The 113,130-nt window shown below is 59.1% G+C and carries 109 protein-coding genes and 1 tRNA gene (2 of these 110 running past the window's edge); 72 read left to right on the forward strand and 38 right to left on the reverse strand.

Annotated elements, in window-relative coordinates:
• Positions 1–464, reverse strand: the 5' portion of a protein-coding gene (locus ACR0I8_RS17365) for a J domain-containing protein (RefSeq protein ID WP_170467975.1). The gene continues 163 nt to the left of window position 1, outside the view; only the first 464 of its 627 coding nucleotides appear in the window; it begins with the start codon at positions 462–464; the stop codon falls past the left edge of the window.
• Positions 465–571: 107 nt separating this feature from the next.
• Between ACR0I8_RS17365 and ACR0I8_RS17370 the strand changes: the two genes are divergently transcribed.
• Positions 572–826: a BolA family protein gene (locus ACR0I8_RS17370; protein ID WP_170660665.1), complete on the forward strand. Its 255-nt coding sequence runs from the start codon at positions 572–574 to the stop codon at positions 824–826.
• 6 nt (positions 827–832) lie between these two features.
• Here ACR0I8_RS17370 and ACR0I8_RS17375 read toward each other — a convergent pair whose 3' ends face one another.
• From ACR0I8_RS17375 to pepN, 7 genes are all read right to left on the reverse strand, one after another.
• Positions 833–1,732 carry a hypothetical protein gene (locus ACR0I8_RS17375; protein ID WP_480526619.1) on the reverse strand — a complete coding sequence of 300 codons (900 nt, stop codon included), beginning with the start codon at positions 1,730–1,732 and terminating at the stop codon, positions 833–835.
• 142 nt (positions 1,733–1,874) lie between these two features.
• Positions 1,875–2,285 carry a DUF4177 domain-containing protein gene (locus ACR0I8_RS17380; RefSeq protein ID WP_170660666.1) on the reverse strand — a complete coding sequence of 137 codons (411 nt, stop codon included), beginning with the start codon at positions 2,283–2,285 and terminating at the stop codon, positions 1,875–1,877.
• Positions 2,286–2,365: 80 nt separating this feature from the next.
• Positions 2,366–3,610: a peptidase T gene (gene pepT / locus ACR0I8_RS17385; protein WP_170691885.1), complete on the reverse strand. Its 1,245-nt coding sequence runs from the start codon at positions 3,608–3,610 to the stop codon at positions 2,366–2,368.
• A gap of 88 nt (positions 3,611–3,698) precedes the next feature.
• Positions 3,699–5,210: an Asp-tRNA(Asn)/Glu-tRNA(Gln) amidotransferase subunit GatB gene (gene gatB / locus ACR0I8_RS17390; protein ID WP_170660668.1), complete on the reverse strand. Its 1,512-nt coding sequence runs from the start codon at positions 5,208–5,210 to the stop codon at positions 3,699–3,701.
• 69 nt (positions 5,211–5,279) lie between these two features.
• Positions 5,280–6,533, reverse strand: coding sequence for a hypothetical protein (locus ACR0I8_RS17395; RefSeq protein WP_170691886.1), 1,254 nt, complete (start codon positions 6,531–6,533; stop codon positions 5,280–5,282).
• Positions 6,534–6,658: 125 nt separating this feature from the next.
• Positions 6,659–7,087, reverse strand: coding sequence for a hypothetical protein (locus tag ACR0I8_RS17400; protein ID WP_170554253.1), 429 nt, complete (start codon positions 7,085–7,087; stop codon positions 6,659–6,661).
• A complete protein-coding gene (gene pepN / locus ACR0I8_RS17405) occupies positions 7,084–9,636 on the reverse strand; it encodes an aminopeptidase N (RefSeq protein WP_170691888.1) in 2,553 nt (850 codons plus the stop codon). The genes ACR0I8_RS17400 and pepN overlap by 4 nt, the downstream gene beginning before the upstream one ends.
• A gap of 207 nt (positions 9,637–9,843) precedes the next feature.
• On the opposite strand from pepN, the gene ACR0I8_RS17410 reads away from it, so the two are divergent.
• The 3 genes from ACR0I8_RS17410 (at position 9,844) to ACR0I8_RS17420 (ending at position 13,497) form a co-directional block, all read left to right on the forward strand.
• Positions 9,844–11,979 (forward strand): malate synthase G, encoded by a 2,136-nt coding sequence (locus ACR0I8_RS17410; protein WP_170691890.1) that lies wholly within the window; start codon positions 9,844–9,846, stop codon positions 11,977–11,979.
• A gap of 82 nt (positions 11,980–12,061) precedes the next feature.
• Positions 12,062–12,487, forward strand: a complete 426-nt coding sequence (locus ACR0I8_RS17415) for a heme-binding protein (RefSeq protein ID WP_170375053.1) — start codon at positions 12,062–12,064, stop codon at positions 12,485–12,487.
• A gap of 230 nt (positions 12,488–12,717) precedes the next feature.
• Positions 12,718–13,497, forward strand: a complete 780-nt coding sequence (locus tag ACR0I8_RS17420) for a gamma-glutamyl-gamma-aminobutyrate hydrolase family protein (RefSeq protein WP_170375055.1) — start codon at positions 12,718–12,720, stop codon at positions 13,495–13,497.
• Between the two features lie 50 nt (positions 13,498–13,547).
• Here ACR0I8_RS17420 and ACR0I8_RS17425 read toward each other — a convergent pair whose 3' ends face one another.
• Together ACR0I8_RS17425 and ACR0I8_RS17430 are read right to left on the reverse strand one after the other, a co-directional pair.
• Positions 13,548–15,788, reverse strand: a complete 2,241-nt coding sequence (locus tag ACR0I8_RS17425; RefSeq protein ID WP_170691892.1) for a molybdopterin cofactor-binding domain-containing protein — start codon at positions 15,786–15,788, stop codon at positions 13,548–13,550.
• Between the two features lie 3 nt (positions 15,789–15,791).
• Positions 15,792–16,256, reverse strand: coding sequence for a (2Fe-2S)-binding protein (locus ACR0I8_RS17430; RefSeq protein WP_170375059.1), 465 nt, complete (start codon positions 16,254–16,256; stop codon positions 15,792–15,794).
• Positions 16,257–16,353: 97 nt separating this feature from the next.
• On the opposite strand from ACR0I8_RS17430, the gene ACR0I8_RS17435 reads away from it, so the two are divergent.
• Positions 16,354–16,932 carry a TetR/AcrR family transcriptional regulator gene (locus tag ACR0I8_RS17435; RefSeq protein WP_170375061.1) on the forward strand — a complete coding sequence of 193 codons (579 nt, stop codon included), beginning with the start codon at positions 16,354–16,356 and terminating at the stop codon, positions 16,930–16,932.
• Here ACR0I8_RS17435 and kynU read toward each other — a convergent pair.
• Complete coding sequence (kynU, locus tag ACR0I8_RS17440) at positions 16,925–18,118, reverse strand: kynureninase (protein WP_170691894.1); 1,194 nt, start codon at positions 18,116–18,118, stop codon at positions 16,925–16,927. The genes ACR0I8_RS17435 and kynU overlap by 8 nt on opposite strands.
• Positions 18,119–18,311: 193 nt before the next feature.
• On the opposite strand from kynU, the gene ACR0I8_RS17445 reads away from it, so the two are divergent.
• The 6 genes from ACR0I8_RS17445 to ACR0I8_RS17470 all read left to right on the forward strand — a co-directional run bounded on the left by ACR0I8_RS17445 (position 18,312) and on the right by ACR0I8_RS17470 (position 25,038).
• Complete coding sequence (locus ACR0I8_RS17445) at positions 18,312–18,761, forward strand: methyltransferase family protein (RefSeq protein ID WP_170375065.1); 450 nt, start codon at positions 18,312–18,314, stop codon at positions 18,759–18,761.
• Positions 18,762–18,891: 130 nt separating this feature from the next.
• A complete protein-coding gene (locus ACR0I8_RS17450; RefSeq protein WP_170691896.1) occupies positions 18,892–20,463 on the forward strand; it encodes a Re/Si-specific NAD(P)(+) transhydrogenase subunit alpha in 1,572 nt (523 codons plus the stop codon).
• 13 nt (positions 20,464–20,476) lie between these two features.
• A complete protein-coding gene (locus ACR0I8_RS17455; RefSeq protein ID WP_170375069.1) occupies positions 20,477–21,928 on the forward strand; it encodes an NAD(P)(+) transhydrogenase (Re/Si-specific) subunit beta in 1,452 nt (483 codons plus the stop codon).
• A 159-nt stretch (positions 21,929–22,087) separates the two neighbouring features.
• Positions 22,088–22,444: a VOC family protein gene (locus tag ACR0I8_RS17460; RefSeq protein ID WP_170691897.1), complete on the forward strand. Its 357-nt coding sequence runs from the start codon at positions 22,088–22,090 to the stop codon at positions 22,442–22,444.
• A 107-nt stretch (positions 22,445–22,551) separates the two neighbouring features.
• On the forward strand, positions 22,552–23,829 hold the full coding sequence (locus ACR0I8_RS17465; RefSeq protein WP_170691900.1) for a DUF3422 domain-containing protein: 1,278 nt from the start codon (positions 22,552–22,554) through the stop codon (positions 23,827–23,829).
• Positions 23,830–23,901: 72 nt separating this feature from the next.
• Complete coding sequence (locus ACR0I8_RS17470; RefSeq protein ID WP_170691903.1) at positions 23,902–25,038, forward strand: MFS transporter; 1,137 nt, start codon at positions 23,902–23,904, stop codon at positions 25,036–25,038.
• 6 nt (positions 25,039–25,044) lie between these two features.
• Here the strand turns inward: ACR0I8_RS17470 and ACR0I8_RS17475 are convergent, their stop codons facing one another.
• From ACR0I8_RS17475 to ACR0I8_RS17485, 3 genes are all read right to left on the reverse strand, one after another.
• Positions 25,045–26,025 carry an ABC transporter permease gene (locus ACR0I8_RS17475; protein ID WP_170483720.1) on the reverse strand — a complete coding sequence of 327 codons (981 nt, stop codon included), beginning with the start codon at positions 26,023–26,025 and terminating at the stop codon, positions 25,045–25,047.
• On the reverse strand, positions 26,018–27,025 hold the full coding sequence (locus ACR0I8_RS17480) for an ABC transporter permease (protein ID WP_170375080.1): 1,008 nt from the start codon (positions 27,023–27,025) through the stop codon (positions 26,018–26,020). The genes ACR0I8_RS17475 and ACR0I8_RS17480 overlap by 8 nt, the downstream gene beginning before the upstream one ends.
• Positions 27,026–27,121: 96 nt before the next feature.
• Positions 27,122–28,828: a peptide ABC transporter substrate-binding protein gene (locus ACR0I8_RS17485; RefSeq protein ID WP_170375081.1), complete on the reverse strand. Its 1,707-nt coding sequence runs from the start codon at positions 28,826–28,828 to the stop codon at positions 27,122–27,124.
• A gap of 286 nt (positions 28,829–29,114) precedes the next feature.
• Here ACR0I8_RS17485 and ACR0I8_RS17490 point away from each other — a divergent pair, with 286 nt between their 5' ends.
• Genes ACR0I8_RS17490 through ACR0I8_RS17505 form a run of 4 tightly spaced genes read left to right on the forward strand, consistent with a single transcriptional unit; the run spans position 29,115 to position 34,472 of the window.
• A complete protein-coding gene (locus ACR0I8_RS17490) occupies positions 29,115–30,935 on the forward strand; it encodes an ABC transporter ATP-binding protein (protein WP_170691906.1) in 1,821 nt (606 codons plus the stop codon).
• A gap of 5 nt (positions 30,936–30,940) precedes the next feature.
• Positions 30,941–32,107: an acetylornithine deacetylase gene (argE, locus tag ACR0I8_RS17495; RefSeq protein WP_170691908.1), complete on the forward strand. Its 1,167-nt coding sequence runs from the start codon at positions 30,941–30,943 to the stop codon at positions 32,105–32,107.
• A gap of 17 nt (positions 32,108–32,124) precedes the next feature.
• The gene (locus tag ACR0I8_RS17500; protein WP_170691910.1) at positions 32,125–33,291 is read left to right on the forward strand and encodes a M20 aminoacylase family protein; all 1,167 of its coding nucleotides are present in this window, start codon (positions 32,125–32,127) and stop codon (positions 33,289–33,291) included.
• Between the two features lie 17 nt (positions 33,292–33,308).
• Positions 33,309–34,472, forward strand: coding sequence for a M20 aminoacylase family protein (locus ACR0I8_RS17505; RefSeq protein WP_170554285.1), 1,164 nt, complete (start codon positions 33,309–33,311; stop codon positions 34,470–34,472).
• 42 nt (positions 34,473–34,514) lie between these two features.
• Here ACR0I8_RS17505 and ACR0I8_RS17510 read toward each other — a convergent pair whose 3' ends face one another.
• Complete coding sequence (locus ACR0I8_RS17510) at positions 34,515–35,837, reverse strand: 3-deoxy-D-manno-octulosonic acid transferase (protein ID WP_170691912.1); 1,323 nt, start codon at positions 35,835–35,837, stop codon at positions 34,515–34,517.
• A 1-nt stretch (position 35,838) separates the two neighbouring features.
• Complete coding sequence (moaA, locus tag ACR0I8_RS17515) at positions 35,839–36,846, reverse strand: GTP 3',8-cyclase MoaA (RefSeq protein WP_170637112.1); 1,008 nt, start codon at positions 36,844–36,846, stop codon at positions 35,839–35,841.
• Positions 36,847–36,936: 90 nt separating this feature from the next.
• Here moaA and ACR0I8_RS17520 point away from each other — a divergent pair, with 90 nt between their 5' ends.
• Positions 36,937–37,368, forward strand: a complete 432-nt coding sequence (locus ACR0I8_RS17520; RefSeq protein WP_170467929.1) for a hypothetical protein — start codon at positions 36,937–36,939, stop codon at positions 37,366–37,368.
• Here ACR0I8_RS17520 and ACR0I8_RS17525 read toward each other — a convergent pair.
• Genes ACR0I8_RS17525 through glmU form a run of 4 tightly spaced genes read right to left on the reverse strand, consistent with a single transcriptional unit; the run spans position 37,365 to position 41,772 of the window.
• Positions 37,365–38,042 carry a DNA alkylation repair protein gene (locus ACR0I8_RS17525; RefSeq protein WP_170691914.1) on the reverse strand — a complete coding sequence of 226 codons (678 nt, stop codon included), beginning with the start codon at positions 38,040–38,042 and terminating at the stop codon, positions 37,365–37,367. The genes ACR0I8_RS17520 and ACR0I8_RS17525 overlap by 4 nt on opposite strands.
• A 3-nt stretch (positions 38,043–38,045) precedes the next feature.
• Positions 38,046–38,588 carry a pyridoxamine 5'-phosphate oxidase family protein gene (locus tag ACR0I8_RS17530; RefSeq protein WP_170691916.1) on the reverse strand — a complete coding sequence of 181 codons (543 nt, stop codon included), beginning with the start codon at positions 38,586–38,588 and terminating at the stop codon, positions 38,046–38,048.
• A gap of 3 nt (positions 38,589–38,591) precedes the next feature.
• Entirely contained in the window at positions 38,592–40,415 is a 1,824-nt protein-coding gene (gene glmS / locus ACR0I8_RS17535; protein ID WP_170691918.1) for a glutamine--fructose-6-phosphate transaminase (isomerizing), read from the reverse strand.
• A gap of 4 nt (positions 40,416–40,419) precedes the next feature.
• The gene (gene glmU, locus ACR0I8_RS17540; protein WP_170691920.1) at positions 40,420–41,772 is read right to left on the reverse strand and encodes a bifunctional UDP-N-acetylglucosamine diphosphorylase/glucosamine-1-phosphate N-acetyltransferase GlmU; all 1,353 of its coding nucleotides are present in this window, start codon (positions 41,770–41,772) and stop codon (positions 40,420–40,422) included.
• A gap of 134 nt (positions 41,773–41,906) precedes the next feature.
• Here glmU and ACR0I8_RS17545 point away from each other — a divergent pair, with 134 nt between their 5' ends.
• The 3 genes from ACR0I8_RS17545 (at position 41,907) to ACR0I8_RS17555 (ending at position 45,145) form a co-directional block, all read left to right on the forward strand.
• On the forward strand, positions 41,907–42,578 hold the full coding sequence (locus tag ACR0I8_RS17545) for an HAD-IA family hydrolase (protein ID WP_170691922.1): 672 nt from the start codon (positions 41,907–41,909) through the stop codon (positions 42,576–42,578).
• Between the two features lie 39 nt (positions 42,579–42,617).
• Positions 42,618–43,808, forward strand: coding sequence for an aminotransferase class I/II-fold pyridoxal phosphate-dependent enzyme (locus ACR0I8_RS17550; RefSeq protein WP_170691924.1), 1,191 nt, complete (start codon positions 42,618–42,620; stop codon positions 43,806–43,808).
• Positions 43,809–43,978: 170 nt separating this feature from the next.
• A complete protein-coding gene (locus tag ACR0I8_RS17555) occupies positions 43,979–45,145 on the forward strand; it encodes an isovaleryl-CoA dehydrogenase (RefSeq protein ID WP_170691926.1) in 1,167 nt (388 codons plus the stop codon).
• A gap of 48 nt (positions 45,146–45,193) precedes the next feature.
• On the opposite strand, the gene ACR0I8_RS17560 is transcribed toward ACR0I8_RS17555, so the two are convergent.
• A complete protein-coding gene (locus tag ACR0I8_RS17560; protein ID WP_170691928.1) occupies positions 45,194–45,799 on the reverse strand; it encodes an OmpW family outer membrane protein in 606 nt (201 codons plus the stop codon).
• A gap of 137 nt (positions 45,800–45,936) precedes the next feature.
• On the opposite strand from ACR0I8_RS17560, the gene ACR0I8_RS17565 reads away from it, so the two are divergent.
• The 31 genes from ACR0I8_RS17565 to ACR0I8_RS17715 all read left to right on the forward strand — a co-directional run bounded on the left by ACR0I8_RS17565 (position 45,937) and on the right by ACR0I8_RS17715 (position 74,530).
• A complete protein-coding gene (locus ACR0I8_RS17565; protein WP_170691930.1) occupies positions 45,937–47,466 on the forward strand; it encodes an AMP-binding protein in 1,530 nt (509 codons plus the stop codon).
• Positions 47,463–48,179, forward strand: coding sequence for a DUF6602 domain-containing protein (locus tag ACR0I8_RS17570; protein WP_170691932.1), 717 nt, complete (start codon positions 47,463–47,465; stop codon positions 48,177–48,179). The genes ACR0I8_RS17565 and ACR0I8_RS17570 overlap by 4 nt, the downstream gene beginning before the upstream one ends.
• Positions 48,176–49,780, forward strand: coding sequence for a carboxyl transferase domain-containing protein (locus ACR0I8_RS17575; protein WP_170691934.1), 1,605 nt, complete (start codon positions 48,176–48,178; stop codon positions 49,778–49,780). Before ACR0I8_RS17570 ends, ACR0I8_RS17575 begins: the two co-directional genes overlap by 4 nt.
• A gap of 1 nt (position 49,781) precedes the next feature.
• A complete protein-coding gene (locus ACR0I8_RS17580; RefSeq protein WP_170375117.1) occupies positions 49,782–50,204 on the forward strand; it encodes an ASCH domain-containing protein in 423 nt (140 codons plus the stop codon).
• Between the two features lie 3 nt (positions 50,205–50,207).
• Positions 50,208–52,136: an acetyl-CoA carboxylase biotin carboxylase subunit gene (locus ACR0I8_RS17585; protein WP_170691936.1), complete on the forward strand. Its 1,929-nt coding sequence runs from the start codon at positions 50,208–50,210 to the stop codon at positions 52,134–52,136.
• Between the two features lie 79 nt (positions 52,137–52,215).
• Positions 52,216–53,067: a hydroxymethylglutaryl-CoA lyase gene (locus tag ACR0I8_RS17590; RefSeq protein ID WP_170691938.1), complete on the forward strand. Its 852-nt coding sequence runs from the start codon at positions 52,216–52,218 to the stop codon at positions 53,065–53,067.
• Between the two features lies 1 nt (position 53,068).
• Entirely contained in the window at positions 53,069–53,857 is a 789-nt protein-coding gene (locus tag ACR0I8_RS17595) for a crotonase/enoyl-CoA hydratase family protein (protein WP_170691940.1), read from the forward strand.
• 186 nt (positions 53,858–54,043) lie between these two features.
• Entirely contained in the window at positions 54,044–54,409 is a 366-nt protein-coding gene (locus tag ACR0I8_RS17600; RefSeq protein ID WP_170375125.1) for an NADH-quinone oxidoreductase subunit A, read from the forward strand.
• A complete protein-coding gene (locus tag ACR0I8_RS17605) occupies positions 54,400–54,933 on the forward strand; it encodes a NuoB/complex I 20 kDa subunit family protein (protein WP_037307875.1) in 534 nt (177 codons plus the stop codon). Before ACR0I8_RS17600 ends, ACR0I8_RS17605 begins: the two co-directional genes overlap by 10 nt.
• Before the next feature lie 12 nt (positions 54,934–54,945).
• The gene (locus tag ACR0I8_RS17610; RefSeq protein WP_170691941.1) at positions 54,946–55,548 is read left to right on the forward strand and encodes an NADH-quinone oxidoreductase subunit C; all 603 of its coding nucleotides are present in this window, start codon (positions 54,946–54,948) and stop codon (positions 55,546–55,548) included.
• A 3-nt stretch (positions 55,549–55,551) separates the two neighbouring features.
• Positions 55,552–55,725, forward strand: a complete 174-nt coding sequence (locus ACR0I8_RS17615; protein WP_170461080.1) for a hypothetical protein — start codon at positions 55,552–55,554, stop codon at positions 55,723–55,725.
• 1 nt (position 55,726) lies between these two features.
• On the forward strand, positions 55,727–55,849 hold the full coding sequence (locus ACR0I8_RS17620; RefSeq protein WP_480703441.1) for a hypothetical protein: 123 nt from the start codon (positions 55,727–55,729) through the stop codon (positions 55,847–55,849).
• Positions 55,849–57,072, forward strand: a complete 1,224-nt coding sequence (locus tag ACR0I8_RS17625) for an NADH-quinone oxidoreductase subunit D (RefSeq protein ID WP_170375130.1) — start codon at positions 55,849–55,851, stop codon at positions 57,070–57,072. Before ACR0I8_RS17620 ends, ACR0I8_RS17625 begins: the two co-directional genes overlap by 1 nt.
• Positions 57,072–58,178 (forward strand): NADH-quinone oxidoreductase subunit NuoE, encoded by a 1,107-nt coding sequence (nuoE, locus tag ACR0I8_RS17630; protein WP_170691943.1) that lies wholly within the window; start codon positions 57,072–57,074, stop codon positions 58,176–58,178. Before ACR0I8_RS17625 ends, nuoE begins: the two co-directional genes overlap by 1 nt.
• A gap of 26 nt (positions 58,179–58,204) precedes the next feature.
• A complete protein-coding gene (locus ACR0I8_RS17635) occupies positions 58,205–58,426 on the forward strand; it encodes a DUF5337 domain-containing protein (protein ID WP_170467891.1) in 222 nt (73 codons plus the stop codon).
• Between the two features lie 12 nt (positions 58,427–58,438).
• A complete protein-coding gene (gene nuoF, locus ACR0I8_RS17640; RefSeq protein ID WP_170691945.1) occupies positions 58,439–59,737 on the forward strand; it encodes an NADH-quinone oxidoreductase subunit NuoF in 1,299 nt (432 codons plus the stop codon).
• A complete protein-coding gene (locus ACR0I8_RS17645; RefSeq protein ID WP_170691947.1) occupies positions 59,734–60,240 on the forward strand; it encodes a DUF3291 domain-containing protein in 507 nt (168 codons plus the stop codon). Before nuoF ends, ACR0I8_RS17645 begins: the two co-directional genes overlap by 4 nt.
• A gap of 5 nt (positions 60,241–60,245) precedes the next feature.
• Positions 60,246–60,665: a hypothetical protein gene (locus ACR0I8_RS17650; protein WP_480703444.1), complete on the forward strand. Its 420-nt coding sequence runs from the start codon at positions 60,246–60,248 to the stop codon at positions 60,663–60,665.
• A gap of 98 nt (positions 60,666–60,763) precedes the next feature.
• Entirely contained in the window at positions 60,764–61,168 is a 405-nt protein-coding gene (locus tag ACR0I8_RS17655; protein ID WP_480703446.1) for a DUF5333 domain-containing protein, read from the forward strand.
• 2 nt (positions 61,169–61,170) lie between these two features.
• Positions 61,171–63,186: an NADH-quinone oxidoreductase subunit NuoG gene (gene nuoG / locus ACR0I8_RS17660; protein ID WP_170691950.1), complete on the forward strand. Its 2,016-nt coding sequence runs from the start codon at positions 61,171–61,173 to the stop codon at positions 63,184–63,186.
• Between the two features lie 45 nt (positions 63,187–63,231).
• Positions 63,232–64,269 carry an NADH-quinone oxidoreductase subunit NuoH gene (gene nuoH, locus ACR0I8_RS17665; RefSeq protein ID WP_170691952.1) on the forward strand — a complete coding sequence of 346 codons (1,038 nt, stop codon included), beginning with the start codon at positions 63,232–63,234 and terminating at the stop codon, positions 64,267–64,269.
• 1 nt (position 64,270) lies between these two features.
• The gene (gene nuoI / locus ACR0I8_RS17670) at positions 64,271–64,765 is read left to right on the forward strand and encodes an NADH-quinone oxidoreductase subunit NuoI (protein WP_039524264.1); all 495 of its coding nucleotides are present in this window, start codon (positions 64,271–64,273) and stop codon (positions 64,763–64,765) included.
• The gene (locus tag ACR0I8_RS17675) at positions 64,762–65,172 is read left to right on the forward strand and encodes a carboxymuconolactone decarboxylase family protein (RefSeq protein WP_170678546.1); all 411 of its coding nucleotides are present in this window, start codon (positions 64,762–64,764) and stop codon (positions 65,170–65,172) included. Before nuoI ends, ACR0I8_RS17675 begins: the two co-directional genes overlap by 4 nt.
• On the forward strand, positions 65,169–65,771 hold the full coding sequence (locus tag ACR0I8_RS17680) for an NADH-quinone oxidoreductase subunit J (RefSeq protein WP_170375149.1): 603 nt from the start codon (positions 65,169–65,171) through the stop codon (positions 65,769–65,771). The genes ACR0I8_RS17675 and ACR0I8_RS17680 overlap by 4 nt, the downstream gene beginning before the upstream one ends.
• Before the next feature lie 4 nt (positions 65,772–65,775).
• Positions 65,776–66,081: an NADH-quinone oxidoreductase subunit NuoK gene (gene nuoK, locus ACR0I8_RS17685; RefSeq protein WP_005984024.1), complete on the forward strand. Its 306-nt coding sequence runs from the start codon at positions 65,776–65,778 to the stop codon at positions 66,079–66,081.
• Between the two features lie 7 nt (positions 66,082–66,088).
• The gene (nuoL, locus tag ACR0I8_RS17690) at positions 66,089–68,269 is read left to right on the forward strand and encodes an NADH-quinone oxidoreductase subunit L (protein ID WP_170691956.1); all 2,181 of its coding nucleotides are present in this window, start codon (positions 66,089–66,091) and stop codon (positions 68,267–68,269) included.
• A complete protein-coding gene (locus ACR0I8_RS17695) occupies positions 68,269–69,813 on the forward strand; it encodes an NADH-quinone oxidoreductase subunit M (protein WP_170691959.1) in 1,545 nt (514 codons plus the stop codon). The genes nuoL and ACR0I8_RS17695 overlap by 1 nt, the downstream gene beginning before the upstream one ends.
• 15 nt (positions 69,814–69,828) lie before the next feature.
• The gene (nuoN, locus tag ACR0I8_RS17700; protein WP_170691961.1) at positions 69,829–71,271 is read left to right on the forward strand and encodes an NADH-quinone oxidoreductase subunit NuoN; all 1,443 of its coding nucleotides are present in this window, start codon (positions 69,829–69,831) and stop codon (positions 71,269–71,271) included.
• 54 nt (positions 71,272–71,325) lie between these two features.
• Positions 71,326–72,075 (forward strand): biotin--[acetyl-CoA-carboxylase] ligase, encoded by a 750-nt coding sequence (locus tag ACR0I8_RS17705; protein ID WP_170691963.1) that lies wholly within the window; start codon positions 71,326–71,328, stop codon positions 72,073–72,075.
• 11 nt (positions 72,076–72,086) lie between these two features.
• A complete protein-coding gene (locus tag ACR0I8_RS17710) occupies positions 72,087–72,866 on the forward strand; it encodes a type III pantothenate kinase (RefSeq protein WP_170691965.1) in 780 nt (259 codons plus the stop codon).
• Positions 72,863–74,530 carry a ribonuclease J gene (locus tag ACR0I8_RS17715; RefSeq protein WP_170691966.1) on the forward strand — a complete coding sequence of 556 codons (1,668 nt, stop codon included), beginning with the start codon at positions 72,863–72,865 and terminating at the stop codon, positions 74,528–74,530. Before ACR0I8_RS17710 ends, ACR0I8_RS17715 begins: the two co-directional genes overlap by 4 nt.
• Positions 74,531–74,538: 8 nt before the next feature.
• Here ACR0I8_RS17715 and ACR0I8_RS17720 read toward each other — a convergent pair whose 3' ends face one another.
• Entirely contained in the window at positions 74,539–75,240 is a 702-nt protein-coding gene (locus ACR0I8_RS17720; protein WP_170691968.1) for an NUDIX hydrolase, read from the reverse strand.
• Complete coding sequence (locus tag ACR0I8_RS17725) at positions 75,237–75,632, reverse strand: DUF983 domain-containing protein (RefSeq protein WP_170483647.1); 396 nt, start codon at positions 75,630–75,632, stop codon at positions 75,237–75,239. Before ACR0I8_RS17725 ends, ACR0I8_RS17720 begins: the two co-directional genes overlap by 4 nt.
• Before the next feature lie 213 nt (positions 75,633–75,845).
• On the opposite strand from ACR0I8_RS17725, the gene ACR0I8_RS17730 reads away from it, so the two are divergent.
• From ACR0I8_RS17730 to ACR0I8_RS17745, 4 genes are read left to right on the forward strand one after another with little or no spacing between them, the layout of a single operon-like run.
• On the forward strand, positions 75,846–76,313 hold the full coding sequence (locus tag ACR0I8_RS17730; RefSeq protein ID WP_170691970.1) for an EF-hand domain-containing protein: 468 nt from the start codon (positions 75,846–75,848) through the stop codon (positions 76,311–76,313).
• A gap of 6 nt (positions 76,314–76,319) precedes the next feature.
• Positions 76,320–76,934 (forward strand): RNA polymerase sigma factor, encoded by a 615-nt coding sequence (locus ACR0I8_RS17735; protein WP_170691972.1) that lies wholly within the window; start codon positions 76,320–76,322, stop codon positions 76,932–76,934.
• The gene (locus tag ACR0I8_RS17740; RefSeq protein WP_170375171.1) at positions 76,927–77,280 is read left to right on the forward strand and encodes a hypothetical protein; all 354 of its coding nucleotides are present in this window, start codon (positions 76,927–76,929) and stop codon (positions 77,278–77,280) included. Before ACR0I8_RS17735 ends, ACR0I8_RS17740 begins: the two co-directional genes overlap by 8 nt.
• Positions 77,277–77,750, forward strand: a complete 474-nt coding sequence (locus ACR0I8_RS17745) for a periplasmic heavy metal sensor (RefSeq protein WP_170691974.1) — start codon at positions 77,277–77,279, stop codon at positions 77,748–77,750. Before ACR0I8_RS17740 ends, ACR0I8_RS17745 begins: the two co-directional genes overlap by 4 nt.
• A 5-nt stretch (positions 77,751–77,755) precedes the next feature.
• Here ACR0I8_RS17745 and ACR0I8_RS17750 read toward each other — a convergent pair whose 3' ends face one another.
• A complete protein-coding gene (locus tag ACR0I8_RS17750) occupies positions 77,756–79,153 on the reverse strand; it encodes a diguanylate cyclase (protein WP_170691976.1) in 1,398 nt (465 codons plus the stop codon).
• Positions 79,154–79,242: 89 nt separating this feature from the next.
• Here ACR0I8_RS17750 and ACR0I8_RS17755 point away from each other — a divergent pair, with 89 nt between their 5' ends.
• The 5 genes from ACR0I8_RS17755 to ACR0I8_RS17775 all read left to right on the forward strand — a co-directional run bounded on the left by ACR0I8_RS17755 (position 79,243) and on the right by ACR0I8_RS17775 (position 83,602).
• Positions 79,243–79,527, forward strand: a complete 285-nt coding sequence (locus ACR0I8_RS17755; RefSeq protein WP_170691978.1) for a DUF3572 domain-containing protein — start codon at positions 79,243–79,245, stop codon at positions 79,525–79,527.
• A 17-nt stretch (positions 79,528–79,544) separates the two neighbouring features.
• Positions 79,545–80,237 carry an HAD family hydrolase gene (locus ACR0I8_RS17760; RefSeq protein WP_170691979.1) on the forward strand — a complete coding sequence of 231 codons (693 nt, stop codon included), beginning with the start codon at positions 79,545–79,547 and terminating at the stop codon, positions 80,235–80,237.
• A gap of 122 nt (positions 80,238–80,359) precedes the next feature.
• The gene (locus ACR0I8_RS17765; protein WP_170691982.1) at positions 80,360–81,919 is read left to right on the forward strand and encodes a trimethylamine methyltransferase family protein; all 1,560 of its coding nucleotides are present in this window, start codon (positions 80,360–80,362) and stop codon (positions 81,917–81,919) included.
• 106 nt (positions 81,920–82,025) lie between these two features.
• The gene (locus ACR0I8_RS17770) at positions 82,026–82,613 is read left to right on the forward strand and encodes a heme NO-binding domain-containing protein (protein ID WP_170691984.1); all 588 of its coding nucleotides are present in this window, start codon (positions 82,026–82,028) and stop codon (positions 82,611–82,613) included.
• Complete coding sequence (locus ACR0I8_RS17775) at positions 82,610–83,602, forward strand: GGDEF domain-containing protein (protein WP_170375183.1); 993 nt, start codon at positions 82,610–82,612, stop codon at positions 83,600–83,602. Before ACR0I8_RS17770 ends, ACR0I8_RS17775 begins: the two co-directional genes overlap by 4 nt.
• 2 nt (positions 83,603–83,604) lie before the next feature.
• On the opposite strand, the gene ACR0I8_RS17780 is transcribed toward ACR0I8_RS17775, so the two are convergent.
• From ACR0I8_RS17780 to ACR0I8_RS17815, 8 genes are read right to left on the reverse strand one after another with little or no spacing between them, the layout of a single operon-like run.
• Positions 83,605–84,303 carry a CbiX/SirB N-terminal domain-containing protein gene (locus ACR0I8_RS17780; protein ID WP_170375185.1) on the reverse strand — a complete coding sequence of 233 codons (699 nt, stop codon included), beginning with the start codon at positions 84,301–84,303 and terminating at the stop codon, positions 83,605–83,607.
• Between the two features lie 59 nt (positions 84,304–84,362).
• Complete coding sequence (locus ACR0I8_RS17785; protein ID WP_170375187.1) at positions 84,363–85,295, reverse strand: AEC family transporter; 933 nt, start codon at positions 85,293–85,295, stop codon at positions 84,363–84,365.
• Between the two features lie 45 nt (positions 85,296–85,340).
• Positions 85,341–86,138, reverse strand: coding sequence for an MBL fold metallo-hydrolase (locus ACR0I8_RS17790; protein WP_170691986.1), 798 nt, complete (start codon positions 86,136–86,138; stop codon positions 85,341–85,343).
• Positions 86,135–86,941 carry a TatD family hydrolase gene (locus ACR0I8_RS17795; protein ID WP_170691988.1) on the reverse strand — a complete coding sequence of 269 codons (807 nt, stop codon included), beginning with the start codon at positions 86,939–86,941 and terminating at the stop codon, positions 86,135–86,137. Before ACR0I8_RS17795 ends, ACR0I8_RS17790 begins: the two co-directional genes overlap by 4 nt.
• Positions 86,938–88,059 carry a DNA polymerase III subunit delta' gene (locus tag ACR0I8_RS17800; protein WP_170691990.1) on the reverse strand — a complete coding sequence of 374 codons (1,122 nt, stop codon included), beginning with the start codon at positions 88,057–88,059 and terminating at the stop codon, positions 86,938–86,940. Before ACR0I8_RS17800 ends, ACR0I8_RS17795 begins: the two co-directional genes overlap by 4 nt.
• Before the next feature lie 3 nt (positions 88,060–88,062).
• Positions 88,063–88,689 (reverse strand): dTMP kinase, encoded by a 627-nt coding sequence (tmk, locus tag ACR0I8_RS17805; RefSeq protein WP_170691992.1) that lies wholly within the window; start codon positions 88,687–88,689, stop codon positions 88,063–88,065.
• Positions 88,686–89,852 carry a D-alanyl-D-alanine carboxypeptidase family protein gene (locus ACR0I8_RS17810; RefSeq protein ID WP_170467827.1) on the reverse strand — a complete coding sequence of 389 codons (1,167 nt, stop codon included), beginning with the start codon at positions 89,850–89,852 and terminating at the stop codon, positions 88,686–88,688. Before ACR0I8_RS17810 ends, tmk begins: the two co-directional genes overlap by 4 nt.
• Positions 89,853–89,868: 16 nt before the next feature.
• Entirely contained in the window at positions 89,869–91,173 is a 1,305-nt protein-coding gene (locus ACR0I8_RS17815; protein ID WP_170691994.1) for an SPOR domain-containing protein, read from the reverse strand.
• 202 nt (positions 91,174–91,375) lie between these two features.
• On the opposite strand from ACR0I8_RS17815, the gene ACR0I8_RS17820 reads away from it, so the two are divergent.
• A tRNA-Ser gene (locus ACR0I8_RS17820) sits at positions 91,376–91,465 on the forward strand.
• 375 nt (positions 91,466–91,840) lie between these two features.
• On the opposite strand, the gene ACR0I8_RS17825 is transcribed toward ACR0I8_RS17820, so the two are convergent.
• Genes ACR0I8_RS17825 through ACR0I8_RS17835 form a run of 3 tightly spaced genes read right to left on the reverse strand, consistent with a single transcriptional unit; the run spans position 91,841 to position 94,160 of the window.
• Positions 91,841–93,520, reverse strand: coding sequence for a recombinase family protein (locus ACR0I8_RS17825; protein ID WP_093964943.1), 1,680 nt, complete (start codon positions 93,518–93,520; stop codon positions 91,841–91,843).
• Positions 93,517–93,933 (reverse strand): DUF2924 domain-containing protein, encoded by a 417-nt coding sequence (locus ACR0I8_RS17830; RefSeq protein ID WP_093964944.1) that lies wholly within the window; start codon positions 93,931–93,933, stop codon positions 93,517–93,519. The genes ACR0I8_RS17825 and ACR0I8_RS17830 overlap by 4 nt, the downstream gene beginning before the upstream one ends.
• On the reverse strand, positions 93,930–94,160 hold the full coding sequence (locus ACR0I8_RS17835; RefSeq protein ID WP_093964945.1) for a DUF3489 domain-containing protein: 231 nt from the start codon (positions 94,158–94,160) through the stop codon (positions 93,930–93,932). The genes ACR0I8_RS17830 and ACR0I8_RS17835 overlap by 4 nt, the downstream gene beginning before the upstream one ends.
• 448 nt (positions 94,161–94,608) lie before the next feature.
• On the opposite strand from ACR0I8_RS17835, the gene ACR0I8_RS17840 reads away from it, so the two are divergent.
• The 3 genes from ACR0I8_RS17840 to terL are packed head-to-tail and all read left to right on the forward strand — an operon-like array spanning position 94,609 to position 97,892.
• Positions 94,609–96,003 (forward strand): site-specific DNA-methyltransferase, encoded by a 1,395-nt coding sequence (locus ACR0I8_RS17840; RefSeq protein WP_245223230.1) that lies wholly within the window; start codon positions 94,609–94,611, stop codon positions 96,001–96,003.
• Positions 95,996–96,427: a DUF5681 domain-containing protein gene (locus ACR0I8_RS17845; RefSeq protein WP_093964947.1), complete on the forward strand. Its 432-nt coding sequence runs from the start codon at positions 95,996–95,998 to the stop codon at positions 96,425–96,427. Before ACR0I8_RS17840 ends, ACR0I8_RS17845 begins: the two co-directional genes overlap by 8 nt.
• Positions 96,414–97,892: a phage terminase large subunit gene (terL, locus tag ACR0I8_RS17850; protein ID WP_170352647.1), complete on the forward strand. Its 1,479-nt coding sequence runs from the start codon at positions 96,414–96,416 to the stop codon at positions 97,890–97,892. The genes ACR0I8_RS17845 and terL overlap by 14 nt, the downstream gene beginning before the upstream one ends.
• 408 nt (positions 97,893–98,300) lie before the next feature.
• Here terL and ACR0I8_RS17855 read toward each other — a convergent pair whose 3' ends face one another.
• A complete protein-coding gene (locus ACR0I8_RS17855; protein WP_170357385.1) occupies positions 98,301–99,344 on the reverse strand; it encodes a helix-turn-helix domain-containing protein in 1,044 nt (347 codons plus the stop codon).
• 191 nt (positions 99,345–99,535) lie between these two features.
• Between ACR0I8_RS17855 and ACR0I8_RS17860 the strand changes: the two genes are divergently transcribed.
• The 7 genes from ACR0I8_RS17860 (at position 99,536) to ACR0I8_RS17890 (ending at position 107,005) form a co-directional block, all read left to right on the forward strand.
• Positions 99,536–101,053, forward strand: a complete 1,518-nt coding sequence (locus ACR0I8_RS17860) for a metal-dependent hydrolase family protein (protein WP_170343540.1) — start codon at positions 99,536–99,538, stop codon at positions 101,051–101,053.
• 51 nt (positions 101,054–101,104) lie between these two features.
• Positions 101,105–102,490 (forward strand): metal-dependent hydrolase family protein, encoded by a 1,386-nt coding sequence (locus tag ACR0I8_RS17865; RefSeq protein ID WP_170342821.1) that lies wholly within the window; start codon positions 101,105–101,107, stop codon positions 102,488–102,490.
• Positions 102,491–102,564: 74 nt separating this feature from the next.
• The gene (locus tag ACR0I8_RS17870) at positions 102,565–104,235 is read left to right on the forward strand and encodes an amidohydrolase family protein (protein ID WP_170691996.1); all 1,671 of its coding nucleotides are present in this window, start codon (positions 102,565–102,567) and stop codon (positions 104,233–104,235) included.
• A gap of 68 nt (positions 104,236–104,303) precedes the next feature.
• Complete coding sequence (locus tag ACR0I8_RS17875; protein ID WP_170364433.1) at positions 104,304–104,705, forward strand: hypothetical protein; 402 nt, start codon at positions 104,304–104,306, stop codon at positions 104,703–104,705.
• A 78-nt stretch (positions 104,706–104,783) separates the two neighbouring features.
• Entirely contained in the window at positions 104,784–105,149 is a 366-nt protein-coding gene (locus ACR0I8_RS17880) for a DoxX family protein (protein WP_170342826.1), read from the forward strand.
• Positions 105,150–105,190: 41 nt separating this feature from the next.
• Entirely contained in the window at positions 105,191–106,444 is a 1,254-nt protein-coding gene (locus ACR0I8_RS17885; protein WP_170365936.1) for a carbohydrate porin, read from the forward strand.
• A 285-nt stretch (positions 106,445–106,729) separates the two neighbouring features.
• Positions 106,730–107,005, forward strand: a complete 276-nt coding sequence (locus ACR0I8_RS17890) for a glycine zipper domain-containing protein (protein ID WP_170343544.1) — start codon at positions 106,730–106,732, stop codon at positions 107,003–107,005.
• 189 nt (positions 107,006–107,194) lie between these two features.
• On the opposite strand, the gene ACR0I8_RS17895 is transcribed toward ACR0I8_RS17890, so the two are convergent.
• Together ACR0I8_RS17895 and ACR0I8_RS17900 are read right to left on the reverse strand one after the other, a co-directional pair.
• Complete coding sequence (locus tag ACR0I8_RS17895) at positions 107,195–108,175, reverse strand: AraC family transcriptional regulator (protein ID WP_170691998.1); 981 nt, start codon at positions 108,173–108,175, stop codon at positions 107,195–107,197.
• 503 nt (positions 108,176–108,678) lie between these two features.
• Positions 108,679–109,572, reverse strand: a complete 894-nt coding sequence (locus ACR0I8_RS17900; protein ID WP_170692000.1) for a helix-turn-helix domain-containing GNAT family N-acetyltransferase — start codon at positions 109,570–109,572, stop codon at positions 108,679–108,681.
• Between the two features lie 722 nt (positions 109,573–110,294).
• Between ACR0I8_RS17900 and ACR0I8_RS17905 the strand changes: the two genes are divergently transcribed.
• Both ACR0I8_RS17905 and ACR0I8_RS17910 read left to right on the forward strand, forming a co-directional pair.
• Positions 110,295–111,311 (forward strand): ABC transporter substrate-binding protein, encoded by a 1,017-nt coding sequence (locus ACR0I8_RS17905; protein WP_480703453.1) that lies wholly within the window; start codon positions 110,295–110,297, stop codon positions 111,309–111,311.
• A protein-coding gene (locus tag ACR0I8_RS17910; RefSeq protein ID WP_170692003.1) for an ABC transporter permease crosses the window boundary here: on the forward strand, positions 111,312–113,130 show its 5' portion. 398 nt of this gene lie beyond the right edge of the window; only the first 1,819 of its 2,217 coding nucleotides appear in the window; the start codon lies at positions 111,312–111,314; the stop codon falls past the right edge of the window.

A 113,130-nucleotide genomic window follows, 5' to 3' on the forward strand; every position in this document is an offset into this window, starting at 1 on the left:
TCCAGAATCTCGATGGCACGGCGTTCGGTGGGGGGCAGGCGACGGCCACCGCCACCCGAGGTGCGGCCTTTGTTCTGGGTGCTGTTTGCGCCAAGAACCTGATGCGGGTCTTCGATGCCCAGACGCGCCCAGGCACGTGCCTCGGGGTCGCCCATGGGCTTGGTTTCACGCTCCCAGACTTTGTCCTTGGTGCGTTGTGCGTTCAGTTCGGCCTCGGTTGTGCCGTCGAAGAAGTTCCACTTCTGATTGTACTCGCGCACATGCTGCTGGCAGAACCAGTAGAAGTCATCCAGAACGTCCGGGGCCTTGGGGGCGCGGTACTTGCCGGGTTCTTCACAACCCGGATGATCACAGATTCGCACCGAGGTCTCAGATGCACCCGACATGCCCCGACGCCCGCGCGGGTTCTTTTTCTTGGCGCTGGAGACGGACATATCGAATCCGAAAGGGTCTGATTTCGTCATGCTGTGATCCTTAAGAACGCATCTTCTCGACTCGGAGGCAGCAGTTTAGTCTAAGCAGCCGAAAGTAGAAGAGGGGAGCGGCAAGTTTTTTGCCGTTGAGCGTAAAAATGACTGTGACTGACGAAATCCGAACCCGACTGCAGGCCGCCTTTGATCCGCGTGAGCTTGAGGTGGTGGATGACAGCGAAAGCCACCGGGGTCATGCAGGGTTTCAGGAAGGTGGCGAGAGCCATTTCAACGTTCGCATCCGTGCCGCCGCATTCGAAGGCCAATCTCGCGTGGCCCGGCATCGCGCCGTTCACAAAGCGCTGGGCGACATTGTACCGCGTATCCATGCTTTGGCGTTGGATATTGGCGTTTAATTTCGTCTAAAACCGGAGTCGAAAAGCGAGGCCGACCAAAGGCGCTGTGTCATAGCTCTGGCGGCTGATTTCGTTGCCGTTTTCGTCCTCCAGTGTCAGTCGGCCATCGAATTCGGCCCCAGCAAAGACGGTTAAAGACACGCCCGGATTCGGAGCATAGCTGAGCGACGCAACCACGGGGAGGCTCTTGTCTTCGCCGATCCCGCTCGGAGCCAACCCCGCGTCGTCTAGCCGGAAGCGAATTTTTTCGGATCGGGCCGACAGCGAGAGGCTGAAATCGTCATTCAACGCGTAGCTGAGGGTGAGACCCGGCCCGCGAGTCGCACCGATTCCGGAACCGGTGTTCAGGTTCCAGCGATCATTGATGTCCCAATCCACCAAAAGCGCCGGAAAGAGATCGACACCACTATCTTCCAATTGCGTGAAGGCGCCAAAGGCCGGTCCTATGGTCAGGCTTTCGCTGATCTGCCACGCAACGCCCGCAAAAACACCATAGGTACGACCATCTGAAGATGCGGCGCCTTTCTGATAGTCCCACCTGACCTGAGGCGACACGAACACGCTGGCCCGCTGTCCAGCCTGAAACCGCAGAGGAGCTGATATTCGGATGTCACGAATGTCGTTCCAAGGCTGGTTGTCTGCCGCGCTGAAGTCATAGTCTAGCTGCCCGTAGCTGACCGAGATGCCAAGTGACGTTTCGCTATCAAATCGGTACAGCCCGGTGGCCCGCAGGAACGATCGCGTCGCGCTGAAGTCTCCACCCTGATCCAGATCGGCGCTGCCCTGATATGCGGCGAGCCCGTCGATCTGGCTGACCCAACCCAGACGTTGTTGTGCGGCGGCAGGCAGCGCGATCTGGCAGGCGAATGCGGAGAGGAAACAAAGAAGAGCGGTGCAAGGTTTCATCGCGACCGTGGTCCTGTTCTGTGACGAAGGATGTTTTGGAACGATACGAGCAAAACTCAGGAACGGATGACCGCCTGAGTCTCGTTGGCTCAATCCGTGTTATCTAAACCACACCCTCTAGTCCGTGCGGTCTGGATGCGTTTTACTTGGCCTCTTCGCTCGGTTTCAACGTCAACGGCGGCTCATCTACTTCGGCTGAAATTGGTTCCGGGGCTTGAACCGCATCTGGCCCGGGAACGGGCTGAGCCAAGGGCACACCTTCGGGCGTTTCGGTTGGCGATGGTGTGGCCACAGGGGCCACTACCTCGGTGGACTCGGCCTCAATCACTCGCCGAAAAACCAGCACGTTGCGCCAATTTGTGGTTGATCCGGTCAGGCCCGAGCGTTCCTCGCTGGGTAGCAACTCGGCACGCTGGTATTCCCATCCCTGTTGGCCCATTTCGTTCAGCACCTGCTCGACCGAGGTGGCAAAGCGGCCCTCTGGCGTTTTGACGCCTTTGGCCTTCGCGCCCTTTTGCGGGGCCGGAATGACTTTGTATTCGTAGCGCGGCATCGACTGTTCCCTTGTACCTTTGGCCGACAACTTATCACGCAGGTCGCCGGGTGAAAGAGACGTTGCGCAAGTGGCGCAAATCAGCCGGTCTTCTGCGCCGCCTTGACCACAACCGAGAGGCAGAGTTCGGTCGCCAGCGCCATGTCCTGGACCGAAATCCACTCCAACGGTCCATGAATGCACTGCATTCCAGTGAACAGGTTGGGGCAGGGTGTGCCGAATTCGGTGAGGCGGGAGCCATCGGTGCCGCCGCGGATCGGAACCGAAAGAGGTTCGATCCCCAGTTCCTGACAGGCTTCGCGCGCCAGATCGACGGGGGTCATGTCATTCTCGAGCCAATAGCGCATGTTGCGGTATTGATGGCTGATATCGCAGGTGATGGTCGCGCGAGGCTCGGAGGCCTGAACGGCGTCGCAGACCTTGCGCACCAGGTCGCGCTGGGCCTCAAGACCTTCCATCTCGAAATCCCGAAGGATCAGCTTGATTTCCATCTCGGACGAGCCGCCATTCATGTCGGTAACATGGATGAACCCTTCGCGCCCGTCGGTCACCTCGGGGGTCAACGTCGCCTGCGGCAGGGTTTGCACGATCTTTGCGGCCAGATGGGTGGCATTGACCATCTTTTCCTTGGCCAGCCCCGGGTGGATCGACACGCCGGTGATCTTAATCACCGCACGGTCGGCCGAGAAGCTTTCAAATTCGATCTCGCCCACCTCTTGCCCGTCTAGTGTATAAGCGAAATCGGCCTTGAGGTCTTTGGGTAGTTGCTCGGTCACACCGCGCCCGATTTCTTCGTCCGGGGTGAAAGCAATGCGGATGGGCCCGTGTGGAATGTCTGGATTTTCGATCAGGTGCCGCGCCATGGTCATCAGGATGGACACGCCGGCCTTGTCATCAGCGCCCAACAGAGTGGTGCCAGAAGCGGTGATCAGATCATGTCCAATCTTTTCGGCCAGATAACGGTGCTCGCCTGGCGACAGAACCAGATCGGGATCGTCAGGAAAGGTGATCTCACCGCCGTTATAGCCTTTGATGACGCGTGGTTTGACACCGGTTGCGTTGAATTGCGGGGCGGTGTCGACATGGGCCAGGAACCCCACGGTCGGCCCTTCGGCGGTGCCAGGAATGGTTGCCACAACGACGCTGTCGCCGGTCATCTCGACATCCTGCGCGCCTATTTCCGTCAGCTCTTGCTGCAACAGGTTCAGCATGTCGAACTGAATGGGCGTACTCGGGGTCGAAGGCGATGTCTCATCGCTTTGGCTGTCGATGGCCGCGTAGCGCATCAGACGGTCTTCAAGTTCCTGATCGAATTTTCTGGTCATGGCACCTCTCCTGCGCGGAAGAAAGGGCGTAAAAGAAAACGGAGTCAAGCGGGTGGCCTGACTCCGTCGCATAACAGTGAAAACGGGCTTACGAACCCAGCTTTTGGGCAACCAGCTCGTTAACGGCCTTGGGGTTGGCTTTGCCGCCGGTGGCTTTCATTACCTGACCGACAAACCAGCCTGCCAGCTTCGGGTTTACCTTGGCCTTTTCAACTTGCGCCGGGTTGGTGGCAATGATCTCGTCCAAAGCGGCCTCGATCGCGCCCGTGTCTGTGACCTGCTTCATGCCGCGCTCTTCGACGATCTGCGCAGGGTCACCACCTTCGGTATAGACGATCTCGAACAGATCCTTGGCGATTTTGCCCGAGATGGCATCCGAGGAAATCAGGTCGATGATCCCTCCCAACTGCGCCGGAGATACGGGCGAGTCGGTGATGTCGTGGTCTTCTTTCTTGAGGCGGCCAAACAGCTCGTTGATTACCCAGTTCGCGGCCAGTTTGCCGTTGCGGCCTTGCGCGACCTCTTCGAAATACGCAGCCGATTCCACCTCGGCGGTCAGGACCGAGGCGTCATAGTCGGTCAGGCTGAACGCTTCGATGAACCGGGCCTTTTTAGCGTCGGGCAGTTCGGGCAGTTTGGATGCAATGTCATCGACCCATGCCTGTTCAATCTCCAGCGGCAGCAGATCGGGATCGGGGAAGTAACGGTAATCATGTGCTTCTTCCTTGGACCGCATGGACCGCGTCTCGCCCTTGTCCGGATCGTACAGTCGGGTTTCCTGCTCGACCTCACCACCACTTTCAACGATGGCGATCTGACGGCGGGCTTCGACTTCAATCGCCTGCTGGATAAAGCGCATCGAGTTCATGTTCTTGATCTCGCAGCGGGTGCCCAGATGCGAGAAGTCCTGCGTTTCCTGGTACTTCTCATAAGCACCCGGCAAACAGATCGAGACGTTCACGTCCGCGCGCAGGTTGCCGTTTTGCATGTTGCCATCACAGGTGCCCAGATAGCGCATGATCTGACGCAGCTTGGCGATATAGGCGGCGGCTTCTTCGGGGCCGCGGATGTCGGGGCGCGAGACGATCTCCATCAAGCAAACGCCCGTCCGGTTCAGATCGACGAAGGACATATGCGGGTCCATGTCGTGGATCGATTTGCCCGCGTCCTGCTCCATGTGGATGCGTTCAATGCGAACCATGCGCGCGGTGCCGTCGCCCATCTCAACCAGCACTTCACCTTCGCCCACGATGGGGTGGTACAGCTGCGAAATCTGGTAGCCCTGCGGCAGGTCAGGGTAGAAATAGTTCTTGCGGTCAAAAGCCGATTTCAGGTTGATATCCGCCTTCAGGCCCAGACCCGTGCGCACGGCCTGTTCCACGCAATATTCGTTGATCACCGGCAGCATGCCCGGCATCGCCGCGTCAACGAAAGCCACGTTCGAGTTCGGCTCGGCTCCGAATTGGGTCGACGCGCCGGAAAACAGCTTGGCATTGGACGAGACCTGAGCGTGAACCTCCATCCCGATCACCAGCTCCCAATCGTGCTTGGCCCCGGCAATGGTTTTGATTTTCGGCATTTCGTATGTCAGGTCGAGCATGGCGCGCCTCTAATTTCCGCAGAAGTCTAGGCTTGCGTATTAGGCCCGGCGCGCCAAAGGGGCAAGGGGTTAGTTCCCTGAGACTTGCAACCCCGTCGGCGTAAAGGTCACGCTTTGACCACTGCGCAGTTCCTCGCGCAGTTGATTGGCGATCGCGCGCAGCGCATCCCGGCGGCCACGTGCGGCGAAGCGCTCGGTCGAGTTGACGCGCAGGCTGTTGCTGAACCCGTTCGCCGCATGGGCCCAGATCAGGGGGTGCAGCTCGGTCAGGTGATCGCGGATCAACCAGTTTGCAGCCTCGCAAATCTGTTTACGGGCGATGTCGGCCTGAGGGTTGCGGCCCATCCCGTTTTGCAGCGTGACCGAACAATAGGCCGCCAACAGGTTGATTGTCTGCTGGTCGGGGCGGCGTTCAACGATGTCGTGCAGACCTTCCAGAAAATACTCGACATCCACACGCGCGCAGGCTTCGTCATCCAGTGCAATTGCATCGAACTGAACCCAGGTATAGCCACCTGCGCCCCATGTTTTTTGAGTGCGCGCGGCGTTGCGTAGGGCCTGAACTTCTAGCTGGTCGTAGGTCCCGAACCTGCGTGGCAAAAGATGGCTGCCCATTGCGCGCATGTGGCGATGGTTTTGCGGGTCAAGAGTGATCAGCGCTTCGTATTTGTCCGCTACACGGGTGCGCGGGCTGATGTGGCCCGACAAAAGGGCACAATCCGCAGCGGCAATTGCTGGGCTGTTCGGCATGGCAGAGCGGCAGTCCTTCAGCAAATCCGCAGCGCGGTCGAAATGCGCGGCGCACCGGGATTGATGCAGGGCAGGCAGGTCTTTGGGGTCTGCTGTCCCACGCCATGCCCAAGCCAAATCAATATGAGCCAATGCCACCACAAGGGCGATCATAGGATCATCGGGGTGGTTCTGAATTTCACCCTCCAGTTCAGAGATGCCTGCCAGAAAGTCATAGTCTGACTGGGATCTGCCATCCGACAGAGCATGTTCCGCAGCCAACACAACATCCGCGCGGGCCCCGAAACCCAACAGGTCGGCAACTGGCTGGCCGCATGGTGTTGTTTCGCGTGCGTCATCCGCGGCCCGCATCTCTTGCGAGAGTTCGACCCACATATCCTGACGCGCCAGATGGCGTCCGCGTTCGATCACCTGATGACCGGTGGTGTCATCTGTTTCCGCAATAGGGATGTTCAACTGCCCCGAGGCAACAAGCCATGCCGTTGCATCCGCGACCGACGCAGGCAAAGGCGTAGAGGTGGGACTGGAAGAGCCGAAAATACGGGCGGCAGCCGCCCTAAAAGACCGAAACATGGCAAAACTCGAACTGTAACAAACGTGTAACGCATCCAGTTTGCCAAAAACTGTGTCTATTTCAAGGAGTCGTTGCGCGCTTTAGTTCGAGATGTGTTCAATTAGCCCTTGGGCTTGGGATTGTTTCAAAAAACCCTAAAATGATGACGTTCAACGGTAAATCCCGCCTGCTGCAACACGTCTTCGAACTCTTTGTGTGGGGGTAGCGACTCATCCGGTAGGCGGACGCGCTTGTCCGATTTCAGCACTGCCGAGATGCGAACAGAGAAATCCCAGCGGGTGTCAAATCGGAATCGGTCAACCTCGGACAGGTCCAGTTCGCCGCTGCGTTGGCCGGTGAACCAGCGTATTTTCTCGCCGGTCAGTTCGACCCCGGCGCTGGTGTCTTTCACAATATCCCAGACGGCCGGCAGTGTCGCCAGCGCCAGCAACGCCATCAACCACCATGCCGCGTTCAGGAAAAGCATCAGGCCGATCAGCACTGCGTAGATGCAGATCAGCAAGACCACCACACGCGGGTTCCGGTTTTGCCGTGTAAAACTGAAAGAGGTCATGCGCCGAGGATGCGCGAGACCATCTCGGTCGTGTCGCGTGACAGATCGGGCGTGTCGGCGATCCGGCGCAGCTGCTCGCGCATCAGCGCCTGACGGTCGGCGTCATAACGCTTCCAAGTCTGGAACGCTGAACACATACGCGCCGTGGTCTGCGGGTTCACCGGGTCCAGCCGGATCAGCCAATCGGCAAGCAGGGTATAGCCCGCTCCGTCTTCCTGATGGAAGCCCGCATGGTTCATGGCCAGCGATCCCATCAAGGCACGGAACCGGTTGGGGTTTTTCCAATTGAAATCAGGATGCTCTGTCAGGGTACGTGCGGCCTCGACCGTGGTCTGAGGGGCGGCCATCGAAACCTGCAGGCCAAACCACTTGTCGACCACCAGCCGGTCATGTTTCCACTGGTCATAGAACGCGCTCAGTTCCGCCTCACCTTTGCCCGCACGCAGTAGGCAGGACAGGGCGGTCAGTTGCAGGGTCATATTGTCGGCAGTTTGGTACGCGTCTGCCGCCTTGCTGCCGCCGTCCAGCCGCGAGGTGAGAGCCAGCGCTGCTCCGCCCAATGCACGTTTGCCGGATTGCGCCGCATCCGGTTGGTAGGGGGCGTCCACAAGTGTTTCGCTGTGCAGCTTGGGCAGAAGATCCTGTACGTGTTGCGCAGTGGCTTGACGGAGAGTCTCGACAGCGGTCCAGATGGCCATCGGGTCGGGTGTGACGCCCTTGTCATGTAGGGCGGCGGCCAGTTCGGATTGGGTCGGAATGCCCAGCATCAAGGCCCGATAGGCCGGGTCTAGTGTCTCATCGCGCAGCACAGCCAACAGACCATCCAGATAGTCGGAATCCGGCGTCGCCTCTTCGGTGATCATGCGCAGCAGAGTGTCCTCGGCCAGCGAGCGCCCGGCCTGCCAGCGGTTGAACGGATCGGTGTCATGGGCCAGCAGAAAGGCGCGCTCAGCATTCGACGTGTCATGTTCAAGAATCACAGGGGCCGAGAAATCACGCAGGATTGAGGGCACGGGTTTGGCAGATAGACCGGTGAAGGAAAAGCTCTGCTCGGCCTCGGTCAGTTCCAGCACTTCGGTTGCATGAACCTCGTCTCCGTTCGGGCCCAGCAGGCCGACAGCGACCGGAATAACCTGAGGCTGCTTGTCCTCCTGTCCCGGAGTCGACTCGGTGCGTTGACTCAGCGTCAGTGTGTAGGTGCCATCCGCCCAATCCTCGGCCACGGAAACGCGCGGAGTGCCGGACTGGCTGTACCAGCGTTTGAACTGGCTCAGGTCGCGGTCTGTTGTGTCCTCGAAGACTTGCAGCCAATCCTCGATCGTGCAGGCCTGCCCGTCATGGCGGTCAAAATAGAGATCCAGTGCCTTACCATAGGCCTCATCCCCGACCAGACGTTTCAACATGCCGATAACCTCGGCACCTTTCTCATAGACGGTTGAGGTGTAGAAGTTGTTGATTTCCTGAAAACTCTCGGGCCGAACAGGGTGCGATAGCGGGCCATTGTCCTCGGGGAACTGCCGTGCGCGCAGGTCGATGGCGTCGTGGATGCGCTTGACTGGCGCCGAGCGCATATCCGAGGTGAACTGCGCATCGCGGAAAACGGTCAGGCCCTCTTTGAGGCAAAGCTGAAACCAGTCGCGACAGGTGATGCGGTTGCCGGTCCAGTTGTGGAAATACTCATGCGCGATGATCGCCTCGATCCGTTCGAAGTTTACGTCGGTCGAGGTTTCCGGGCTGGCCAGAACGGCTGAAGAGTTGAAGATGTTCAGCCCCTTGTTCTCCATCGCGCCCATGTTGAAATCGTCCACGGCTACGATGTTGAACACGTCCAGATCGTATTCGCGGCCGTAGACGTCCTCATCCCATTTCATGGACTTCTTGAGCGCCTCCATCCCGAAGGCACATTTGCCTTCATCGCCGGGGCGAACCCATAGGTTCAGTTCGACATCGCGACAGGACATTGTGGTGAACTGACCGGGATGCGCGGTCAGGTCGCCTGCGACAAGCGCGAACAGATAGGCAGGTTTGGGCCACGGATCCGTCCATTCGGCCCAGCCTTCGCCCTTGCCGGACGGGTTGCCGTTGGACAGCAGCACCGGAAGGTCGCCATTGATACGCACCGTGAAGGTCGACATCACGTCGGGGCGGTCCGGGTAGTAGGTGATCTTGCGGAATCCCTCGGCCTCGCACTGGGTGCAATACATGCCGTTCGACATATAGAGCCCTTCAAGCGCGGTGTTATTGCCGGGGTCGATCTCAACCTCCGCCTCCCAGACAAAGGGGGCGTCGGGGGCGGCAACCGTCAGCCCCTCAGGCGTGAGGGAGGGGGATACGTCGGCACCGTCGATGGAGGCGCGGATCAGCTTCAGTTGCTCTCCATGCAGGAAAAAGGTGCGATCGCTGGCCTCTGGATTCGGACGAAAGGCGATGCGGGATGTGACGCGGGTGGCATTTGCTGCCAGATCAAATGTCAGATGCACGTTGTCCACCAGATACCCGAACGGGGTGTAGTCTTTCAGATAGATTGTGGTGGGGGCGGCGTCGCGCATCGGGGGCCTCGCAAAACTTGGGTCGAGGGCGACGTTAGGGGCATCGCGGCAGGGCTGCAAGCCACCTGTATCCGCTGTCTGTGGAGGTGATTTGTCATTTTGGTAAGATTTTCTTACCAGAACGTAGCGGCATACGTTGCCTATCGGAAACTTTCGCTCTACATGCTGGCGGCATACAGTGGCGTACATTCGTGGGAGAGGAAGATAATGGCCAGCAGACAGACACGCAGCGGACTTCAGGTCGATCCGGTTCTGGTCGCATTCATCGAAGGTAAGGCTTTGCCCGGCACCGGTGCCACCGCCGAGACCTTCTGGAATGGCCTGTCGCGGATGGTATCCGAACTGGGTCCCAAGAACCGCGCCTTCCTTGCCAAACGCAAAGAGATTCAGGACCAATTGGATGCATGGCACCTGGATCGCAAAGGTCAGGACCACGACGCCGATGCTTATCAAGCGTTCCTGCACGAGATCGGGTATCTGGTCGAAGAGGGCGAAGACTTCCAGATCGAAACCGCCAATGTCGACCCCGAGATCGCCGCTACGCCCGGCCCTCAGCTGGTTGTGCCAATCACCAATGCGCGCTTTGCTCTGAACGCCGCCAATGCCCGATGGGGCAGCTTGTATGACGCGCTCTATGGCACGGATGCGATGGGTGATTTGCCTGCGGGTGGAGGCTACGATGCTGCCCGCGGCGCGCGTGTCATTGCATGGGCCAAGGCGTTTCTCGACGATGCCGTGCCACTGGCCAGTGGATCCTGGGCGGACGTCACAAAGCTGAGCATTGAGGCAGGTGCTTTGGTTCCTGCTCTGGCGGATGCTTCGAGCTTTGTGGGCCATGGCGGCGCGGCTGACAAGCCCGAGTTCGTTCTGTTGAAAAACAACGGTCTTCACATTCAGATCATGATCGACCCAATCAGCGCGATCGGCGCTGCTGATCCGGCCAACATCTCGGACCTTCGGCTCGAGTCCGCGTTGTCGACGATCATGGATTGCGAGGACTCCGTGGCCTGTGTGGATGCAGCCGACAAGGTTGTTGCCTACGGTAACTGGCTGGGTCTGATGAAGGGTGACCTGACCGAAGAGGTCAGCAAGTCCGGCAAGACATTTACCCGCCGGTTAGCGGCTGATCTTGACTTCACAGACGTGAACGGCGCTGAGGGGCGCCTCAAAGGCCGCTCGCTGATGCTGGTTCGTAACGTGGGCCATCTGATGACCAACCCGGCCGTGCTGGATGCCGAGGGCAACGAGATCGGCGAGGGCCTCATGGACGCTCTTTGCACCACGTTGATCGCCATGCATGATCTGGCGCGCGACGGCGGCAACTCGGTCACCGGGTCGGTCTATGTGGTGAAACCCAAGATGCATGGCCCGGAAGAGGTCGCCTTCTCGGTCGAGATTTTCGACATGGTCGAAGACATCCTGGGCTTGCCGCGCAACACCGTGAAACTGGGTATCATGGATGAGGAACGCCGGACCTCGGCCAACCTCAAGGAATGTATACGGGCCGCGAAATCTCGCGTGGCTTTTATCAACACCGGCTTCCTTGATCGGACCGGGGACGAGATCCACACCTCGATGGAGGCAGGCCCGATGCTGCCCAAGGGCGACATCAAAAACACACCATGGATCGCGTCCTACGAGGATCGCAACGTCGATATCGGTCTGGCCTGCGGCCTGAAAGGCAAGGCGCAGATTGGTAAAGGTATGTGGGCCATGCCCGATCGCATGGGCGATATGCTGGAGGCTAAGATCGGCCATCCGCAATCCGGTGCCACTTGCGCATGGGTTCCCTCGCCAACCGCTGCGACTTTGCATGCCACGCACTATCATAAGGTCGACGTTCTGGCCCGTCAGGACGAGCTGGCCGCCGGTGGCGCGCGCGGCACGTTGGAGGATTTGCTGACCGTTCCGCTGCTGGGTGGCCGCAACCTCAGCGATGATGAGATCACCCGTGAGGTCGAGAACAACGCGCAGGGTATTCTGGGCTACGTCGTGCGTTGGGTCGATCAGGGCGTCGGATGTTCAAAAGTGCCGGACCTGAACGACATTGGTTTGATGGAAGACCGTGCGACCTGTCGGATTTCTAGCCAGGCGTTGGCCAACTGGTTGCACCACGGTGTTGTCAGCGAAGAACAGGTGATGGCGGCGATGCAGAAGATGGCTGCTGTTGTGGACCGACAGAACGAAGGTGACGCTTCCTATCACCCGATGGCACCCGGCTTTGATGGTATCGCGTTTCAGGCGGCCTGCGATCTGGTGTTCAAGGGGCGTGTGCAACCGTCGGGTTATACCGAGCCGGTTCTGCATGCCCGCCGTTTGGAGTTGAAAGCCAGCTTGGGTTAAGTGGATAAGACGGGAACGAGGGGGCTGTCTGCCCCCTCGCGCTTCCCCGAGGATATTTTTAGCCAGATGAAAGGGATCAGGGATGGCAATTTCCTTGCGCAAGGCGCGTACCATCATTCGTAAAGCTCTGGAAGAGGGGCACCGGTTGGAATTGAAACCGCTTTCGGTCGTTGTGCTGGATGCGGGCGGTCATGTCATTGCGTTCGAGCGCGAAGATGGCGCGGCCCCGGGACGTTTTGGAATTGCGCGGGGCAAGGCCTATGGCTCGGTCATGTTGGGTATGGCCGGGACGGCGCAGATGCAGCGGGCCGAAGCGCAGGCCTATTTTATGGCTGCGGTGAACGGCGTCTATGGCGGGCAGGTGGTTCCGGTGCCGGGCGGTGTGCTGTTGCGCGACAAGAAAGGTGCCGTGATCGGTGCTGTCGGCGTGACGGGCGACACCTCGGACAATGACGTGCTTGCTGCGATGGCAGGGATCGAAGCCGCGAACCTTGTTGGTGAAAGCTGATTTCCTTGAAGAAGGGGAGAGCCTGCGAGGGCTCTCTTGCCCAAATTGGACTTTTTGCATTGCACGTTTAGCGGGCAATGGTAGTCCGATTGTGACAATGTCCCGTCGGTTGATTAGATGTGCGGCATTGAACACGTACTTGCGCTGACACACAGGGCCTGTGCTATTGCGCGCTGTTGTCCCTGCCGATAGCTTTTCCACACGTTTAGGAAACAAATTGGGAAAGCAGAATGTCTCGACCCGTCGTCGGTATCATCGGCAACTCTTACTTGATGAATGACAATTACCCGACGCATGCCGGTGGCACGATGAACTCGGATGCCGTTGCGAATGTTTCAGGGTGTTTGCCGCTGCTGATCCCGGCTGATCCACGTTACGTCTCGGTCGAGGAATTGCTGGACGCGTGCGACGGGTTTCTTCTTACGGGCGGTCGACCCAATGTTCACCCCGAGGAATACGGTGAGCCGCCGACTGAAGCGCATGGCGATTTCGACCGGGCGCGCGATGCGATCACCTTGCCGCTGGTGCGCGCCTGTGTTGAGCGCGGCCAGCCGTTCTTTGGAATTTGCAGAGGTTTTCAAGAAGTTAATGTTGCGATGGGCGGGACGCTCTATCCAGAGATCCGCGATCTTCCGGGGCGGCAGAACCACCGGATGCCACCGGATGGAACGCTTGAGGAGAAGTTTGCTCTTCGCCATGTCGTAACTCTGAACGACGGCGGCGTGTTCCATCGGCTGTTTGGTGCGCGCGAAGTGATGACCAATACGTTGCACGGTCAAGGGATCAAGGCCGTAGGCCAGAATGTTGTGATCGACGGTCATGCACCGGATGGCACGCCCGAGGCGATTTATGTCAAAGATGCGCCGGGCTTTACCCTCTCAGTCCAATGGCACCCGGAGTGGGATGCTGCAAATGACCCGGTCTCGCGCCCGTTGTTTGAGGCGTTTGGCGCAGCCGTCAAAGCCTGGTCCGCTGGATCAAGCACGCGGTTCCTGCAACAGACAGCTTAAGTTTTGGCACCGGTCCGGCCGGGAGGGGATGCCGGACCGGTGCGTCGCGATCAAATCAGTAGGTCGAACTGATTGATCAGCGGCAGGGTTCGCGCGCGTTCTCCGGTCAGATCAAACAGCGCATTACCTAAGGCCGGCATCGAGGGGGGTGTACCGGGCTCACCTGCGCCGCCCATATGGCGGTTGGTCTCGAGAACGCGCACTTCGACCTGCGGAGCCGTGTGCATGCGAAGTGCGTCATAGTCGGGGAAGTTGAACTGCTCGACTTCGCCCTCGGCAAAGGTGATCTCGCCGTAGCAAGCGGCGCTCAGGCCATACATCATCCCGCCGAACATCTGCGCCTTGACGTTTTCTGGATCCAACGCGAGACCCATGTCACAAGCGATCCACGCCTTGTTGATGCGGATCGTGCCGTCTTCGTCGACCACCTCGATCACCTGCGCGACCGGAGTGCCGAAGCTGTAGGTAAAGGCGACACCCCGACCGACGCCAGCCTGAGTTTGACCCGTCCAGCCCGACATCTTTTTCACGGCCTCAAGGCAACCTGCCGAAGGGGCGTGCTCGGTCTTCATCAACTCCAGCCGGAACTCCAGCGGGTCGCGGCCTGCGGCGTAGGCCATCTCGTCCATGAAGGTCTCATGGAAAAAGCCGTTATGGCTATTGCCGACCGAGCGCCAGAAGCCAACAGGCACGTCGAGCTTCGCGATATGGCCGTTCATCCGGTAGTTCGGAACCGCATAAGGTTGGTTGAAGAAGCCCTCGACCAGAACTTTGTCAGGGCCCGCACCGGGCATTCCGGTATAGCGCTCAACCGCTTGCTGCGTACAGGATTGCGAGGCAACCGCGCCGTCGATCAGCACCGCTTTGCCATCATTCACAGCACCGCGCAGTCGAGCGATTGCGCCAGGGCGGTAGTAGTCGTGGCGCATGTCTTCTTCGCGGCTCCAGGTCGTCTGGACCGGAGTGCCGGGCATCGCCATGGCGACCTTGGTGGCGATATCGCCGAAATCCAGTTCTCCCCGGCGACCAAACCCGCCGCCCAGATAGGTGGTGTGGATTTGCACCGCATCCGTATCCAGACCGGCCGTATTGGCCACGCGGAATTGGATCAGAGTGGGGGCCTGATTGCCGCACCACAGTTCCAGCGCGTTGCCGGTGTATAGCGCGGTGGCGTTCATCGGCTCCATCGTAGCGTGGGCCAGATAGGGCAGGCGGTATTCGGCTGTGATTTCGGTTGCGCCCTCGGGTGTGACGCTGACGTCGCCGTCGTCGCGCATCGTCGAGTTCGGAGAATCGTCAAACGCCTCGGCGATCTTGGCGAAGATGCCGTCGGTTTCCGGCGGGTAGGGGGCATCGCCCCAATCCACGTCGATCGCCTCAACCGCTTGGTTGGCGAGCCATGTGTTGTTGGCGATGACTGCAACGCCAGTGCCCAGATCAACGATCTGTTCGACCCCCGGCATGTCTTTTGCGGCGCTGTCGTCATAGCCGTTCATCGCGCCGCCCAGCTTGGGGTTCATGCGCACGGCTGCAAATTTCATACCGGGCAGGCGGACATCGACGCCGAATTCCGCGGTACCCGTCGCTTTGCTAACCATGTCAAGACGCGGTTGGGTCTGGCCCAGATACCGCCATTCTGACGAGTCACGCAGAGGCACCTCGACCGGCTCAAGACCGGCCGCGTCCATCGCGAGGTCGGTATAGGCGATCTTGTCGCCATTGGGCGCGATGACATGCCCCGAGGCCGTCTGTAGTTGTGACGGATCAACCCCCAGACGGTCGGCAGCGGCCCGTTTCAGCGTCTCACGCGCCGACGCGCCGGCCTGCCGCATCCGCTCGAACCCGTCTTTCATCGAGGTCGAGCCACCGGTGACCTGAAGGCTCAGCGCTTTGCCGAGGACACCCAGCGCCTCACCCAGATTGTGCTGGAAGTTCGAAATGTCGTAGCCTTTGTTCGGCAGCCCTTCGCCAACCAGTGCGGAGTTATAGTACGCCGCCGCAGCCGGGCCATGCAGCACGTTGATCTGATCAAGATCGACGTCCAACTCCTCGGCGATCAAAGCAGCCCAGGTTGTCTTTACGCCCTGTCCCATTTCGGCACGCGGGGCGAACAGGGTCACGCCATTCTGGTCGATCAGAATGAATGGGTTCAGCACGGCCTCACCCTCGCCAGGTTTCAGCGGGTTCGGGGCGGGACGGGTGACGTAGTAGGCACCAAAGGCCACACCGCCGACGATGGCGGCCGAGCCGATAAGGAAAGTGCGGCGCAGAATTTTCCCAACTTTGCCCATCTCTTAAGCCTCCTGCAACTTGCCAGCGGCGTCTTGGATCGCGGCGCGGATGCGGGGATAGGTGCCACAGCGGCACAGGTTGCCCTGCATCGCGTCGTCTATGTCCGCATCCGTTGGAGCGGGGTTTTCGGCCAACAAAGCCGCCGCCTGCATGATCTGACCGGACTGGCAATAACCACATTGTGCTACCTGATGATCCACCCAGGCCTGCTGGATCACGGCCATCGCTTCGGGCGAACCGATGCCTTCGATCGTAGTCACATCGCCCCAGACATCGGACAGCGACACCTGACACGATCGCACGGCCTCACCATCGATATGCACGGTGCAAGCGCCACAGGCGGCCACACCGCAACCGAATTTGGTTCCGGTCAGGCCGACCTCATCCCGGAGAACCCAAAGCAGGGGGACGTCGTCGGGCAGGTCAACCTGATGTTGCTTGCCGTTGATCTTCAGCGCGGTTGCCATGGCACACCTCTCGTAGCTGTGGCGGTTTCTGACATAATTGTCTGAAATTGTCAGTATGTCAATTGACAAATTAAACGAAAAGTGTCAGATCGGCTTCATGACGGAAAAACAGGACGATCCGCGGCAACAGGCCATTCTTGCGTCGGCGCTTGAGGCGTTCGCGGCCTATGGGTTTCGCAAAACCTCGATGGACGATATCGCCAAAGGGGCGGGTATGTCGCGCCCGGCCGTTTATTTGCACTACAAGAATAAAGAGGCGATTGTCCGCAGCCTGACGCGCGCGCACTACGCCGAGAAGACCGCAAACGTATCGCGGGCCTTGTCGGGTAGTGGTAGCGTGTCCCAGCGTTTGGCGCGTGCGATTGACGGCCAGATCAAGGGGTTGGCTGAGATACTGACCTCTCCCCACGGGCGAGAGATGCTGGATACCAGCAAATCGACTGCCTCGGACATTCTCGCCGAGGGTGAGGAGGAGATGACCGCGCTTTATGCCGACTGGTTGCACCGCGAAGACAGCGCCGGACGCGTCCGCCTACCCAACGGCCCGGAAGAGACGGCGAAGACCATCACCGCGACCCTGATGGGCGTCAAGATGACCGCAACCAACGCAGCTGAATTCGAGCAGCGCATCTCGCAATTGGCTGAATTGTTGGGTGCCGGGCTCGAGGTCAAGTAACCCGCTGGCGGACTTTATATTCCGGCTGGTCCCACAGTTCGTTCGTGATGATATGCGCTAGAATCTCTGCGGCCTGTTCCACGTCGCTTTCGTCAACATAAAGCGGCGTGAAGCCAAAGCGCATGATATCCGGTGCGCGGAAATCTCCGATCACGCCGCGAGCAATCAGCGCCTGCATGGCCGCATATCCTTCGGCAAAGTGGAATGAGACCTGACTGCCGCGCTGCGCCGGATCGCGTGGGCTGGCGAGGGTTAGGCCGGGGCAGGTGGCCTCGACTCTTGCGATGAACAACTCGGTCAGTTCGATGGATTTCGCCCGGACATCGGCCATCTCGGCCATGTCCCAGACATCCATCGCCGCAGACAGCGCGACCATTTGCAAGACCGGAGGGGTACCGACTCGCATCCTCTCAATCCCCGAACCGGGACGATAGTCGAGATCGAAGGCAAAGGGTGCTTCGTGCCCCAGCCATCCCGAAAGCGCCGGGCGGACGCGGTCGGACAGGCGCGGAGCAACGTAGATGAACGCGGGCGCACCTGGGCCGCCGTTGAGGTATTTGTATGTGCACCCTACCGCGAAATCGGCATTGCACCCGGCCAGATCGACCGGAATTGCACCGGCGGAATGGGCCAGATCCCAAACCGTCACCACACCGTTGGCATGGGCCAATTCGGTCAGGGCCTTCATGTCGTGCATACGGCCGGTGCGATAGTCGACCTCGGTCAGCATCAGAACGGCGACCTCTTCGGTGATGTTTTCGGCGACCTCTTCCGGGGCGACGACGCGCAATTCGTACTCCGCGCCCAGCGAGCGCAGCAGCCCGTCCGCCATGTACAGGTCAGACGGAAAATTGCCGTTGTCCGATAGCACAACCTTGCGGTTCGGGTTCAACTCCAGCGCCGAAGCCACGGCCTGGTAGACCTTGATCGACAGAGTGTCGCCGACCACAACGCTGCCTGCCTCGACCCCGATCAGACGTCCGATCCGATCCCCCAAGCCCGTGGGCAATCCCATCCATCCGGCCTTGTTCCAGCCGGTGATCAGCATCTGTCCCCATTCCTGCGTCGCCGTCTGGTACAGACGCGCGTCAACCGCCTTTGGCAACGGACCCAGAGAGTTGCCGTCAAGATAGAGAATGCCTTCGGGCAGTTCGAACATGGCTTTGGTTGCTTTGAAGTCGGTCATTCCGGCTGGGCCCTGTGGATTATTTTGGTTATATCCGTTGGCTATCGGATGCGCTAAGCGCTGTCTACCGATGCATATCTTCGAAATAAATCGCCGCGACCTTTTGATGTTTTGATCTTAAGGTCGGAAAGCGGTAGACAAACTGTCGAAAACGACACTTTCTTTGAGAGATATCGACAGGTAATCAGCGCGAATGCAGAAAATCGACATCCCTCCGATCTGGTTGCTGGGGGCGGCTTGCCTCTCGTGGTTTCAAGCGCAACACCTGTCCTTTGGGCTGTCCCTTCAAGGGTGGTTGACTGATCTTGCCAGCGGCGTGCTCATCGGGGGCGGTATTGTTTTGGCTGTTCTGGCGGTTGTCGAATTCCGCCGCCATCAGACGACGGTGTTGCCACACCAGACCCCATCCAGCATGGTGCAAAGCGGAATTTTCAAACGCAGCCGGAACCCAATCTATCTGGGGGACGTCCTTATCCTGACCGGTTTGATCCTGCGTTTCGATGCGGTGCTGTCGCTGGTTCTGGTGCCGATTTTCGTCTGGATTCTAGAACGCCGTTTTATCGAGCCGGAAGAGGATCGCTTGCGCCGCAAGTTTCGCGCTGACTTCGCCCGTTATGCGCAACAGACGCGACGCTGGATTTGAAGGTGTGCTGCCAATGACACAACGTAACGAATGCTGCAGTTGCGAAATAATCTTTCGCAATGTAGGTGGGGATTGAACAAAAGATGCAAAGAACTCGCGCGAACATATCGAAAGTAAAGGAGGCTCTCCGTTGAAGATAGGAACGCCAAAAGAAGTTTTTGACGGTGAGAACCGGGTGGCGATGACGCCGGACTCGGCGCGCCAGCTGCAAAAACTGGGCTATGACTGCCTGATCGAAAAGGGTGCCGGTGCTGCGGCGGGCTTTTCTGATGCGGCTTACGAAGAGGCCGGTGTCGAGGTTATGAAAACCGCGGCGTCGCTTTGGAAAGCTGCAGATATCGTTGCCAAGGTGCGCCAGCCGAATGACACCGAGCTCAAGCGTCTGACCAAAGGCAAAACGCTGATCTCTTTCTTCAATCCGGCGGGGAACGAAGAAGGGATGGAGGCTGCCAAGTCCAAAGGCGCGAATGTCATCGCGATGGAGATGGTTCCGCGTATTTCCCGTGCGCAAAAGATGGACGCTCTGTCCTCGATGGCGAATATCGCGGGTTACCGTGCGGTAATCGAGGCGGGTAACAATTTTGGCCGTTTCTTCACCGGTCAGGTGACGGCGGCCGGTAAGGTGCCCCCTGCCAAGGTGCTGATCGTGGGTGCCGGTGTGGCCGGTCTGGCGGCGATTGGTACGTCCACGTCGCTGGGTGCGATCACTTATGCGTTCGACGTGCGCCCCGAAGTGGCCGAACAGGTCGAGTCGATGGGGGCCGAGTTTGTCTATCTGGACTTTGAAGAAGACCAGCAGGACGGCGCGGCCACTGGCGGCTATGCCTCTGTTCAGTCGGATGAATTCCGCGAAGCGCAGTTGGCCAAGTTCCGTGAGTTGGCGCCCGAGATGGACATCGTCATTACAACGGCGCTGATCCCGAACCGCGAAGCGCCTGAGCTTTGGACCAAGGATATGGTCGAAGCGATGAAGCCGGGCTCGGTCATCGTCGATTTGGCGGCGGAGAAGGGCGGCAACTGTAAGCTTACCGTCGCGGATGAGAAGATCGTGACCGACAATGGCGTGACCATCATCGGCTATACCGACTTCCCCAGCCGGATGGCGGCGCAGGCGTCGTCTCTGTATGCGACCAACATCCGCCACATGATGGCAGACCTGACGCCTGAGAAGGACGGTCAGATCAATCACGACATGGAAGATGACGTGATCCGCGGCGCGACCGTGACTCATGAGGGTGAGATCACCTTCCCACCACCACCGCCCAAGGTGCAGGCGATTGCGGCGCAGAAGAAACCCGAGGTCAAGGAACTGACCCCGGAAGAGAAAAAAGCGCAGGAAATCGCGGCCTTCAAGGCGCAGACCAAGCAGCAGTTCACCTTGCTGGGTGTCGGTGGTGCGTTGATGCTGTTGGTGGGGCTGATCGCTCCGGCCAGCTTCATGCAGCACTTCATCGTCTTTGTGTTGGCGATTTTTGTGGGCTTCCAGGTGATCTGGGGCGTTGCGCACAGCTTACACACACCGCTTATGGCGGTCACCAACGCGATCTCGTCGATCATTATCGTCGGGGCTTTGATGCAGATCGGGTCCGGGTCGTTCCTGGTTATTCTGCTGGCAGCACTGTCCGTGTTCATGGCCGGGATCAATATCTTCGGCGGCTTCCTCGTAACCCGGCGCATGCTCGCCATGTTCCAGAAATCCTAAGGAGGTCGGGCATATGATTGGCTTCACTTCTGCCGCTTATGTTGTTGCGGCTGTCCTTTTCATCCTGTCGCTCGGCGGCCTTTCGAACCAGGAAAGCGCCAAGCGCGCTGTCTGGTATGGTATCGTCGGCATGGCGCTGGCGGTCTTTGCCACGCTGGTCGGTCCGGGTTCGGGCCTATGGCTGCTGTCCATTCTGCTGATCATAGGCGGTGGTCTGATCGGTCAATACGTGGCGCAGCGCGTCCAGATGACCGAGATGCCGCAGCTGGTCGCTGCGATGCACTCGCTGGTTGGTCTGGCGGCCGTGTTCGTCGGCTTCAACGCGCATTTTGAGATCGGAAACGTGGCTCAGGTCATGGCGATCAAGGACAGCGCGGGTCAGGCGGACCTGTCCGACCTTGGCGCCTTTGCCAAGTTGATCGCCAAGAAAACTCCGGCGGAACTGGCGATCCTACATGTTGAGCTGTTCCTGGGCATCTTCATCGGTGCGATCACCTTTACCGGCTCTGTCGTGGCCTATGGTAAGCTGGCGGGCAAAGTGACCTCGGCGGCGACCAAACTGCCCGGTGGTCATATGCTGAACGCGGCGGCTGCGGGTCTCTCGCTGATCTGTCTGATCTGGTACACTAGCTCGGGCGGTCTGTTCCCGCTGTTCCTGATGACACTGGCGGCGTTGTTCATCGGCTATCACCTGATCATGGGCATCGGTGGTGCTGACATGCCAGTGGTTGTGTCGATGCTGAACTCGTATTCGGGTTGGGCGGCAGCCGCGATCGGCTTCAGCCTTGGCAACGACCTGCTGATCGTTGTTGGCGCTCTGGTCGGCTCGTCGGGTGCAATCCTGTCCTACATCATGTGCAAGGCGATGAACCGTCACTTTGTCAGCGTGATCCTGGGCGGCTTCGGTGGCCCGCAGGGTGAGCAGATGGCCGTCGAAGGCGAACAGATCGCGATTGAGGCAGACGGCGTGGCCGCTGCGCTGAACGATGCGGACAGCATTGTCATTATCCCGGGTTACGGCATGGCTGTTGCTCAGGCACAGCAGTCGGTGTCCGAGTTGGTCCGCAAGCTGCGCGCCAAGGGCAAAGAGGTTCGCTTTGCGATCCACCCCGTTGCTGGACGTTTGCCGGGCCACATGAACGTGCTGCTGGCCGAGGCGAAAGTGCCGTATGACATCGTGCTGGAGATGGATGAGATCAATGATGATTTCCCGGACACGGATGTGGCTATCGTCATCGGCTCGAACGACATCGTGAACCCTGCGGCGCAGGAGGATCCGAACAGTCCCATCGCCGGTATGCCGGTGCTGGAATGCTGGAAGGCCAAGCAGGTCTTTGTGTCGAAGCGCGGTCAGGGCACTGGCTATTCGGGCATCGAGAACCCGCTGTTCTTCAAAGAGAACACGCGCATGTTCTATGGCGACGCCAAGCAGTCGCTAGACAAGTTGCTGCCGATGATCGAGTGATCAAAACGCACAATTCAATTGCAAAGGGCGCCTGCGGGCGCCCTTTTCTTTTCTACTTTGAAGAAGGCTTGGCCTTCTCGCCTCCAGAGTATTGCAGCCAGATGAAGCAAGCTTGATATGCTATCTTACGTCTGACGGGTACTTTGTGGGAGCAAGGTCATGGAGAAAGTAAACGGAATCGGCGGGGTCTTTTTTCGTGCGAAGAACCCCAAGGCCCTGAGCGAATGGTATGAAAAGCACCTGGGGGTAAACCACTACGATCCGGTCCCTTGGAAGCAGGCCGAAGGCTATACGGTCTTTGCACCCTTCGCCCAGGATACCGCGTATTTTGGCCGAAGCGAGCAGCAGTGGATGATCAATTTCAGGGTTGATGATTTGGCCGCTTTGACACGCCAGCTACAGGACGCAGGGATCACCGTCGAAACCAATCCGGATTGGGATAGCGAGGTGGGTAAATTCGCCCGTGTTCATGATCCCGAAGGCAATCCCATCGAGCTATGGCAGCCAAATCAATGAATTGGCTGGAATGTATACCGTCGCATTCTTGTAAGTATCTGAAATAAAATGGGAATTGATGTATTTCGGGTGTGCCGTATAGTGTGTCGGATGAATCGGAGCCCCGCATGACGCCAATCGATGACCACCCTTTACGCTATCGGCTTGCCAATGAACTGCACGCCCGACCTTTTCCGGTGGCGCAGGTTCCATGCACGGTTGCCTTTCTGGCGATCAAAAAGCCCGGCACGTCGCAAAGTGGGGACCGGCAGGACGACATTGCGCATTTGATAAATCTGCTGGATCGTCACGGCGCGCCGCACCCTCAACCCGACGCGACCCACTATGCGGGGCAGATCGGACGCCATTGGCTCAAGTGGGAGCAACACACTGAGTTCGTAACCTTTACTGCGATCTCTCAGAACGTGAGTGAGCGGGCGTTCAACCCTGCCGACTTCGAAGTCTTCCCCCCGGATTGGATGATGGCCAGTCCCGGCCAAAGGATCACGTCGGCTTTGCTACGAGTTGTTCCGCGCCCAGAGGATGACGTCGTCCAGAACCTGCTACCGGATTGGTTCGAACCCGAAAGCCTTGCTGTGTCCCGCGTTTTGGACGATGCCGCGATCTGCGCCAGCGATTTTCGTATCGACCCGGCAGGGCATATGCGGTTTGCGCTGTTCGTCTCGGATGGAACCGGAGAGCGCCGGGTTGGGCGGATCATCCAGCGCCTGTGCGAGATCGAGACCTACAAGGCCATGTCCATGCTGGGGTTTGCGCGGGTCAAATCTCTGACAACGCGCATTGGCGAGTTGGATCAGAAGCTGACCGCGCTGATGGGCGAAATGACCGATGGCGGCAAGCATCCCGATGATATGCTACCGCAACTGCTGAAAACCTCGACCGAGTTGGAGACGATCTCGGCACGCTGTACCTTTCGGTTTGGGGCCACAGGCGCCTATGAGGCCATCGTTAACCAGCGCGTCAAGGTCTTGCGGGAAGAGCGGTTTATGGGGGGGCAGAGCTTTGCCGATTTCATGATGCGCCGCTATGACCCTGCGATGCGGACCGTGAAGTCGACTGAACTGCGCCTGCAGGCCCTGTCAGACCGGGCCATCCGCGCCGGAGATCTTCTGCGAACACGTGTGGACGTTGAACGCAGCGCGCAGAATCAGGCCTTGCTGGAAAGCATGGACCGCCGCGCCGATCAGGCCCTGCGCCTGCAGCGCACGGTCGAGGGGTTGTCGGTGGTTGCCATCAGCTACTACGCCGTCTCGCTGGTCAGCTATCTGCTGTATCCTCTGACGTCCGCGGGGATCAGTAAGGGAATGTTGACGGCTTTGGTCACGGTTCCGGTCATTCTGGCCGTTTGGGTGGGCGTCCGCAGAATTCGGCGTCGGCTGGAGTGAGCGGCGCTTGCCTCTGTTTGGTAGCGTTGTACTAGTAGCCGGCGAAGCGCATCAAACAAGCGGAGCTTTAATATGATCAGTGTCGTTGCTGCATGGCGCGCCGTCACCGCGATGTTCGCGCTGAACGGCGCTCTGTTCGGTATCTGGGCCTCCCGCATTCCGGCGGTGCGCGATCACCTGAACCTTAGCCATGAAGAGCTTGGCTATGGCCTTTTATTCATGGCTGCGGGCGCTGTCTGTTCCTTTCCAGTGACCGGACGATTGACCGACGGGTTTGGAGCCGTGTCGATCACGCGGATCATCGCGGTTCTTTACACCTTTTCGCTGGTTTTACTGGCGCTGGCTGACAGCTTCACCATGCTCGCGGCTTTCCTATTTCTGTTCGGTGCCTTTCATGGCTCGATGGATGTGGCGATGAACGCATGGGCTGCCGAGGTCGAGCAGGCCTTCGACAAACCGCTCATGTCCTCGTTTCATGCAATGTGGAGCCTTGGTGCCGGCCTTGGGGCGGTCAGTGGATTTATAGCTGTTCAGTGGGATGCGACTGTTCTGCAGCATTTTCTGGTTGCGGGAGGCGTTGTGGTGGCACTGGCCTTGGCGATGTCCTGGGTACAATGGACGTCGCGCCGCGCGGAGCAGTCTCAAGGTGCCGTGTTTGCGTTCCCATCCGGGGTGTTGATCCTCGTTGGTTTCACCGCGCTATGCGGTGCGCTAGGGGAAGGTGCCGTCGCCGATTGGAGCGCCCTGTTTCTGCACGACGTCACTGGGGCCGCTGAGAGTGTCGCAGCCTTGGGCTATGCGGTTTTTTCGGTCGCAATGGTGGTGTGTCGTTTGGCTGGCGGCTTCCTCATCGCGCGCGTTGGTCCGGTCGCGGCGGCGAGGGGCGGAGGTGTCTTTGCTGCGATAGGAGTGTTCTGCGTGGTGTCCGCCGGCGCTGAGCCATTGGCGTTGGTCGGGTTCACGCTGATGGGGGTCGGCTATGCGGTGATCATGCCCTTGGCGTTCAGCCGGGCCGCGAATGACCCGAATATCCCGCCGGGACAGGCCATCGCCAGTGTCGCAACGCTCGGATATGGGGGGCTGTTGATCGGACCGCCGCTGATCGGGTTTCTGGCCGAATTGCTGTCGCTGCGGATGGCGTTTGGTGTCTTGCTGCCGCTTGCGGTGCTGATCGTGGTCTGTGCCGGCGCGCTGAAGCGCGCCGACTGAGGTTTATTACCGGCCGCGAATGCGCGGATCCAGCGCATCACGCAAGCCATCGCCCAGATAGTTCACGCTGAGAACAGTCAGCGAGATCGCAAGGCCGGGCCAGAACACACGCTCGGGGTATTGCTGCAGATAGTCGACGCCATCAAACAACAAGCGGCCCCAAGTCGGGAAGTCCGGTGGGAAGCCGAGCCCGAGGAAGGACAGCGCGCTTTCGGTGATGATCGCCGTCGCAATCCCCAGCGTTGCCGACACCATGATTGGAGACAGCACGTTTGGCAGGATGTGTCGCGTGATGATCTGCCGGTTGCTGGTGCCGATGGAGCGTGCGGCCAGAACGAATTCACGCTCCTTGATGGCCAGCACATCGCCGCGTACGATCCGGGCCGTGGGCATCCATGAGGTGATACCGATGGCGCAGACGATCAGGATGAAAATCCCGCGCTCCAGCCCGAATGCGGCGGACAGAGGCTCGCGGAAGAGCAGCATCATGACCAGCAATAGGGGCAGCAGGGGCAGTGCGAGGAACAGATCGGTCAGGCGCATCAGCGGCCCATCGAGGCGTTTGAAGAAGCCCGCGATCACACCGATGAACGATCCCAGAAACAGTGCCAGCAACATAGCCGTGATGCCCACCGAGACCGAGGTCTGACCACCCGACATCATCCGTGCCAGAATATCCCGGCCCAGCTGATCGGTGCCGAAAGGATGTGCCCAACTTGGGCCCTGATTGCGCGAGCGGATGTCGATCTGGGTTGGGTCGATGCTCCAGATGTACGGCCCCAGATACACACCGGCAACGATGAAAATGAACAGGATCGCCCCGATCATCGCGCCTTTGTGCGTTTTGAATTGATCCCACACATCGCGCCACTGGCTGCGGGGCGGGGTGGCCAGGTCGTCCATCACTCCAGCGGTCGGCAGCGCGGTTGAGGCGGGGGCCAGTCCTTCGTCGGGGACCAGCGTGTCTGATTTGTCGGTATCAGTCATAGCGAATCCTCGGGTCCAGAATGCCGTACAGCACGTCAGCGATCAGGTTGAACAGAACGATCAACACGGCAAAGATGAATGTCAGCGTCTGCACCATCGGCAGGTCGTTGGCTTGAATCGCGCCGATCAGCAATTGGCCGATACCGTTCACCTTGAAGACCTGCTCGGTGATGATTGCGCCGCCGAAGATGGCCGGAATACCCAGCGCAATAACAGTAACCACCGGGATCATCGAATTGCGCAGGACGTGAACCATCACAACCGTGTATTCGCTCAGCCCTTTGGCGCGGGCGGTACGAACGTAATCCTGGTTGAGGTTGTCCAGCATCGAGGCGCGCATGAAGCGGCTCAACTGCGCCGTGATCTGCAGCGCCAGCACCATGACCGGCATGATCATCTGCTTCAGCTGTACGACGAAGCTATCCCAGCTATTCACCACGTGAGTCGTGTCATAGATCGATGGGAACCAGCCCAGCTGGACCGAGAAGATCACGATCACCAGCACGCCCGAGAAGAAGGGCGGGACTGAGAAGCCGACCATCGACACGAAGGTACCCATCTGGTCGAACCAGGAATACTGGCGGTATGCGGAATAGATGCCGATGGGCAGGGCGATCAGGATAGCAACCACATAGGCGGTGCCAACTACCCACAGGGTCTGCGGGATACGCTGAACGACGATGTCCATAACGGGAGAGCGGGTCTGCCACGAAATCACACGCAGGTCACCTTCTGAGAAGGTGGTGCCAAACATATGGTCGATCAGAACCTGCGGTTCGATCCAGAAGAACTGCACGATCCATTTCCAGAACCGGATATGCATCGGCTGGCCAAGGCCTAACGCCTCGCGCATCTTCTCTTTGACTTCGGGGGGGACGGTGAGGGGAACCTGTGCCATCGGGTCGCCAGGGGCAAGCTCGAGCAGCAGGAAAATGACGAGGCTGATGAACAGCAGCGTGGGTACGGCCAGCACCAGTCGTCTGATGGTAAAGTTGAGCATTCAAAGGCGCCTTTGTTGATGCGTCTTTTTGTTGGAGTGGTCTGCAAATGACCGCGCCCCGATAAAGATCGGGGCGCGATATTGCAAGATTAACGCTTAGGAACCGGTCTTGCGGTACCAGTCCGCAATGTTCCACAGCTCGCTATCCCAAACGTTCAGGACAACACCACCCAGGGTGTTTGCATGCGCCGACAGACGGCCACGGTGCACCAGCGGAATCATACCGCCGTTTTGAACCATGATGTCGTTCAGCTGCTTGGCGATTTCTGCACGAGCCTCTAGACCCGCGGTTTCAGCCAGTTTGGCGTGCAAGGCGTCAAACTCTTCGTTGCAGAAGCGGCTGATGTTCTCACCCTGCCACTGCGACTCTGGCTTCGGTGCCTTGTCGCACAGACCGTTGCCCAGATAGGACTGAGGGTCGGTGCCGTTGAAGGTGTTGGCGTACATCTCAACGTCTGCATAGAACTTCTGGAAGGTGTCAGGCGAACCCGGGTCACCACCGAAGAAGACCGATGCGTTGATGTTGCGCAGTTCGGACTCAATGCCGATCTGGCTCCACCATTCCTTGATCAGCGCCTGGAAGTCCTGACGCACAGCGTTGGTCGAGGTCTGGTAGACGATTTTCAGCGGCACACCGTCTTTTTCACGAATACCGTCGCCATCGGTGTCAACGATGCCTGCGTCATCCAGCAGCTTCTTGGCGCCTTCAATATCCTGCGTGTCACAGCTCATCGAGGTCGAGCTAAACGCAGCCGGGGCCGGAACCCAGTTACAGGTCACTTTGCCCGCCTGACCGTAGCCGATTTCCACCAGCAGCGGGCGGTCGATGGCCATGGACATGGCTTTGTAAACGGCCGGATCCTGCAGGAATGGGTGCGGATGCGCGGCTGTCGAGCGCTCGCCTTCCGGCAGGTCGGGCGACGGGTTGGTCTGGTTCAGCATGATACGCTCGACCAGCGGGCCGAAGCCTGCGACCGGAGTACCTTTGCCACCTTCCTGCATCTGCGCGATGACCTCTGGGGCCAACTGCAGGTTCCAGGCGTAGTCAAACTCGCCGGTTTCCATAACCGCACGACCTGCCGCTGTTGCGTCGCCGCCACCTTTGAAGGTCACGCTGGCAAACGCCGGCTTGGCCGGGTCACGGTAGTTGTCGTTGGCGGCAAATGTGATCACGTCGTTCGGTTTGAACTCGGTGACGACAAACGGGCCAGTGCCGATTGGGTTGAAGTTCTGATCTGTACATTCAGGAGCTTTTGCGCCCATGCAGTCAGCGAATTGAGCGGCCTGAATGATCGGGCTTTCACCACCCACGAACGGTCCATAGGGGAAGGGAGTCGGCGCGTCGAACGTTACCTTAACGGTTAGGTCATCGACAGCTTCGACGTCGGTGACGCCCTCAAACTTGGTCACCTGTGCACAACCGCCTTCGGGGTCCATGCAGTAGTTTGCGGTAAACACCACGTCAGCCGAGGTGAACGGTGTACCATCCGACCATGTGAGGCCAGGCGCAATCTTCCAGGTGATGGTGGTCAGGTCTTCGCTGACGCCGCCATTTTCAACGGTCGGGATTTCAGCGGCCAGATAAGGCACCATGTTCCCGTCTTGGTCGTAGCGTGCAAGTGGTTCAATAACCAGCGAGGCTGCCTCAACATCTTTTGTGCCACCCGATAGAAACGGGTTCATAATTGACGGAGCCTGCCAATAAATGATGCTGACATTGCCGTCCGATCCGCGCTCGGCAAAAGCCGCTGGGGCCATCGCCGTGCTTGCAATCGCACCAAGCAAAAGGGTTTTGATCTTCATAATTCACTCCCGAATTGGACACTTGCGTGTCTCGATTATCTCCGCAATGCCTGCGGATTTGGCGTTGCCGACTATTGGCTAAGGCATTGTTAGAAATAGCAATTGCATTTCGCGCAACGCGATTTCTGCCTTCGCTGGTTGTCGGTTACGCGGGTATCGAAACAGAACTTAGGAAAATTGCAAGCCTTGCCGTCACGAAATCGTGCATTGCGTTTGACTTTTCCTGGCTCGCCGCCTTAGCGTTCGGCATCCATAAAAACAAAACGACCCAAAAGGGAGCGCGCGCGTGCTGGATCAACCAATTGCCCAGATCAAAAAACTGAGGGTGGAGTTTCAGACGAAAGACGGCCCGGTCGTGGGCGTTGAGGACGTCTCGTTCGAGGTAAATCCGGGCGAAACGGTTTGTATTGTTGGCGAATCGGGCTCGGGCAAGTCGGTTTCATCGCTGTCTCTGATGCGTCTTGTCGAGTTCGGCGGAGGCGAAATCGCCGGAGGCGAGCTTCTGTTTGACCGCCGCGACGGGGCCGAGATGGACCTGGCCGATGCCGATCAGGATCTGATGAAACAGATTCGCGGCAATGAGATCGGAATGATCTTTCAGGAGCCGATGACCGCCCTGAACCCAGTTTTCACCGTTGGTCGGCAACTGACCGAAGGACTGCGCATTCACAAGGACATGTCCAAGGCGCAGGCTGAAGAGCGGGCTTTGGAGCTGCTGCGTCAGGTGCGAATCCCCGAACCCGAGCGCCGGTTGAAGCAGTACCCGCACGAGCTTTCAGGCGGCATGCGCCAACGCGTGGTGATTGCAATGGCGATGGCGTGCGAGCCGCGTCTGCTGATCGCGGATGAGCCGACGACCGCATTGGACGTGACGATTCAGGCCGAGATTCTGGCCCTGATGGACCGCTTGAAACGGGAAACCGGTACTGCGGTGATGTTTATCACTCACGATATGGCCGTGGTGGCACAAATGGCTGACCGCGTAGTCGTGATGTTCCGCGGCAACAAGGTCGAAGAAGGCACCGTCAAGGAAATCTTTGAGAACCCGCAGCACGATTACACCAAGGCTCTTTTGGCTGCGGTGCCGAAACTGGGTGAGATGCAGGGGAAGGCCGCGCCGGAACCGATGAAACTTCTGGGTGTTGAAGGACAGAACATCGCTCCGATTCCCGGCACGGAAGAAACACTGCTGACGGTCAAGAACCTGACCACGCGTTTCCCCGTAAAAGGCGGTTTGCTGCGCCGGACGATCTCGAACGTTCATGCGGTCGAGGATGTCTCGTTCACGCTGAACAAAGGCCAGACACTTAGCCTTGTGGGCGAGTCGGGCTGTGGCAAGTCCTCGGCCGGGCGTTCGATCCTGCGATTGGTCGAGCCGATGGCGGGCGAGGTCAATCTGGACGGCGTCGATATCATGAAGCTGGACCAATCCGGTCTACGCAAGGCGCGGCTGGATATGCAGATGATCTTTCAGGACCCGTTTGCCTCGCTCAATCCGCAGATGCAGTTGATCGACCAAGTGGCCGAACCCATGCGCAACTACGGCGTGGCCTCGGGGTCGGAACTGCAGGATCGCGTGGCGCAGCTGTTCGATAAGGTGCAACTGCCGCGCAGCTTCATGCGCCGTTTCCCGCATGAGATGTCCGGCGGTCAGCGCCAACGTATCGCAATCGCCCGCGCGTTGGCCTTAAACCCGAAACTGATCATCGCGGATGAGGCGGTCTCGGCGCTGGACGTGTCGGTGCAGGCGCAGGTGCTGAACCTGATGATGGAGCTGCAATCCGAGTTGAGCTTGTCTTACCTGTTCATCAGTCACGACATGGCCGTTGTCGAGCGGGTCAGCCACCATGTGGGCGTGATGTATCTGGGCCGGATTGTCGAACTTGGACCGCGCGCGCGGGTGTTCGAGAATCCACAGCATCCGTATACACAGGCGCTGATGAAGGCGGTTCCAATCGCGGACCCAAACAAACGGAAATCGGAAAAAGACTTGAATTTTAAGCCGATACCGTCGCCTATTCATCCAATTGGATACGCGCCAGAACCGTCTAACTACAAAGAGGTTGAGCCGGGCCATTTCATCCTGACTACGGATAGCGGGTACTAACACATATGCCACAGCGTCTGACGCCGCTTGAGATCATGACCAGGTTGATCTCATTCCCGACTGTAAGCCGTGACACAAACTTGCCGCTGGTGGACTGGGTCGAAGGTTACCTTAACGAACACGGTATAGAAGCCCATCGCTGGCCGGACCCGGATCAGCCGCACAAGGCGGCGATCTTTGCGCATGTCGGCCCGTGGGAAGAGGGGGGCGTTGTCCTCTCGGGTCATACGGATGTGGTTCCGGTTGACGGGCAGCCCTGGGATACGGATCCGTTCACCGTCACTGAGAAGGACGGCAAGTATTACGGACGCGGCACTTGCGACATGAAGGGCTTTGACGCGCTCGCGATCTGGGCTTTGGTCGAAGCGAGCAATGCCGGTCTCAAACGTCCTTTGCAATTGGCGCTGAGCTTCGATGAAGAGGTCGGATGCACTGGCGCTCCGCCAATGATCGAGGCAATGAACAAAGTGCTGCCCAAAGGCTCGGCCGTGATCGTGGGCGAGCCTTCGACAATGCAGGCTGTCACCGGCCACAAGGGTGGTTTTGGCTATGACACGCATATGGTCGGGTTCGAGGTTCATAGCTCGATCATGCACACAGGCGTCAATGCCATCATGGAGGCCGCTCCGCTGATCAATTGGGCGAATGAACAGAACGCCCGCAATCAGGCGGCCAAGCCCAGCGAAACCGCTGCCGTGTTCGATCCGCCCTGGACCACGGTCCATGTGGGCATGATCGAAGGCGGCACTGCGCATAATATCACCGCCAAGGATTGCCACTTCATGCTGGATTTCCGCACGGTGCCGGATGAAAGCAAAGCCGCGTGGCGCGATGACTATTTAGAACAGGTGCGCGCGGTTGAAGCGCGGATGCAGGCGGTTCACCCCGAAGCGCGGATCGAAATCTCTGAAAATTTCTCGATCCCCGGTCTGGTCCCCGAAAAGGATGGTGAGGCCGAAGCTTTGGTACGCGCCCTGACCGGTGACAACGCAAGCCATGTGGTCAGCTATGGCACCGAGGCCGGGCAGTTTCAGGAAGCAGGTTACTCAGCGGTCATCTGCGGCCCGGGCGACATCGCGCAGGCCCATCAACCGAACGAGTTCATCTCTGTCGCGCAGTTCGAAGCGGGCCATGCGTTCATGCAACGATTGGTCGAGAAACTGTCCAGCTGATCCCAAGGAGGTCCAAAATGCCGGTGAAAAACAGACTTGCTGAAATGCAGGCAGAGATCACCAAGTGGCGCCGACATCTGCATGCTCATCCCGAACTGATGTATGACGTTCACGAGACCGCCGCCTTTGTTGTTGAGCGGCTGAAGGCCTTCGGTGTCGATGAGATTACCGAAGGCGTCGGCAAGACAGGTGTTGTGGCCGTGATCAAGGGCCGCTCGGACACTAAGGGTCGGGTGATCGGATTGCGCGCAGATATGGACGCTCTGCCGATCGAAGAGGCGACGGGTCTGGACTATGCCTCGACCGTTCCGGGCAAGATGCATGCGTGTGGGCATGATGGACATACCTCGATGCTGCTTGGGGCTGCGCAGTACCTGGCCGAGACACGGAGTTTCGATGGCACCGCCGTGCTGATCTTTCAACCGGCCGAGGAGGGCGGCGCCGGAGGTCTGGCCATGTGTCAGGACGGGTTGATGGAGCGCTGGGGCATTCAGGAAGTCTACGGCATGCACAATATGCCCGGCCTGCCGGTTGGTGAATTTGCGATCCGGCCCGGAGCCTTGCTGGCCTCGTCGGACGAGTTCGAAATTACCGTCACCGGCAAGGGCGGCCACGCGGCAGCCCCGCATGAGGCGGTGGATACAACGCTTGTTGCCTCACATATTGTTGTGTCTTTGCAATCCGTTGTGGCCCGTACTGTCGATCCGATCAAACGGGTTGTTCTGACCGTAGGAACGTTTGAGACGGACAGCGTGGCCTCAAACGTGATTGCGCATACGGTTCGTCTGAAAGGCACGGTACGAACGCTTGACCCCGAGTACCGCACGATCGCGGAACAACGTGTTCGCCGGATTGCGGAAGATACGGCTTCGGCTTTTGACGCGTCCGCCAAGGTAGAATGGACACCGGGTTATCCGGTGACGGTAAACTCCGAGGCCGAGACCGGCTATGCCGCTGAAGCTGCTGCAGCTGTCGCTGGAAAGGTGAACGATGGCACTGATCCCATCATGCCGTCGGAAGATTTCGCCTACATGCTTGAAGAACGGCCCGGAGCCTACATCTTTCTAGGGAACGGAGACACTGCCATGTGTCACCACCCGGAATACAATTTCGATGATGACGCCATACCCGCCGGCTGCAGCTGGTTCGCTGAAATGGTCGAACGCCGGATGCCGGCCGAATGATTTAGGAGAGACAAGATATGCCAGTCAAAAACCGCTTTGCGGAATTGCAGGACGAGATCACCACATGGCGACGCGACCTGCACGAAAACCCCGAAATCCTGTTTGAAACCCACCGCACCAGCGCTTTGGTGGCCGAAAAGCTGACAGAGTTCGGCTGTGATGAGGTTGTCACCGGTATTGGCCGCACGGGCGTTGTCGGTGTGATCAAGGGCAAGTCGGACAGCAAAGGCAAGGTGATCGGTCTGCGCGCGGATATGGACGCTCTGCCGATCCTCGAGGCGACGGGGCTGGACTATGCCTCGAAAACGCCGGGCGCGATGCACGCTTGCGGCCATGATGGCCATACTGCGATGCTTCTTGGTGCAGCGAAGTACTTGTCGGAGACCCGCAATTTCGATGGCACCGTCGTAGTGATCTTCCAGCCTGCCGAAGAAGGCGGTGGCGGTGGTCGCGAGATGTGTGAAGACGGCATGATGGACCGCTGGAACATTCAGGAGGTCTACGGGATGCACAACTGGCCGGGCAAACCGGTCGGCAGCTTCTCGATCCGACCGGGGTCGTTCTTTGCGGCTACCGATCAGTTCGACATCACGTTTGAAGGGCGCGGCGGTCATGCGGCGAAACCTCAGGAGACGGTCGATACCACCGTGATGACGGCGCAGGCGGTGCTGGCGCTGCAGACGATCGCCTCGCGCAATGCAGATCCGGTCGATCAGGTGGTTGTGTCGGTGACCTCGTTCGAGACCTCGTCGAAGGCCTTCAACGTGATCCCGCAATCGGTTCAGATCAAAGGCACCGTGCGCACCATGAGTAAGGAGATGCGTGATCTAGCCGAGAAGCGGATTAACGAGATATGCAACGGCGTAGCGGCGACCTTTGGTGGCACAGCGGACGTCACCTATATTCGAGGCTATCCGGTCATGGTGAACAGCGACGAGCAGACCGAGTTTGCGGCTGACGTCGCGCGATCCGTGTCGGGTGCTTGCGAGGAGGCTCCTCTGGTCATGGGCGGCGAGGATTTTGCCTTTATGCTGGAAGAACGTCCGGGCGCCTATATCCTCGTGGGCAATGGCGACACGGCCATGGTCCATCACCCTGAGTACAATTTCAATGATGAGGCCATCCCTGCCGGGTGCAGCTGGTGGGCCGAGATTGTAGAACAGCGGATGCCTGCGGCCTGAATGACAGGGTGGGGGCTCTGCCCCCACACCCCCGGGATATTTTCAGCCAGATGAAGAAGGATCCTTCGGCTCTAGGCCGAGTGTGGAGCAGAGCGTTTCGATCACGTTTTGCAGCGCGTCTTTTTGGGTTGCGACGCAGGTGCGGGCGGCGGAGCGGGCTTGGGTCAGGGCTGCGTCGTTGGACAGCCAGTTGTCGACGGCTTTCTCAAGATCTTTGGCGGTTTCAACCTGAACGGCCCCGCCGGTGTCGATAAGGGGTGCGAAAGTTTCGGCGAAGTTGAAGTAGCCCGGACCGGTCATGACGGCAGCCCCGGCTTGAGCTGGTTCGAACGGGTTGTGACCGCCGATCTCTCTCAAAGACCCGCCGAGAAAGACAATCGGGCAAAGCGCGTACCATGTGCCGGTTTCGCCAAGGGTATCGGCCACGTAGACCTGAGTCTCATTTGTAATAGGGTCGGTCTTGGTTCGGAAGGCCGATGTGAGTTTGGCTTTGGTCAGGAGGGTCGCGACCTCCTCGCGCCGTTCCGGGTGTCGCGGTATCAGCAGCAACAGCAAGTCTGGGTACTGCTTAAGCAAAGCTTTGTGGGCGGCCAGAACCGTTTCCTCTTCGCCTGCATGGGTAGAGCTGGCGATCCAGACGGGTCGATGGCCAATCTGGTTTTGGATATCCGTCAGCGTGGTTTGATCCACCGGCAATGGGTCGGACATCGCCTTGAGGTTGGTGCCGGGCTGAACGCGATCAGGGTCCGCCCCAATTGCGATCAGATTCGTGGCCGTTTTGTCATTCTGCGTGAGAAACAGCGCGAAATGGTCCAGGATGAAGCGCGCAGTTTCAGGGCGTTTTTGCCACCCCGCCACGGACTTGTCGGATAAACGTGCGTTCAGAAGACACAAAGGCGTGCCGCGTCCAGCCGTCTCGACGATCAGGCGGGGCCAGATTTCGCTTTCTACGAATACGGCAGCATCTGGGGCCCAATGTTCCAGAAACCGCCGCACTGGCCCGGCGCTGTCTAAGGGCGGAAACTGATGTCGGGTGCGAGGGGGCAGTCGCGTGGCAATCAGCGCGGCTGAGGTGGGCGTGCCTGAGGTGATCAGGAACTCGGCTTGTGGCAGGCGCTCGCCAAGCCGGTGGATTAGGCTGAGCACCGAGAGGCTTTCGCCGACGCTGGCGGCGTGAAACCAGATCAATTGTCCCGCGGGGCGGTCGAGGCTGGCATAGCCCAGTCGCTCCTGCTGGCGCTGGTTCGAGACTTCGGCCGCCTGCAGCTTTTTGCGCACGGTCCGCCAGGCCAAAGGCTGCACGAGAGAGGTGACGCCGCAGTACAGCTTGTACAGCAGCGTCGGACGAACGTCAGAGCCGGGCATGTCAGCCGCCTGTGTGGCTCATGTGGCGGCTCATCTGGCCATCGACGGCCTGGCGGGAATAGTCGAAATCATGGCCTTTGGGCTTGAGGTTGATCGCAGCGCGGATCGCCTCTTCCAAGGGTTTTTCCGTGTCCGGGTGATCGCGCAGCGGCGCGCGCAGGTCGGCCATGTCCTCCTGTCCGAGGCACATGTAAAGCTCACCGGTGCAGGTCAGGCGCACGCGGTTGCAGCTTTCGCAGAAATTATGGGAAAGCGGGGTGATAAAGCCGATCTTCTGGCCAGTTTCTTCAAGCCGGACATAACGCGCCGGTCCTCCGGAGCGTTCGGCCAGATCGGTCACGCTATAGTGGTTTTCGTATTCCTTGCGCACATCTTTCAGCGACCAGTACTGGTCCAACCGGTCCTCATTGCCGATGTCGCCCATCGGCATGACCTCGATCCAGGTCAAGTCCATGTCGCGTTCGGCGCACCATTCGGTGATCTGGGGCAATTCGGGTTCGTTGAAGCCCTTCAGAGCCACAGCGTTAATCTTGACCCGCAGGCCCGCCTTTTGCGCCGCATCAATCCCGTTCAGAACCTGTTTCAGACGTCCCCATCGCGTAACGGCTGCGAATTTATCCTCATCCAGCGTGTCCAGTGAGATATTCACCCGTCGCACACCCGCCGCGTAGAGGTCATCGGCAAATCGCGAAAGCTGCGAGCCATTGGTTGTAAGCGTCAGTTCTTTCAGCGCGCCGCTTTCCAGATGACGGGTCATGGAGTTGAAGAACGTCATGATATTGCGACGCACGAGCGGCTCACCACCCGTGATGCGCAGTTTCTCAACGCCCATATTCACGAAGGTGGAACACATGCGGTCCAGCTCTTCCAGCGTCAGCAGCTCTTTCTTGGGCAGAAAGGTCATGTTCTCGGACATGCAATAGACACAGCGAAAGTCGCAGCGATCGGTTACCGAGACGCGCAGATACGTGATGGCACGGGCGAAAGGATCAATAAGCGGAGCAGTCATGCGGTATAGGTAAAGCTGGAATAGGCCCGCGACAAGAGTGAACTGTGCTTTGGTCTGGTACAGCTGCCTGACCGGTAGTAGGTTCGGAGTATGAGAGAACTGCTTGTGATATCCTGCGTTTTGCTGGTCGGGTGCGATACCGTGCGTTCGACAACGGATCGTTTGTTGGGGCGCGATGAGGCTGCTGAGGTAACACCTGCTGCTGTAGAGACCGCACCTGCTGAGGCGGAAAGCTCAGCCTATATCCAACCTGCAACTGCGACAGCGAACTGGACCGGGGCCAAGACCACTATTGCCGGGTTGGGCGATCCGTCGACTCCGGGCCGCTGGATGCAGACGCCATTGGTCGATTCCGAGGTGACCGCGCGGGTGGTTGTGCCGAAAACTGGGGCGCAGGCTTACATCACATTGGTTCCGGCCTCGGGGCCCGAGACGGGTGGCAGCCGTTTGTCACTAGATGCCATGCGGGCGTTGCTGGTGCCGTTTGATCAGCTGGTCGAGGTCGAGGTCTATGCGAACTAAATTTTCAGGTATTTTCCGGCCTCACGCCGGGCAAAAGGTTTCATCGCGTCGCCATGTGCGTCCAGAAAGGTCACGACCCGGTCTGGATCATGTTTGGAGAGTTCCCGCAGCCACCATGCAATGGATTTCTGAATGAACCAGTTCCGGTCGGGCACATAGCCTGCGGCCCAACCGAGGATTCGATCGCGGCGCGCCAGATCTTCGGTTTTGGGGTGGTTCTGTTTGGTCCAGGGCAGGGTCGAGACCAGAGCGGCGCGGCGGGTCCACATGTGGTCTGATCCCGTCCATGTTTCGACCTGATCCAGCCGCGTGGGATCAGCGCTCAGGCGTTTCTGGATGGCGGTGCAGGCGTGGTCGGCGATGGCCCACGCGTCGAAATCGGGCACCCAGCTTTGCAACAAGGTCCAGACATCCTCATCCGGGCGAATCCGGGCTTGTGTCAGTAGTTTAGAGGCCGCAACGCGCGCCTCGTGAATGTTAGTCTGCCAGAGCGCATCCGCGAGGGTGACGCGCTCGGCAACCGACAATTCCTTGCGCCAAGCTTTGGTCAGATCGTTGAGAACCGTGACGGCGACGCCCAGATAGGGACGCTCGGCCTTGTGATAGGCTGCGACCTGCTCCGCGCGCTCGGCATCGGCATGTGCCTTGATCTGATCCAGATATGGGGCAAGCATGGTTTAGACCGGAACCCCGGTAGGTTTGCCGTCAATCGTCTGCTGGTTCTTCTCGACCCAATAGGCGCGGATATCATCGTCTGATTTGCCGTCGACCCAATTTTGCATCGTGTCGCGATCCGACTGGAATTCCATGAACGGGACCGCATAGCCGCACGAGGTCTGCACCAGATCAATGCTGAGGTCGTAGATCTGCCGCGCGCTGCGATGGTTGGGGAATTGACCTGCCAGTTCGTCCCAACCGTCATCCCCCGCATGCAGGGTGCGTGCGGTGCCATAGGTGCGCAGGATCAGCGGGCGCGTGGTGAAGGAACACCACATCAGGGTCATGCGGTTGACCTCAAGCAGATGCCCGGCGGTTTCATTGCCGCTGCCGGTCAGGTTCATCCAAGCAATCCGGTTTGGCCCCAGAACACGCAGTGAATCCATGCCCTTGGGTGAGATATTGACCCGCCCCTCAACCCCGGCGCTGCCTACGAAGAACATGTGCTGCTCGGTGATGAATTTCTGATGAGCCTCGTCCAGATGGGGGAATTGCTTGGCCATGCCTTACTCCACAGTCACAGATTTCGCGAGGTTACGCGGCTGGTCCACATCCGTCCCCTTGGCGACAGCCGTGTGATAGGCCAACAACTGCGCGGGAACCGAGTAGAGGATCGGGGTCAGGTTCGTGTGGATGTGGGGCATGCGGATTGTGCTCCAGACATCATCGCCTGCCTCAACGATGCCGTCATCGTCCGACACTAGGATGACCTTGCCCTTGCGTGCCATCACCTCTTGCATGTTCGAGACAGTCTTGTCGAAAACGGCATCGCGCGGGGCCATGACCACCACGGGCATATGCTTGTCGATCAGCGCGATGGGGCCGTGTTTCAACTCGCCCGACGCGTAGCCTTCGGCGTGAATATAGCTGATTTCCTTCAGTTTCAGCGCGCCTTCCATCGCCAGCGGATACATCAGGCCACGGCCCAGAAACAGCACGTCGCGCGCCTCGGATAGGCGCTGGGCAGATTTGCGGATGGCGCGGTTTTGATCCAGTGCTGCGTTCAAGACCGAGGGCAAGCCGCGCAGGGCGGCGGCGTGATCGGCCAGTTCCTCATCGCTCAGTGTACCCCGGTCAGCGGCGGCCTTGAGCGCCAGCATCAGCAGAACGCTTAGCTGGCAGGTGAAAGCCTTGGTCGAGGCGACGCCGATTTCAACCCCCGCATGGATGGGCAGGGCGATATCGCTTTCCCGCGCAATCGAGCTTTCGGGAACATTGACGACCGAAACGATCTTGTCGGCCTTACCCTCGCAATAGCGCAGCGCGGCCAGCGTATCGGCGGTTTCGCCCGACTGGCTAACAAACAAGGCCAGCGTGCGGTCAGTGATCGGAGGTTCGCGATAGCGGAATTCGCTGGCGATATCGACCTCGACCGGCATTTTCGCCAGCTGCTCGAACCAGTACTTCGCCGTCAGGCAGGCATAAAAGGCCGTGCCGCAGGCGACCATGGTCAGGCGATCCAGCTTGGTGAAATCCAGATCGGTCTCGGGTAGAACCACGCGGTCTCCGCCGGTGGGCAGGTATGAGCGGATCGCCTCGGCCACGACCACCGGTTGCTCGGCGATTTCCTTGGCCATGAAGTGCTTGTGTTCGCCCTTGTCGGCACGGGCCGTATCCAGCTTGATCTTACGCATTTCGCGATTGGCCAGTTCACCGGCTTCGGTGCGAATTTCCAGCGAGGTGCGGGTCAGGACAGCGCGGTCGCCTTCCTCAAGATAGGTGATCTTGTTGGTCAGCGGAGCAAGAGCAATCGCGTCAGAACCCACATACATCTCGCCTTCTCCATGGCCGATCGCCAGCGGAGAACCCTTGCGCGCGGCCACGATCAGGTCGTCTTGACCGTCGAACAGAAAGGCCAACGCAAATGCACCTTCCAGCTGGTCGATAGTCTTGAAGGCCGCTTCAACAGGGGACAGACCGGTATTCAGGTAGTGTGCGGCCATCAGGGCCACGGTTTCGGTGTCGGTCTCGGTCACGAAATCCACGCCGTGTTCGGCCAGTTCGGCGCGTAGCTCGCGGTAGTTTTCGACAATGCCGTTATGGACAACGGCGACTGGCCCGGCTTTGTGCGGATGCGCGTTGGTGACCGAGGGCGCGCCGTGCGTGGCCCAGCGGGTGTGCCCGATCCCGGATTTGCCGGGCAAAGGATCGTGGACCAGAAGGTCGCTCAAGTTCACCAGCTTGCCAACGGCCCGACGGCGTCCCAAAGCGCCATCGTTGACGGTCGCAATCCCTGCGCTGTCATAGCCGCGATATTCCAGCCGTTTCAGGGCTTCAACCAAAATGGGGGCAGCCTCATGCTGTCCCAATACACCTACAATTCCACACATAAACTCAGGCCTCTTTATCGCGGCGAGCCTTTTTCGCCTTTAACATATCAAACAATTTGCGCGCATAGCCGGGCTTATTTTCCTGTTTGGCGCGCGCGACGGCCAGCGCCTCGGCTTCCACGTCTTTGGTTACGACCGTTCCCGTTGCCGTCATTGCGCCATCACCTACGGTCACCGGAGCCACCAGCATTGTATTGGACCCAATAAAGACACCCTCACCAATCGTGGTCTTGTGCTTCATCACGCCGTCATAGTTGCAGGTGATCGTGCCTGCCCCGATATTCGAACCCGCCCCAACCGAGGCATCCCCGATATAGCTGAGGTGATTGACCTTGGCGCCCTCGGCGATCTCGGCATTCTTGATCTCGACGAAATTGCCGATGCGCGCGTTTTCCGCCAATTCCGCGCCGGGGCGCAGGCGGGCATACGGGCCGATGATGGCCTCTCGGCTGACATGGCAGCCCTCCAGATGCGAAAACGCCCGGATCGTTGCGCCGCTTTCGACGGTCACGCCGGGACCGAAGACCACATTTGGTTCGATCACCGTATCGCGCCCGATCACCGTATCGGCGGCAAGGTAGACCGTTTCCGGGGCCATCAGTGTGACCCCCAAATCCAGCAACTCGGCCCGTGCCTGCGCCTGAAACACCCCATCCGCTGCGGCCAGATCTGCGCGAGAGTTCACGCCTAGCGTCTGCGCCTCATCGCAGGCGACCGCTGTCACGCTTAGATCGCGGGAGCGGGCGATTTCGACCACATCCGTCAGGTAGTATTCGCCCGAGGCGTTGTCGTTGCTGACCGCATCAATAAGGGACATCAAGGTTTCCGCATTGCAGGCCAACAGACCCGAGTTGCAGAAGGTGATCGCGCGTTCTTCATCTGATGCGTCCTTGAACTCGACGATCCGCTCCAACGTGTCGCCATTCATCACTAGGCGGCCATAACGGGCCGGGTCGGCGGCTGCAAAACCGAGAATCACCAGATCATTCTGCACGCGCGCTTCAATCATCCGCTCGAGCGTGTCGGCTTGAAGGAACGGCGTATCACCGTAGAGAACCACGACATCGCCATCGAACCCTTCCAGCGCATCGCGGGCCTGTGCGACGGCATGAGCGGTGCCCAGTTGCTCCTCTTGCACCGCGATCTGCGCGGTCTCATCCTCGGCCTGTGCGATCTTGGCGACGGCCTCGGCCCCGTGGCCTGTGACGATCACGGTGCGCTCGGGCGACAGTACGGAACCGGCGCGCATGGCGTGAACCAGCATCGGAACCTGAGCGATCGGGTGCAGGACTTTGGGGATATCCGAATTCATCCTGGTGCCTTTCCCGGCGGCAAGGATGACAAGAGCGGTGGTCATGAAATCGTTTTCTCTTTGTGTTTTGTTGCCGTCCGTTTTATCCGCTGAGGGCAAAGGCGCAAGCCGTTCGGCCATCAAACTAGATTGCCGATTGCAACAGGACATGGCGGAAACCTGCCGAGCAAGGAGGCGCAATGCGCACGGTCATCTTCGATCTGGACGGCACTTTGGCGGATACATCGGGCGATTTGCTGGCCGCTGCAAACCATTGTTTTCGCGAGATGGGGCATGGGGATGTTCTGGTTCACGGGCAGGATGCGGGTATCGCCGTGCGTGGCGGGCGTATGATGCTGACGCACGGATTGAAGCGCGTCGGGGCCTATGATGAAGGCACGGTTGACGCGTATTACCCGGTTTTGCTGGAGGCCTACGCGCAGGACATCGACACCCACACGCAGTTCTACCCCGGTGCTTTGGAGGCGGTCGAGGCCTTGAAAACCGCAGGCTATGGCGTTGGGATCTGCACCAACAAGCCAGAGCGTCTGGCGCATCAATTGCTCAGCCAGGTGGGGGTGCTAGATCACTTCGCCTCCTTGGTCGGTGCGGACACTCTACCGGTGCGTAAACCTGACCCTGAGCCTCTGCGCGAGGCCGCGCGGCGTGCGGGTGGGCATCCGGATCTGTGCGTTCTGATCGGGGATTCCGATACCGACCGCAATACCGCGAAAGCGGCCGGGGTGCCTTCGGTTCTGGTTACTTTCGGGCCCTCTGGCGACGATATGGCCGCTTTGGAGCCCGAGGCGCTGCTGCATCATTTCGACGATCTGCCCGAACTTGTGGCTGAGTTAATCGGTGCGGCGGCTTGATCCCTTGACCCGGACCGGATGGAGCCCCAGAACTAGCCTATGACAGAGACATTCACCGGCAGCTTCACCCAACAAGAACCCATCCCGGACGAGGCGGTCGAGGCTGCTCTGGCCGTTCTGCGGCACGGGCGTCTTCATCGCTACAACGTCGTGCCTGGCGAATTGGGCGAGGCCGCGCTGCTGGAGCAGGAATTCGCGGCCCAGATGGGGGCGAAATATTGCCTTGCCGTTTCGTCGGGTGGCTACGCTTTGGCGACCGCCTTGCGGGCCGTGGGTGTGCAGCCCGGCGAGGCGGTGCTAACCAACGCGTTTACTCTGGCTCCTGTACCGGGGGCGATTGCCTCAGTCGGGGCCAAGCCGATTTTTGTCGGCGTGACCGAACACCTGACCATTGATCTGGAGGATCTGGAGGCCAAGCTGGATCAGGCGCGGGTTCTGATGCTCAGCCATATGCGTGGCCATCTGTGCGACATGGACCGGTTGATACAGCTCTGCAATGCGGCAGGCGTTGTCGTGATCGAGGACTGCGCCCATACGATGGGGGCCGCGTGGCGCGGGCAACTCTCGGGTCGGCAAGGAGCCATCGGGTGTTATTCGTGCCAGACCTACAAACATGTGAACTCGGGCGAGGGTGGTCTGCTGGTTACCGATGATGAGGAACTTGCGGCCAAAGCCACGATGCTGTCGGGGTCCTACATGCTCTACGAGCGGCATCTGGCTGCACCGGGGCCAGAGGTGTTTGAGCGGATCAAATACACCACACCGAACGTCTCGGGCCGTATGGACAACTTGCGTGCGGCGATTTTGCGCCCTCAGCTACGGGATCTGGATCGGCAGGTTGGCCGCTGGAATGAACGGTATCAGACCATTGAAGGCGGTCTGCGGGGTACACCGGGCCTGACAATGGTCGAGCGTCCCGAAGCGGAGACCTATGTGGGATCCTCGATCCAGTTCCTACTGCTCGACTGGCTGCCGGAACGGATCGCCGAGGTGATCAGCCGCTGCGCCAGCCGCGGAGTGGAGTTAAAATGGTTCGGCGGTGCCGAGCCCACCGGGTTTACCTCACGCTATGACAGTTGGCGCTATGCCGAAAGTGAGCGAATGCCTGCCTCGGACCGGGTTTTGGCTGGCATTATGGATATGCGCGTGCCCCTGACCTTTTCGCTGGAAGACTGCCAACTGATCGCCCGCATCATCCGGGCCGAGGTCGGAGCTGTCTACCAATCGTGATCCAATTGAGTGCGCCTGCAGCGCACGCTTGATTTTTTGGGAAACGCCGCCCCGGTTCGGGCGGCGTTTTGCGTGTTGGAACCGGGGCGCCCGGAATGATTGACCCGCCGCAGATTCGCTGGTATCCAGTTATTGAACACTTGTTCATTAATGCTGAGAGGAGAGCGTCAATGTTCATGGCGAGTATGCAATTCGATCTGGGCGAGGACGTGAATGCGCTGCGCGAGATGGTGCATCGTTGGGCGCAGGAGCGGGTCAAGCCGTTGGCGGCCGAGGTCGATGCGTCGAACGCGTTCCCCAATGAGCTTTGGACCGAGATGGGTGCGCTGGGCCTTTTGGGCGTGACCGTGCCAGAGGAATATGGTGGCGCTGGCATGTCCTATCTGGCGCACACGATCGCGATTGAGGAGATCGCGCGAGCCTCGGCCTCGGTCTCGCTGTCCTATGGCGCGCATTCGAACCTCTGCGTGAACCAGATCAAGCTGAACGGCACGGAAGAGCAAAAACAAAAATACCTCCCACGCCTGATCTCGGGCGAACATGTGGGCGCGCTTGCGATGTCCGAACCCTCGGCTGGATCGGATGTGGTTTCGATGAAGCTGCGCGCCGAGAAGCGCAATGATCATTACCGCCTGAACGGGAACAAGTATTGGATCACCAATGGGCCGGATGCGGATACTCTGGTCGTCTATGCCAAGACCGACCCGGATGCGGGATCGAAAGGGATCACCGCGTTTCTGATCGAGAAAGAGATGACGGGATTCTCGACCTCGCCCCATTTCGACAAGCTTGGGATGCGTGGGTCCAACACCGCAGAACTGATCTTTGAAGACGTAGAAGTACCGTTTGAGAATGTTCTGGGCGAAGAGGGCAAGGGTGTTGCCGTTCTGATGTCCGGGCTCGACTATGAACGTGTTGTGCTGGCCGGGATCGGAACCGGCATCATGGCCGCATGTCTGGATGAAATCATGCCCTATCTGGCCGAGCGCAAGCAGTTCGGCAAACCCATCGGCATGTTCCAACTGATGCAGGGCAAGATCGCAGATATGTACACTGCGATGAACTCGGCCCGTGCTTACGTGTATGAAGTCGCCAAGGCGTGTGACCGTGGGGATGTGACTCGTCAAGACGCGGCTGCGTGCTGTCTCTATGCCTCTGAGGCGGCGATGACGCAGGCGCATCAGGCCGTTCAGGCGATGGGAGGGGCGGGGTTCCTGTCAGACGCTCCGGTCAGCCGGATATTTCGGGATGCCAAGCTGATGGAGATCGGGGCCGGGACCAGCGAAATCCGCCGCATGCTGATCGGTCGCGAATTGATGGGCGAAATGCTGGGGTAAGAAATCGCCCCGCAGCCGAGGGAACTGCGGGGCGTTTCGATCAAAGGATCAGAAGCGATGGACGTAGGATACGCCGACCAGCCAAGGATCGATTTCCGCGGTACCGATATCGGCACCGTTCAGTTTGACGTCCGAGTCGATATCGAACCAACGCACATTCAAACGGACAGCGCCTTGTTCAGTGATCTGATAGTCCAAACCAGCCTGAAGCGACAAACCGAACGAGTTGTCCAGTTCCAGGTCGCCCAGAGGAGAGCTTTCTTCAAAGAAGATAGTGTAGTTGAGGCCTGCGCCGACATAGGGCTTCCACGCGCTGTTGGTCGGGAAGTGGTAGTTCAGCGACAAGGTGGGGGGCAGGTGCTTGGTGCTGCCGGCGTCGGTGCTGCCACCCAAGGTGATATCGTGTTCGAATGGCGTGGAGGCCAGCAATTCGATACCCAAGTTGTCCCGAATGAAGTATTCGACGGTAAAGATCGGACGGGTGTCGTCGTCGACCTCGGCGTCAAATCCGGCCAGCGTTCCATTGTCGGATTTCGGGTCCAGGTAGCCGACACCGAAACTAACGGTCCAGTCACCTTGCGATTGGGCGAGTGCGGGGCCAGCCAGCGCGACCAGCGCGGTGGAGAGTGTCAAAGCGGCGAGTTTATTGGTCATTGTTCTGCCTTTGGTTCAGTTGATGACCGCTGTTTTGCACGGGCGCTGCCTGCGCTCTCTGATCTGAGTCAAATTTGCGTGAGCGCACCCGGCAAGTGTGACATAACTGCAGGCCCCGAAAATAAAGGAAAATTTTGATGTCAGGCGATCTGCGCATACCGGGTTTGCGCTCGGCGGGTGGCTGGGATGTCCCCGATCGGCTGAACATGGCGCGCCAGTGTCTGAACCACCCGCCCGAACAGGTCGCCTTGGTCGATCTGACCGAGGGCGAGGAGAGGCCTGTAATTTACGGTCAACTGCACGAGATGACCGATGGGCTTGCGCGGGCACTCTTGCCCAAGGTTCAGGCCGGTGACCGGGTTGGTGTTTTGCTCAGCCAGTCTCCGTGGTGCGCCGCGGCGCATCTGGCGATCTGGAAGATCGGTGCGATCTCGGTGCCTCTATTCAAGCTTTTCAAACAAGACGCGCTGCGCTCCCGCATGGCGGATGCCGGGGCAGGAATCGTTCTGACGGATGCCGAGGGCGCCGAGCTGCTGGGTGATCTGGCCGAGCCTATGATCGCCGCTGAGGTTGCCCATCCCGGCCCAGAGCTGCCCTTTGCGGATACCGGCCCCGAAGACGCTGCCGTGCTGATCTACACTTCGGGTACAACTGGCAGCCCCAAGGGTGCTCTGCACGGGCACCGCGTGCTGACCGGCCATCTGCCCGGCGTTTCGATCAGCCATAATCACCTGCGCGCGGGGGATCGCCTCTGGACCCCGGCGGATTGGGCCTGGATCGGAGGGCTGTTCGATGTCCTGATGCCGGGCCTTGCGCTGGGCATCCCCGTGGTGGCCACCCGGCTGGACAAATTCACTTCCGAGGCCTGCGCCGATGTGATCGCGCGCGGCGGCGTGCGCAATGTGTTCTTTCCTCCGACCGCGCTGCGTATGCTGAAAGCGGCGGATCAGAGCATCCCCGGCCTGCGTTCGGTCGCGTCAGGGGGCGAGCCTCTGGGCGCCGAAATGCTGGCGTGGGGGCAACAGGCCTTTGGACTGACGATCAACGAGTTCTACGGCCAGACCGAGTGCAACATGGTCGTCTCGTCCTGTGCCGAGGATTTCCCGGTGCGTCCCGGCTGTATCGGCAAACCGGTTCCGGGCCATGAGGTCGCGGTGATTGATGAGGACGGCACGCCGACGAGGGACGAGGGCAATGTGGCCATCCGGCGCGGCTCGGCCTCGATGCTACTGGAATACTGGAACCGGCCCGAGGCCACGGCTGAGAAGTTCCGGGGCGATTGGCTGATCACCGGAGACCGAGGCGTCTGGGAAGGCGACTACCTGCGCTTCGTCGGGCGCGATGATGACGTGATCACCTCAGCCGGATACCGCATCGGCCCGGCTGAGATCGAGGATTGCCTGCTGACCCACCCTGCTGTGGCAACGGTCGGCGTGGTCGGCAAGCCCGATCCGCTGCGGACCGAGATCGTAAAGGCCTATGTGGTTTTAAAACCGGGGGCCGAGGCCTCAGGGCCAGAGTTGCAAGATTGGGTCAAGGACCGTCTGGCGCAGTACTCCTATCCGCGAGAGGTGGCGTTTTTGGAGGAATTGCCGATGACGGTGACGGGGAAGGTGATCCGGAAGGAATTGAAGGCGCGGGCGGCGGCGGAGGCAGAGAACATATGAGTCAGAAAACGCATTTTGATGACTACCAGCGTCGATTGAATGATCGCTTGCTCGCTGATGTTAAGTTCGCTCAGTCGCTTGTCCGGCATAACGGCGAGCGTGGCAGGATATTGGAATTGACTTTCCAAAAGCTTCTTGAAAGGCATCTGCCCGAAGCATTTGGTCTGACAACTGGGTTTGCGATAGACCACAAAGGCAATATCTCTAAGCAGTTGGACATAATTGTTTACAGCAAGTCACACTGCCCATTCTTCTTCAATGAGGGCATCTCTGTTCTTCCGGTAGAAGCTGTCATTCTGGCGGTGGAGGTGAAAACGAAGTTAGATGCTCGAGAGTTTGAAGATGTTCGAAAAAAAGCACGTTCAGTAATCGAATTGGATAGAAGTGCTATTGTACCACAAGTTCGCGCACCCGAGAGTCCAATGAATGCCGAGGACGGGTTGCACATGCCGTTGTTTCTTGGTGTGTCATTGGAGAGCGTGGATACGAAAAAACTTTTAGCTTCTCAATCCGGTCAGATTATCGAGCCTGTATTCATATCTATGGATGGTCGCTGCTTGATGAGAGGGATCGGTCCCGATCATAGCGTTCGGTGGGTGCATGAAATCGACGATCCAGCCGCTAGCTTCGTTCTCTTTTCGACAATGATGGTCACACAAACGGTTCTGCGTCCCATTGATGTATCAAAGTACATAAAGGTGCTTCCGCGATGAAACTCACATCCAAAGCCATGCCCACTTCCGAGGGTTTCAAAGCCAACCGCGCAGCCCATCTCGACGCGCTGGAGCAAATCTCGACCGCGGCGGACGCAGCCCGTATGGGAGGCGGCGAGAAATCTCGCGCACGGCACGTCTCTCGGGGCAAGATGCTGCCTCGGCGTAGGGTAGCGAACCTGCTCGATCCGGGGTCTCCGTTTCTCGAAATTGGCGCAACGGCGGCTCATGGAATGTATGGCGATGCCGCGCCTTGTGCCGGGGTGATCGCGGGCATTGGCCGAGTACAGGGGCGCGAGGTCATGGTGGTCTGCAACGACGCCACGGTGAAGGGCGGCACTTACTACCCGATGACCGTCAAAAAACACCTCCGCGCGCAGGAGATTGCCGAGGAAAACCATCTACCCTGCATTTATCTGGTCGATAGCGGCGGCGCGAACTTGCCCAATCAGGATGAGGTTTTCCCTGACCGCGACCACTTTGGCCGTATCTTCTATAACCAAGCGCGGATGAGCGCGAAGGGGATCGCTCAGATCGCTGTGGTGATGGGGTCCTGTACGGCGGGTGGGGCCTATGTGCCCGCTATGTCGGACGTGACTATCATTGTGAAAGAACAAGGTACGATCTTTCTGGCCGGGCCGCCTCTGGTGAAAGCGGCGACCGGCGAGGTTGTGAGTTCCGAAGATCTGGGCGGCGGCGATGTCCATACCCGCCTGTCCGGCGTGGCGGACTATCTGGCCGAGGATGACGCCCACGCGTTGGCTTTGGCACGTCGGGCCGTCGGCTCGTTGAACCTGCGCAAACCGCAGACGGTCGATTGGGCCAGCCCGGAAGACCCTGCCTATGACCCCGAGGAAATCCTGGGCGTTGTTCCGGCTGACCTGCGCACGCCCTACGACATCCGAGAGGTGATCGCGCGTTTGGTCGACGGCTCTCGGTTCGATGAGTTCAAGCCCCGCTTTGGCGAGACGCTGGTAACTGGCTTTGCTCATGTCAAAGGCTGCCCGGTGGGCATCATCGCCAACAATGGCGTGCTGTTCTCCGAGGCCGCACAGAAGGGCGCGCATTTTGTTGAGCTATGTTCCCAGCGTCGCATCCCGCTGGTGTTCCTGCAGAATATTACCGGCTTTATGGTTGGTCGCAAATACGAGAACGAGGGCATCGCGCGGCATGGGGCCAAGATGGTGACGGCGGTGGCGACAACCTCGGTTCCGAAGATCACGATGCTGGTCGGAGGGTCCTTCGGAGCTGGAAACTATGGCATGGCGGGTCGGGCCTATCAGCCTCGGTTCCTGTGGACCTGGCCGAACTCACGGATTTCCGTGATGGGCGGAGAGCAGGCAGCGGGCGTTCTGGCCACCGTAAAACGCGACGGGATCGAGCGGCAGGGCGGGACATGGTCCGCCGAGGAAGAGGCCGAATTCAAACGCCCGACTTTGGATATGTTCGAGGAGCAGTCTCATCCGCTCTATGCCTCTGCTCGGTTGTGGGATGACGGCATCATCGACCCACGCAAATCGCGCGATGTGTTGGCATTGTCATTGAACGCCGCTCTGAACGCCCCGATCGAGGAAACACGTTTCGGCGTGTTCAGGATGTAAGATGAGCGATCTGGAACATCTGAAAAGCCGCTATCCCGGTGCGCAGACTTTCAAGTTCGGCGATAGCGCGGCCCTCAGCGCCGAGCTTCTGGCTTTGGTGCGATCAGGCCGGAAAACGGCAACCTGCGGTGCTTTGCGAGACTATCCCGAAAGCAGTGCAGACACGCCGGTTGTGGGGCGCAGGGATATCGCCTTGGACTGGGACGACCGTCCGGCGCTGGTGATTGAAACGGTTCAGGTTTCGGTCTGTCGGTATTGCGACGTGACCGAAGATTTCGCGCTGGCCGAGGGTGAGAATGAGACGCTTGAGGGTTGGCGCGAAGATCACCGCAGGTATTTCGAACGAAATGGCGGGTTTGATCCTGAAATGGAGCTGCTCTGCGAGCGGTTCCGGCTGGTCGAAGATCTGACGGTTGAGGGGTAGGTCATGTTCAGTAAAATCCTAATCGCAAACCGGGGCGAGATTGCGTGTCGGGTCATCGAAACCGCTCAGAAAATGGGTGTGTCCTGTGTGGCTGTCTATTCGGATGCGGATGCCTCGGCCAAGCATGCGCAGATGGCGGATGAGGCGGTGCATATTGGCGGGGCGGCACCGGCCGAGAGCTATCTGAAGGGGGATGTGATCATCCAGGCGGCGCTCGAGACCGGGGCGCAGGCGATCCATCCCGGCTATGGGTTTCTGTCCGAGAACCCCGATTTTGTGGATGCAGTTGACGCCGCTGGGCTGACCTTTATCGGACCATCGGCGGATGCGATCCGTAAGATGGGTCTCAAGGATGCGGCCAAGGCTTTGATGGAGGACGCAGGCGTTCCCGTTGTGCCCGGATATCACGGTGACAATCAGGACCCCGCTCATCTGGCCGAGGCAGCAGCGGCCATCGGCTACCCCGTTCTGATCAAGGCGGTTGCGGGCGGCGGCGGCAAAGGAATGCGGTTGGTTGAGACTCCCGAAGCGTTCTCAGACGCTTTGGACAGTGCGCGCGGAGAGGCTAAGACGGCCTTTGGCAATGATGCGGTTCTGGTCGAGAAATTCGTATCCAAGCCTCGGCATATCGAAGTTCAGGTCTTTGGCGATGGTACCCATGCAGTGCATCTGTTTGAGCGGGACTGCTCGCTTCAGCGTCGGCACCAGAAGGTAATCGAGGAGGCTCCGGCGCCTGGTATGACAATCGAGATGCGCGAGGCGATGGGGCAGGCTGGTGTCCGCGCGGCAGAGGCGATCGGCTACAAAGGGGCCGGGACAGTTGAGTTCATTGTCGACGCGTCCGAAGGGCTGCGACCGGACCGCTTCTGGTTCATGGAGATGAACACCCGCCTGCAAGTTGAACATCCGGTGACTGAGGCGATTACGGGCGTTGATCTGGTCGAATGGCAGTTGCGCGTTGCAGCGGGTGAAAGCTTGCCGAGGCAGCAGAATGAACTGTCGATCAATGGTCACGCGTTTGAGGCACGGCTGTACGCCGAGGATGTGCCCAAGGGCTTTTTGCCCGCGACGGGAACTCTGACCCATCTGCAGTTTCCGTCTGTGTGCCGCGCGGATAGTGGCGTGCGGGCGGGGGATACGATCAGCCCCTGGTATGATCCGATGATCGCCAAGGTCGTCGTGCATGGTCCGACCCGCGCGGTCGCACTTGAGAGCCTGCATCGTGCTCTGCGCCAGACCGAAGTTGCCGGGACGGTGACCAATCTGGCCTTCCTTGGCGCTCTGACACGCCATGGGGGTTTTGCCTCGGGCGACGTGGATACGGGTCTGATCGGGCGTGACCTTGAGGATTTGGTCCAGACTGCGGACGCGGTCAATGCGTCCGTGGTGGCCGCGGCGATGACAGCGCTGGGGCTGACAGAGACGACCTCAGAGACTGGCTTCACCCTGTGGGGGCCGTTGTACCGGGCCGTGCAGCTGATGCGCGACGGTGAGGTCTTTGATCTGGATGTTCAGGTCGAAAGCCCGCACCGGCAGCTCTGGACGGTGAATGGCGCGCAGGTGATCGCGCAGCGCAAGGGTGGTTGGGTCATTGATGGACAGCGCATGCCCAATGTCGCCGTCGCTGGGCCTCAGATCACGGTGTTTGATGACTATGGGCAGGCGTTTGAAATCGTCGACCCCTTGGATCGCGATCCCAGCGCTGCAGGAGATACCAATGTGATCGAGGCGCCGATGCCGGGTCTGGTCAAGGCCGTCTTCGCCTCGGCAGGGCAGGCCGTGAAAGAGGGCGACCGGTTGGCGATTCTGGAAGCCATGAAGATGGAGCATTCACTGCTAGCTGCCCGCGATGGTGTGGTGGCCGAGGTGTTGGCAGACGCAGGTGCGCAGGTTGAGGCCGGGGCGGCCCTTGTTCGCTTGGCCGAGGATTGATCTGTTCGGGCCGTACATTGCGTGGCACAGTCGGGCCATCCGAATGTAAAACAAAAAGAAGCCGGGGAGGGATGCGCTGATGAAAGAACGGGTCGAGATATTCGAGGTCGGGCCAAGGGACGGGCTTCAGAACGAACAGCGCGAGATTCCGGTAGCCGAGAAGGTTGCGCTGGTCGATTGCCTTAGCCGCGCCGGGTTCAACCGAATTGAGGTTGCCAGTTTCGTGTCCCCTAAATGGGTTCCCCAGATGGCGGGAAGCGGCGCGGTTCTGGCTGGAATCAAACGGGCTGAGGGCGTGCGTTATGCGGCGTTGACGCCGAACATGCGCGGCTATGAAGACGCGCTTGCGGCCAAAGCGGATGAGATCGCGGTATTTGCATCAGCCTCCGAGGGGTTCTCGAAAGCCAACATCAACGCGACCATCGCGGAATCCATTGAACGGTTCGTGCCGATCCTTGAGGCCGCGCGCCATATCGACCTGCCGGTTCGGGGCTATGTCTCATGCGTGACCGATTGCCCATATGATGGTCCGACCCCACCCGAAAAAGTGGCTGAGGTCGCGGACGCTCTGTTCGCGCATGGGTGTTATGAGATTTCGCTTGGCGACACGATCGGGCAGGGAACTCCGGACAAGATCGCGCATATGCTGCTGGCGGTGCGCGACAGGGTGCCCGTTACACGGCTTGCGGGCCATTTCCACAACACCAACGGGCGAGCGATGGACAATATTGATGCCTCGCTGGCGCTGGGCGTGCGGGTGTTTGACGCTGCCGTCGGTGGCTTGGGTGGATGTCCTTATGCACCCGGCGCGGCTGGCAATGTCGCGACTGAGGCCGTCGCCCCCCATCTGGAGCGGCTTGGATATGAGACCGGTCTGGACGCAGCAGTTTTGGACGAAGCTGCGCAGATAGCGCAGGCAATGAGAGGCTGACATGTTTGAAACGATTGCGGTCGTCACTGATGACCGGGGTGTCGCGACGCTAACTCTGTCGCGCGCCGAAAAGCACAACGCCATGTCGGCGTTGATGATCAGCGAATTGACTCACGCCGCGGCGCAGCTCGGGCGCGACGAGGCGGTGCGCGTTGTTGTGTTGACCGGGTCTGGCAAGAGCTTCTGCGCCGGGGGCGATCTGGGGTGGATGCGCGATCAGATGGCGGCGGATGCCGAGACCCGATTCACTGAGGCGCGTAAGCTGGCGGAAATGCTGATGGTGCTGAACGAGATGCCCAAACCTTTGATCGGCGCATTGCAAGGCAACGCGTTTGGCGGTGGAGTCGGGCTGGCCTCGGTCTGCGATATGGCGGTTGGCGTTGACACCCTGAAAATGGGCCTGACCGAGACCCGGCTGGGCCTGATCCCGGCGACGATTGGGCCTTACGTGATCGCGCGGATGGGTGAGGCCCGCGCGCGGCGTGTTTTCATGTCGGCGCGTTTGTTTGACGCGGCAGAGGCGGTGGAGCTTGGACTGTTGGCAAAAGCGGTGCCAGCCGATCAACTCATGCGCGCTGTCGAGGATGAAATCACCCCCTATCTGTCCTGTGCGCCGGGGGCTGTGGCGTCGGCTAAGGCCTTGGTTCAAAACCTCGGTCCGCGTCTTGACGACAGTGTGATTGACCATACCATCCAAGCGTTGGTCGCCCGATGGGAGACGCCTGAAGCACGTGAAGGCATCGAAGCTTTCTTTGAAAAACGTAACCCCAAGTGGAACAACAAAGTTTAACTTGGGGCGTCTATTGTCCGCTGAGGCGAAAACGGGGTGATTCCCGAAGGTCTGTCAAGGGGATGAATGACGTGGTGCGCGCTTGTGTTCGGTTGACCCTCTGACCGCGTGGGGCTAGAGAAAGTCGAGTCAACACGCCAATTGACGGCGCCCCCCGAAAGGGGATGCGCAGGAAAGGAGCTAGACGTGGAAGACCTGCTGCGGGAGTATCTCCCTATTCTGGTGTTTCTGGCCGTAGCCATCGGCCTGGGAATTGTCCTGATTCTGGCAGCTGTCGTTCTGGCAGTTCGCAACCCCGATCCCGAAAAAGTCAGCGCCTATGAATGCGGCTTCAACGCGTTTGATGACGCTCGGATGAAGTTCGATGTGCGCTTCTATCTGGTTTCGATCCTGTTCATCATTTTCGACCTAGAGATTGCGTTCCTGTTCCCTTGGGCCGTGGGCTTTAAAGACATCAGCGATGTAGGGTTCTGGTCGATGATGGTGTTCCTGGGCGTTTTGACCATCGGCTTTGCCTATGAATGGAAGAAGGGGGCCTTGGAATGGGAGTGATGACGGGTGCAAATACCGCCGGCGTCGACAAAGAAGTCGCCACCCAAGCCCTCAATGCCGAGCTGCAGGACAAAGGCTTCCTGCTGACCTCGACCGAAGACATCATAAATTGGGCGCGGACCGGGTCTTTGCATTGGATGACCTTTGGTCTGGCCTGTTGCGCGGTCGAGATGATGCACACCTCAATGCCGCGCTATGACGCGGAACGGTTTGGCATCGCGCCGCGTGCCTCGCCGCGCCAGTCCGACGTGATGATCGTGGCCGGTACGCTGACCAACAAGATGGCTCCGGCTCTGCGCAAGGTCTACGACCAGATGCCCGAGCCGCGCTATGTGATCTCGATGGGGTCCTGCGCAAATGGCGGCGGCTACTACCACTACTCCTATTCCGTCGTGCGCGGCTGTGACCGTATCGTTCCGGTGGATATCTACGTCCCCGGTTGCCCTCCGACCGCCGAGGCGCTGCTGTACGGTCTGATGCAGCTGCAACGCAAAATCCGCCGTACTGGCACGATCGTGCGCTAAGGGAGAGGGCGGATGAGCGAAGCACTCAAAGAACTCGGTACGCATCTTGAGCTGAAACGGTCCGACTGTGTGTTGTCCTGGGATGTCACCCATGGTGAGCTGAATGTGGATGTGGCGCCGTCAAACCTTGTCGAATTCATCGAATTCCTTAAAAGCGACCACTCCTGCCAGTTCTCAACGCTGGTCGATATAACGGGCGTGGACTACCCGGAACGGGCCAAGCGGTTCGACGTGGTCTATCACTTCCTGTCGATGTACCAGAACCAGCGCATCCGCCTGCGGGTGTCGATCCGCGAGGAAGACATGGTGCCCTCGATTGTCGACATACACCCCTCGGCCAATTGGTTCGAGCGTGAGGTTTTCGACATGTTCGGCATCCTGTTCTCGGGCCATCCGGACCTGCGGCGTATCCTGACCGATTACGGGTTCCGCGGCTATCCGCTGCGCAAGGATTTCCCGACCACCGGCTACACCGAGGTTCGCTATGACGAGGCGCAGAAACGGGTGGTTTATGAACCCGTCAGCCTCGTGCAGGAATACCGTCAGTTTGATTTTATGTCCCCATGGGAAGGTGCCAACTACATTCTTCCGGGGGATGAAAAACAGGAGTCGTAAGCCATGGAGTTCCTGATCTGGATCGCATTCACGATCGCCACGATCATCCCGATGCTGAAACTGCTGCCGCATTTCGGGATCGAGAAGTTCTGGGCGTTTGCCTGTGTCATCCCGATTGGAACGCTGATCCTTTTGTGGATCATGGCCATGAAGCTGCAAGAGATGGAACGTCGCTGAGATGCTGGGGGAACTGATCATTTTGGGCGCCCTTGGGGTGCTGCTTGCCGGCGCCGCAGCCAAGGCGGATGAGGCCGAGAAGGTCCGGGTGCGCGCGGACGCGAAGAAAAAGCGGGGGCGGTGATGGACGGCTCAAGATATGATGACGGCAGCACGGACGCGCTGAGCGGCGAGCAGAAAATCCGCAATTTCAACATTAACTTCGGCCCACAACACCCTGCTGCGCATGGAGTTTTGCGTTTGGTGCTTGAGCTGGACGGAGAGATCGTAGAGCGCTGCGATCCGCATATCGGCTTGCTGCACCGTGGCACCGAAAAGCTGATGGAAAGCCGGACGTATCTGCAGAACCTGCCGTATTTCGACCGTCTGGATTACGTGGCGCCGATGAACCAGGAACATGCCTGGTGTCTGGCGATTGAGAAATTGACCGGGGTTGAAGTACCGCGCCGTGGCTCGTTGATCCGGGTTCTGTATTCTGAGATTGGGCGTATTCTGAACCATCTGCTGAATGTGACCACACAGGCGATGGATGTAGGCGCTCTGACCCCACCGCTGTGGGGTTTTGAAGAACGCGAAAAGCTGATGGTGTTCTATGAGCGCGCCTGTGGTGCCCGCCTGCACGCTGCCTATTTCCGCCCCGGGGGCGTTCATCAGGACCTGCCGCCCGAACTGCTGGATGATATTGAGGCGTGGAGCCACGAATTCCCCGCCGTTCTCGACGACATTGACGGGTTGTTGACCGAAAACCGCATCTTCAAGCAACGCAACGCCGATATTGGCGTCGTGACCGAGGATGACATTCAGAAATACGGTTTCTCGGGCGTGATGGTCCGTGGCTCAGGCCTCGCGTGGGATTTGCGCCGTGCGCAGCCCTACGAATGCTACGACGAGTTCGAGTTCCAGATCCCCGTCGGCAAGAATGGCGACTGCTATGACCGCTATCTCTGCCGCATGGAAGAGATGCGCCAGTCACTGCTGATCATCCGACAGGCCATCGCTAAGATTCGCGAATGCCCAGGCGACGTTCTGGCTCGCGGCAAGATCACCCCGCCGAAACGCTCGGACATGAAGACCTCGATGGAAAGCCTGATCCATCACTTTAAGCTTTACACCGAAGGCTTCCACGTCCCCGCAGGCGAGGTTTATGCCGCCGTCGAGGCCCCCAAGGGCGAGTTCGGTGTCTATCTGGTCGCCGACGGCACCAACAAACCCTATCGCGCCAAACTCCGCGCACCAGGTTTCCTGCATCTGCAAGCCATGGATCACGTCGCCAAAGGCCACCAACTGGCTGACGTCGCAGCCATTATCGGCACCATGGACGTCGTATTTGGAGAGATTGACCGCTAATGCTCCGCCGTCTTCACCCCGAACAACCTGATAGCTTTGCGTTCACCGCTGCCAACCAGCAATGGGCCGAAGCGCAGATCACAAAATACCCTGAGGGTCGCCAAGCCAGCGCCGTGATCCCTCTGCTGTGGCGCGCGCAAGAGCAAGAGGGCTGGCTGTCCCGCCCGGCAATTGAATCCGTCGCCGACATGCTGGGCATGGCCTATATTCGCGTGCTCGAGGTCGCTTCGTTCTACTTCATGTTCCAACTGCAGCCAGTCGGCTCGGTGGCGCATATACAGGTGTGTGGCACGACCTCCTGCATGATTTGCGGGGCCGAGGATCTTATTGCGGTCTGCAAGGACAAGATCGCCGCCAAGCCGCATGAGTTATCCGCCGATGGTAAGCTGAGCTGGGAAGAGGTGGAATGCCTTGGGTCCTGTACGAATGCTCCGATGGCGCAGATCGGCAAGGATTACTACGAAGACCTGACTGCCGAGAGTTTTGGCAAGATCATTGACGATCTGGCTGCGGGGAAGGTGCCCACGCCCGGCCCTCAGAACGGGCGTTATGCGGCTGAGCCTTTGAAAGGTCTCAGCAGCCTGACCGAACATGCGGATGGAAAGCCGGAACACAATGCCAGCGTGGCCTTGGCGGCAGAGCTTGGCGATACGGTCAAGCGGATCGACGGGACCGAGGTTCCAATTCTCACGCCTTGGCTGGGGAAAGACGGCAAACAGGCCGGCGCCTCAGCGGCGGCGAATCCGCCCAAAGCGCCCGAGCCACCGAAACCTGCCGTCAAACAGGCCGCTGAGGCCAAAGCGAAAGAGGTCGAGGAAGATAAACCCCGAACGCTGACCGAGGCGCGTGGGGGCCTGCCGGACGACCTCAAGATGCTGAAAGGCGTAGGGCCCAAGCTGGAAGAGAAACTGAACGATCTGGGCTTTTTCCACTATGATCAGATCGCAGCCTGGACGCCTGAACATGTGGCCTGGGTGGATGCGCGCCTGAAGTTCAAAGGCCGGATTGAACGCGATGGCTGGATTGAACAGGCGGCCAAGCTGGCCGTTGGGGATGAGACCGAATTCGCCAAACGTGCCAAGGAAGACGGCACTTACGAAGACTAAACGCCCTGCAAGGGCTCAAGGACGAGATGGACAAGGACAAAGAACAAGCCATAGCCCGCAAGGGCCGACATATAGGCATCGTCATCGCCGTGACGATGGTGGTTTGGCTTGGCATGACTTTGTTCATTGGCCCTGCAATTGGAATGCCGGGGCGCTATGCGCTGCTATTTGATTTCGCTGCTTTGGCCGGCTTCATCTATGCAGGCGTCAACATTTTTCAACTCTGGCGCATGCGTCAGGACAGCTGAGGGTAACACGCGATGCTGAAGGATCAGGACCGGATCTTTACCAACATCTACGGGATGCACGAGCGTACTCTGCGCGGCGCGCAGGCCCGAGGGCATTGGGATGGCACCGCTGGCCTGATCGAAAAGGGCCGGGATTGGATCATCCAGACGATGAAAGACTCGGGCCTGCGTGGGCGCGGTGGCGCAGGCTTCCCAACCGGTCTGAAATGGTCGTTCATGCCCAAGGAAAGCGATGGCCGCCCGTCTTATCTGGTTGTGAATGCGGATGAATCCGAGCCGGGTACCTGCAAAGACCGTGAGATAATGCGCCACGATCCGCATACGCTGATCGAAGGCTGCCTGATTGCCTCTTTCGCGATGAATGCGCACACCTGCTATATCTACCTGCGCGGCGAATACATCCGCGAACGCGAGGCGCTACAGGCCGCAATTGATGAGGCCTATGACGCCGGGCTGTTGGGCAAGAACGCGGCCGGCTCGGGATGGGATTTCGACATCTTCCTGCATCACGGCGCGGGTGCCTATATCTGTGGCGAAGAAACTGCGCTGATCGAAAGCCTTGAGGGTAAAAAGGGTATGCCGCGCATGAAGCCGCCATTCCCGGCTGGCGCAGGCCTCTATGGCTGCCCAACCACGGTGAACAACGTGGAGTCCATCGCTGTTGTACCGACCATCCTGCGCCGAGGCGCGGATTGGTTCGCGGGCTTTGGTCGTCAGAACAACGCCGGCACCAAGCTGTTTGCGATCTCGGGCCATGTGAACAACCCCTGCGTCGTCGAAGAGGCGATGTCGATCCCGTTCGAGCAACTGATCGAAACCCATTGCGGCGGAATTCGCGGCGGCTGGGGCAACCTGCTCGCGGTCATTCCAGGTGGATCGTCCGTTCCGTGCGTGCGCGGTGAAAGCATGCGCGATGCGATCATGGATTTCGACTATCTGCGCGGTGAACTGGGCTCGGGTCTTGGCACGGCGGCGGTGATCGTGATGGATAAGTCCACCGACATCATAAAAGCGATCTGGCGTCTGTCGAAGTTCTACAAGCATGAAAGCTGCGGGCAGTGCACACCCTGCCGCGAAGGCACCGGCTGGATGATGCGCGTGATGGACCGCCTTGTGCGCGGTGAGGCTGAGCTGGAAGAGATCGACATGCTGTTTGACGTCACAAAACAGGTCGAAGGCCACACGATCTGCGCCTTGGGCGATGCCGCGGCCTGGCCGATCCAGGGCCTGATCCGCAACTTCCGCGAAGAGATCGAGGACCGCATCAAGGCTCAGAAATCAGGCCGCATGGGGGCGATGGCAGCGGAATGATCAGGCAGCCCGACGGATATCATCTGGCCGAACTGAATATTGGCCGCCTGCTGGCCCCGACGGATGACCCTCGGGTGGCTGAGTTCATGGCCAATCTCGACAAGGTCAATGGCTTGGGCAAGCGGATGCCGGGCTTTGTTTGGATGATGGAAGGCTCGGGCGAGCCGGGAACCGGGAACACGGAAAACGCGATTGGGGACGATCCTCAATTTGTCGCCAACCTGACCGTCTGGGAAGATGTCGCGAGCCTTGAGACATTTGTCTGGGGCACCATACACAAACAGTTTTACGACCGTCGTCAGGACTGGTTTGAACTGCTGGGGGATCAGCATTTCGTCATGTGGTGGGTGCCCGCAGGGCACCAGCCGGATCTGGATGAAGCCATGGCGCGGCTAGAGCGTCTGCGCCATGAAGGTCCAAGTGAACACGCCTTTGGATGGGCGGATTTGAAACAAGCAAGCAAGTGGCGCGACAATCGTTGCGCTCAGGTCGCAGCGGAGTGAGCGGGATGACACACCATTCTGATCGCGCGCGCAGCCGCCCAGATGCCAGCCATCTGACAGGAATAAACAAAGTGAAGACAATGAAACTCTCAACCTTGGCTGGCCTTGCAGGGCTTGCGCTGGTCTCGGCCTGCACCGTCTCCTCGTCCAAGGACCGTGTGCTGTTTGACGGCCAGTTTTTCCGCGCCAAGGCCAAGTCGGTCGACAAGCGCAACACCCCGACCGAGTTCACTGTAGTCGTGAACAACGTGTCAGCCTCGCTTGACGGCGCACGTGAGGCAGGCCGGTTCGAAGGTACCAAATTCTGCATCCAGAACTTCGGCTCGTCGCGTATCGTGTGGAAGGTTGGCCCGGATACCGAACCGCAGAACCTGCGCATCAGCGACGACAAACTGACTTTTGCGGGAACCTGCCAAAGACCATGAGGCTGTTTTCCGCATATCACGGCAGGGCCAGCGGTCTGTTATTGCATAGCAGACAGGGCGACACCCATCTTGGTCGATCCAAGATGAAAGGACCTGTCATGTCTTATACGAAAACACTTGCAATCGGTCTTGCGCTGATGATCCCAGCGATCGCTGAGGCCAAGCCGCCTCTGCGTGAGGTGAAACAGATCGACAATGAGCTGTATTACATTGCTGTCGCGAAAGAGATTTCGGACTATTGCCCCTCGATCAGCGGGCGGAAGCTGAAAGCAATCAACGTGATGTGGGGGCTGCGATCCGAGGCGAACAGCCTCGGCTACTCGGACCAAGAGATCCGGGCCTATGTCGAATCTGACGCTGAAAAAGACCGGATGCGCGCCAAGGGCGAGGCTTATCTGGCCTCCAACGGCGTGACCTACGAAAACCCGAATTCTTTCTGCACGTTGGGGCGGAAGGAAATCGACAGAAACAGCGCCATCGGCGTTTATTTGAGGGCGAACTGACGATGTCTGACCTCCGCAAGATCAATATCGACGGGCAGGAAATCGAAGTCGATGGTGCTATGACCCTGATCCAAGCCTGTGAAGAGGCTGGGGTCGAGGTGCCGCGCTTCTGCTATCACGAACGTCTGTCGATTGCGGGGAACTGCCGGATGTGTCTGGTTGAGGTCGTGGGCGGCCCTCCGAAACCTGCGGCCTCTTGCGCGATGCAGGTACGCGACCTGCGTCCGGGGCCTGAAGGGCAGCCGCCTCAGGTCAAGACGAACTCACCCATGGTCAAGAAGGCCCGCGAAGGGGTGATGGAGTTTTTGCTGATCAACCACCCACTGGATTGCCCGATCTGCGATCAGGGGGGGGAGTGCGACCTGCAGGATCAGGCGATGGCCTATGGTGTGTCGGGTTCGCGCTTCAAGGAAGCCAAGCGCGCCGTTGACGATCTGGATCTGGGGCCACTGGTCGGCACCGCGATGACCCGTTGCATCAGCTGTACGCGCTGCGTGCGCTTCACGACCGAGGTCGCCGGCATCACTCAGATGGGTCAGACGGGGCGGGGCGAGGATGCTGAGATCACCTCATACCTGAACCAGACGCTGCGCTCGAACCTGCAGGGTAACATCATTGATCTGTGCCCCGTGGGGGCGCTGACCTCGAAACCCTATGCCTTCACCGCGCGCCCGTGGGAGCTGACCAAGACCGAGAGCATCGACGTGATGGATGCTTTGGGCTCGAACATCCGCGTGGATACCAAAGGGCGTGAAGTAATGCGGTTCCTCCCGCGCAACCATGACGGCGTGAATGAGGAATGGATCAGCGACAAGACCCGGTTCGTCTGGGACGGGTTGCGCCGTCAGCGCCTGGACCGTCCTTACGTGCGCGAAAACGGCAAGCTGCGTCCGGCCTCGTGGCCTGAGGCGCTGACCAAAGCTGCTGAAGCGTTGAAAGGGGCCGAAAAACCGGCAGGTCTCGTCGGTGATTTGGCCCCGGTTGAGGCGATCTTTGCGCTGAAGCAGATGATCGAAGGGCAGGGCGGCGTTGTCGAATGCCGTACGGACGGGGCCAAGCTGCCTGCGGGTAACCGTGGGGCTTATGCCGGGACCGCTGCGATCGAAGATATCGACATGGCCGAGCGTATTCTGCTGATCGGCACCAATCCGCGCGATGAGGCTCCGGTTCTGAACGCGCGTATCCGCAAGGCTTGGGCGCATGGGGCCGAGGTTGCTCTGGTCGGTCCGGCGGCCGATCTGACCTATGAATACCACCACATGGGCGATGACCGCGCCGCGTTGCAAAAGGTCGTCGACATGGGCGGCGATGATGAGATCAAAGCAAAACGTTCTTTGGTCATTGTAGGGCAAGGCGCGCTGCAAGAGGCCGATGGCACCGCTGTTCTGACGGCCGCGCAAGCCATTGCAAGCAATACCGAAAGTGGGCTGATCATCCTGCATACTGCTGCCGCGCGCGTGGGTGCGATGGATGTGGATGCCACCAACGCGGGCGGTATGGACGCGATCAGCTCGGCTGATGTGATCTACAACCTTGGCGCGGATGAGGTCGAAATCGGAGACGGCGCATTCGTCATTTATCAAGGCAGCCACGGGGACCGTGGCGCGCACCGCGCTGATGTGATCCTGCCCGCCGCCGCCTATACCGAGGAAAACGGGTTGTTCGTGAACACTGAAGGCCGCCCTCAGTTGGCCATGCGTGCGGGTTTCGCACCGGGTGAGGCCAAGGAAAACTGGGCGATCCTGCGTGCACTCTCGGCCGAGTTAGGGGCAACTCTGCCCTTCGACTCTTTGGCGCAATTGCGATCCGCGTTGATCGAGGCGGTACCGCATCTGGCGCATATCGACGAAGTGATCGCGAACGAGGTGCAACCGCTTGAGGCTGGTACACTGGGCAAGGCGAGTTTCCGCAATGCGGTCAAGGATTTCTACCTGACCAACCCGATCGCGCGCGCCTCGCAACTGATGGCCGAGCTGTCGGCGCAGGCGAAAAACACAGACAGGATGGCCGCAGAATGATCCGTCCCGCAGAGATATCCCCGACGACCCACGGTGTGAGGACCAATGGCTGATTTCTTTAACACACCGGGCGGCATCGCCCTGATCGTCCTGGCGCAGGTGCTCGCCGTTGTGGCCTTTGTGATGATCTCGCTATTGTTCCTTGTCTATGGTGACCGCAAGATCTGGGCGGCTGTTCAGATGCGCCGGGGCCCCAATGTGGTGGGTGCTTACGGTCTATTGCAAACAGTGGCCGACGCGCTGAAATATGTGGTCAAAGAGGTCGTCATCCCGGCAGGCGCGGACCGTACCGTGTTCATCTTGGCGCCGCTGACTTCTTTCGTACTGGCAATGATCGCTTGGGCCGTGATCCCATTCAACGACGGCTGGGTGCTGTCAGATCTGAACGTGGCGATCCTCTATGTCTTCGCCGTATCCTCTTTGGAGGTTTATGGCGTGATTATGGGCGGTTGGGCGTCGAACTCAAAGTACCCTTTCCTCGGCTCGTTGCGCTCTGCGGCGCAGATGATCTCTTATGAAGTGTCGATCGGCCTGATCATCATCGGCGTGATCATCTCGACTGGGTCGATGAATTTCGGCAATATCGTCGAGGCGCAGGATGGCTCGTTTGGCTTCTTCAGTTGGTACTGGCTGCCGCACTTCCCGATGGTATTCCTGTTCTTCATCTCGGCTCTGGCGGAAACCAACCGACCCCCGTTTGACCTGCCCGAGGCGGAATCGGAACTGGTCGCAGGCTATCAGGTCGAATACTCGGCCACGCCCTTCCTGCTGTTCATGGCGGGCGAGTACATCGCCATCTTCCTGATGTGCGCGCTGACCACGCTGCTGTTCTTCGGCGGCTGGCTGTCGCCGATCCCGGGCCTGCCGGATGGAGTGCTATGGATGGTCGCGAAGATGGCGTTTTTCTTCTTCCTCTTCGCGATGGTCAAGGCAATCACACCCCGCTACCGCTATGACCAGTTGATGCGTCTGGGCTGGAAAGTGTTCCTTCCGTTCTCGCTGGCTTGGGTGGTGTTCGTAGCCTTCGCTGCAAAATTCGACTGGTTCTGGGGCGCGTTTGCGCGTTGGAGCGTAGGAGGCTGATATGACTCAAATCGACTACACCCGCGCTGCCAAGTACTTCCTACTGCAGGACTTCTGGGTCGGCATGAAGCTTGGGCTAAAATACTTCTTCGCGCCCAAGGCCACCGTGAATTATCCGCATGAAAAGGGCCCTCTGTCGCCTCGGTTCCGCGGCGAGCACGCCTTGCGCCGATATCCTAACGGCGAGGAACGCTGCATCGCCTGTAAGCTCTGCGAGGCGATTTGCCCGGCGCAAGCCATCACCATCGACGCCGAACCGCGCGAAGACGGCAGCCGTCGCACCACGCGCTACGACATCGACATGACCAAGTGCATCTATTGCGGTTTCTGCCAAGAAGCCTGCCCGGTCGATGCCATCGTCGAAGGCCCGAACTTCGAATTCGCTACGGAAACCCGCGAAGAGCTGTTCTACGACAAGGAAAAGCTGCTCGACAACGGTGAACGCTGGGAAGCCGAAATCGCCCGCAATCTGGAAATGGACGCGCCGTACAGATGAGTGACACGCCGACAAACCCATTTGAGCTGATGATGAAGCAGGCGCAGGACATGGCCAAGGCGATGAATCCGGCGATGGAGAATTTCTCGCCCAAAGGGTTCGAGAACCTATGGCCGACCATGCCTAAAGAGGTCATGGAGATGATGTTCGGCAACACCGTCAACAAGGACGGGCTGGATGCCAAGACGCGTCTACTGCTGACGTTGGCTGGGCTGACCTGTCAGGGCGCTCAGGCGGATTCGGCCGTACGGCAGACCGTGCGCCATGCGCTTGAGGCGGGCGCAAAGAAACAAGAGATCGTGGAAACGATCGGTCAGATGTCGGTCTTTGCTGGCATCCCGGCCATGACACGCGCGCTGGATCTGGCGCAAGAGGTCATGGGCGAAAACGAGGATGAGGATCAATGACCGTCTTTGCCTTCTACCTGTTTGCCATCAGCACCATCACCGGCGGGCTGTTCACGGTGATCAGCCGTCAGCCGGTGCATTCGGTGCTGTGGCTTATCCTGTCTTTCCTGTCCTCGGCTGGGCTGTTCGTACTGCTGGGGGCCGAGTTCGTGGCGATGCTGCTGATCATCGTCTACGTGGGTGCGGTCGCGGTGCTGTTCCTGTTCGTGGTGATGATGCTGGACGTGGACTTTGCCGAGCTCAAGGCCGAGATGGCGCGGTACATGCCTCTGGCCCTGCTGATAGGTCTGGTCATTCTGATGCAGTTCATCATGGCCTTTGGGGCTTGGGACAGCGCCCAAGGCATTGAGGTCAATCTGGCCCAACCGGTCCCGGCGGACCGCCACAACACCGAGGCGCTGGGTGTAATCCTTTACGATCAATACTTCCTTCTGTTCCAACTTGCGGGTCTGATCCTGCTGGTGGCCATGATCGGCGCCATCGTGCTGACTTTGCGCCACCGTCAGGACATCAAGCGTCAGGACATCGTCGGCCAGATGATGCGCGATCCGGCCAAGGCGATGGAGTTGAAGGACGTGAAACCGGGGCAGGGACTTTGAGAAGATGATCGGACTTGAACACTATCTTACAGTCGCGGCGACGCTGTTCGTCATCGGCATCTTTGGTCTCTTCCTGAACCGCAAGAATGTCATCATCCTGCTCATGAGCATCGAATTGATGCTGCTGGCGGTGAATATCAACCTTGTGGCGTTTTCCAGCTTCCTCGGCGATCTGGTCGGGCAGGTGTTCACGCTGTTCGTGCTGACCGTTGCGGCGGCAGAGGCGGCGATTGGTCTGGCCATTCTGGTCTGCTTCTTCCGCAACCGTGGCACTATCGCGGTTGAAGACGTCAATATGATGAAGGGCTGAGAGAACTATGGAAACCACCATCCTCTTTGCCCCGCTCGTGGGCGCTCTGATCTGCGGGTTCGGCTGGCGGTTCATCGGTGAGAAAGCCGCCATGTGGACCGCAACGGGCCTGCTGTTTCTGGCCTGTCTGCTGTCGTGGATCGTGTTCCTGGCCTTCGACGGTCAGACCCAACAGATCGAAATCCTGCGCTGGATCGAGAGCGGCTCGCTCTCGACAAGCTGGGCCATTCGTCTGGACCGCCTGACCGCTATCATGCTGATCGTGGTAACGACGGTTTCTGCGCTCGTGCACCTCTATTCCTTCGGCTACATGGATCACGACCCGCAATGGCGCGAGGGCGAAAGCTATAAGCCGCGCTTCTTTGCCTATCTCTCCTTCTTCACCTTTGCGATGCTGATGCTGGTGACAGCCGACAATCTGGTACAGATGTTCTTCGGATGGGAGGGCGTGGGCGTCGCCTCGTATCTGCTGATTGGCTTTTATTACCGCAAATCCAGTGCCAATGCGGCGGCTATGAAGGCGTTTATCGTCAACCGGGTTGGCGATTTCGGCTTTGCGCTGGGGATTTTCGCGATCTTCCTGCTGACTGACAGCATCAACTTCTCGGATATCTTTGCCTCGGCCTCTGACCTGTCGGAAATGCAACTCAGCTTCCTCTGGGGTGAGTGGAACGCGGTTGAGGTGATCTGTGTCCTTCTGTTCATCGGCGCGATGGGTAAATCGGCACAGTTGATCCTGCACACCTGGCTGCCCGATGCGATGGAAGGCCCGACGCCTGTATCGGCCCTGATCCACGCCGCGACGATGGTAACGGCGGGTGTCTTCCTTGTCTGCCGCATGTCGCCGCTGATGGAGTTCGCACCGGGTGCGACCGGGTTTATCACCTTCCTTGGGGCCTCGACTGCGTTTTTTGCAGCGACCGTGGGGTTGGTTCAGACCGATATCAAGCGCGTCATCGCCTATTCAACCTGTTCACAGCTGGGCTACATGTTCGTGGCCGCAGGCGTTGGCATGTATTCGGCGGCGATGTTCCACCTGCTGACGCACGCTTTCTTCAAGGCGCTTCTGTTCCTTGGGGCCGGTTCGGTGATCCATGCGATGCATCACGAGCAGGAAATGACCGAGTACGGCGGGCTGCGGAATAAGATCCCCTATACGTTCTGGGCAATGATGATCGGAACGCTGGCCATCACGGGTGTTGGTATCCCGCTGACCACCTTCGGCTTTGCCGGGTTCCTGTCCAAGGATGCGATCATTGAAAGCGCCTTTGCGGGCGGCACGGGCTATGCCTTCTGGATGCTGGTGATCGCGGCTGTTTTCACCTCGTTCTACAGCTGGCGTTTGATTTTCCTGACCTTCTACGGCACACCGCGCGGTGACAAGCATACGCATGATCACGCCCATGAAAGCCCGAAAGTGATGCTGATCCCTCTGGGTGTTCTGTCTCTGGGCGCGGTCTTTGCGGGGATGATCTGGTACAGCAACTTCTTCGGTCACACCGACAAGGTGGGCAAGTTCTATGGCATTCCGGTGGCCGAGGCCTCAGCGCATGGTGAAGGTCATGACGAAGCGACCCATGCCGAGCATGTCTCCGATGGCACCGCCGAAGAGCATCACGGAGACGATCATGCCGATGCCCACTCGGATGAGGCGCACGGGGATGATCATGCAGATGAGGCGCATGGCAAGAAAGACGGCCACGGAGATCATCACTACGTCTTCGCGGGCGAACCGGGTGAGGGCGCTTTGTATATCGCACCGGACAATACCGTGTTGGATGACGCCCATGCCGTCCCGAAATGGGTCAAGGTCTCGCCTTTCGTGGCGATGCTGTTGGGGTTTGTCGTGGCCTACTGGTTTTACATCGTAAACACGTCGCTGCCCGCGCGTCTGGCTGCAAACCAGCGTCCGTTGTACCTGTTCCTGCTGAACAAATGGTACTTTGACGAGATTTATGATGCGATCTTTGTAAAACCCACTCTGGCCCTTGGCCGCCTTCTGTGGAAGCGCGGCGATGGCAACACAATTGATGGCTTCCTGAACGGAGTAGCAATGGGCGTTGTTCCCTTCTTCACCCGCCTCGCAGGTAAGGCGCAGACCGGGTACATCTTTACCTACGCCTTCTGGATGGTGCTGGGCATCGCGGCCCTTGTGACCTGGATGTCGATCGGCGGAGGGGCGCAGTAATGGACAATATCCTCTCGATCGTGACCTTCATCCCGGCTATTGCCGCGGGTATTCTGGCGCTGTTCCTGCACGGAAATGATGCGGCGGCGCAGCGGAATGCCAAATGGGTGGCTCTGCTTGCGACCACTGTTACCTTCTTTGTGTCGATTGGCATCTACACGGGCTTTGATCCTTCGAACACCGGCTTCCAGATGGTGGAAGAGGGTGAGTGGCTGATGGGTTTGAAGTACAAGATGGGCGTGGATGGCATCAGCGTTCTGTTCGTATTGCTAACCACCTTCATCATGCCGCTGACCATTCTGGCCAGCTGGAATGTGACCGAACGGGTCAAGGAATACATGATCGCCTTCCTTCTGCTGGAAACGCTGATGCTGGGCGTGTTCATGGCGCTGGATCTGGTGCTGTTCTACCTGTTCTTCGAGGCAGGCCTGATCCCGATGTTCCTGATCATCGGCATTTGGGGCGGCAAGGATCGCATCTACGCCAGCTTCAAGTTCTTCCTCTATACCTTCCTCGGCTCGGTGCTGATGCTGGTGGCGATGGTGGCAATGTATGCGGATGCTGGCACTACGGATATCGAGGCGCTGATGACCCATCAGTTCTCTTCCGAGAGCTTCAGTGTTCTGGGCATTTACGTCGTCGGCGGGATGCAGACGCTGATGTTCCTGGCCTTCTTTGCATCCTTCGCGGTGAAAATGCCGATGTGGCCGGTGCATACTTGGCTTCCGGATGCGCACGTGCAGGCCCCGACGGCGGGCTCGGTCGTGCTGGCGGCGATCCTCTTGAAAATGGGCGGCTATGGTTTCCTGCGGTTCAGCCTGCCGATGTTCCCAGTTGGCTCGGCGGTGATGACCGATCTGGTGCTGTGGATGTCAGCCATCGCCGTTGTCTACACCTCGCTCGTTGCGCTGGTGCAGGAGGATATGAAGAAACTGATCGCATACTCCTCGGTCGCGCATATGGGCTTTGTGACCATGGGGATTTTCGCGGCGAACCAGCAGGGTATTGATGGCGCGATCTTCCAGATGCTCAGCCATGGGTTTATCTCAGCGGCTTTGTTCCTGTGCGTTGGCGTGATCTACGACCGGATGCACACCCGCGATATCGACGCGTACGGAGGTCTGGTCATTCGGATGCCCGCTTACGCGCTGGTCTTCATGCTGTTCACCATGGCCAATGTCGGCCTGCCGGGCACCTCAGGGTTCATCGGTGAATTCCTGACCCTGATGGGCGCTTTCCAGGTCAACACCTGGGTAACCGCAGTGGCAGCGACCGGCGTGATCTTCTCGGCCGGGTATGCGCTGTGGCTTTACCGTCGGGTCGTGTTCGGTGATCTGATCAAGGAAAGCCTCAAGGCGATGACCGATATGAGCTCGCGTGAGCGGCTGATCTTTGCGCCGCTTATAGTGATGACCATCTTGCTGGGCGTCTATCCGTCGCTGGTGACCGATGTGATCGGCAACTCGACCGCTGCACTGATTTCGAACTATGACACGGCTCTGGCCGCGGCTGAAGCTGCGACCCAGACGGCCGCTTCGCATTAAGGGAGCTTTGGAGACATGATCCAAGCTGATCTGACAATAATCCTGCCAGAGATCGTTCTGGCCGTATATGCGATGGCTGCTCTGATCGGGGCCGTTTACACGAAGAAGGACGAGCTGGCTCCGGCATTGGTCTGGTCCACGGCAGGCCTGATGGCGCTTCTGGCGATTTGGATCTCAAGCAATGGCGACGGGACCAATGTGGCCTTCAATGGCATGTTCGTGGATGACGGCTTTGCGCGGTTTTCCAAGGTTGCCATCTTACTTTCCGCCGCTGCCGTTCTGGTTATGAGCCAGGACTACATGGCCCGCCGCAACCTGCTGCGGTTTGAATACCCTGTGCTGGTCGCATTGGCTGCAGTCGGGATGATGATGATGGTCAGTGCGGGCGATCTGATGTCGCTTTACATGGGGTTGGAGCTTCAATCCTTGTCGCTCTATGTCGTGGCGGCGTTGCGGCGGGACAGTGCGAAATCCACCGAAGCAGGTCTGAAGTATTTCGTTCTGGGTGCGCTTAGCTCGGGCCTGCTGCTCTATGGGGCATCGCTGGTTTACGGGTTCACCGGCACCACGCTGTTCTCGGGCATCATCGCCACCATTCAAGCCGGAGACGTCTCGATCGGTCTGCTCTTTGGTCTGATCTTCCTGATCTCGGGTCTGGCCTTCAAGGTTTCGGCCGTGCCCTTCCACATGTGGACCCCGGATGTGTACGAAGGATCTCCAACCCCGATCACAGCCTTCTTTGCGACCGCTCCGAAAGTGGCTGCGATGGCGTTGTTTGCACGGCTTCTGCACGATGCGTTTGGAGGCATCGTTAAGGATTGGCAGCAGGTGATCGTGTTGCTGTCGGTTCTGTCCATGCTGCTCGGCGCGGTTGCCGCCATTGGCCAGCGTGACATCAAACGTCTGATGGCGTTTTCCTCGATTGCCCATATGGGCTATGCGCTGATCGGTCTGGCTGCGGGAACCGAGCTGGGCGTGAAAGCCATGCTGATGTATCTGGCGATCTATGTGACGATGAACATCGGCACCTTCGCCTTCATCCTGATGATGGAGCGGGACGGCAAACCGGTCACCGACATCGACGCCTTGCGGCAGTATTCCAAGCGCGATCCGGGAAAGGCTCTTGCCGTTCTGATTCTGATGTTTAGCTTGGCGGGTGTACCGCCCATGCTTGGGTTCTTTGCCAAGTTCGGCGTTTGGCAGGCGGGTGTCAGTGCGGGTCTGACCGGGTTGGTGATCGTGTCGGCCGTCGCCTCGGTCATCGGTGCGTTCTACTATCTGCGGATCGTCTTCTATATGTATTTCGGTGCTGAGAACGAAGAACCCATCGAAACGCGTTCAAACCCTGTATTGTGGGTGGCCTTGATGGGATCGGCGGCTTTGATGTTGATCGGCGTGTTCTACCAGTTTGGTGTCGAGGGCGCTGCGGCCGCTGCTGCAGCCACGCTTGTCAACTGATGAAAGCCACCAACACAATGCAGCTGCGCAACCGCGCAAGCGGGCCTTGCTGACATGAGTAGCTGGCCCGACGGGTACGGCTTGCACATCTTGCAAGAGGTGGACAGCACGCTGAACGAAGCCGCGCGTCTTGCACCCACGGCGCAAGGCCCCGTGTGGATCATGGCGCATCATCAGACAGCAGCGCGCGGCAGGCGAGGGCGGGCTTGGGCCAATCCCAAGGGCAATTTGGCCTCGACCCTTCTGATGCGCCCTCAAGGTGATCCGGAGAGTGCGGCTCTGCGCAGCTTCGTAGCGGCTTTGGCCTTGTTCGATGCCTGTGTCGCTGTGACCGGCAGAGCGTCAGGTTTGTCGCTAAAATGGCCCAATGATGTTTTGCTGAACGGCGGCAAGCTTGCGGGGATATTGCTGGAAAGCACGGGGCAGGGGCGCGGAGTTTCACATCTGTCGATTGGGATCGGCGTCAATCTGACCGAAGCCCCTGGCGCAGACGCGGTTGAGCCGGGTGCCGTTCGCCCGGTTTCTCTGCTGTCGGAAACCGGTGCGCATGTCACGCCTGAGGATTTTTTGACCGAACTCGCCATCGCCTATGCCGGCTATGAAACCCAATTCGTCACTTACGGCTTTGAACCGATCCGCACGGCATGGTTGGCCCGCGCAGCGCGGCTGGGTGAGGTCATTACCGCCCGTACCGCCACGTCGGAAACGGTTGGTACCTTCGAAACGGTAGACGCGGGGGGCAACCTTGTCCTAAACACCGCCAAAGGCCGTGTGAGCATTCCTGCGGCGGACGTGTTTTTCTGAAGGGGGCTCAGATGCTTCTGGCCATCGACTGCGGCAATACCAATACCGTTTTCTCGATCTGGGACGGCGAGACATTTCTGTGTACCCTGCGCACCTCGACCCATCACTCGCGCACGGCGGATGCCTATTTCACCTGGTATTCCACGCTGGTGAAACACTACGGGATTGAGGCTGACATTACCGATGTTGTCATCGCCTCGACCGTGCCGCGCGTGGTTTTCAACCTGCGCATCTTTGCGGATCGGTTCTTTGGCTGCCGTCCGCTGGTTGTGGGCAAACCGGACTGCCTGCTGCCGGTCGCCCCACGCATTGACGAAGGCACGGTGCCGGGGCCTGATCGCCTCGCCAATGCAGTGGGGGCATTTGACCGACATGGCGGAGACGTTGTGGTTGTCGATTTCGGGACCGCGACAAACTTTGACGTCGTCGCCTCAGATGGGGCCTATGTCGGAGGCATCATCGCGCCGGGCGTAAACCTGAGCCTTGAGGCCCTGCACCAAGGGGCCGCTGCTCTGCCACATATCGACATAACCCGCCCGGACAAGGTGATAGGTACGAATACGGTTGGCTGTATCCAATCGGGCGTGTATTGGGGCTATTCCGGTCTGATTGAGGGGCTGATCGCCCGCATCAAGACCGAATACGGAATGCCGATGAAAGTCGTTGGAACCGGAGGGCTCGCACCCTTGTTCGATCAGGCCGACGTGGGGTTCGACGCAATCGAAGATGATCTGACGATGCACGGGCTGACCGTGATCCATCGCTATAACAAGGAAAATGGCTCGACATGAGCAGCGAAAGACTGATCTACCTGCCGCTGGGCGGGGCCGGTGAAATCGGCATGAATGCCTATGTGTATGGCTACGGCGCGCCGGGCAAGGAACGTCTGATCCTCGTTGATCTGGGTGTGACCTTCCCTGACATGGACACCACGCCGGGTGTGGACCTGATCCATGCCGATATCTCATGGCTACAGGAACGCGCCGACCGGCTAGAAGCGGTTTTTGTTACCCACGCGCACGAGGATCACGTGGGCGCCGTGGCGCATTGTTATGAGGCGCTGGGGGCTCCGATCTATGCGCGCGCCTTCACCGCAAATATCGCCCGTCGGAAGATGGAAGAACACGGCCACCCTGAAGATGCTGTCCGCACTGCTTCGGCTTGGCCCGAGCAGGTCTCGGCCGGTCCTTTCACCGTCGGCTTCCTGCCGGTTTCGCATTCGATCCCCGAAAGCGCAGCGCTGGTGATCGACACGCCCGAAGGGCGTATCGTGCATTCGGGGGACTTCAAGCTGGACACAAACCCGGTGGTGGGCGAACCGTTTGACCCCGATCTCTGGGCTGATGTCGCCAAATCCGGCGTGAAGGCCCTAGTCTGTGACAGCACAAATGTGTTCTCAAACCACCCCGGACGCTCAGAGTCCGAGGTCGGACCTGAGATCACCAAGCTTGTCGAAAGCGCTGAAGGCATGGTCGTGACGACCACATTCGCCTCGAACGTCGCGCGGGTTAAGACCTTGGCCGAGGCTGGCCAGCGGGCCGGGCGTTCGGTCGTGCTTTTGGGCCGGGCCATGCGCCGGATGATCGAGGCTGCAACAGAAACCGGCATCCTGCCGGATTTCCCCAAAGTGATCAGCGCTGAAGAGGCCGTAGAGCTTCCGCGTCAGAACCTGATGCTGATTGTGACCGGCAGTCAGGGCGAACGCCGCGCCGCCAGTGCGCAGTTGGCTCGTGGTAAATACCGCGGCATCGAGTTGAAAGAGGGCGACCTTTTCCTTTTCTCCTCGAAAACCATTCCCGGCAACGAGCGCGGCGTGATTTTCATCATCAACCAGCTCAGCGAAAAGGGTGTGGATGTGGTGGATGACAGCTCGGGCCTTTATCACGTTTCGGGCCATGCCAACCGGCCTGATCTTGAGAAAGTCCATGGGTTGATTGACCCTCAAATTGTGATCCCGATGCATGGCGAACACCGCCACCTGCGCGAACATGCCAAATTGGCCGAGGCTGGTGGACGCACGGGTATTCTGGCCGTCAACGGCACCATGCTGGACCTGACCGGCAATGCGCCGAAGGTTTTCGACTACGTCGAAACCGGGCGGACCTATCTGGATGGCACGGTCAAGGTCGGAGCCTTGGACGGGGTTGTGCGCGACCGTATCCGCATGGCGCTGAACGGCCATGTGACCGTGACCGTCATTCTGGATGAAGAGGACGAGCCTCTGGGTGAGCCATGGTGCGATACGATGGGCCTGCCGGAGATCGGAACCTCTCGCGCGGCGCTGGTTGAGGTGCTCGAGGAAGACCTGAACCAGTTCTTGATGCGGGCCGAGGCCAAGACCCTGCGCGACGATGACAAGCTGGAAGAGGCCATGCGCCGGATCGTGCGTCAGACGGCTAAAGCTGAGATCGGCAAAAAGCCCGAAGTCACGGTTGTGATCAGCCGCATGAAATAAGGTTGGGGTCAGTCAACCTCGGGCATGGGATAGCCCCTGAGCCTTTGGAACAGGCTGGCCTCATCATTGTTTAGAAAGAACGGGACCGAGGATGGCGGTTTCGGGTCGGTGGCCCGGGCTGTGATCTCGGCCAGCACAACCTCGGTGATGAAGGGCAGGTCGAAGTTGCGGACCTCGTCCAGTTTGACCCATTGCAGGTGCGACAGCTCATCCGAGGCGCGGCTGAAATCGTCCAGATCGCCTTGAATTGCCTGTGCATCGACCAGAAAGAACCGCGCATCAAACCGTCTGGGCCGGCCCGGAGGGGTAACCGCGCGGAACACGAATTGCAGCGCCTCGGCCGAGGGTTTGTAGCCCAAAGCTGCAAAGCTGGCCCAATCGGCCGGAGCGTCGCCGTCCCATTCACCGGGCTGGCCAAGGACCATCCCGGTTTCCTCCCACAACTCTCGAATCGCTGCGACCGCAAGCGCCTGCTGCAGGTCAGCCTCGGCCTGCTCGGCCAAGCGATCATAGCAGAGTTGAGGCAGCGGGGTCGCCAGTGGGATACTCGCATCCTCGGGGTCGACCGCGCCGCCGGGAAACACGAATTTGTTCGGCATAAACGCCGCCTTAGCCCCGCGTTGCCCCATCAGGATCGAAGGCGCGGTGTAACGGTCCCGCAATACGATGACGGTGGCGGCGTTGCGGATGGCGGTCTTGTCGACGGTCACGCGGCTTTCTCGAACCCATGCATGCGCCGGGCCCATTGATAAGCCACGACAGCCCCTTTCAGGCGGGGCAGCAGGAACAGCGAAAGCGCAATGCAGCCGATGGAAAACCCGATGGCCATGGTCCACGGGTCCGGTCGCCAATGTACGTATGAAACGTGAAGCGCAGGGGCAAGCAGGTGTCCTACCAGCAGAATCGTCAGATAGGCGGGGCCGTCATCCGCGCGGTGGTGAAATAGCTCTTGCCCGCAATTTGAGCAGCTGTCGTTGACCTTCAGATAGCTGTGCAGCAGCTTGCCTTCGCCACATTTCGGGCATTTGCAACGAAAGCCTTTGACCAAAGCAGGCCATGTTTCGCGCTCTTCTTCCACTGCGGGGGTGATCGTCTGATCCATGATAATGTAACTCGCGCATTTATCTTTTGCGGATAATGGGCCTGTTTGGCGCAATAGAAAAGGGGGGTGCGTCGCTTTGCATCGCTTGGGTAGGGCAAGAGTTCGTGACCCGCTGATCCTTCGGAAAACTTTTTTCGACGGAAACCCGCCGGTGCCGCGTTTGAATGGATATGAGCAGCGGCAATCAGGTCGCGCCAATATGGGGAAACCGATATGAAAAACTCGAAATTCATCCCGGCCATCGTTCTGTCGGCAGTGGCGATCACAGGTACATCGGCACTGGCAGCAGGCCCAAAGGATCGTGAGCCTGTCTCGTTTCAAGAGCTGGACGCCAATGCGGATGGTCAGATCACGAAAGAAGAGATGCAGGCCCATCGCGCGCAGCGCTTCACAAAGGCGGATACTGACGGCGATGGACAGTTGAGCCTTGAGGAGATGCAGGCCGCGGCCCAGCAGAAGGCCAACGACAAGGTGGCCAAAATGTTCGAGAAACATGACGCCAATGGCGATGGGGTTCTCAGCACCGATGAGTTGCCCAAACCGCGCCGGGCTGACAAGATGTTTGATCGGATCGACGCGGATAGCAGCGGCGGTATCTCGGAACAGGAATTTGCCGATGCAAAAGACAAGATGGGCAAGCATCACAAAAAGCGCCAGAAATCGGACGCTGACGATAGCTGATAAAGGATGGAGGATCTGACCTCCCACCCTCAAGACGTTCGCGGTGCGGGGTGTGCCGCGGACGACCTTGGTGACGACGCGTTGCTGAGGATGTTTGCTGATGGCGACGCCGGGGCGGCGCGGATCCTGACGGACCGACTGGGCCCGCGTTGCTACTCGGTTTCTCTGCGCATGCTGGGCAATCGGGCCGAGGCCGAGGATGTGACGCAGGACGCCATGATGCGGCTGTGGCAGATGGCCCCCAAATGGGTGCCGGGCACGGCCAAAGTGTCAACCTGGCTCTATCGGGTGACGCTGAACTTGTGTCTGGACCGCAAGCGCAAAAAGACGCCCGAGCAGCTACCTGAGGAGTTTGAGCCGCCGGACAACGCGTCCAGCGTGGTTGAGAAAATGCAGGATACGGCGCGCCATGATGCTTTGCAGGTCGCGCTTATGCAATTGCCGGACCGACAGCGACAGGCCGTCGTGTTGAGGCATATTGAGGAACTGTCCAACCCCGAGATCGCCGGGGTCATGGGTCTATCGGTCGAAGCGGTCGAGAGCTTGACCGCGCGAGGAAAGCGGGCTTTGTCGGCCATATTGGCCGGACGGCGGGAAGAACTGGGGTATGACGATGGCTGATGACGACATGGAACTGGAAAACCTGTTTGCTCAGGCGCGCAAGGACCGACCCGGCCTGCCGGATGATCTTGCCGTGCGTATCCAGACAGACGCTGAGACCACTCGGCTAGGGCGATTTGCGAAAAACGCGCGCCCTGAGCGGCCTCCGTGGTCACGCCTTCTGGACAATATCGGTGGATGGCAGGGTTTTAGCGGTCTGGCTGCTGCCAGTGTCACCGGGATTTTCATCGGTTTTTTTGCGCCTGCGGTTCTACCGGAAACGGTCGGCCTGTTCGGCGCAACGGATGGCAGCGTTCTGGCGGCCGACCTTGGATTTGACACCAGTTTTCTGGAGAGTACGGAATGAACACTGATCCAAAACCGAAACGCCGTTGGATGCCGATCGTTCTGACTCTGTCTCTAGCGATCAACCTGTTGATTGTAGGGGTCGCGGTCGGCAGCATATTGCGACTGAAGAATAGCGATCATGCCAAGGCACCACCGGGTTTTGGACCCGCATTGTACCGGGCCTTGCCGAAAGAGGATCGCAAAGCCCTGAGGGGAGAGCTATCCGGCCTGCACGGCAAAGGGGCCAAGGGGCGATCTCAGGACTTTATGGCCGTGACTGAGGCATTACGGGCTGTTCCTTTTGATCCCGAAACTGTCACGCTCTTGCTGCAGCAGCAGGCGCAGGCGACTGCGGACTTGCAGGCCGCGCTGCAAGAAAAGTTGTTGGTTCTGGTCACACAGATGAGCGACACGGAACGTCAGACCTATGCGACCCGTCTGGAAGACGTCGTCGAACGCGGCCCGCGCGGTCACAAGAAAAAGCACTGAGGCGATCAGGCCGCGCTTTGCCTGATCTGCACTTGGTTGCGCCCGGCCTGTTTGGCTGCGTAGAGCGCTTTGTCTGCGGAATTGATCAACTGCTCGACAGGTTCGGCCGTGTCTTTTGACAGATAGGCCGGCGCAGACATTTTCAGGCCAACACTTATGGTTACGGAAATCGGTATACGCTGATCGGGCAGGCGGAAAGGTACTGCACAGATCGCCTCGCACAGGGTGCTGGCCATCGTCAGCGCCTTGGCGCGCGAGATGTTCGGAGCGGCGATCATGAATTCCTCTCCGCCGATGCGCGCGACGAATCCGACCTTGCCAACGACCTGTTGCATCCGTGCCGCTGCCTGGGTCAGCACGCAATCACCACTCGCGTGACCGTATTTGTCGTTGATCGCCTTGAAATGATCCAGATCGGCCAGCATCAGGGCAAAACCCCGCCCCGTCTGCGCCGATTGCTGCGCGATCTGCTGGATGGCACGCATGGCATAGCGGCGGTTCTGCAACCCGGTCAGAGGGTCGATCCACGATTCTGCGATCCCTTTCTTTAGCGAATCTCGCATCTGGTCCATCCGGCTTTTGCGGGCGATCTGGTTGTCTAGTCGCAACACGATCTCATCTGCGCAGAACCCGCCGAGACAGACGGCATCTGCCCCTCGGTCCAGCGCCTCGGACGCGCGGGTGGCATCGTTGTCACTCAGCACGCCGATCAGGACTGTATGACGTGTGGCCCCGCGCGATCTGAGGTCGGCCAGGATGTTCAGCGCGGATCGGTCTGCATCCAGCTCGACCACAAATGCATCCGGGACCGGGCCTGAGAGCAAGGCTTGAAGATCCGATTGGTGGTGTGAGGTCAGGGCGTAGCGGGGCTGCCCGGAAAGCGCCTGTTGCCAAAGCGCGCCGTTGCGCGGTGTTTGCGCCAGTACCGCAACGCGGGCCCGTTTGGGGGCTGCAATGAGCGGGGTTTCCGGCTCGGCCAGGCCAAGAGACTGGGGGTCCTCGCGGAATTGCAGGTCCTGCGTGTCAGCTCGTGCGCGCAATAGGCTACGGATACGGGCGAGCAGCAGTGTATCCTTGAACGGGTGGGTCAGAACATCATCCAGGCCTTCCGCCAAAGCCCGCAATCGAGCTTGCTTGTCATTCTGGGCGGTCAGGGCCACGACGGGGACGTCGCCCAAGGCCGGATTCTTCGCAATCAGGCTTTTGACATCCGCCGCTGTGCCGTCGGGCAGCGTTTGCGCGGTCAGCACCAGATCAGGCCGCACACGCCGCAAGAGAGCGGCGAGGCCTGCCAATTTCTCACCTTGTACCACATGGTACCACGCCGCTGTCAGCTGAACCTTCAGCATGATGCGGTTTGTAGATACCCCATCTAAAACAAGGATGGTTCCCTGTACGGACATTGTCGCTCACCATTGATTGCATGCGTGAACAAAGTGTTTATGAGTCTGGTTAACAAACCCTTTCCAAGACAGGGGGCTGAGGCCAGTTTATGTCGATTTCCGAAGATTCCGCCCAAACTCTTGCCCTGAATGCCCTCGGATGGCTGGTCGGGAATGAGGAGCTCTTGCCCGTTTTCCTGGGCTCGACCGGTGCTGCGGCAAATGATCTGCGCGACAGGGCAGGTGAGCCCGAGTTTCTGGCCTCGGTTCTGGATTTCCTGATGCTTGACGATTCGTGGATCATGGCATTTTGTGACGCGGCGACGGTGCCGTATGACCAACCCGCTCAGGCGCAAGCGGTGTTGTCGGGTGGTTCCGACGTTCACTGGACCTGACTCAGCAGGAGCTTTTCATGCCAATTGATGCGATCGTGTTCGACAAGGACGGTACCCTGTTTGACTTCGCCAACACCTGGGGCACGTTCGGACGGACCATGTTGTTGCGCGTGGCCGAGAATAACACGGCCCGCGCAGCGGAACTGGGTCAGGTCATCGGCTTCGACCTTGAGACCGAGACCTATTCTCCTGATAGCGTCGTGATTGCGGGAACCGTTGAGGAAATCGCCAAAGCCTTGTTGCCGCATGTCGATGGCATGCCGCGTGACGTCTTGATCGAGTTGATGAATGCCGAGGCCGCAGCCGCACCCCAAGCTCAGGCGGTGCCGTTGGGGCCGTTCCTGGATGCGTTGAAACAGGCTGGCCTCAAGCTGGGGGTCGCCACAAATGACAGCGAGCACCCGGCGCTTCAGCATCTGGAGTCGGTGGGCGTCAAAGACCATTTCGACTTCATCGCTGGTTATGACAGTGGTCATGGGTTCAAGCCCGGCCCAGGCCAATTGCTGGCCTTCGCCGCGCATATCGGCGTGCAGCCGGATCGCATCGCCATGGTTGGCGACAGCCTGCATGACTTGCAGGCCGGGCGGGCGGCAGGGATGACTACGATCGGAGTCCTCACCGGTCTCGCCAAAGCCGACGTACTGGCGCCGATGGCGGATGTTGTCTTGCCCGACATAGGTCATATCCCGGCTTGGTTGGCGGATAACTAAATCTGCAGAATCCGTTTCCGGCGGTTCAAAGCTTGTAAACGACAAAATCTGTCGCAGATGGAACGGCCTGTTCCCGCTTTCCCGGGCTTGCTTGAGAGCAGGCAACTGGCAGGGAGTCGAATATGGCCGGAACCAAATCGCGCAGACGTCGTAGCGGAGGGCGCGCTGGCGCTGCCGAGCGCAGGGGAAGTGCGGCTATTGATCAGATGCCGTGGAACCCACCGGTCAATATAGATGCACCGACCGAGCCTCTGGATCAGGGCGGGATCGAGGCAATCCACGACGGCGCCATGCGAATTCTCGAAGAGATCGGGGTCGAGTTCTATAACGAAGAAGCGATCGGCATCCTGCGTGAGGCGGGCTGTACGATAGACGGTGACAACGTACGGATGGGCCGTGATTTCGTGATGGAGATGGTGGCAAAAGCCCCCAGCCGCTTCACGATCACGCCGCGCAATCCCGACCGGACGATCGAGATTGGTGGGCGAAACATCCTGTTTGGCAACGTCTCCTCCCCTCCGAATTACTGGGATATGGAAATCGGAACCAAGGTGCCCGGCAACCGCGAGATGTGCCGCAACCTGTTGAAGCTGACTCAGTACTTCAACTGCATCCATTTTGCCGGTGGCTACCCGGTTGAGCCAGTCGATATTCACGCCAGCATCCGCCATCTGGATGTGCTCTATGACAAGCTGACCCTGACGGATAAGGCGATGCACGCCTATTCACTGGGTAAAGAGCGGGTCGAGGATGTGATGGAGATGGTCCGCATCGCGGGCGGGTTGAGCCATGAAGAGTTCGAGGCCACGCCGCGGATGTATACCAACATCAACTCGACCTCGCCGCTGAAGCACGACCACCCGATGATTGACGGCTGCCTGCGTCTGGCGCGGCGCGGGCAAGCTATCGTTGTCACGCCATTTACCTTGGCCGGAGCGATGGCCCCTGTCACCATCGCGGGCGCGGTGGCGCAGTCTCTGGCAGAGGCGCTCTGTGCTATCGCTCTGTTCCAATATGTGCGTCCGGGGATCCCCTGCGTGATTGGAACCTTTACCTCGAACGTGGATATGAAATCCGGGGCCCCGGCTTTTGGGACGCCAGAGTATATGCGGGCCACTCAGATGACGGGCCAGATGGCGCGCTTCTATGGTCTGCCGATGCGATCGTCAGGCGTCTGTGCGGCGAATGTGCCGGATGGGCAATCGGTGTGGGAGACGTCAAACTCGCTCTGGGCGTCGGTGCAGTCGGGGACCAACATGGTCTATCACGCGGCGGGATGGCTTGAGGGCGGGTTGATCGCAAGTCCTGAAAAGTTCATCATGGATTGCGAAATCCTTCAGCAAATTCAGAGGTATATGAATCCTGATCTCACCGCGACCGGCCCGGATGAGATCGCCCTGGACGCGATCCGTGCGGTCGGGAATGACGGGCATTTCTTTGGCATTCAGCACACTCAGGACCGCTACACGACCGCTTTCTATCAACCGTTTCTGAGCGACTGGAAGAATTACGAAGGCTGGGAGATCGCAGGAGGTATTTGGACCGCGGAACGCGCGCATCACATGTTCAAAGAGATCATCGGAAGCTTTGAGGCCCCGGCTCTGGACGAGGGTATTCGCGAGGAGTTGGCCGAGTTCGTCACCCGCCGTAAAGCCGAAGGCGGGGCACCGACGGATTTTTGATATCGCTATGATACTAAGAGGTCTTTCCGCTGATCAGCAGCGGTTCTTGGCTATTTGTTAAGGATTGTCAGGCCACAGTACGGGTGCAACCAATCTGAGGCATCTGATGCATGGTCTGATTAGTCGGGCGATACAGTCGTTTGTATGCGCAACCTACGGGCGGCCGTGTTGGCAGCGCGTAACAGATTCGGCCGGATTAGGGTTTTCCGAGTTTGAGGCCATGTTGACCTACGATGACGCGATCACGGCCCCTCTGCTGGATGCGCTCAGCACGGTGCTCGCCCGACCGCGACTCGAGATTCTGGAAGACGTAGGAACCTATCTGGTTTCGCATCCCAATACCGAAGGACTGCGCCGCCTTTTGCGGTTTGGCGGTGTGACCTATGTAGAATTCCTCCATTCCCTTGATGATCTGGCGGATCGGGTGCGGCTGGCTGTGTCCGACCTGTCTCTTCCGGCCCTCGAATTGCAAGAGCTTTCGCAGACCGAATTTCAGCTCATCTGTGGGCCCGGGCTGCCCGGCTATGCTAGCGCAATGGTTGGTGTTTTGCGTGCGATGGCAGATGATTACGGTGCTTTGGTGATGCTTTCGCATGAAGGTCAGCAGGGCGAGGCTGAGGTGATCTCGATCCTGCTTGTCGAAAGCGCATTTGCGGAGGGGCGGCAATTCGATCTGGGGGCGCGGGGCGCATGACGCGGATGGATGATTTGGCAGAACTGCTGAAAACCCTGTGCCCAATGTTTCTGCTGGTCGACCAGGACGGTCACATCCTGCGTGTCGGTCCGACATTGCAGAAGTTGCGCCCGGATTGCGTCATGGAGGGGCAGTGTGTTCTGGATATTTTTGAGATGGTTCGCCCTCGCACGGTGACAACTTTACCGGCGCTTATGGCTATGGCCGGGGCGAACCTGAATCTGCGATTTCATGATGAGCCGCGCACGGCCCTCAAGGGGCTGGTTGCACCGCTTCCAGGCGGGGAGGGGGCGGTTGTCAACCTGTCCTTCGGTATCTCGATCCTCGACGCGGTACGCGACTACGCCCTGACAAGCGCTGATTTTTCCGGCACTGATCTGGCGATCGAACTTCTCTATCTGGTTGAGGCGAAATCGGCCGCGATGGATGCGTCGCGGTCGCTGAATCTCAGGCTACAGGGCGCAATGCTCGCAGCAGAGGAGCAGGCCTATACCGATACCCTGACCGGGGTAAAAAACCGGCGCGCGATGGACAGCCTTCTAGGACAGATGATCGCGTCAAACACGCCGTTTGCGGTGATGCATATTGATCTGGACTACTTCAAATCCGTGAATGACCGTCTCGGACATGCTGCCGGGGATTTCGTTTTGCAGCAGGCCGCCCGGATCATGATCGAAGAAACCCGAGACGACGACACAGTGGCACGAATAGGTGGGGATGAGTTCGTTATCATCTTCCAAGGCCTGTCCAACACCGACCGGCTTTCTGCGATTGCAGACCGGTTGATCGAAAGGCTGAACCAACCGATGAGTTTTCAGGACAAGGATTGCCGTATCTCCGCAAGTGTCGGCACGGCCTTGTCTACGCATTTTGACAATCCGAGGTCCGAAGATGTTTTGCAGGCCTCGGACCTCGCGCTGTATCAAGCCAAGCGAGAGGGGAGATCGTGCCACCGGCTCTATTCCACGCTCCTCAAGGCGCAGTCCTGAGATCAGGCCGTGGAAAACGCCGCTTGCAGAGTGTCCGCGATTTGGCGCTGTATCGGGGGCAATTCGCCGATCACTGGCAGGACAGTGCCGCGGAAATGCGCCTTTTCCAGCTCTTCTGGGACATCTTCCAGCACGTGTCCTCCGCGACAGGCGAAGAAGGGCAGACAAAGCGACTGCTCAGACGCCCCGTTGGCAGCATCGGAAATTGACGGAGGTTCCTCGACAAATCCGACGCGGATCGAGCGGAATGTCATTCTCTGCAACAGTTGCTCGGCAAAATCTTTTGCAACGGCCGAAGGGTTTCTACTACGGCCTGAGCCGTGCGCGGCGATGATAAGGTCGGAAGCAGCCGCGCTCCATTTTTTTTCTTTCAAGGCCGATTTCAGCGCGTCGCTGACAAGATCGGGAAGCATGGGATCGGTGCCTAACGGATCAAGAATACGCAAGTTGCGATCCCCGATGCGTTTGGGTAAGGCGCTGGTCACAAACCAGCCCTTGGCCATGAACAAAGGGTAAATCACAGTGTCGTCGGGCAGGCTGTCCATCACCTCTTCTAGCACGCCGGGATTTGCCAGCGTGGCAGAATGGACCGACACATCGGCCGCGTGCGCGTTCACCTCAGCGGCGAACTTGGCCAGAGAGGCCTCAGCTGGCTCCGGGTCTGAGGGCTGACCATGGGCAACGATGATGGCGTGCGGCATTCCGGGCTCCTGTTCCTGAGCGGTAAGTGTGTCGCCGGTTCTCTGTGTCAAGGCGGGTGTTAGCCCAAAAGTGTCAGCCAAAGCCAGACGGTCAGGATCGAGGTGGCGGTTCCGATCAGCACTGACGAGGCCGCGACCCGCTTGGCGCGCCCGTACATGTTGGCGAAAATATAGGCGTTGAAACCGGGCGCCATCGCTGCGTTCAACACTCCGGAGCGGAACAGGTCTTGCGGCAGTCCAGTGGATGTTCCGAACAGCCACACAAGACTCGGATGCAACATCAGAGAAATTCCGCAGACATAGGCAATCGTGCGCAGATCCCCTTCGGGTTTGTATTTCACGAGCACGCCGCCCAGTGCGAACAACGCGCCGGGCAGGGCGGCACGAGTCACGAGTTCCAGCGCTTCATCCACCACTTGTGGAATGACCAGTCCGGACAGATTAACGACAAAACCCAGCGCGATGCCAAGGATCAGGGCGTTCTTGAACATCGCAGACAGAACTGAGCGCACCATCTTTGTGCCGCCATGGCCGCGATTGCGCACGATCTCCATCACCGTGATCCCAACGCCGTAGCAGAAGGGCGAGTGGAAGGCGATGATCGCGTAGTTGCCTGTCAGGCTTTCGGGGCCATAGGCGCGTTCGGTAATGGGCAGGCCCAGAAGGACAGAGTTCGAGAACAGGCAGCAAAAGCCGATGGCGACGCAGTCCTCCCAATCACGACCAAAGATCAGCCGTGCCCCGAACAACCCTGCTGTAAAGCATAGCGCGGCTGCGGAATAGAAACTGACCAGAAGCCGAGGGTCGAAACTGGCGCTGAGATCTAGATGAGCGATGGCCAGAAACAAAAGGCAGGGAATCGCAAAGCCCTGCGTGAAGCGCATCAACCCGTCGACATGCACCTCTTTGAAATAGCCCGAACGGGTCGCCGCATAGCCAGCGCCAATCACCAGAAAGACCGGTAGGATAACGTCAATCAGGCTTTGAAGCATATCGCCCCCGGTTCTGGCGATATGTGCGTCACAAAAGGCAGGGCCTTACAGCGCTTGCTCGATCACCATCCCGTCATAGGCAGGGGTGATGTGATCGGCGGTTTCGGCCTCGACCGTCGCATAGTCCAGGTCGATATGCATATTGGTCAGGACGGCGCGTTTGGGCTGCAGTTTCTCAATCCACCCCAGGGTTTTTTCCAGATGCGCATGGGTAGGATGCGGCGCGCGGCGCAGGGCGTCGATGACCAGACAATCCAGCCCTTCCATCTCGGTCCATGCATCGTCATAGATTTCGGCGACGTCTGGCAGATAGGCGAGATTGCCCATCCGAAACCCCAGCGAGTCGATTGAACCATGGTTCACGCGGAACGGGCGCAGGGGGATCGGACCTCCGGGACCGTCGATCTCGAAAGGGCCGTCAATAGATTTCAGCTCCAGAATCGGTGGGTACGGAGAGCCCTCGGGCTGGATGAACGCATATCCGAACCGTCCGAGCAGGGCATTCTGGGTGTCGCCATCCGCCCAGACCGGCACACGGGTCTTCATGTTGAAGACGATCATTCTCAGATCATCAAGGCCGTGCACATGATCGGCGTGAGAATGAGTATACACCACCCCGTCGAGCCGCCCGGTTCCGGTATCCAGAAGCTGGCTGCGCATATCCGGCGAGGTGTCGATTAGGACCGAGGTCGTGCCTTCTGGCCCGTCTCTTTCGACCAGCATCGAGCAGCGACGGCGGATATTTCTTGGATTATCGGGATCGCAATCGCCCCAATGGCCACCAAGGCGCGGCACGCCGCCCGAGGACCCGCAGCCTAGAATGGTGCAGCGCAGCTGTGTCATGCGGCAGCCTTATACTGTGCCGCTTTTGAGAACAGGCGGTCAAAGTTTACCTGTGTCTGTGCGGCGAAATCTGCGTAGTCCATGCCGAATACCTCGGCCCCTTTGCGGGCAGTGTGAGCGGAATAGGCTGGCTCATTGCGTTTGCCGCGGTATGGGGGCGGGGCAAGATAAGGGGCGTCGGTTTCGACCAGAATGCGGTCTACCGGGGCGATAGCGAAGATATCGCGTAGCTCCTGACTTTTTCGGAAAGTGGCAATTCCGGACATAGACAGGTAGAACCCAAGGTCAAGGGCAGCTTTTGCCAACTCGGCCGAGGATGAAAAACAGTGCATCACGCAGGAATAGGGCGCGTTGCGGTATTCCTCGGCCAGAATGCGCGCCATATCGTCATCGGCTGCGCGGGCGTGGATGATCAGAGGCAGGCCGGTGCGTTGGGCCGCCTCAATATGAATGCGTAGGGATTGCTTTTGCACCTCGGCGCTGTCGGCGGTGTAGTGATAGTCCAACCCGGTCTCGCCGATGCCCACGAATTTGGGGTGCTGCGCCAATGCGACCAGTTCATCGACCGTGGCCATCGGCTCGTCCGCCGCGCTCATCGGGTGGGTGCCGGCGGCATAGAAGATCGGTGCATGAGCCTCGGCGATTGCGCGCACGCTGGGTTCATTGCGCAGGCGGGTGCAGATAGTGACCATGCGGGTCACACCGGCCTCGGCTGCATTGGTGATGATTTGGTCCAGTTGCCCTTCGAAATCGGGGAAATCCAGATGGCAATGGCTATCGGTGATCTGGGGGATGTTGCTCATCTGCTCTGACCGGAGGTTTCTTGTATCTTGAACATCGTATCTAGGACCAACGCTGCAGGGTCAAGGTTCACCGCCTGACCATGACGTGCGCGGGCGGTGATCGTTGCCGCCACCTCGGCCCAATTGCGGGCCTGATGAGGTGAGGCCGAAAGCCGGGTCAGAGTTTCCGCCTCGTTGGGGGCGGCTTCCGGTAAGGGGGCTGCGCCTGTCGCGCCGGTCATTGCCAGACGAGATAGTGCCACGTCGATCAGGGTCAGCAACAGCTCGAAACGTTCGGCTGCGCCGCGCTGGGCGGCGGCTTCGGCCAGCCTAAGGGCGCGCTGACGGTCCATTCGGGGCAGGGTGCCCAGAATAGCGATCAACTCGGCATAGATCTCAAGCCCGCCCAGATTGATGAGACGGACCGCGTCGCCAACCGACCCAGCGGCCAGAGCGGCAAGGTGATCGGTTTGGCTGGGAACCTCCGCCCCGGTCTGCACCAAAGCGGTCTGCATATCCTCAGGGCCCAGCGGTGAGAGACGCAAGGTGCGGCAACGGGACCGGATGGTCGGCAACAGGCGCGAGGGTTGGTGCGAGATCAGCAGCAACGTGGTGCGCGCCGGTGGCTCCTCCAGCATTTTTAGAAGGGCATTCGCAGCACTGACATTCATCTCATCGGCCGCGTCTACAATGACCACGCGTCGCCCGCCATCTGCCGAGGACAGGCCGAAGAACTTGCCCAGCTTGCGGATATCATCCACCACGATCTCGTTCCGGAGACGCCCCTGATCGTTCAACGAACGGGTGATCGCCGCCAGCCCCGGTTCCGCGCCAGCAGATATGCGATGCGACACCGGGTGGTCCGGGTCGATCTCTAGAGTCTGCGGGGGCGGAGGCGCGTCAAACAGCCCTCCGTCATCCGCCGGAGGGGTGGCGAGCAGAAATCGCGCGATCCGCCATGCCAGCGTGGCCTTACCGACCCCGCGCGGGCCGGTCAGAAGCCAACCATGGTGCAGCCGGTCCGAGTTGTAGGCGCTCAGAAACGCTTGCTCGGCCGTGTCCTGCCCGAACAGCTGCGCGGTCTCACGCGGATGCGGCGCTCCGGGCGTTTGATCTGGGGTTGGGATGTCGTCGCTCATCGTCTATCGCAAGGCTGCCTCGACGATATCTCTCACATCCTGTGCGACACTGTCCATGTCGCGATTGCCATCGATGACGCGAAACCGGTCGGAAAACTCATCAGCCAGCGCCAGAAAACCGGCGCGCATCTGTTTTTGCAGGGCAGGACCGAAATCTTCGAATCGCTCCTCGGTGCCCTGTCGCCCTTTGGCACGAGACAGGCCTGTCTCCGGATCCATGTCGATCAGCAAGGTCATGTCCGGCTCGCGCCCGATCATAAGGTCATGGAGCTGATCGACAACCGCCCGCAGGTTCCCACGAGACAGGCCCTGATACATCCTTGTGCTGTCGGCAAAGCGATCGCAGATCACCACCTTTCCCGCATCCAAGGCCGGTTCGATTGTCCGTTCCAGATGATCGCGGCGGGCGGCGGTGAACAGCAACAGTTCGGTTTCCGCCGACCACCGGTCAGGGTCGCCTTCCAGCACGAGGCTGCGGATTTCTTCGGCCCCCGGTGACCCGCCGGGTTCGCGCGTCAGCACGACCTGATGGCCCTCATTGCGGAGGGACTCGGCCAACATCCGGGCCTGAGTTGATTTGCCTGATCCGTCTATGCCTTCAAAGGTCAGGAATAACCCGCGTTGCGTCACATCGACTCCAGCGGGTTATTGATAACGTCTTTGAGGACAATCCCGCCGACGGTCATCATGCGCACCATGAAGCCGCCGAGCGGGACATCCTCGGCCGCGAACAGAGGGCGGCGGATTTCGGGCAAACCTTCGGGCTTGATCACCAACTCGGCCAGTTGCTGGCCCTTGGCAACGGGTGCGTTGACGGGGCCGTCATAGACAACCTCGGCCTCGATATTCTGGGTGCCCAGAACCGGGAACAAAACATTCAGGTCGCCGTCGGGCACCAGACCCACGGTCTTTTTCTCACCCATCCACAGCTTGGCTTCGGCTATTGGCGCTTCTTCGGTGGCAACTGTCCTCTCGACAAAATTTCGAAACGACCAGTTAACCACGGACTCAGCCTCCTCTGCCCGCTGAGCGGTACTGTCTAGGCCGGTGAGAACGAAGATCACCCGGCGATCGCCTTGTTTGGCCGATCCGACAAGGCCGTAGCCGGCCTCTTGCGTGTGGCCGGTTTTTAGGCCGTCGGCCCCAATGTTCAGCCGTAGCAGAGGGTTGCGGTTGCGCTTGTTAGAAGGCGCGCGCCCGTCAAACTCGAATTCTTCTTCAGCGAACAGAGGGTAATATTCGGGAAAATCCGTGATCAGCCGATCTGCGAGGACGGCCAGATCATGCACGGACATCATATGCCCGGCAGCGGGCCAGCCGTTGGAGTTGGCAAAGTTCGAGTTGTTCATCCCCATCTGCTGCGCGCGCTGGGTCATATAGCGGGCAAATCCGGCCTCGGTCCCATCGGGGCTAAGCGCCTCGGCGATCACCACACAAGCGTCATTGCCGGACAGTACGATAATGCCGCGTATCAGATCCTCGACGGTTACACGGTCCTGCGTGTTCAGGAACATGGTCGAGCCGCCATAGCTCATGGCATGTTCCGAGACAGGCAGGGTTTCCTGCAGCGTCAAACGCCCATCACGTAGCGCTTCGAACGCGACATATAGCGTCATGAGCTTGGACATGGATGCGGGCGGAAGCGGCTGATCGGCGTCTTTGGAAAGAAGCACGGTACCTGTGGTCTGATCCATTACATATGCCGCGCGCGCCGAGGTGTCGAACGCGTGGGCGGGCAGGGCCAGAACAGCCATCCCGAGGGTGAAAACGGATGTTCGCAATGCGGATAGCATAAGGTGCCTCCTGTTCTCAGTTGGCCACGGTGAACGCGTCGCCAAAGCCCAGATCTTTCACGTCGTTCTGGATGGCCTTGCGCTCGGCGCGGGTGGCGGCGGGTCCGACCAGCACGCGCCAGACGGTGTTGTCTTCGGTCTTTAACTCTCGCACCTCGGCCGACATGCCGTTTCTGCGGATTTTGGCGGCGGCGCTGTTGGCATTGGACTGAACGCCAAAGGTACCGACCTGAACAAATGGTTTCGAAAGCGAGGATGTCGTGGCGGCCGTCGCGGCGACAGGCGTCGGTTCGGCGGCGTCGATAGCTGCTGCGGCCCCTTCGATCGGGTCAAGCGTGGTTTCGGTGATCGCGTTGGGATCTTTTTTCTGCCACCACTTGCGTTTGGCCGGTTTTTCGGCAGGCGCAACCACCGGCGCATCGGTCAAAGCCGGAGCCGTGCTGGCTGCCGATATCTCTGCGGTGGCCTCGGCGCCATCCACGGCTGCGTCCGAGGCAACAGCGGCTGCGCCCACAGCGCCTGCAGTCGCCGCTGCGGCGGGCTCTTTCTTCTGCCACCATTTGCGCTTGGCCGGTTTTTCCTTCTCAGAGGTAGCTTCGGGCGCATCAACTTCGGCCACGTCACTAGCTACGGCGGCTTCGGCCCCATCCTCGGCCGCGTCCGAGGCAACGGCGGCTGCGCCCACAACGCCTGCAGTCGCAGCTGCGGCAGGGGCTTTCTTCTGCCACCATTTGCGCTTGGCCGGTTTTTCCGTCTCAGAGGTGGCCTCGGATGCCTCAACCTCGGCCACGTCACTGGCGGCGGCGGTCTCGATGCTTGCTTCGGGCGCAGTCTCGATCTCGGCTACCTCGGGCTCGGGCGCGACTTCTACGGTTTCGCGCCGCAAGGCAACCACGTTGATCTTGGTCGGCGCGCCGGCAAGAATACCTAGTTGCTCCGCCGCCGCAGATGATACCTGCAAGGCGGGGCCGGGCAGGTTGCGTTCACGCCGGAACAAAGCGCCGGTCACCGATTTGTTGTTCGTGGCGTTTTTGATGATCACCCGTTCGGGCTGAGTCACATCCGGATGAGCCACCCAGATCCCGCCCAGAGAGGGACGACCGTCCCACAGTCCGGCCTCGGTCAATTGGAACACGTCCGGTGCCTCGACATCGCGCTGTGTGTCGCCGGAGGACTGCGGGAAAAGTTCGTTCTTGCTGGTATTTTCGTCGGGTTTTTCTGCGGTTGCCAGCGTTTCCTCGCAACCCGACAACACCACCAAGGCTACAGCCAAGCACGCCAGCCGTTTTGGCCCTGGGCGGATCTCAGTCGCTCGCTTCATTTTGTCATCCCTTGCCTGAAGGGGCCTCGTTCCCCGAGCCCCACCGTCAGCCAGCCGGTTCTTCGCGCCAGTCTGCTGCGGTCTTTCATGCGGATCATAACGTGGGTACGGTTCTATGGAAAGTCCGCTGCTTGGGCTTCGGCAAGATTTCCCGATTTCGACTTGCCTCTGATTTCAGTTGGCCTTAGACCCTGCTTTCGACGGGGAGGTGGCAGAGTGGTCGAATGCGGCGGTCTTGAAAACCGTTGGGCGTGAGAGCGTCCCCAGGGTTCGAATCCCTGTCTCCCCGCCACTCATACCTGTCTCACTTCAGTTGTATTTTCTGATCCGGAATTGTTACGCAATTCCCGCGCGTTGGCGCATGCGCTTTCAATCAGAGACGAAGCAAACCGTACATTCAGAGGACAATTCAGGCGCGAGTCTCAGTGTCGCATTTTAGCGGGGTCGCTTTGGGCTGGATTTCCCTGATAACCTGCAATTTACAGGGAATATTCGCAAACCGGGACTGACTTCCGTCATTTCTTCTATCAGAACTGTATGTTTCTCAGAGGTTTATGTTGCAAATTCCCTAAAAGGTGGAACAGGGAATTTCCTCGTGCGAACAGGGAATTGTTCCGCCGGATCAGGGAGGGCGAAGTCTGTATCAGGGACGCAGGAGCTGGAGATGTCAGAAGCCGAACAGGCGTTCCTGTTCGGACCATTCAAGTGGGTGGGTCACGCTGACCAGACGCTTGAGTGTGAGTTCGGGCGGCTGGCTCCCGTCGAGAATCGCCGTTTGAATCTTTGGTGAGAGAAAGGCGAGCTGAGCACGGGTGCGGATGAAGGCGTCAGGGACGCTTTCGCGGCGGGCAATCTCCATCAGTTGAACTCCGGCCTTCAGATCACGGGCCCAGCCATGGGCGCGGATCAGCATGGACCGGAGGTGGGGATCAGGTTGGGGTGCCATGTCTCCGGCGATGACCTTGGCCTCGACGCCGCGGCGGCACAGATCGAAAGATGCGGTGACGTGGGTGAGATCCGGGTGCAGATGATCGGCCGCGATGCCAAGTGCGCTTGCCAGAGTTTTGGGGTTAAATTCGAGGTCGATCTGTCCTCGTGCAAGTTTGCCTTTGGCCAGAAGAGCAGCGCCGATCTGACAGCCATGGCCTAGAAGCCGGGTTACTAAATCCGCAACTGAAGTCTGAACTGCCTCGGCTGACCCGGCCTCCGGCTGCGCCAGTACTTGGTGCGCCGCGGCGGCGTCTTGCAAATGTCTGACGATGACATCAATGACCGCGTTTTCCAGCGCTGGGCCGGGCAGTCGCCAGCCAGAGATATCCTTGCCGCCTGAGATCAGTCGATTGGAGATATAGTAGCGCAACCGTCGGCCTTTGCGCGTGGTGTGGGTCGGCGTCAACCGATCACCAGTTTCGTCATACAGCAGACCGGTGAGCCAGGCCCCGGGGTCAGTGGAGTGTTGGCGCGCATCGGAGTCGCCGCGTGCCCGCGAGCGGTTGGAGGCCTGTCGCATTTTTTCCTGCACCCGGTCCCAGATGTCCTGATCGATGATCGCCGGATGTTGTCCGTCCCAGATCTTATCCTTGTGGCGGATTTTTCCGAGATAGACCGGATTGCGCAGCAGGTAATAGATTTGACCCCGTGACAGCGGACAATCCCCCTTCACACTGCCATCTGTCCGAACAACCCGTTTTGACCGCAGGTCTTCTGCCGTTGCCCGTTCTTCTACTTTGCGCAGGCAACCAAGCTCGTCATAAAGCCCAAAGAGATGCCGGACCGTTCTGGCCTCCTCTTCATTCACCACCAGCGTTCTTGCCTTCGGATCGGGGTGGCGATCATAGCCCAGAGGCAGGTTGCCACCCATCCAAAGCCCCTTCTTCTTCGACGCTGCAATCTTGTCGCGAATACGTTCGGCGGTGACTTCCCGTTCAAACTGAGCAAAGGACAACAGCACATTCAGCGTTAACCGGCCCATGGAAGATGAGGTATTGAAGGCCTGCGTGACGGACACAAAAGAACAGTTTGCCTGTTCCAGCCGGTCGACCAGCTTAGAGAAGTCGGCAAGCGACCGGGTCAGCCGGTCAATCTTGTAGACCACCACCATGTCAATACGCCCGGCATCGATCTCTTCAAGAAGGCGCTGAAGGGCGGGTCGCTCTAGGGTGCCGCCCGACAGGCCACCGTCATCGTAGCGCCCGGACAACAGGGTCCAGCCTTCATGTCGCTGGCTTGCGACATAGGCCGCGCAGGCCTCATATTGCGCATCCAGCGAATTGAAGTCCTGATCCAGACCATCTTCTGAGGACTTGCGCGTGTAGATGGCGCATCGGATTTTACGGCGCGGGCTCATTTGGCCGCCTTGCCGGTGAGCCCAAAGAAACGCGGCCCTGACCAATGCGCGCCGGTAATCTCTCGGGCGATGGCCGAGAGTGAGCGATAGGACCGACCGTTCCAAGTGAAGCCGTCTTCTGTAACGTCGACTACATGGGTCACACTATTCCACTCGCGTAGCAGGCGCCCGCCGGGTTTTAGGGCAGGGCATGTAGGCCGGGGTTTCTTCCCAGAGCCCTTTTCCAGCGTGGCTTTGACCTGGCGGGGTAGCCTGCCATGACGGCGGGACTGCATCTCAAAGGCGATAAAGCGGCGCAGAAAGGGTTGGCTGAGCATGGCGGGGGCGGGTTGATCAAACAGTTGCTGCCAAAGCGTGACCAGATCCGATCGACCCATGGCGGCGAGATCGGCGACATCGCTCGTCTTGGTCATGACGCTTCTCCAGTTCCCGCCGCCAGATGATATGTGGATGGTCCATTTGGTTTGTCGGATGTCCGCCGTTCAATTGTGACGCCTTTTTTCCGCAGACCGCTTAGAGCTGCTCGGACCGAATGAGGCTGCCATCCCGTTGCTTTGCAGAGCGCCTCAAGGCTGGCGCCGCTCGGGCGGCGCAACAAGTGTTGCACTTTGTCAATTTTGGTTTGCTTCCGCTTGGACATGTATTGTCTCCTCTGATTTGGGGCTGGCTAGATGCCGAACCCCGGTACCGAGGAGCGCCCGAATGGCTCGGGCGTGGGTTCAGTGATGCGTGGTTGACGGCAACAGTCCAGCTCTTTCTGAAGCGATTACTTGAGGCGTGTGTTTTGAAGGGCGTTGCTGGCGTACCCCCGATTATTCGTCAACAATCTTAATTGGTTACTTTTAGTTTGGGGGGTTGCGTCTCGTATTGATGGCACCTACATTCGACCTAATCGCCCGGACTATCAGGGCGGGAAACTGCTCCCGCAGGCAGCACTCATTGGAAACACAGGTTTCCGCAGAGAGCATTCAAAGGAGCAACGTCTCGGATCGATTGGTCCGGGGAGTTGCGATTTGTGCTCTCTCCGATTTTCCAGCGCGATCCCTCCATCTCGACGTCCGCGCGGCGTCACGCAAAAGGAGGCGGTTATGCCTGCCAAAAACACACACAGCGACGTTCGGGCGTCCAATACGCCTATCTGGATGGCCGAAAAAGTTATCCAATCCCAGATCAGCCAGATCAAGCCCTACGCCAACAACAACCGCGTGCACGCGGCCAAGAATGTCGACAAACTGAAAGCATCGGTGGCCCAGTTTGGCTTTGTCACTCCGATCCTGTTGGATGGTTCGGGCACAATCATCGCGGGTCATGGCCGCTATGAGGCCGCTAAGGCCCTGGGGTTGAATTCCGTACCGACTGTTGTCGCGGATCATTTGTCAGAAGCGGAAGTGCGCGCTCTGCGCATTGCGGACAATAAGCTGGCGGAATTGTCGGACTGGAATGAAGCGGCGTTGCAGATCGAATTTGCCGAGCTGATGGACCTCAGCCTTGATGGCGAGTTGAACTTTGATCTGGACATCACAGGGTTCGAAACACCGGAGATCGACATCATTATCGACAGCGTCGGTGAGGTGACGGTATCTGTAGCGGAAACTGTTGAGACGCCGGACCCTGCGGCACCCGTAGTCACGGAGCCGGGCGACCTCTGGGTTCTCGGAGATCATCGCATTTTCTGCGGGGACGCCCTTCAAGCCCAGAGCTACGACACCTTGCTGGAAGGCGAGACCCCGCAGATAGTCTTCACCGATCCGCCTTACAACGTGCCTGTCAATGGGCATGTGCGGTCCGGCAATAGCGCCGAACACCGCGAGTTTGCCATGGCGTCGGGAGAAATGACGGATAGCGAGTTCCGCGGCTTTCTTTCAGGCGCGATCACGCAGTTGTTTGACTGCCTGCCGAACGGAGGCATCGCGATGATCTGCATGGACTGGCGTCATATCGAAGAACTGATTACGGCGGGCAAAGCAGCTGGATTGGACCTCATCAATCTCTGCGTCTGGAACAAGACGAACGGAGGCATGGGCAGCCTTTATCGCTCAAAGCATGAGCTGATTTGCATTTTCAAGAAGCCTGGTGCGCCGCACATCAACAACGTCGAGCTGGGCAAACACGGGCGCAACCGGACCAACGTCTGGGATTACGCCGGTGTGAACAGCTTTGGGGCAGGGCGCGAGGCGGATCTCGCGGATCATCCCACGGTGAAGCCGACAGCGCTGGTTGCAGATGCCATCATGGATGTGAGCCACCGCGGCGATGTCGTGCTGGACGCCTTTGGCGGGTCCGGCGCGACTCTGCTGGCAGCTGAGAAAACCGGGCGCCAAGCGCGGCTTATTGAGCTCGACCCGGCTTATGTCGATGTGGCCATCCGCCGTTGGCAGGAGATGACCGGTGATAGCGCCGTGCACGCGGTAACAGGCCAGACGTTCGATGCGCGTTTTGCGGCCAACGATACCACTTCAGAACAGGAGGTGGGTCATGTCTGACGATACGAAAGAGTATGAGGTCGGCTACGGCAAACCGCCCAAAGCGACCCAATTCAAAAAAGGCCGATCCGGCAATCCGAAAGGGCGGCCGAAAGGTGCCAAGGGGGTGAATGCCAGCTTGAAACGTGAATTGGAAACCAAGATTACGGTTCGCGAAGGCAGCCACGAAATCCGGATTTCCAAGGCTGAGGCAATTGCCAAGCGGTTCACGGCAGGCGCGTTGAAGGGCGACACGAAATTGTTGATGGCGCTGCTTAAGCTGGACACAGATCTGTTCAACGCAAGTGAATTGGACGCGCAAGAAAGCGTCCGTACGGTTGAGCCCGACGCTGTCGACTACGACATCCTCCGGGATTTCTTTTCCAGCCAACTGGACGGTGACGGTGATCTGGAAAACGAGGAGGCGGAAGATGACGACTCCTGATCCAAAAATCGTCGTGCAAGCCGCTCGCGAGGTTTGCCGGGACAATTTCTTTCCCTTCGTTTGGCGTGTGTTTGGCACGCTGCACCAGGGAACTGACCGCAGCTTTGATCCGGCCTGGCATGTGCGGGCCATGTGCCATGAGTTGGACAATGTCCGTCGAGGCGAAAACAAGCGACTGATCATCAACATCCCGCCACGTTGCCTGAAATCGGTCACCGTGGCCGTTGCATATGTCGCTTATCTTCTCGGTCATAACCCCAGCGCCAAGATCATCGTTGCCAGCTATGGGTTGGATCTGGCGCGCAAACATTCCGAAGATTGTCGTCGGATCATGTCTGCGCGCTGGTACCGGGAAATGTTCCCTGAAACGGTCTTGGCTAAAAAGGGCAACACCTCAGAAGAAATCCGCACCACAAAGGGAGGCAGCCGTAAGGCTGTCTCCATTGGAAGTTCTGTCACCGGTCATGGCGCCGATTACATCATCATCGATGACCTGCTGAAAGCCGGAGATGCCGGCTCCGAAGCCGAGCTGGTCAAGGCGCAGGAGTTCATTGAGGGGACCTTGTTGTCGCGCTTCGACAATCCGGCCGAAGGGCGTGTGGTTATGGTTGCGCAACGGTTGCACGAGATGGATCCGCCGGGTTATCTGCTCGAACGCGGGACCTACCGGCATCTGAATCTGCCTGCCATCGCAGAAGGCCATGAGGTGGTTCCTCTTGGGCGTGGAAGGGTCATGCGCCGCAAACCGGGTGATCTCCTGTGCCCGTCCCGTTTGGATCAGCAAACGCTGGATACCAAGCGTCGCGAAATGGGCGCGGCCGTGTTCAATTGCCAGTATCAGCAGAACCCCATTGCTCCCGACGGGTCGCCCTTGCGCTGGGAGTGGTTTGGCACCTACGAGACCATCGAAGATCGCCGCTGGTTCCAACTGGTGGTTCAGAGCTGGGATACGGGCATGTCGGCAGACCCCCGGTCTGATTTCTCTGTCTGTACAACCTGGGGGTTCCGCGAAAATGCGTGGCATCTTATCGACGTCTGGCGCGGGCAGGTAGACTACCCAGACCTGAAAGCCAAGGCACTGCAACTTGTCGGCCGTTGGGATCCCGATCGTGTCCTGATCGAAGATGCGGCCTCCGGCAAACCTCTTTTGGACGAATTGTTTCGTGATGACCGTCGGCGCTACGAACGCATTAAACCCGACAAGGACAAGGAAACCCGGTTCCAGTCCGCTTGCGGTCCTGTCGAAGAGGGCAAGGTTTATCTGCCTGCAGATGCACCCTGGCTGCCGGTATTCAAACGGGAGCTTCAGTCCTTTCCACGCGGACGCAACGACGATCAGGTCGACAGCTTTGCCCACTTTCTGAACTGGTCCAAGGGACCGGGCTTCTACCGGGCATTGGGCCGCGACCACCGGATCAACATCGAACGTCGGGAGCGTAATCGAGAGAGGGTCAGGCGACGGTAGGATCTCGGAGTTGAGCTTGAAAACTCGTTGAATAGTACTGGGAGGGCCGATGTCGGACCAATCCTGAGAGCGGCCCCAATGACCGCTCGCAACCACAAACCGGTCTAATCGCTAATGCCGTCGGATGACGGCTTTGAGCCCTTCCCGACCGATGCAGCTTTTGTCACGAACGGGCAGAATGCCGACCTTACGGACCTTCGCTGCGGGCACGAGAAGTCAGAGTTCGCAGAAACCAAGGCGGTCAAGATGGGCGGCAAGCGGGAGTTCGCTGCGGATAGCATGGAGGTCTCCTTTCCCATCGATTGCTCCCCGCGAAGGGCTCGCCGGTTCATGCATCTCTTCGGCATTACCATTGGCGACCGAGGTTCCAAGAGATTGCGGTAGTCGAGAAGTCGCAGCGGGGTCAGGCTAATCTGCAGGCGCTCCGGCAATTTGGGCCTCTTGTGCCTCCTTATTGCGCCAATCTTTCGGGGATATGCCGAAGTTCCGCGTGAAGGCTCGGGTGAGTGCCGATGTTTCGGACAAGCCGACCAATTGGGCGATCTCCTTGATCGAATGATCAGATGTGGTGAGCAGTTCGGAGGCCTTTTCCATCCGCAGCCGGTTGATCACCTTGGACGCCGTTGTTCCGTAGGAGGACAAGCGCTTGTTCAGCACCTTGGTGGTGATGCTGCACATCCGGGCGGCCTCGCTCACCGTCAGCGCCGGATCGGACAGCCTTGATCGCACGAGAATTTCGAAGCCTTCGAGGTAGTCCAGGGGCACATCGACCTGAACCGGTTCTTCGATATCATTGTCGTGGTTCACGAGGAGTTCGGGGTTGATTGGAAGCGACAGCCAGGCCGCCGGAAAGCGGATGGAGAATCCCCTGTTGTTGCACTTGATGCCCCGCACGCCATGAAACTGCTCCGGCAGCAGGGTCGGATCGCAGAGGCGCAGAACAACCTGGGTTGGATCCCATCGGAAATCGAGAACACGGTGCAGCAGGGAGATCCAGATCCCGACGAGAAAGGCGTCCGAATGGCCCGGCGACACCTCGGGTTCGAAATTGCGACTGGTGGTGAAGTAGGCGTGTTCCTCCTCGATCAGGAGCCGGAAGGACACCGCGTTGCTTTCCTTCGAGACGATCTGGGTGAACCGGGTGAAGAAATCGCCAAGGGTCACCGACTGGCCGAGGAGCGCCCCACGCGGCAGGAACTTCAACAGGTCTGTCTGTTGTCCCGCCAAGGCGCAGATATCCGGCCGGGTGATGTCGGCGATGGAGGCCAGCGCCGCATAGACCGTGTCATGCGGGATGAACTCGGCCGGGTTCAGGACCTGTTCCTCGCTCAATCCATGCAGCCCGAGCGCAAAGGCCGGATCCGCATCGAGCCGCCGCATCATCGCTACGACGGGGCCGAGGACCGTAGCACGTACGAGGGACAAACCGTCCTTTTGTTCTCCTTGCGGCATCCACATCACCCTTTCGCTCTCCGACACGCTACGGGCGCGGGCGCCTGACGGCCAAGCAGAAATTGGCTGAAATTGACCGGATCGGGTCAGAAAAATGCACCACGGGATCAGCGGGTCAAAAGAATCTCGGGGCACATGTGCATAGTGGGAGGATCGGTCCGCAGGAAGACCGACCCCTGGGAGGACACCGAATGACAACACTCAACCTGAAGGCGTTGCTGCCGGCCATGTCAATGGCAATTGCGCTCACGACGCCTGCCATTGCGCAGGATATCCCCAACATTCCCTCGGAGGTCACGCTGTTCAAGAACGTGATGGTCTTCGACGGGGTGAATGACGGCTTGAAAGATGTCGACGTGCTCGTCGTCAAGAACAAGATTCACAAGATTGCAGAGGACATTCCCGAATCCGGCACGTGGGAAGTCGAAGTTCGAACGGGCGGAAGCAAGCGCCTGCCCGATCCTGTTGGCGGTATCGACGGCTATTCTTTCACCATCCAGACCGAACGCGGTATCGAGACCAAAGAGGTCGAGGTCAATGTGATCGACGGCGGCGGACGCACCTTGATGCCGGGACTGATCGACAGCCATGTGCATGTGAATATGTACAAGGATGGCACGATCCCGGGCCTTCAGGACACGACATGGGAGGAGATCGGCGCACGTTCTGCGGCCTTTGCGCAGGAAATGCTGGCGATGGGCTTCACAACCGTGCGCGACATGTGCGGTGCACATGGTGGACTTCGTGCGGTAATCGACGAGGGTTCGCTTCCGGGCCCGCGGATATACTCGTCCGGCGCCTGCCTCAGCCAGACCGGTGGTCATGGCGACTGGGGGATCGCCGGGCAACGCAAGAACGAAAGCAATCTTGAACGGCTGGAGATCACGCGGCTTGTCGACGGCCCTGCCGAAGTGCTCCACGGCGCGCGGCGGAACTTTGCGCTTGGGGCCAACTACCTCAAGATCATGGTCAGTGGTGGTGTGACCTCCATCAAGGACCCGATCTACCAGTCCGCCTTTACAGACGAAGAAATCGCCGCTGCCGTCGAGGTGGCCGGGGACATGGATTCCTATGTCGCCATGCATGTCTTCATGGATAGCGACCTGTCGCGCGCGCTCGATCTCGGGGTCAAAGTGGTGGATCACGGCCTGACCATAACGGAACCGACGATGCAGAAGCTGGTAGAGAAGGAAGCGTTCTTCTCGCCCAACCTGACCGCGTTGGCGCCCGAGGCGCTTGAGCATCCGATGCACCAGGACCCGACCTTCCCGCCGACGGCGAAGTTCCTCTGGTTGCGGAAAAACAGCGAGCAGTTGTTTGATCTGGTGCGGAAGTACAAGCCGAAGATGGTGTTCGATTCCGACTACGTGCTGCTGACCGGTGTGCCGTACCGGCAGTCGATGGACTTCACCAAGGCTTTCATGGCGCGTGAGTTCGGCAACCTCTGGGCCTTGCAGATGATGACCTCGAATGGCGGCGAACTGGCCGCACTGACGGGACGCGGAAACCCCTATCCCGAAGGCAAGCTCGGCGTGATCGAGGAAGGTGCCTATGCCGATATCCTCATCGTTGACGGAAACCCGCTCGAAGACATCACTGCCATCGGCGCTGTCGATACATGGTTCGATGCCGAGCCACGCGGGCAGGACGTGCCGAGCATTCGCGTCATCATGAAGGACGGCAAGTTCTACAAGAACACGTTGAACTGAACTTTCGGCGGGGCGCTGGCTCCGCCGTCAACATTGCGGAAGGGCAAACTTATGAAGCATCTTTTCAAGTCCACATTACTGGCGGGCGTGGTGTCGCTCGCTGCCGGCATGTCCTCTGCGCAGGACGAAGCGCTGCCGCAGACCCTGTTCACCAATGTCCATGTTTTTGACGGCGTGAACGAGGCGCGGATCGAAAACGCCAGCGTTCTGGTCGAAGGCAACCTGATCAAGGAAATTTCGACGGACGGGATCGAAGCGCCCAACGCAACCATGATTGACGGCGGCGGGCGCACGCTCATGCCGGGGATGCATGACCAGCACGTGCATTTGCTGGTGTTCAACCCGCTCAGTGACGGGTTGCGCCAGAACATCACGCCCTTCCATCTTGGTGGCGTTGCAACGATCCGGTCCGAGCGCATCCTGATGAACGGGTTCACGACGGTTCGTGACCTCGGCGGACCGGCAAAGTCCATCGCGCGGATCATCGATACCGGTATGTTCCCCGGCCCGAGGATCTATTCCTCGGAGGCCTTCATCACGCAGACATCGGGCCATGCCGATTTCCGCAAGCTGAACGACCGGCATCCAACCCTGTCGGGGCAAGGCCCATCGCATTGGGTCGACACGGACATGAGCTTCATCGCGGATGGCCCGGAGCAGATCCGCATGGCGGTGCGCGAGAACCTGCGGCGCGGGGCAACCCAGATCAAGGTCATGGTCAGCGGTGGGGTCACGTCCGAGTTCGACCCGCTGCATTCGCTTCAGTACCAGGCGGACGAGATCCAGATGGCGGTCAAGACCGCCGAGCAATGGGGCACCTACGTCACCTGCCACGTGTTCACCGAGCAGGCGATCCGCAACTGTATCGACAACGGTGCAAAGACCGTTGAGCACATCCCGTTCCTGACCAAGGAGGCCGCCGAGATCATGGTCGAAAAGCAGATCATGTTCGCGACGGCGGTAGCCCCGGTCTACTCGGTGACGACCGAACAGGCGGAAGCCTTCTACACGCCAGCCTCGTTCGCCAAATGGAAGAGTGTCCGTGACGCCGCCGCCAACATGATCGAGGTGATCCAGACGACACCGGGCATGATCGACCTCTACACTCTGGGCACCGATCTCATCAACAACTGGGACCAGACGCTTGAGCAGGACAAGAAGATGAACGACGAGTTCAAATACCTGCACGAGGCCAAGTTCAAACCCTTCGACATTCTGCGCATGGCCACATCGAACGGCGCCCGCATGAACCGGCTTACGGGCTTGAACAATCCGTATCAAGACGGCCCGCTCGGCGTGGTCGAGGAAGGCGCTTACGCGGATCTCCTGCTGGTCGATGGCAACCCGCTCGAAGACATCCTTCTTCTGGCCGATCCTGATCCCAACCTGAAGGTCATCATGAAGGACGGCGTGATCTACAAGAACACGCTGGACTGAGGAGAGCGCGGGGCGGTCTCCCTCGTCCGCCCCGCGTTTTTTTGCCCGACGCAATCATCCCGGAAGGACTGACCGTGAAACACCTCACTCTTGCCACTCTCATGGCCCTCTGCAGTTCGATGGCGGTTGCTCAGGAGTGCGACGTCGCGCTTCTCAACGGCCGCGTCATGGACCCGGAAACCAATCTTGATGCCGTGCGCAATGTCTGCGTGACCGGCGACAGGATCACCGCGATCACCGAAGATGCCTTGACGGGCAAGCGCGAGATCGACGTTTCCGGGCATGTAGTCGCGCCGGGATTCATCAACACCCATTCGCATTCCTTTGGCGGCTTCGATCAGAAGATGATGGCCCATGATGGCACGACGACGATCCTCGATACCGAGAGCGGCGTGGCGGATGCCGACCTGTTCTACGACAAGTACGAGGGCAATTCCTTTCTCAACTTCGGTTCCGGGATGGGGCACGAGGAGATCCGGCGTGTCGTGATGGATGGGGTTTCAGTCGAGCTGGCATCCGATCCGACCTACATCCTCAAGTCACGCGGTGCAGCCGAGGAAGAAGACGGACATGCCAGCTGGGCGCTGGATATTCCGACTGCGGATCAGCTCGTCGAAGTCATGACCATGTATGAAAAGGGTCTTCGCGCCGGGGCGATCACCGTCAACACGACGGTGGGATACAACACCTATCCGAAGGAGATTTTCGCGCTTCAGAAAATGGCGAAGAAGTATGACCGCTTCTTTGGCGCCCATACCCGTTTCGGTCCGACCGAGAGCCTGCCGCTCTACTATTCCCTGGGCGCAAACGAGGTGATCGCAAACGCCGTTGCGCTCGACGGGGCCCTGATCCTTTCCCACATCCAGAACCAGGGGTGGGAAGAAATCTACGAGCTTGCGCGCCGCCTGCAAATGCGCGGAATGACCATCTTCGCGGAATACTACCCGGCCATCACCGGCAATCCGAACATCGCGACACCGCAACTGCTGCCGGACAAGATCGAGGCGAACAATATCGTTCCGACCCGCGATATCTTCGATACCAGCACCGGCGAACTCTACGAGTCCGACGAGGAGTTCTTCCGGCAGCAGAAGGAGGATCCGAGCAAGCCGATTTTCATCACAGTCCGCCCCGAAGCAGACCTGGAGCGCTGGATCCACATGAAGGATATTGCGATCGCCAACGACATCGTCGGCTTCACCGTCGATGGCGAACCGCTGCCGATCGAGGCCGATTTCACGGAGTACGGGGGGCACCCGCGCAATGCCGGCACCTATGGCATCGTGTTCCGCGAGGCCCGTGAACAGGGCATCGCGCTGATGGAGATGGTGAACAACGCCTCCTACATTCCCGCGAAGTACTTTTCCAAGGTGGGCCTGAAGGCGATGCAGGAACGCGGCCGGATGCAGGAAGGCATGATCGCGGATATCACGATCTTCGACCCCGACACGATCACCGAAACATCATCGATGAAGAAGGGCATGAACGGCTCCTTCACCAAGGGAATCCCCTACGTTCTGGTGAGCGGGCAGGTCATTATCGACGACGGTGTCGCTAATATCGACCTGCGGCCCGGGCAGCCGATCCGTTACCCGGTCATCGAAGGGGGCGAGATCGATCTGGACCTCGGGGACAAGGAATTCACCTGGCACGCCGACATCGAAACGCCAGAGGATGAGCATTCCGAGTTCCCGCTCCGCCCTGCCGAGCTGGAACACTCCATTCCCGGAGCTCCGGGGCATTGAACCCACAAGAACGGTCAGGGCAGCCATGCTGTACTGACCACAACATCGAAGCAATTCCGGGTGGCAAGATGAACAGGATCCTTCTTTCGACAGCCCTTTGCGTCTCTGCGACAGTTGCAGCGGCGCAGGACACAAAAGACATGCGCACCTTCCTGTTTATCGGCGCATCCAACAGCGCCGCCTGGGAGATGCAGATCGCCAATCCCGGGGACCGCGCGGCCTCGGTGAAGGGTGGGATCGAGGCGCTCGGCGGCGAGCTTTTGAGCTACTATTGGGGGCTTGGGAACGGGAAGAACTACATCACCGTCGCCCTGCCGGACGACCCCACCTTCATCCAGGCCTTCTATGTCAGCCGTCTCGGTGACGGGTTGCTGGAGGATTACCAGATGATCGAGTTGATGAGCAGCGCCGACATGGCCGAAGCCCTCGCCCGTGTGCCGGAGATCAAGGCGCAGGACGATCTCAAGTAACCGGACTGCACACTCGGGACGATCCAGAAGGGAACATCAAATGAACTTCAGCCCTGTGTGTGTCGGCGGAGTCGTATTATGCAAATAGTTGCCATTGGCCTGCTGTCCGCCTTCTTTCTCTTCGCCAGTTCGATCAAGATCCTTGGCTGGCAGAAGCTCATCTTCGAAACGCAACTGGCGATGTTCGTCAAATACGGGCTGAACCGTCAGATCATGGCGCTTGTCGGTGGTGTCGAGCTTTTCGGGGCGGTGGCGATCTGGTTTCAAGGCAGCTTGCTCGGGCCGCTCGGGGCCGCTGCCCTTCTGGGCACGTCGCTTGGCGCAATCGGTTGTCATCTGATCTGGGACACTTGGAAAGACGGTGTGCCTGCCATGATCACGGCTACGCTTTCGGCCTTCGTCCTCTGGACGGGCCGGGATGTCGTACTGGCGATACTTGCATGAGCGGGCCGAAGAAGAATCAAGAGCAACAAGAGAGACCTCATATGGGACAGGCAAGGCTTCTCGGTACGGTCATCGTCGCTGGCTTCTGGTTATCAACCGGAGCCTTGGCGCAGGAAAGCCGGCCAACGTCCGCCCTGGAGGCCGCCGCAGCGGTCTCGCTCGGTGGCCCGGCATCCACGCAGGCCCAACTGGAACAAGACCGAGTGCGGCGGTTGCAGGACTCTCGCTGGCCGGGGCTGGATGCGGCATTGGACCCCTTGGAGGCATCGCGGCAACGCTTTGCCGAACGCACCGGCCTGAACCTCTCCTTCGACTACCAGGCCTATTACCAGTCCGCGACCGAGAGCCTGACCGATATCGACGAGGCCGCCTTGGGCCAGGCGCGCATTCTGGGCCAGTGGACGCTGCTCAATCGCGGCGGCGAAAATCCCGGGCAATTGGTCTTCACATTGGAGAACCGCCATCTGCTCGGCACGGACATCGCGCCAAGCGGGCTTGCCGGGGAAATCGGCTATGCGGGCGTCACCGCAACGACATTCAGTGACACCGACACGACCCTCTCCGTCGCCTACTGGTCCCAGACGCTCGCTGGCGGGAAGGCCGGTTTCGTGGCCGGCCGGATCGATCCGGGAGACTACTCGGACATCCTCGGCTACGTGAACCCACGCACGACTTTCTCCAATTTCTCGATCCTGTTCAGCCCGGTCCTGCCGATCCCCGATCCCGGCTTCGGCATTGCGGGGGGCGGTTTCCTGACCGACCAGATCTATGCCCTCGGTGTCCTGTCGGATGCAAACGGCTCGCTGACCGATGTCGAGTGGTTTCCCGGTGGCCCCGAGTTCTACAAATACGCCGAGATCGGATGGACGCCCGAACGCTCGAAGCGCTTTCTAACCAACGTTCACCTCGGGGTATTTCACGTCGATGAACGCACCGAGGCAGGCGTGCCGGAGAGCTACGGGGCGATCCTGTCTGCCAACCACACGATCAACGAGGAATTCATGATCTACGGACGCCTCGGCTGGTCGGAGGGTGAGGCGCCGATCGCCCGACGCGCAGCCAACGCTGGACTTCTATGGCGGCCGGGCCTCTATGACGACCTCTTTGGGTTTGGCGCGACCGTTGCGGACCCGGTAGATGAAACGCTCGACACCCAGACCACAATGGAGGCCTTCTATCGGTTGGACCTGTCGGACAATGTCGCCCTGACGGCGGACGTCCAGCACATGATCAACCCGGGCTTCAACGATCAGGACACGACCGTTTTCGGCTTGAGGCTGCGGATCAATCTTTGACCTGAGTAGCGGCGGATAGAATGCCGTCTGGTTGGGAGTGTCGTGCCTGCGCCGGAACGGCCCATGCAGCCATCGCGGCCAAGGAGGCGACCCCTTGGATGATTGGCATTGCGTCAGGCGAAAGTCTTGACGGCAGAACAACCGTCGAATTTGGCTTGTTGCTCTGCAATGTCAGCCATTCCAATGAAGCTGTCGGATGCTCTCAAGCGGGGGCATGGCGGTTCGCTTAGATCTTTCCACAGAAGGCGGCCACGGAGGTCGCCACCGTCAGAAAGGTTGGAACCGATGACAAACACCCTCAAGAACACCGTATTCGCCGCCCTTGCCGCCTCACTCGCCCTCGCTGCCCCGATGGCCGCCAATGCCGGTGACATCGGTGAGAAAGCCCTCAAGGGCGCTGTGGCCGGCGCCGTGCTGACCGAAATCACCGGCGGCGACGCCAAGGACGGCCTGGCCCTCGGCGCAGCCGCCGGTGCGCTCGGTGGCAAGATCGCCGAAGACCGGGATCGTCAAGATCGCAAGGACGATCGCAAGAAGGGTGGCAACAAGCACAAGCGCTGATCCCGCAACGAGACAACCGGAACGGTTTACCCCTTCCAACCGACGCTGGAGAGATCCGGCATCTGCTTCAAACCCGTTAGGCCTCATGCCTGCCGGGTTTGTTGCGTCAGGGTGGTTCAGGAAGACGGAGAAACGTGAAAGTGCGGGCCTATGATCCGAGCAGTCCGGCCTCTACTCAGATCGTTCGCCCTATGCCAGGGGCGCTTCTGTTGCTGGCTGCTCCCTGAAGTCGCTGGGGGGCTGTCCGTACCATCTTCGGAATGCCGTGCTGAAGGTACTGGCGTCGCTATATCCGAGAAGATAGGCGATCTCGGTGAGCGGAAGCGTGCTGTTGAGCAGATAGTCCCGGGCCAGAGCCTTTCGCAGATTGGCGACGACCGCTGCGAAGCTCGTGCCCTCGTCGGTCAGTCGGCGGGCCAGCGTTCGGGCGCTCATCCCAAGTTCCGCCGCAATTGCGTCCTGCTGGGCCGTGCCGGCTGCAAGACGCGCCGTGATCTGCCTCTCAACAACCCGGGCCACACTGTTGGGTGTCTGCGGCATCCGAGCCAGCGTGTTCTCGCAAATGACCGAAAGCGTCCGCTGCAAGTTGTCGTCGGCCGTCAACAGCGGCACATCCATATCAGCCGCCTTGAAGGCAATGCTGTTCTCCGCGGCACCAAACAGGACATTGCAGCCAAAGAACCTGTCGAGGGCCTCGGTGCCGGTCAGCCGCTGATGCGCGAACCGAACATGCGTCGGACGGATTTGCCGATTGGAGTAGTCCCGCAGGGCGAAGACCGTGCCAACGGCTCCAAACTCGGCATATTGCCCGGTCGGAATGCTTGCTGGCACATCGTAGTGCCAGGTCAGCCGGGTGGTTTCCGGGCCTTCTTCCATGGCCGTCTTGCTCGCGTCACCGATCACGCGCTGAAAACGGGTGATGTTTCGAAGGTAACCGCCAACGGTAGGTGCCGAAACGCCGACATAGGCGAGCAACCCGGCCTTCCTGACCAGGTCCGGCGACTGTGCCAGGCGGTATCCGACAAGGTCGTCCCCGGTCAAAGCGCTCGCCTTTTCAAACAACCAGGCAGTCTTGTCGAAGGACCAGCGAGCATCCGGGTCTTCGAGTTGAGATCTGGTTATCCCGAACTCCTTTCGGATATCCCGCTCGGAAAGGCCTGTTTTCTTCAACTCACCGACAATGATCTGTCCTCAGATTGCGCTGTGTTTTGGAATCTCGGATTTCATTTCTGGTCCGTAGTCTCGGTGTCTGACGTGTTGCGCCACGTTAAGGCCCGTCTGACCTTCTTGCCAGTTGCCAAAGCCAACGTTCGAACAACGCAACGCCCGTTTCGTTCAATACCCGCAGTGCCTTTCACACACTCGCCACCAAGGTAGGCGCGACGTCGGTCGCGAGTAACTCGAGATCCGTGCGGTGTGACACACCGAGTAGCGGCGCACATCGTCCGGGTTGGGCAGCTTGCTTGTTCGCTGTGGCTTTCGAAGCCGCCATTCTCGGCGCGCTACTTAAAAGTCCGCTCTGGGCCGTCACTATCCGAGCGTAGGTTTGCCGTGCCTACGTGCTGGCACTGCTCCAAGGACCGCACCGTGCTCATTTTGCTCATACGACGCCGCGCAGCGAATGTCTGGTCGTCTATGCGCGGCCGCACTGAGCGCAAAGCCCAGTTGTGAGATCAAAGTGTGAGGTCCCAGGTTTCTTGCACGCTCTCACTACCAAAGTGATACCCGGAAACGCGCTCTGTCAAAGTGAATCCGAATCTAGCGTAGAGCGCGCGTGCGACTATCTGTGTCTCGTGGGTCATTAACGTCATGCGTTTGAACCCTGATGCACGTGCGTGATTCAGACAGATCGTCATTAACCGCTTGCCCAAGCCCATTCCGCGGGCCTCGGGTTCCAGAAAGAATAATCGCAGTTTCGCGACGCCGGGTTCTTCTGTATTCATGCAAAAAATTGATCCGAGCCGCGTCTCGCCGCTATGAGCAATAAAGGCGCGGTTTCCATCAATGCCTTGGACCGGCAAAAAAGCCGCCAGGATTTGCATGACGAGCATTTCCATGCGGTAGTCAAATTCATAATCCGTGTAATAGGTCTCGGCGTGCCGATTGACGACCCATCCGGCGTCGCCCGGGGTCAATTCGCGAAACTCGACTGGACCCGGCAGGTCAAATGATCTCACCGCCTGCTCCAAGGCCCGGGCGACGCGCCCTGCATCTGCCCCATCCAATCGCTTGTGGACTTCAAGCGCCATCCGGTCGACAAGCTCGCTAAACCTCTGGTGCCCAGATTCAGTAAGATGAAGTTCCTTTTGCCGTGCATCATGTTCAGAAGGTTTTCTTAGAATCCATCCGGATCGCTCAAAGTTCTTCAGGATACGACTGACATAGCCTTCGTCGAGGTCCAGGGCATTGGCGATCAACCGGGCAGTTGAGCCATTTTGCACTCCGATCTCATAGAAAACCCGCAGTTCTGTGAGGTTCATTCCACTACCGCCGTAGTCAGGGGAGAACAAACCCATCCTCTGTGTGTAGAACCGATTAAAGGCGCGAATTGTCGAGATGTGATCCATATTGCAATCCCATTTACTTGACAAATTCAAGTAATATGGAGTTGCTTGATTTTGTCAAGTAAAAGTACGGAATGCTGTAGCGCCAACGTAAAGACTGCGTCCCTACATTCTCAATGGCTAAAATCGCGTGTGGGCCAAATTCAAAACTAGTGTTGGTCTAATAAGGTCCGGAAAGGGCTGTCTACGCGTTCAGCTGACGGCGGGGTAGGGGCCTGTGCTGCAACGGCACCGAGGTCCGGAATGAGCCCATTGTTGACGTTCGCAGGGTAAGTTTCCTCAGTCATGCAGGGCGATGAGAGCGCATTCACTGCGTGAACCCACACGTCACAAGTGGGGTCAGAATCGGAAGCTAGCTTTCAACATTCGCTGCAAAGTCTGTATTACCGCTAGACAATTTGATTGCCCAGAACCCATTCGCCAATTGGCGCAAGTATCAAGCTCCGCGCATTCGAAGGCTATGGATGAGCTTGCGATCTTCCTTTGAATAATGTTTGCAAAGGTGCTCCGTTTGGATCGCACTGATTTTGTCGCTCTGCAAAAATCCTTGCGAAACAAGTGTTAGAGTGGTCAGACTTACATAGTCACAAAGAGGAAAAGCCGTACCGAGACTGGTGAAATCAGAAGATGCCACACTTAAGCGTGGCCGTCCTCACAGGTGACATGACAGTTCCCGGCTCAAAGCTGGAAGCTGGATAGTTATGGGAGGAAAGACCTTGAAAAAAATGACAAACACACTTGCTGGCTCACTGATCGCATTCGCCGCTTCCATGGGTGCTGCGCAAGCCGACAAGCTGACATTCTACTGTTCGGCGCAGGAAGACTGGTGCCAGCTGATGGCGCGCAGCTTCGAGGACGCCACCGGCATTGACGTGAACATGGCTCGCAAATCCTCTGGCGAGACCTTTGCGCAAATCCGCGCAGAAAGCTCAAACCCAAAGGGAGATGTCTGGTGGGGCGGTACGGGGGACCCGCACCTTCAAGCGGCCGAAGAAGGATTAACTATGGAATATGTCTCGCCCATGCGTGACCAGTTGCATGACTGGGCGATTTCACAGGCCGAAAGTGCTGGCAACAAGACCATCGGTATCTATTCGGGTGCGTTGGGCTATGGCTACAACTCTGACCTCCTGGCGGCCAACAACCTGCCCGAACCCGCCTGCTGGAAGGACCTGCTCAAGCCTGAATATAAAGGGCACGTTCAGATGGCGAACCCGAATTCGTCCGGAACTGCCTACACGACGCTGGCGTCGATGGTGCAGATCTTTGGCGAGGACGAGGGCTTTGAGTTCATGAAAGGCCTTCACGCCAACATAAATCAGTACACGAAATCCGGTTCAGCACCCATCAAGGCCGCGGGTCGTGGCGAGAACACGATCGGCATAGTCTTCATGCATGACGCGGTCAAGCAAGCGGTGTCAGGCTTCCCTGTAAAGGTTGTCGCCCCGTGCGAAGGCACTGGTTACGAGATCGGTTCGATGTCGATCATTGAAGGCGCTCGCAACGAAGAAGAAGCCAAAAAGTTCTACGACTGGGCGCTGAGTGCCGAAGCGCAGAACCTCGCGCTTGAAGTCAATGCCTTCCAGGTCCCATCCAACAAGGGTGCGCAAACATCTGAAAGCGCCCCGGATATGAGCCAGATCAAGCTGATCGACTATGACTTCAAAAAGTACGGCTCCTCTGATGAGCGCAAGCGTCTGCTGCAAAAGTGGGACGAAGACGTTTCGGTGCTGCCGCAGTAAGTGGCTGACATTGCAAAAACCAGGACCCACCCGGTATTGATCTTCTGGATCATTATCGGGTGGGTCGGCTACGTCCTGCTGCCATGGTACATGGTTGAGGATGGCCTTTGGTCATTTCAATGGCTCTTTAGTGGCTATCCGTTTGATGAAGATTTTGCGCCCGCTCTGTTTCTGATCGGGCAGGGTGAAAAACTCTGGCTTGCACCCTTGCTGATCCCGCTGGCATTGCCGATTCTGGTGCTGGGGAAACCTAAATCTGATCCGATCTACGCTAAGATCCTGATACTTGCGGGTGCACTGGGCTTTGGCTGGCTGATTGCGCAAGGCTTCGGGATCGGCATTCGCGGCTTCAACTTCGACTGGCTCAAGGCCCTGTTTGGTGAGCCAAAAATCCGACAGTTCGGTATGGGGTATGGCGCGATGCTCTGTGCGTCGGCCTTCTTGTTCCTGCTCACGCAGGGCATCGCGGCGCGCGGTGCAGTCAACGGCGATGTGTTTGTCGTCAGCGCGATCGGCGGCGTCATAACAATCGTCACCACCTTCGTGTTCTTTCCAATTGCCAACATGCTGTTTTCGGCCTTTGTGACCGAAGGCGGCGCCTATTCGGTATCTGTTTTTGCCTCGAAATTCTTTGATGACCGTCTCTGGGGATTGGGGTGTTTTGGGGGTGCGAAATGCGGCGCCGCGTGGAACTCCCTCTTTTTGGCCATTCTCGTCGGCCTGATCACCACGGTTCTGGGACTTTGTTTTGCACTTGTGGTCACTAGGTCAGGGTTTCGGTTCAAGCGCGGGATGCGCGCGCTGACGGTTTTGCCAATCATCACGCCCCCCTTCGTAATCGGGCTGGCCTTGATCCTACTCTTCGGTTTATCCGGGTCGGTCACAGTCTTTTTTGCCGATCTTTTTGGCGTGCAACCGTCGCGGTGGCTCTATGGAATGCCGGGTGTCCTGATCGCCCAGACGCTGGCCTTCACCCCCATCGCATTTCTGGTGCTGATCGGTGTTGTCGAAGGCGTATCGCCGTCGATGGAGGAAGCCGCCCAAACGTTGCGCGCCAATAGGTGGCAAACCTTCCGAACGGTGTCGCTGCCCCTGATGAGACCCGGTCTGGCGAATGCCTTTCTGCTCGGCTTCATCGAAAGCATGGCCGACTTCGGCAACCCGCTTGTTCTAGGCGGTAATTTTGACGTTCTGTCGACCGAGATTTTCTTTGCCATCGTCGGCGCGCAATATGATCAGGGTCGGGCCGCCGTGCTGGCCATGGTACTGCTCTTCTTCACGCTGTCTGCCTTTTACGCGCAGCGCGCCTGGCTCGGTAAGAAAAGCTACACCACCGTTTCCGGCAAGGGGGACGCCGGCGTGCATCCGCTGATGCCCAATGGGCTGGCAATACCCGTGCTAGCCATCGCGACCATCTGGGCGCTGTTTACAGCGGTTGTGTACGGCATGATCATTTACGGCAGCGTCGTTGAGCTTTGGGGCGTCAACAACACGCTCACCTTCAAACACTATGTCACCGCCTTCTCAGTGCGCATTGAAGAGGAAGGCATCCGCTGGACGGGTGCTGCATGGGACAGTTTCTGGACCACCATCAGCATTGCGGCCATAGCGGCTCCGCTGACGGCAGCTGTAGGACTGGTGACCGCCTACTTGCTCACGCGCCAAAATTTCGCCGGAAAGAACGCCTTCGAATTCGGAACGATGCTGTCCTTTGCCATTCCCGGTACCGTCATCGGGGTCAGCTACATCCTGGCTTTCAACGTTCCCCCGATCGAAATTACAGGCACGGGTGTGATCCTCGTGATCAGCTTCATTTTCC

It is taken from the genome of Ruegeria sp. BG9, from assembly GCF_056538305.1.

Excerpts from the sequence above, each read along its gene's own strand:
- ACR0I8_RS17370 (WP_170660665.1), top strand. The coding sequence starts at position 572 with ATGACTGTGACTGACGAAATCCGAACCCGACTGCAGGCCGCCTTTGAT.
- ACR0I8_RS17375 (WP_480526619.1), bottom strand. The coding sequence starts at position 1,732 with ATGAAACCTTGCACCGCTCTTCTTTGTTTCCTCTCCGCATTCGCCTGC.
- ACR0I8_RS17380 (WP_170660666.1), bottom strand. The coding sequence starts at position 2,285 with ATGCCGCGCTACGAATACAAAGTCATTCCGGCCCCGCAAAAGGGCGCG.
- pepT (WP_170691885.1), bottom strand. The coding sequence starts at position 3,610 with ATGACCAGAAAATTCGATCAGGAACTTGAAGACCGTCTGATGCGCTAC.
- gatB (WP_170660668.1), bottom strand. The coding sequence starts at position 5,210 with ATGCTCGACCTGACATACGAAATGCCGAAAATCAAAACCATTGCCGGG.
- ACR0I8_RS17395 (WP_170691886.1), bottom strand. The coding sequence starts at position 6,533 with ATGTTTCGGTCTTTTAGGGCGGCTGCCGCCCGTATTTTCGGCTCTTCC.
- ACR0I8_RS17400 (WP_170554253.1), bottom strand. The coding sequence starts at position 7,087 with ATGACCTCTTTCAGTTTTACACGGCAAAACCGGAACCCGCGTGTGGTG.
- pepN (WP_170691888.1), bottom strand. The coding sequence starts at position 9,636 with ATGCGCGACGCCGCCCCCACCACAATCTATCTGAAAGACTACACCCCG.
- ACR0I8_RS17410 (WP_170691890.1), top strand. The coding sequence starts at position 9,844 with ATGGCCAGCAGACAGACACGCAGCGGACTTCAGGTCGATCCGGTTCTG.
- ACR0I8_RS17415 (WP_170375053.1), top strand. The coding sequence starts at position 12,062 with ATGGCAATTTCCTTGCGCAAGGCGCGTACCATCATTCGTAAAGCTCTG.
- ACR0I8_RS17420 (WP_170375055.1), top strand. The coding sequence starts at position 12,718 with ATGTCTCGACCCGTCGTCGGTATCATCGGCAACTCTTACTTGATGAAT.
- ACR0I8_RS17425 (WP_170691892.1), bottom strand. The coding sequence starts at position 15,788 with ATGGGCAAAGTTGGGAAAATTCTGCGCCGCACTTTCCTTATCGGCTCG.
- ACR0I8_RS17430 (WP_170375059.1), bottom strand. The coding sequence starts at position 16,256 with ATGGCAACCGCGCTGAAGATCAACGGCAAGCAACATCAGGTTGACCTG.
- ACR0I8_RS17435 (WP_170375061.1), top strand. The coding sequence starts at position 16,354 with ATGACGGAAAAACAGGACGATCCGCGGCAACAGGCCATTCTTGCGTCG.
- kynU (WP_170691894.1), bottom strand. The coding sequence starts at position 18,118 with ATGACCGACTTCAAAGCAACCAAAGCCATGTTCGAACTGCCCGAAGGC.
- ACR0I8_RS17445 (WP_170375065.1), top strand. The coding sequence starts at position 18,312 with ATGCAGAAAATCGACATCCCTCCGATCTGGTTGCTGGGGGCGGCTTGC.
- ACR0I8_RS17455 (WP_170375069.1), top strand. The coding sequence starts at position 20,477 with ATGATTGGCTTCACTTCTGCCGCTTATGTTGTTGCGGCTGTCCTTTTC.
- ACR0I8_RS17460 (WP_170691897.1), top strand. The coding sequence starts at position 22,088 with ATGGAGAAAGTAAACGGAATCGGCGGGGTCTTTTTTCGTGCGAAGAAC.
- ACR0I8_RS17465 (WP_170691900.1), top strand. The coding sequence starts at position 22,552 with ATGACGCCAATCGATGACCACCCTTTACGCTATCGGCTTGCCAATGAA.
- ACR0I8_RS17470 (WP_170691903.1), top strand. The coding sequence starts at position 23,902 with ATGATCAGTGTCGTTGCTGCATGGCGCGCCGTCACCGCGATGTTCGCG.
- ACR0I8_RS17475 (WP_170483720.1), bottom strand. The coding sequence starts at position 26,025 with ATGACTGATACCGACAAATCAGACACGCTGGTCCCCGACGAAGGACTG.
- ACR0I8_RS17480 (WP_170375080.1), bottom strand. The coding sequence starts at position 27,025 with ATGCTCAACTTTACCATCAGACGACTGGTGCTGGCCGTACCCACGCTG.
- ACR0I8_RS17485 (WP_170375081.1), bottom strand. The coding sequence starts at position 28,828 with ATGAAGATCAAAACCCTTTTGCTTGGTGCGATTGCAAGCACGGCGATG.
- argE (WP_170691908.1), top strand. The coding sequence starts at position 30,941 with ATGCCACAGCGTCTGACGCCGCTTGAGATCATGACCAGGTTGATCTCA.
- ACR0I8_RS17500 (WP_170691910.1), top strand. The coding sequence starts at position 32,125 with ATGCCGGTGAAAAACAGACTTGCTGAAATGCAGGCAGAGATCACCAAG.
- ACR0I8_RS17505 (WP_170554285.1), top strand. The coding sequence starts at position 33,309 with ATGCCAGTCAAAAACCGCTTTGCGGAATTGCAGGACGAGATCACCACA.
- ACR0I8_RS17510 (WP_170691912.1), bottom strand. The coding sequence starts at position 35,837 with ATGCCCGGCTCTGACGTTCGTCCGACGCTGCTGTACAAGCTGTACTGC.
- moaA (WP_170637112.1), bottom strand. The coding sequence starts at position 36,846 with ATGACTGCTCCGCTTATTGATCCTTTCGCCCGTGCCATCACGTATCTG.
- ACR0I8_RS17520 (WP_170467929.1), top strand. The coding sequence starts at position 36,937 with ATGAGAGAACTGCTTGTGATATCCTGCGTTTTGCTGGTCGGGTGCGAT.
- ACR0I8_RS17525 (WP_170691914.1), bottom strand. The coding sequence starts at position 38,042 with ATGCTTGCCCCATATCTGGATCAGATCAAGGCACATGCCGATGCCGAG.
- ACR0I8_RS17530 (WP_170691916.1), bottom strand. The coding sequence starts at position 38,588 with ATGGCCAAGCAATTCCCCCATCTGGACGAGGCTCATCAGAAATTCATC.
- glmS (WP_170691918.1), bottom strand. The coding sequence starts at position 40,415 with ATGTGTGGAATTGTAGGTGTATTGGGACAGCATGAGGCTGCCCCCATT.
- glmU (WP_170691920.1), bottom strand. The coding sequence starts at position 41,772 with ATGACCACCGCTCTTGTCATCCTTGCCGCCGGGAAAGGCACCAGGATG.
- ACR0I8_RS17545 (WP_170691922.1), top strand. The coding sequence starts at position 41,907 with ATGCGCACGGTCATCTTCGATCTGGACGGCACTTTGGCGGATACATCG.
- ACR0I8_RS17550 (WP_170691924.1), top strand. The coding sequence starts at position 42,618 with ATGACAGAGACATTCACCGGCAGCTTCACCCAACAAGAACCCATCCCG.
- ACR0I8_RS17555 (WP_170691926.1), top strand. The coding sequence starts at position 43,979 with ATGTTCATGGCGAGTATGCAATTCGATCTGGGCGAGGACGTGAATGCG.
- ACR0I8_RS17560 (WP_170691928.1), bottom strand. The coding sequence starts at position 45,799 with ATGACCAATAAACTCGCCGCTTTGACACTCTCCACCGCGCTGGTCGCG.
- ACR0I8_RS17565 (WP_170691930.1), top strand. The coding sequence starts at position 45,937 with ATGTCAGGCGATCTGCGCATACCGGGTTTGCGCTCGGCGGGTGGCTGG.
- ACR0I8_RS17570 (WP_170691932.1), top strand. The coding sequence starts at position 47,463 with ATGAGTCAGAAAACGCATTTTGATGACTACCAGCGTCGATTGAATGAT.
- ACR0I8_RS17575 (WP_170691934.1), top strand. The coding sequence starts at position 48,176 with ATGAAACTCACATCCAAAGCCATGCCCACTTCCGAGGGTTTCAAAGCC.
- ACR0I8_RS17580 (WP_170375117.1), top strand. The coding sequence starts at position 49,782 with ATGAGCGATCTGGAACATCTGAAAAGCCGCTATCCCGGTGCGCAGACT.
- ACR0I8_RS17585 (WP_170691936.1), top strand. The coding sequence starts at position 50,208 with ATGTTCAGTAAAATCCTAATCGCAAACCGGGGCGAGATTGCGTGTCGG.
- ACR0I8_RS17590 (WP_170691938.1), top strand. The coding sequence starts at position 52,216 with ATGAAAGAACGGGTCGAGATATTCGAGGTCGGGCCAAGGGACGGGCTT.
- ACR0I8_RS17595 (WP_170691940.1), top strand. The coding sequence starts at position 53,069 with ATGTTTGAAACGATTGCGGTCGTCACTGATGACCGGGGTGTCGCGACG.
- ACR0I8_RS17605 (WP_037307875.1), top strand. The coding sequence starts at position 54,400 with ATGGGAGTGATGACGGGTGCAAATACCGCCGGCGTCGACAAAGAAGTC.
- ACR0I8_RS17610 (WP_170691941.1), top strand. The coding sequence starts at position 54,946 with ATGAGCGAAGCACTCAAAGAACTCGGTACGCATCTTGAGCTGAAACGG.
- ACR0I8_RS17615 (WP_170461080.1), top strand. The coding sequence starts at position 55,552 with ATGGAGTTCCTGATCTGGATCGCATTCACGATCGCCACGATCATCCCG.
- ACR0I8_RS17620 (WP_480703441.1), top strand. The coding sequence starts at position 55,727 with ATGCTGGGGGAACTGATCATTTTGGGCGCCCTTGGGGTGCTGCTTGCC.
- ACR0I8_RS17625 (WP_170375130.1), top strand. The coding sequence starts at position 55,849 with ATGGACGGCTCAAGATATGATGACGGCAGCACGGACGCGCTGAGCGGC.
- nuoE (WP_170691943.1), top strand. The coding sequence starts at position 57,072 with ATGCTCCGCCGTCTTCACCCCGAACAACCTGATAGCTTTGCGTTCACC.
- ACR0I8_RS17635 (WP_170467891.1), top strand. The coding sequence starts at position 58,205 with ATGGACAAGGACAAAGAACAAGCCATAGCCCGCAAGGGCCGACATATA.
- nuoF (WP_170691945.1), top strand. The coding sequence starts at position 58,439 with ATGCTGAAGGATCAGGACCGGATCTTTACCAACATCTACGGGATGCAC.
- ACR0I8_RS17645 (WP_170691947.1), top strand. The coding sequence starts at position 59,734 with ATGATCAGGCAGCCCGACGGATATCATCTGGCCGAACTGAATATTGGC.
- ACR0I8_RS17650 (WP_480703444.1), top strand. The coding sequence starts at position 60,246 with ATGACACACCATTCTGATCGCGCGCGCAGCCGCCCAGATGCCAGCCAT.
- ACR0I8_RS17655 (WP_480703446.1), top strand. The coding sequence starts at position 60,764 with ATGTCTTATACGAAAACACTTGCAATCGGTCTTGCGCTGATGATCCCA.
- nuoG (WP_170691950.1), top strand. The coding sequence starts at position 61,171 with ATGTCTGACCTCCGCAAGATCAATATCGACGGGCAGGAAATCGAAGTC.
- nuoH (WP_170691952.1), top strand. The coding sequence starts at position 63,232 with ATGGCTGATTTCTTTAACACACCGGGCGGCATCGCCCTGATCGTCCTG.
- nuoI (WP_039524264.1), top strand. The coding sequence starts at position 64,271 with ATGACTCAAATCGACTACACCCGCGCTGCCAAGTACTTCCTACTGCAG.
- ACR0I8_RS17675 (WP_170678546.1), top strand. The coding sequence starts at position 64,762 with ATGAGTGACACGCCGACAAACCCATTTGAGCTGATGATGAAGCAGGCG.
- ACR0I8_RS17680 (WP_170375149.1), top strand. The coding sequence starts at position 65,169 with ATGACCGTCTTTGCCTTCTACCTGTTTGCCATCAGCACCATCACCGGC.
- nuoK (WP_005984024.1), top strand. The coding sequence starts at position 65,776 with ATGATCGGACTTGAACACTATCTTACAGTCGCGGCGACGCTGTTCGTC.
- nuoL (WP_170691956.1), top strand. The coding sequence starts at position 66,089 with ATGGAAACCACCATCCTCTTTGCCCCGCTCGTGGGCGCTCTGATCTGC.
- ACR0I8_RS17695 (WP_170691959.1), top strand. The coding sequence starts at position 68,269 with ATGGACAATATCCTCTCGATCGTGACCTTCATCCCGGCTATTGCCGCG.
- nuoN (WP_170691961.1), top strand. The coding sequence starts at position 69,829 with ATGATCCAAGCTGATCTGACAATAATCCTGCCAGAGATCGTTCTGGCC.
- ACR0I8_RS17705 (WP_170691963.1), top strand. The coding sequence starts at position 71,326 with ATGAGTAGCTGGCCCGACGGGTACGGCTTGCACATCTTGCAAGAGGTG.
- ACR0I8_RS17710 (WP_170691965.1), top strand. The coding sequence starts at position 72,087 with ATGCTTCTGGCCATCGACTGCGGCAATACCAATACCGTTTTCTCGATC.
- ACR0I8_RS17715 (WP_170691966.1), top strand. The coding sequence starts at position 72,863 with ATGAGCAGCGAAAGACTGATCTACCTGCCGCTGGGCGGGGCCGGTGAA.
- ACR0I8_RS17725 (WP_170483647.1), bottom strand. The coding sequence starts at position 75,632 with ATGGATCAGACGATCACCCCCGCAGTGGAAGAAGAGCGCGAAACATGG.
- ACR0I8_RS17730 (WP_170691970.1), top strand. The coding sequence starts at position 75,846 with ATGAAAAACTCGAAATTCATCCCGGCCATCGTTCTGTCGGCAGTGGCG.
- ACR0I8_RS17735 (WP_170691972.1), top strand. The coding sequence starts at position 76,320 with ATGGAGGATCTGACCTCCCACCCTCAAGACGTTCGCGGTGCGGGGTGT.
- ACR0I8_RS17740 (WP_170375171.1), top strand. The coding sequence starts at position 76,927 with ATGGCTGATGACGACATGGAACTGGAAAACCTGTTTGCTCAGGCGCGC.
- ACR0I8_RS17745 (WP_170691974.1), top strand. The coding sequence starts at position 77,277 with ATGAACACTGATCCAAAACCGAAACGCCGTTGGATGCCGATCGTTCTG.
- ACR0I8_RS17750 (WP_170691976.1), bottom strand. The coding sequence starts at position 79,153 with ATGTCCGTACAGGGAACCATCCTTGTTTTAGATGGGGTATCTACAAAC.
- ACR0I8_RS17755 (WP_170691978.1), top strand. The coding sequence starts at position 79,243 with ATGTCGATTTCCGAAGATTCCGCCCAAACTCTTGCCCTGAATGCCCTC.
- ACR0I8_RS17760 (WP_170691979.1), top strand. The coding sequence starts at position 79,545 with ATGCCAATTGATGCGATCGTGTTCGACAAGGACGGTACCCTGTTTGAC.
- ACR0I8_RS17765 (WP_170691982.1), top strand. The coding sequence starts at position 80,360 with ATGGCCGGAACCAAATCGCGCAGACGTCGTAGCGGAGGGCGCGCTGGC.
- ACR0I8_RS17770 (WP_170691984.1), top strand. The coding sequence starts at position 82,026 with ATGCATGGTCTGATTAGTCGGGCGATACAGTCGTTTGTATGCGCAACC.
- ACR0I8_RS17775 (WP_170375183.1), top strand. The coding sequence starts at position 82,610 with ATGACGCGGATGGATGATTTGGCAGAACTGCTGAAAACCCTGTGCCCA.
- ACR0I8_RS17780 (WP_170375185.1), bottom strand. The coding sequence starts at position 84,303 with ATGCCGCACGCCATCATCGTTGCCCATGGTCAGCCCTCAGACCCGGAG.
- ACR0I8_RS17785 (WP_170375187.1), bottom strand. The coding sequence starts at position 85,295 with ATGCTTCAAAGCCTGATTGACGTTATCCTACCGGTCTTTCTGGTGATT.
- ACR0I8_RS17790 (WP_170691986.1), bottom strand. The coding sequence starts at position 86,138 with ATGACACAGCTGCGCTGCACCATTCTAGGCTGCGGGTCCTCGGGCGGC.
- ACR0I8_RS17795 (WP_170691988.1), bottom strand. The coding sequence starts at position 86,941 with ATGAGCAACATCCCCCAGATCACCGATAGCCATTGCCATCTGGATTTC.
- ACR0I8_RS17800 (WP_170691990.1), bottom strand. The coding sequence starts at position 88,059 with ATGAGCGACGACATCCCAACCCCAGATCAAACGCCCGGAGCGCCGCAT.
- ACR0I8_RS17810 (WP_170467827.1), bottom strand. The coding sequence starts at position 89,852 with ATGCTATCCGCATTGCGAACATCCGTTTTCACCCTCGGGATGGCTGTT.
- ACR0I8_RS17815 (WP_170691994.1), bottom strand. The coding sequence starts at position 91,173 with ATGAAGCGAGCGACTGAGATCCGCCCAGGGCCAAAACGGCTGGCGTGC.
- ACR0I8_RS17825 (WP_093964943.1), bottom strand. The coding sequence starts at position 93,520 with ATGAGCCCGCGCCGTAAAATCCGATGCGCCATCTACACGCGCAAGTCC.
- ACR0I8_RS17830 (WP_093964944.1), bottom strand. The coding sequence starts at position 93,933 with ATGACCAAGACGAGCGATGTCGCCGATCTCGCCGCCATGGGTCGATCG.
- ACR0I8_RS17835 (WP_093964945.1), bottom strand. The coding sequence starts at position 94,160 with ATGTCCAAGCGGAAGCAAACCAAAATTGACAAAGTGCAACACTTGTTG.
- ACR0I8_RS17840 (WP_245223230.1), top strand. The coding sequence starts at position 94,609 with ATGCCTGCCAAAAACACACACAGCGACGTTCGGGCGTCCAATACGCCT.
- ACR0I8_RS17845 (WP_093964947.1), top strand. The coding sequence starts at position 95,996 with ATGTCTGACGATACGAAAGAGTATGAGGTCGGCTACGGCAAACCGCCC.
- terL (WP_170352647.1), top strand. The coding sequence starts at position 96,414 with ATGACGACTCCTGATCCAAAAATCGTCGTGCAAGCCGCTCGCGAGGTT.
- ACR0I8_RS17855 (WP_170357385.1), bottom strand. The coding sequence starts at position 99,344 with ATGCCGCAAGGAGAACAAAAGGACGGTTTGTCCCTCGTACGTGCTACG.
- ACR0I8_RS17860 (WP_170343540.1), top strand. The coding sequence starts at position 99,536 with ATGACAACACTCAACCTGAAGGCGTTGCTGCCGGCCATGTCAATGGCA.
- ACR0I8_RS17865 (WP_170342821.1), top strand. The coding sequence starts at position 101,105 with ATGAAGCATCTTTTCAAGTCCACATTACTGGCGGGCGTGGTGTCGCTC.
- ACR0I8_RS17875 (WP_170364433.1), top strand. The coding sequence starts at position 104,304 with ATGAACAGGATCCTTCTTTCGACAGCCCTTTGCGTCTCTGCGACAGTT.
- ACR0I8_RS17880 (WP_170342826.1), top strand. The coding sequence starts at position 104,784 with ATGCAAATAGTTGCCATTGGCCTGCTGTCCGCCTTCTTTCTCTTCGCC.
- ACR0I8_RS17885 (WP_170365936.1), top strand. The coding sequence starts at position 105,191 with ATGGGACAGGCAAGGCTTCTCGGTACGGTCATCGTCGCTGGCTTCTGG.
- ACR0I8_RS17890 (WP_170343544.1), top strand. The coding sequence starts at position 106,730 with ATGACAAACACCCTCAAGAACACCGTATTCGCCGCCCTTGCCGCCTCA.
- ACR0I8_RS17900 (WP_170692000.1), bottom strand. The coding sequence starts at position 109,572 with ATGGATCACATCTCGACAATTCGCGCCTTTAATCGGTTCTACACACAG.
- ACR0I8_RS17905 (WP_480703453.1), top strand. The coding sequence starts at position 110,295 with ATGACAAACACACTTGCTGGCTCACTGATCGCATTCGCCGCTTCCATG.